Here is a 115,343-nt window from a genome sequence, read left to right as displayed (position 1 = left end):
AACACTTTCCCTACTAGTAAGCTTGCTCCTGGCGCTACACCTTTATTTTTCCCGCCTGATGCCGCACCTGTACCAAGTACAGTTGATGCAACGTGAGTTCCGTGTGCATGGAAATCGCGTACATCTTCATCTGGGACAAAGCTTTTTGTTTCTTTTATTTGACCTGCTACATCAGGGTGCTGAGCATCGATACCTGTATCAAGAACTGCTACTTTTACACCTGCTCCATCGTATCCAGCATTCCACGCAGTAGGTGCTCCAATTTGTGGAACACTTTGTTCAAGAGTAGCCTTAACACGGCCATCTAACCAAATTTTTTCAATTCCTGGTGTAACTAATGATTTTGTAGATTTCGTAGAACTTGCAGATGGTAGATTTTTCTTTACATCTTGCCAGAACTCTTTTGAATCCTTCTTATCAGCAGAAAGTGCTGCCCCATTTATACTTTCAAGTTCATGTGTTTTCTTTGAAGCTTTTAAAGTTGGCTTCACCGCCAAACGAGCTTTTGACTCTGAATATTGCACGATAACAGGTAATGTCTTTTGAGAAGCATCGTCAAAACCATCCGCAATTAATGCAGTAATATTGAATAAATTTCGATCTAATGCACCAGAAGCTAAATAAGGCATCGCTTGTTTTGGAATTACATAGGTATCCTTGTTAACTGTCATGATGTGTGAACCGCCGTTAGCTTTATCTGCCGACTCAACGCTGATCACATTTTTTCCGTCTGCAAACTCTGTTACAGTTACAACATCACCTGTAATCAGTGTAATCACACGTTTCCCTGTACTTGCTTTTGCGTTAATTCCTTGAAGATTCGATTCAACTGAACTGCTATTTGCTGAACTTAAACTCACATTGCTTGTCCCAGCAGCTAGCGCTTGAAAAGTCGGAACAGCAATAAGAGCTGTCGTCATCATCGCAGTAACATACTTATTTAACTTAGGCTTTCCTGTCATTTTACACTCTCCTATTCTGATAAAGTAAAAAGCGAATTATAATATGAATCTATTAAAATCAATTTTTAATGTTCATATTTAAACCACTCTGAAAAAGCTCTCTACAATATCAAAATATAAAGAATATTCAATTATCGGTCAATTGGGTTATTAAGTACCTGATTTATCAACATTTTATAAATATCCTCTAATTTCTCTATTCATTTTGAAGGTAATTAACCCAATTTTTTTCTCAAAATAAATTGATAGAAATTAACTTTACAAATTCTAATTCAGTTCAATAAACCTACTAATATCATACATTAATATAATACAGAGAGAATATCTACCTATAACCACATAACTAAAGACCATTCCCAAATAAAAAAACAAGGTTCTCATGGGCTTTTTTTTTGACTTTTTAACTAACCTTTCGTTTAAAAGTAAGCCCCGTGGTTATTAAGCATGAAATAAATGCAACCATGGAAACTATTATCCCAAACAATAATCCTATTGAACTCATAAACATATCTTCACCTTCATATGTAGGTTTTAGAGTTATTAGCCAATAGATAAATAAAAATGACACTATCGCATAAAAACTACTTCCGATTATACTCAATTTTAAACGGTTTCCATTTGTACCTTGCCATGCCATATTTACGATGATCCAAAAAAAGAAACTTCCAATTACTGCCATGACCATTACAAGCAAATGGATATAAGGAATTATGAGAAACCCTAAGATTATGAATATAGAAATTGTAAGACAAAATAAAGCTGCATTCAGGATAAATAAGAAAAACCCTGCCTTCCAATAGATTTGGAACCAACTAGAATTTTTCAATTTTAGCACCAGTTTATGATTTTCACCAATCATTAATGAAAGCTGATTCTTCTTAGATTGAATTATAACAACACCAATAAAACCGATTAATAATATTAAAGTAAATGACAATTTATGCCTCCAAATTTAAGACTTCTTTCACTAATTATAAAATGAAATATATTCCAGTAGATTAACAAACTATGAAATTAAAATGAACTAAAAATTCTTTCACATAAATATAACAATCATAAAAATTGCCTCTCTTATCATTCGACTATAATAAAATAGAATCCTAGTTGCGATTAAGAATATTATTGAGATAAGAAAGGAATTCCCCTCATTAAACTACAATTTATCTAAACTGCTTAAGGAGTGGTATTAATGAAGATAAAAATGCTAGTTTTATTCATTACAATACTTTTTATAAGTTCTCTTCCGTCATGTAATAATAAAAAGAAGATGATCCCCAGATAAATCAAGTTAAACTTGAATATGAGTATCTATATAGTGAAATGAAAATAAAAGATTTAGAAAAAATACAACGATGGGAATTAAAAACAATGATAGAAAGTAGTTAAAAAAAGCAAATAGAATAGCACAAAAAGGAATGCAAGATAAACCAATACTCACCAGTTATCTTCATTCCTATAATTTTAGTATGCTATTGTTAATTTCCATCACTCAATATTACTAACCTCCAAAACAATCTCAATCTTCCGCTTCTTCTTCTCAATCATTTTTGATATAAAATCACTAAAATCCTCTTTTTGATTCTTTTCGTTTTTTCTTGTCTCTCCACTAATTGCAGCGATTCGATAAAGAATTTTTAATTGTTCCATATGCTCATTTAGGCTCATGTTAGATAAGTCCTCGTACTGCTCAATTAGTCTTTTTCTAAAAATAATTTCTAGGTCATCACTTGTGGCAGTTTCGTTAGAAGTATTTTTTCTAATATAGATTTTATCCGTAAATAATTTATCAGAACCTCTTTTAGCAATAAATGGTATATAGCGATTTTGTTCGGGGATGTAAATAATGAAGAAGGTTTTGCCACTAAAATATCCGTACATTTCATTCTCGTCGTAATCAATTTGTTGAAGGTGATAAGTTAGAATAGAAGGTAAATAGCCATTTAATTTTCTTTGAAAATCGGTTGGATCCTTTAACTCTTCTTTGAGAATTCCTACCGGTTGATTATCATCATTTACCCCAAAAATGATTGAACCGCCACCAGAATTCGCCATTGCAATAATTAATTTGGCGATTTGATCCTCTCTAACGAAAGTTTCTTTAAAATCCAATGCATTATTTTCTCCAAATGATTGTTCTATTAGATTTTTAAGCGAAGCAATATCGAATATCTTGTCAGCATAATTAAATGTGTTTAGAAATTCCTGCTTATAAATCGGCCTTTTAACCATAATTCCACCTAGTCTCATATTTTTTAAAATCTAAACTAGATCTTTTATTACATTTAATGTTAGAAAAAAAGAAATGGCACCCATAAATCCCTAGAAATTTTTTTGGTAAAAAAATACAAAAAAACTCGCTAATTGGCGAGCTTTATGGTGGAGATAGAGACATATTTGTACTTAGACTCAGTTCCTAAAATTTGCAAAAAATAAAGACCAAAAGCATTTAGCCTTGGCCTTTTAGTTTTACGAAAAGTCGCTAGGAAAAATTCTACGCTTAAAGTGATACTCAACCGAGCGATTATTGAACAAATTACTATAATTTACTTTAATCTTTTTTACTTCTAATTGCTTAACTTTCTCTTCTAGTGACTTCTGATCTGATTCGGTTAATTTCCCTTCCTCAGACAAACTTGAAATTTCATCTAATAATTCTTGAATTCTTTCATCACGATATTCTTTTTCTTCGTTTTGTTGATAAATTGTCATCTTAGTGTGAAGAATTGAATTAACTAATTCGTCCGCTCCACCCGAAAGCCTATTTAAGATTAATAGCTGCTCATTTAATATTTCATTATCCAAGTCATATGGATATCTTAATTGATGATCAATCTCGCTCCAACCTTCTTCAAAAATCGTCCTAACTTGAATTTCAGCAAGATAATTTACTTTTGTCATTTGCGACTTAATCACATAATGCCATGAACGATATCCCGCATCATGAACTAAAAACTGAAACTTTTCTTCTTCAATATGCTGTTCATTAGTCATGTCCCCCAAGCGATGATAAATCGTCGCTTTTTCATGTAAATTCCAGTTTTGCCTAATTGTTTTATCTATATCAGCAGCCTGATATTTATATAAATGTAATGCTCTTATCCCAATCAAATCCGTAATTTCTGTTTTATAATTCGAAACATTTATTTCATATGCAGAATCAGTTTTTTTACCTTTTATCGTCTTTCGAATAATCTTTTCAATTAAATGATCAGGGTATTTAATTCGAGATTTAACAGTATGAATTTCAGGATTTTTACGAAGTATTTCCGATATAAAAGTAGCTACTGTTTCAAGATTTGGTATTTCCGATATGTATTCATTATAAATTTCAATATATTTTGACCAGTCTAAACAATACTTTTCAAAATCTTGTTCATCGATTTTATATTTTTCAAAGAAATGCTTTTGATTTTCTATTAAGCCCATTCATTTTCTCCTTTTAACATTTACATATCCATATCCTACCATATTTATGGTAGAAACATACTTTTTCAATTAAGTAATAAGAACAAAAAAATCCGCAATTTTATTATGTTTTATTTACTTTCTAGCTAGAGAAATTTTGAAGTATCATATGGTAGAAGTTCAATAATACTGAAGTTTCAACTAGAGGTTATCATGAAGGATTTACTTTTTCATAAATCGAATCGCACAAGGGTCAGATATATCTAATAGTATGTTCTTCACTTGTATTAGTTGGTGGAATCATTAAGCTTTTAATTTGAATTGAACGTATATGTTTGTTCTGTTTTATTTAATAGAAATGATAATTTCTTAGTATTTGATGTACGAAATTAGATTATTGGCTACTAAATACCCTCAAACTTAAGGGTATTTTTCTTTTGAGAAATATATGATTCAAGACAGATGCACGAACAAACGACCTACTTTAATTAATTTTTTTATAAAAAATACATAAAATTTCAAAAAAACTACTTACATAAGAATAAGTGTTCGTGTATAATGAAAACATCATAACAAAACAGAACATACAATCTAAAAATTTAAAATTTAAAAACTTATAACAGAACAAAAGTAGAACAAATATAAGGAGATGTAAAAAATGGAAATTATCATTTTATGTAGTGTCTTATTATCTTGGTGTATTTTAGAAGGTTTTAACAAATTTGTAGTTAACAGATGATCACAAAATAGAGTACCTTTATCAGCAATCGAACTCATTTAAAGAAGTGCTCTTCTACTTTGTTAGAAAGATAAAAGAGCACTTCTAGATATTTTTTTATTTAGCTATATATTCCTGTAATTCTCTAATTAGTATTTCTGCACCATTTTTACTTACTACAATTTTTCCACTTTCAAATGAAAAATTATTTTCATCAATAACACCTGTAATCATACAAGCATTCCCAGCTACAAATTGTTTAAGGATAATCTTTTGATTATCAATAAAAACCTCAAATGGTTCATATTTATTTAGATTTAACATTTTTCTTAATTCCTTTGGTAAAACAATTCTTCCTAAATCATCAAGTCTTCTAACAATCCCACTAAGACCCGAAGTTTCATCATACTTTGTAAGAATAATCATTCCTTCTTCAAAATGAATTTCAAAAGGAGCATTATTCTCTAAATTCATCGTGTTTCTCAGCTCTTTAGGTAGAACAATTCTTCCAAGATCGTCTAGCTTTCTAATAATTCCAGTTGATTTCATACTTGCAACTCCCCATTTATCTCTATCTCTTTTTATCTACTCAATATATTTCTCTCTATGCTATATTGAGTTAATATTATAATACCAAATTATTTAAATTTTCTCTCTACTTATATCGACTCATTTTTACTTATATTAATGCAAAATAAAAAATTTTTCCATAATAAATCTATTTTTTGGTACATGAGATTACTTATTTAATTCAAAAAAAAGATAAGTTAATTAATGGGTAACGAATTACCCTTAATTAACTCATCTCTCATTTTTATTATTTTATCTTGAATAGCCACCAAGACTTTGTTCAGCCATTTGAACTAAACGTTTTGTAATTTCTCCACCTACTGAACCATTTGCACGAGCTGTTGAATCTGGACCTAAATGTACTCCAAATTCTGTTGCAATTTCATACTTCATTTGCTCAATTGCAGATGAAGCATTTTGTGAAACATATTGATTTGAAGATCTGTTTGCCATGATATGTAGCCCCTTTAAAATAATTTTCTGATATGAAACTATCAGATTGCTGTTAGTATTTCATATTGAATTTAAAATATTCATCATATAATTATTTCTTCAACTTTTTAAATGTTTTACCTAAAATTAGCTCTTTTAATATACTTGAAACTTTCAACTTCATCTGCAAAGATTGTCAAATTATTTCCAAAAAAATATATCAATTGATAAATATGATTGAAACTTAAGATAATCACACTTGAACCGCACTACCATATATTATATTGATATATCATTAAATCTGAAAGGTAGGTGTAACAAAATGAAGGTAGATGGCATCTTTGAAGGTGGAGGAGTTCGAGGAATTGGACATGTTGGTGCTATTTGCGCTATAGAAGAAGAAGGTTATTCATGGGCACGATTGGCTGGTACATCTGCTGGCGCTATTGTTGCTACTCTCCTAGCATGTGGCTATACAGGAAAAGAATTAAAGGATATTATGGAAAATTTAGATTATAAGAAGTTTATTACAAAAACACGGTTGCACTTTATCCCTTTAATCGGATTAGGATTAAATGTCCTATTTAAAAATGGATTATACAAAAATGACTTTGAAGAAGAATGGTTAGAAGGTTTATTATCCAAAAAGGGTATTCGCTATTTCGATGATTTAGACGATGGACAACTAAAAATCATTATTTCAGATATTAGTAATGGCAAAATGGTCGTATTACCTGATGATTTACCTGAATATGGCTTATCGGCAAAAGATATTACAATTGCTCAAGCAGTTAGAATGAGTGGCACAATTCCCTTCTTCTTTCAACCAATTAAACTAAAAACTCCTAAATATGATTATCCAATTTTAATTGTTGATGGTGGCATTTTAAGTAATTTTCCTATTTGGATTTTCGATGACCATAACGAATGGCCTACATTTGGCTTTCGGTTAATAGATGAAGAAATTATTGGGAAACCACTGGAGGGTCGTAACCTAATTTCTTTTTATAAATCTATATTTATAACGATGAGACAAGCACATGATCTAAGACATTTAACGGCAGAAGTAAACGATCGTACTATAAAAATCCCTACTGGCAAAATTTCAAGCACGGATTTCTATCTAACAAAAAAGGAAAAAGAAGCACTTTACACAAATGGGTATCAATCCGCAAAAAAATTTCTTAGAAATTGGGATTTTGAAAAGTTTAAGCATAACTATCCTCCTGAACCAGTTTGTAATAAGGCGAATAGTTTTTAATATCAAAAAAACGCAATCTTTTCTAGATATCCATAGAAAAGATTACGTTTTTGTTTTTTCCTGTTTCATTTGTTTTGCGTTAATTCATTTAATCCTTATTTTAGTTTTTCCTTCAATATACGAAGGATAATATTCAAGTTTTATTTTAATCGGATTCGTATACTTTTGAGTAGAAGAAATATTAAAACCTATTCTTTGCTTATTATTCTCATAACCTTCTCCATAGGATTCATTACTTTCAATCTCTTTTCCATTTGCATCAAAGATTGAGCCAAACATGAAGTAATTAAATTCTTTTTTTGTATTTAAGGTAAGGAATATAATATCTCCTTCTTTTTTTAAATCAGTTAAGTAATTGCCCTTTGGCTGTTTCAAAATTTGTTGTTTCTCAGTATCAATTACAAGATATTTATCTTCCTTATCAATAGCTTGAAGCTTATCTATGACTAAATATAATTCTTTTGGATCTTTAAAGTAATTACTTTGAAGATAGTAAATTTTTTCTGTATCACTAACTCCCTCAGCAGTCAAACCATTTCTTATTTTAGACCATACTTCAGCATTTTGATCGACAAGTCGAATATCTTGGAAATCTAAAATTTCCTTAGTGTTTGATGGATCCATTTCAACGTTTATTGCCACACGAAGTGGAAAGATTGTAACTTTCTTTATTTTAATTTTTTGTCCTTGAATATTCACCGTTTTATTTAGTTCGTATATTTGATTCGTTTTTTCATGTTTTTTTATAGAAAATGGAATTGAAAATTGCTCTGTTTGTTCTTCATTTTTTATATTTAAAACTAAATTAAAATCTTGTTGTTTGTATGGCTTATTAAAATAGTATTCAACTGTACTTATATGTGGATCTTCATAACCTCCATACGAAAATGAGTGTTCAGGTAATTCTTTTCCATCTCTTGGCTTTAGATAACCTAAGCTTGTTTCGAAATTTTGCTTTTTCCCCTTACCATTAATCGTATAGAACACCACAATTTGTTGTTCATCTGCAATAACGGAATCAATTGTAACTTTAATACCGTTCTTTTCTTGAGATACATTAATCTTTTGCGCATATTTATTTTCTACAGCTGCGAGCAATCCTTTATCATCTCGCTGACGAATCATTTCAACGATTTTCTCCATCCCTGGAACTTTTGTTACATAATCAGCAAAGCTTGGAGATACACGAATACTTGCTAAAAATCCAAATAAAAAAATAGCAGCTACGACAATGGACCAAATTCTAGATTTCCAATTCAGTTTGATTACTTTTTTAGTTTCTTTTGCTTTTTGAAAACCTATTTGTATAGCATCGTCAATTTCATCTATTGGTAGATCCATGTTTTCATATTTTTCTTTCCAATTTTTCAGTTCATTTTCTTCTTTTTCAAACACGGCCATTTTCTCCTTTCTCTTCAAGGATTCCTCTTAATGAACTCAATGCTTTATTTAACCAAGTCTTTACTGTACCTTCTGGGCGATTCCACATAATAGCAATATCTTTGATTTTGACATCGTGAAAATATTTTAAATGTAAAAGCTGTCGCTGTGTGTCATCGAGCTGGGACATTGCTTCTTCGATTTCAATAGATTGATAGTCTTCGTTCGTTCCTTGCTGCAAAATATATTCATCGTCGAAAGTTACTCTTTTATTCTTCTTAATATAATCCTGGCAATAATTAATCATTATTCGAATAAGCCATGTTTTTACATAACTTGGTTCTCTTAATGTTTTTATGTTTTGATAGGCGCGGAAAGTTACTTCTTGAATTGCTTCAATTGCTTCATCTTTGTTTTTCAAATACGCAAGTGCAGTTTTATATAATGACAATTTATGCTCATGCATAATTGCTAAAAATGCTTCCTCATCGCCTTTAATAGCCCTTTTCACTAGACTATGATCCTGCAATTTCAATCCCTCCATCTCGATGTTCTATACATTAGACTCCAGAGAGCAAAAAAAGTTTTAATAAATTTAATTTTTTTATAAAGAGTCAATTTTATCATACATTTTTTTATTAAGCTTAACTTCCAGAATTTCAGTTTTCACTTTTTAAATGTAGCTTTTTATTTCTCAGATTTCTGTTTTCAAGACAAATTTAATTGTGGCTGTTGAAAAGATGATAATAATAAATACCATTGGAAACAGGAGGTATTATAAAAATTAGCAAAAAATAGATTAATTAATTTCTTACATATTGTTTGGTATTGATTATAGTTGGCTAGGAGTTTCATGAATATAAATTGTATGTTCTTTCGTTGTAGGTATTATTTTTTTGTAAAGGCCCATTATTAGTATTTATAGATTGGAAGAAAAAAAGAAAAAAACAAGGCAGAAATCAACGGTAAATTGCAGGGAAATGGACTCGAATGAGAATATTTCTGCCTATTAGCTCAGGTCCGGGATTTTAATTTTTATTTGCACCCCATCACGCTATGGAAAATTCCAATAAAAAAGACATGAGCAACAATACTCATGTCCTTCTCTACATCTCTTAATCTATCTAGATCTGTTTTTTCGATTACGTAAGAAAGCCGGAATATATGATGTTGAATCTTCCTTCTCCTTATATCGGCCATAGTCTTGTGGTTCCTCAAATCGACTATAATCTTTTTGTTCTGTGAAACGATTATTATCATGTCGTTCCCGTTCTGAGAAACGGTTATAATCTTGCTGTTCATTATATCTGCCGTAATCATTTTGTTCATTATATCTATTATAGTCATTTTGTTCATTATAGCGATTGTACTCTTTTTGTTCATTGTAACGACTATAATCTTGCTGTTCCGTGTATCGACCATAGTCTTGCTGCTCTGTGTATCGGCCGTATTCTTGCTGTTGATCTACGCGATATCTTTGTTCTTGTTGGAATCGTTGTTCTCTATTGTATAAGCTAGGTGCTTCCTCTATTGGTTTAGTAGGCGGTCTTACCATTTTGTCTTCTTTATCGGCAAATCCCGTAGCAATAACTGTTACAATAATTTCATCTTTTAAGTTTTCGTCGATTACAGAACCGAAAATCATATTTAATTCTTCATGTGATGCAGAAGCAACGATATCTGCTGCTTCTTGTACTTCAAACAGACTTAAATTACGTCCACCAGTAATATTCATGATTACACCGTGAGCTCCATTAATAGAAGTTTCGAGTAGTGGAGAATTTAATGCCTTCTGAGCAGCAATTGTAGCGCGGTCTTTGCCTTTTGCAATACCAATACCCATTAGGGCTGTCCCTTTATGAGACATGACCGTTTTAACATCAGCAAAGTCAAGGTTGATTAGTCCAGGAACTGCGATTAAGTCGGAAATCCCTTGAACCCCTTGTCGAAGTACATTATCCGCTTCACGGAATGCCTCGAGCATCGGTGTTTTTTTATCAACAAGCTCTAATAATCGATCATTCGGAATGATGATTAATGTATCAACTGCTTCTCTCAGTGCTTTAATTCCACCTTCAGCATTTGTTGCACGCTTTTTACCTTCAAATTTGAAAGGACGAGTTACTACTCCAATTGTTAGAGCTCCAAGCTTGCGAGCGATTTTAGCAACTTCAGGTGCGGCACCTGTACCTGTTCCGCCACCCATTCCAGCTGTAACGAAAACCATGTCCGCTCCTTTTAGTACTTCTTCAATTTGCGACTTACTTTCTTCTACAGCTCTTTTTCCAATTTCAGGGTTTGCACCAGCGCCTAAACCACGCGTTAATGTTGCACCGATTTGCATTGTAATTTCTGCTTTCGATTGCTTAAGTGCTTGTGCATCTGTATTAAAAGCAATGAACTCAACGCCTTCCACTCCATCTTCAATCATTCGGTTAACAGCGTTATTTCCACCACCACCTACACCAATGACTTTTATTCTTGCAAACTGTTCTATATTTTCAAATTCAAACATGATCATTCCTCCTCGTCATACCGATTACATAATTTCACGTTTTTCAAAGAACTATAAAATTTCATTCTAAGATTTATTTTTTTATGTACTGTTTTTAGTAGATTCGAATTATACAATTCTCTTTAAGACATAGAATTGTCCTAATTCCCCTAACCCTACTATACAAGAAAACTACTTATTATCTATTTGATAATTTTTCCTTAATATACCTTTAACTAAATCATTTATTTTAACATCTTAATGTAATATCTCTATCATCTTCGTAACAAACTTAACTCAAAAAACCGTACAATTTATATAATTCTTTCCCTTTTGATTGAATTCCTCTAATAATAGAGAGCTTATTCAAAGAAATCAAAACCGAAAAATCGATAAAATGTGCTTTTTTTCACAAGATACCAGATAAAAATACGTCCAATCCACTATTTCGACCAAAACATAATCCCATTTCCTTTTGTAAGGAAGTAAATGGTAATAGGTGCTTAAACGTAATCATTAACAATCACAAACAGGATTACACTGTTTAAATAGCTAATAGAAATAAGGATAACAAAATTAGAAATTAGATTTATTAAGTAATGAGAAACTTAATTTGTCATCAAATGAACGACATATGTTTGGGGTGAACTGGAGCGTAAATAATTGCCTCCTCGCAGTCGTACCGTAATATAAGGAGTGATTGTTTTGAAAATAATGTTAGCAATTGGTTCAATTAGTGTGTTGATACTTGGTTTTTCAGCATGTACAAACGATACCGATAAACCCAAAAAAGAACAAGTAAGTGTTGTAAATGAAAAATCAACAAAAAAAGAAACAGGAGATAATCAACTAGTGATGTCAAAAGCTAGCTTAGGTGCTGGATACAGTATTGAAGAATGGAGCGTGGACCTTGTAGAAAAAGAATGGTTAAAAACTGCTTTTCAATTAAATCGTGAACACAGTGGTCCAGTATTCTTACGAAGTGAAAGTGATAAATCAATTTTATATGTTTATCTAAATCACTTAGATAAAGAGTTCCACGAGATTAAATTTTCTACGAGAAACGAAACCATTACACTTTCTTATAAATCAAAGGAAAGCAAAGGATATAAATCGGATTCACTATTTGTCATTCGTTCAAAAGATGAGAAAGGTACAGACCGACCAATACATGTTGTTGAAAATGGAGAGAAAGTTGAATCTGTTAATATCGCCATAATTGATTAAATCCCTTACATTTTTTCGAAAAAAGACGTGTAATCAAAAAAGAGAATGAGATTGAACTTGATGTAAGTTCAAGAGAGATAACTATAAGAAAGAAGTAATTAAAGTCCTTGAGTTTATGGATAAATTAGTAAAATTACTAAATAAAGTATTGAATGCTATTCAACAAACTCATGCTTTGAGTTCCTAAAGGTTGTCCAATTTGACAATCTTTAGTTCAAAAGTCAACATGTTAATTAAACTGAGCCAAATTATTAAATGCTTCTAGTTTCTTACTGCTTGTATTAATCTGAATAATTGCTTAGTTGTTGATCTTAAATTATCGTAAGTAACTTTCGGGTCCATAGCTTCCTCAAGTGTCAGTGGAGCATTTACGATTGAAAAATAAGAAGTAATTCCGTGTTGATTTAATAATGCCGTATCTTCATTAATACCACCGGCCAGCGCAATAACAGGTACTCCGTGTTTTTTGGCAAGTTGAGCTAATCCAAGTGGTGCTTTCCCCATAAATGTTTGTCCATCCATTTTTCCTTCACCAGTAATAACGAAATCCATCCCCTGTATATGTTTTTCCATTTCAGTTATTTCCAAAATTAGTTTAATCCCTGACTGGAGATTAGCATTTAAAAAGCCAACGAACGCAGCTCCAAGCCCTCCAGCTGCTCCAGCACCTGGAATATGTTGAATATCCTTACCAATATCTTGTTGAACGATTTGGGCAAAATTTTCAAGTCCTTCATCGAGCTGCTTTAGCATCACAGTATCTGCCCCTTTTTGTCGTCCAAAAATGTTGGCTGCACCATTTGGTCCATATAAAGGATTGTTTACATCACAAGCAACTTTAAATATGCAGCTTTCTAATTCTGGTAATGCGTTGGTTCTATTGATTTTTTTGATTGTTTGTAATCCTTGTCCACCCAATTCAACTTCATTGTTAAACTCATTTAAAAAGCTAAACCCCAGAGCTTGAAGCATTCCTACACCTGCATCATTTGTAGAACTTCCACCTAGTCCGATCACAAATTCACGACACCCTTGAAGTATTGCATCATTAATAAGCTCCCCCACTCCATACGTAGTCGTAACTAATGGATTACGCTGTTCTAAAGGAACAAGAGGTAGACCACACGCTGCCGATACTTCTATGACAGCCGTTTTGTTATCTCCTAAAATACCATATACCGCATCAATTTTTTCTTTTAACGGACCAATTACTTCTTTTTTAATAAGTTGTCCTCCTATACCTTGAACTAATGCTTCTACTGTACCTTCCCCACCATCTGCTAAGGAAAATGTGTTAATCTCCGCATCAAGATAGACATCCCTTATTCCCTCAGAAATTGCTTTATTACCATCTATAGAAGAAATACTCCCTTTAAACGAATCGATTGCTACTAAAACTTTCATCTGTTTACCTCCGTAGTAGAATCTGTACTCGCAATTATTTCACTATCTAACTTAATAAAGTTAATGTTCTTTCCGGTTACTTCTTTAGATGCATCTACGATCATTTGTGCTAATGAATGTTAATTTGAAAAAGTATCTCTCATCATTAATTATATTCATTCAAATGAATTATCAGTTTACCTATTTTATTATTTTCAATTAACACTTAGACAGGCTATACCGCTGACTCACACTTGATTTGTATATGAATAAAGAAACGGCAAAAAGAATTCACCGTTTCAAAATTACTTATTTTTTGATTAACTCTGTCGTTTTATTATCATCTGTCCAATTCTGAATTCCGTCGTCTTCGTCCAACTCGATAATTACGTCAGTTACGCCCTTTTCTTGCATTATTTTTTCTTCTAAACGGTCTTTTATATCATCAGCTTGAGCTACTGTTAAATTTGGATCAAGCTCAATCTCCAACTCAACATGTAAATCTTCCCCTTCTTTCACAACCGTAAGAACCTGAATATCTTTTACATCTGGATCTTCCATTACCATCTCACCAATCTTATCTTCCATTTCTTCATCAGATTCTCCAATAACTCCAGCAGCATTATCAAGAAATACTTTCCCAACAACAAAGAACATTAGAAGACCAATAATAACAGAAGCAATTCCTTCAGCTTGGTGTAATGGCGTAAAGTAAGCAATAAGTACTGCAACCATTGCTAACAATCCACCAAGCGTAGCAACTGTATCTTCTAAGAAAACTAATTTCGTAGCTGGCTTCGCTTTCCCTAAATTCGAAATCGCTTCAGTAACTACTCCAAAACCACTTGTTTGTATACCAAGTTCATGACTAATTTCTTTCATTGCCTTGAAAAGTACATATGATTCAAGTACCACAGAAGCTCCCAAAATAACTAGGGTAATAGCTAAACCTGAAGAATGCGTTGGATTTGTGATATGATGTATCCCTTCGACGATCGTTTCATACGCCATAATCCCTACTATTAATACAGCTCCAAGCAAAACTAAATTAACTAGTCGACCAAATCCATTTGGAAACCGATCCGTTGGTGCCTTTTTACTTAAAGCTGAACCACTAAATACAAAAATTTGATTGGCAGTATCGGCTGCACTATGCATCATCTCTGCAAAAAGAGCAACACTTCCTGTCATACTAAAACCAATCCCTTTTATTACCGCTATTACCGCATTAACAATAGCTGCTAATAATGCAGATTTATTCCCTTTTTTTAAAAGCTTTAAAAATTCTACCATTCCTATAATCCTCTTCTCTCGAACTTTTATATTATGTAGTTTGTCATTTCTTATAATTTTCATCAATACACACTTAATTTATTGAAAAATAAAAACTGACTTATATTTCTTCTTATATAAAATTTACCATAAATATCCAGTTTATTAATGATAAATTATCATTTTTAATTACGCTTCTTAAATTTTTTAATAAATGAGTAATTCGCCTAGTTTAGAATAATAGAATGCAACTGTATAATGTTATTGGAAAATTACCTCTGCAAAAAAACAAAAAATAGGAGTCTAATTTATGAAAAATAAGAAACTTTTTTTACCACTTTTTCTATTATTAGTTGTTGTAATATCTATTCTAATCTATCAGCGCCAAACAGATGCGAATACTAATTCAACTACTCGCCCGTACACGTATGAAACGAATCTTAATAAACATAAGATAAAAGTAAAAATCGGACATTCCAAGCAGTTCTCTAAAGATGAACTAAATGCAGCAGTTGAAACAGTAAAGAAAGAATTCAAAGATTTTAAAGGATGTACACTGACGGATATCTGGTATTCCGAAAAAGAATCACTTTCAACGACCAAAGATTATATGCAATATGGTCGGGGCATGGAAAATGGTATAAAAGAAAAAAATGTACTTGTTTTATTTTCTACATTTAAAGTCGATTCTGCTGGGGGAGATGGAAGTTGGGAGCCAAATTCCACTCAGTCTGATTTCAGTTGGACTCTGATTAGAGATAGTAAAAAGGGAAAATGGAGAGTTGATGATACAGGATATAATTAATGCTATAATTTCATGATCCTCTTCGGCGGGTCTTTTTTATTATTTGCTGTGCAATCTTAATAAATTACTTTTGTTATGGTTATTACACAAATTAAACCTATGTTATAGTTAAATATGAATTCATACCCCCTATTCAAAGAAGGTGCTTTTGTTGTACTTTATTCAATTAATTTTATCTATTCTTGGTTTTATAGGTTTATTATTTACAAATTATTGGTTGATTAAAAACTTTAATAAAACAGAAGATTCAAATGAGTATAATGAATATCCATTAATTAAGAGAGTTGGATTAATTTTTGGTTCCTTCTTATTAACTATTGTATTTGGTTATGTATCTATTATTTCAATTCTTGATTTACCTGAAGTCCTTTCTAACAATCCCGAAAAATATGAAGGTAATTGTGAGATAGAAATAACTCATGGAAAGGGTGGAGGTTTAGATGCCTTATTTGATGATAAAATTATTGAATTTCCAACACATTTTTATAGTAATGCAGAAGAAGGTAATTATTACTGTAAAGTAAGTTACTTTAAACACTCTGAAGAAGGAAAGTCATTAAAGTTATATATGCATAAAGGTGGTAAAGAGATAGATACCAAATAATACATTTTTAATTTGATAAGAATGATTTAAACAGGAATCCTTATCAAACTTCCATGGGAGTACGATATAAACTTCCATTCACTGTTGTGAATCTGAGGATTCATGGATGGCTAACGCATGCATATGTTACATAAAACTTTGGAGCTGATTATAAACTCCCATTTATTTCTGGCAGGATAATACCATAAGGATTATCTAAATTTTTTTTGAAAAAGGTTAAAAATCCCCCAAATTACAGACGTCGTTATGAGTTACTTTAATACCAAAGTTTAAAGGAGTCAGAACAATGATTGAAGAGTTATATAGCAAATATCAAAGTTCTAATTTAATCATTAGAAAACATACATTAAACGAAATAAGCTCAATTTTAATACAAAAATTTCAAGCTGTTGATATAGATAAGATGGATTATCAGGTATTGAAGAATGACCCTCATATTTATTTTGATGATATTTGTGCAGGTTATAGAATTACAGGGGATATTATTACAAAGTTACAAATGGACGATGAAAAAGAGCTTACTGACATGATATTTAATAATATCCTAAATGATGATGATCTAAGTGATGCGGACAAACAAAAAGAGTATGATTATTTAAAAACAGTATTAATATTTTTACAATCTAAAGATTTACAGTATCCAATGGATGATTCTTATTCAGTAGTTACTGGATGTGTTCCATCTGTGGTACTTCATTATATTATGATGATTCTTGAGGGACATGTAATATCCCCAGATAAACATGACATACATAACTATGAATTCCAAGCATATTTAAAAGCTTTAAACGTATTAGGATACTTTGGCTAGATGATGTTCACGATTAAGAACTAACGCATTCTTTAGTTAAATATCTTGATTTGGTAGGAGCTCGTTTTTATTCAACAAAATGGCAAAATAGTTGTATAAGATTGGTGAGGGAATAGGAAAAATCACATTAGAAATTCTAATAAGATTATTGTTAAAATTTAATTAAAATAGCTAATTCTACAAATTTTATTAGATTAGGGGATATGTAATTGAAAGAAAAGAAGAATTATAAAATAGTATTAGGCATAATAATTTATTTATGTTCCTTTGTAGTCATCTTTCCTATGAGTACACCAATTTTTTTCATTATTGGTGAACTTCTTTATGCTAACGACATTTCTTCATCAACAAGGGAAATAATATTTTATGGCAATTTAATATTTATTAGTATTTTAGGTTCTATATTGTTGATTATGATGTTTAGAGGGTTAATTTTTAATAAGAATAATAAAATAACTTGGTCAATATTTATAGCACATTTATTTTTAATACCATTCAGCTCAACTTTTTAATTCTTTTTTTAAACTTGTTTATTATTAGCTAAATTTTAATTTAAAAATAAACATTTTCTTTAAAAAACCATAAAAAAAAGAATCACAATTGTGACTCCTAGAATGTAAAACTATTTAAAAGTTTTATTGGCTTTGCAAAATTTTCTCTATTCGTCGATCTGGTAATAACCACATAATTGCGACGAAAACAAATATGATTTGAGCGAGTAAAGGCCATTTCAATGAAGTGCAAACTGCAAAAGAATAACAAATGACTGAAAATTTTCCTTTCCAGTCTTTACCTATAGCCCGTTTTAGCTTAGAGTTTTTCCCCTCCACTCGGATGATGATCCCCTGTAAGATAAAGTAAGCTATTGCAGCCATTAAAAGTACTACTCCATAAAGCATTGTAGGGTACGATTCATAATGGTTTTCTCCCATCCAACCCGAAGCAAAAGGTATTAAAGATAACCAGAAAAGCAAATGAAGATTTGCCCACATGATTGGTCCTGTTACCTTTTGTAAAGCGTGTATCATATGATGGTGATTATTCCAGTAAATGCCTACATAAATGAAACTAAGTACGTAACTAAGAAAAGTCGGAAAGATCTTTAATAAGTCTTGTAAGTTAGGACTATGAGGTATTTTAATTTCTAGCACCATAATTGTAATAATTATAGCAAGTACTCCATCACTAAAAGCTTCCAGCCGATTTTTATTCATTTTTAACATCCTATTTGATTTTGTCTTTTTATTTTATTTTTCCATATTTTCCATTTAAAGGCAATTTCTATTTATTACGAAAGAACAAGGACTTCAAACATTTCTTCATTTTTTAAGGAAATTACTTAGTTAACTCATACTTCACTTATTATGAAACAATAAATATCATAAAAAAAGATGATTCCTGTTCAATACAGAAATCATCTTACTCTTTTATTAAATACCTTTAAGAGTGCTCCGGTTTACTTTTTTTCTTATTTATACAATAAATACTTCTCACGAGTTTTCATAAATTTCTTCAATTCTGGTTGCCACTTTTTCTCGATTTCATCTACTGAAATGCCATTCAATAGATCTTGGCGGACTGACTCGATACCAATATGTAATTCGAAGTTATTACCGTTAATAAATTGGAAATCGTTTGGATACATATCGTGAATAGTTTTTATCATGACAAGTCCTGTTTTTACTGAATTAAACTTTTCTCGGTCTGTCACATGAATTTGCACACCGTTGATAAAAAGATTCATATGCTTAGAGAATGTCGGACTAAATGAAGTGGCACGGAAAGTCACTCCTGGTAAGTTTTGGTTATTTAACGCATTTGCCAGTTTTGTACCATCAATATACGGTGCGCCAATTAGTTCGAACGGACGAGTTGTACCGCGACCTTCTGATAAATTAGTGCTTTCAAATAATCCTGCACCTGGATACACAACTGCAGTATCAAGCGTTGGCATATTTGGTGATGGCATAATGAATTGAAGTGGTGTGTCGTCATAATACATATCCCGCTTCCAGCCTTTCATTTTTACAACTGTAAGATCAGCTCCTATACGGAATTCTGTATTGAATAAATTTGCAAGTTCACCTACTGTCATACCGTGACGTAACGGTATAGCATATTTTCCAATGAATGATGAATATTTGGATGCATCAAGTACTGGACCCTCTACCTGTGTACCACCAATCGGGTTAGGACGATCTAACACAATAACCTTCTTGCCGTTTTCTTTAGCAGCTTCTAATAAGTATGCCATTGTGTAAATATAAGTGTAGAATCGCGTACCAACGTCTTGAATGTCAAACACCAACACATCTACATCCTTTAACATCTCTGGCGTCGGCTTTTGCGTTTTTCCGTAAAGGCTATATACAGGCAATCCCGTTTCGCTATCTGTGTAAAAATCTACATAAGCACCAGCTTGTGCGTCACCACGTACTCCATGTTCCGGTCCGTATAATGCAGTTAATTTAAAATCAGAATCATGTGCAAATAAGTCTACAATACTATGTAAATCTTTATCTACGCCTGTTGGATTTGTTACAAGCCCCACTCGTTTCCCTTTGATTAAGTCTTTTTGTTCATGTAGTAATACATCAACACCAAGCTCAAACTTCTTTCCATGTTCTTTCTGGTTGTGTGGCTGTTTAGCCGAAGTTACAGTTAAACAAGAAAATACTAGGACGCTGGTTAGCGCGAGTGTAAACCACTTTTTCATCATTAAGCACTCCTTCACTTTACAAATTTGATACGTTGTCCATTGGTAAGCGATTACGTTGAGTGTATATATAGTTAATGCTTCATTTCGAAATACTTACTAGTTAGATAAATGCAAAATTTATTATTTTATTTTATCAATGCCTCATACACAGCAGTTGCCACTGATTTGTATTGCCCTGTCAAAAAGTCATCACCTTCAAATTTGTTCGGATTTGTTACTGGGTCAATTACAGGTGAATGTTTTTTATTCGTCAATAAAACGATTCCTAAATTATTTTCCGGATCAATAATTGTGAGAGTGCCAACCCAACCAGTATGTCCAATCGCATTTGGACTTGCATACAACCCAAATGTAGACGACATACTAGGTGATCCATTTCTTCTCCATCCTAAACCATATGTTGGATTTAATTCGGAAGGTGCCGAAAACTGGTCAACTGTCTTTTGATCAAATAGTTTCACTTTGCCATATCCTCCGCCGTTTAGCATTACTTGCAACAGAACAGCTAAATCGCTTGTCGTTGAGAAAAGACCTGCGTGACCTGACACGCCCCCCATAGAATAGTAAGCTTTCTCGTCATGAACTTCTCCCAGTATGGTATTTGTACGAATATTAGGGAAAGAGATGACACCGTCACGAGTATTCCCCATTAACTCAGTTGCTGCGAAATCTTTCGGTTTGAATCCTTTTTGCAAAGGATTGAACATTGTGTGTTTCAGACCTAAAGGCTTATAAATTGTATTTTCAACATAGTCGTCAAGTTGTTGACCAGTTACTTTCTCGATAATGAATCCTAGAATCATATAATCTACGTCACTATAAATGTTTTTCGTACCAGGTATGTATTCCAACGGCGTTTCGGCGATTTTTTCAAATGTTTCATTACGATTCTGCGTATATAATGGACCCGCTACAGAAAGATTGTGATATTGTGGATCAGCAGGAAAGCCTGCAGTGTGATGTAAAATATCGATTAAGCGTAATGTATCTTTCCCTTTAATTAGATCAGTGGGTTTATCTTTAAAATTTGGAAAGTATGATTTTACAGTTGAATTCAGGTCTATTTTCCCTAAACTAACAAGATGTTGTAAAGCGAAGTTGACTGCATACATTTTCGTGTTTGACGCCAAATCAAACATTGTATTAGTCTTCATTTTTTTAGGATGTTTCAGTGGTGAAAGCCCATCGTATTTTTTCGCATAACCATAGGCAGTGTTTTTTACGATTTTCCCATCTTTGATAATCATTAGGACTGCGCCAGGAAAACCATTTTCTACGTCTTGCTGGATCAATTTATCTACCAGTTTTAATTTCTCAGATGAAAATCCAACTTCTTCCGGACGATTCGCTTTCTTCAATACAGGAAAGTTTTCACTTTGTTGTTTCATTGCATTCACCTCTGTAGTGCTTGACGTTATCTCTAACTTTGATTGTGCATAGCTGACAGAGCAAGTTGTAGTCACCAAAGCAAGAGATAGTGTTGAATATACAATACTGCGAGTAATTCGAGCCAACTTAAATCTCCTCCTAATAAGATGAATTATTCAAACTTTCACAAGTCTATAGTTGGAAAATTGATATGATTATTGAAAATAAAATTCAAAATTTCCTCGCTATAAATTGAAAGAAAATTCAAATTACTATTAGTATAAATTTAAGGTTTATAGTTTGTAAAGCCTAAACATCCTATAATCATGGAATAAATTTCTAAAGCTCTACCTATTTTTCTTGGGTGTTTAGTTAGTTTTTGGTGATACTTTCAAAAAAATTCCCACTCAATCCACATTTATGAAAAAAATGGATAACCAATTATGGCCATCCATTTTTAGAAAAAAAATTATGCTTCTACAACATCTGTTTGTTGGTAAACTTCTTTTTCAAACTCTCCCGTTGCCTTACTCGTTAAGATACCAGATGTCATTGCTCCACTAACATTTAGAGCTGTACGACCCATGTCAATTAATGGTTCAACTGAGATTAGTAATCCAACGATTGCAATTGGAAGGTTCATAACTGATAGTACGATAAGAGCTGCAAAAGTTGCTCCTCCACCGACACCAGCTACACCGAATGAACTGATTGCTACGATTAAAATTAGAGAGATGATGAATGAAAAATCTGTAGGATCAACTCCAGCTGATGGAGCAACCATTACAGCTAGCATTGCTGGATAAATACCAGCACATCCATTTTGCCCGATTGAAAGTCCAAAGGAACCAGCGAAGTTTGCAACCCCTTCCGAAACACCAAAATCTTTTGTTTGAGTTTTGATTGTCATCGGCAATGTACCAGCACTTGTACGTGATGTAAAAGCAAATGATAGAGTTGGTAATGATTTTTTCACATATCTTACAGGACTTAGTTTTGCAAATGATAATAATAATAAATGCACAATAAACATTAAGATTAATGCCACATAAGATGCTATTACAAACTTACCTAATTTCACGATTGCATCATAATTACTTGTAGCTGCAACCTTTGTCATGATTGCTAAAATTCCATAAGGTGTTAAACGAAGAATTAACGATACAACTCTCATAGTGATTGTGTAAAGTGTATCTATTATTTTTGCAAAAAACTCTGCATGCTCAGGTTCTTTACGTTTTACTCCAAGATAAGCAACTCCTATAATTGCTGCAAAAATTACAACTGCAATTGTTGATGTTGCACGAGCGCCCGTTAAATCTAAAAATGGATTACTCGGGAATAACTCAAGAATTTGATTTGGAATCGTCATAGCGTCTACAGTCGTAACGCGATCCTGTAATTCTGTAATTCTAGCAGTTTCAGCTGCTCCTTCAGTTAACTTTACACCATCAAGGCCAAATCCTAACGCAGAACCAATACCAATTGCTGCTGAAATAGCAGTTGTTCCTAGTAGAATTCCAATAACTAGGAAACTAATTTTCCCGATATTTTTAGTCAGTTTTAATTTTGTAAATGCGCCGACAATCGAAACGAATACTAGTGGCATAACAATCATTTGTAATAGTTTTACATAACCACTACCAACAATGCTAAACCAATCAATTGTTCCAACTGTAACTTCATGTTCAGTTCCATAGATTAAATGAATAATATAACCAAAAATAAGACCTAAACCTAAAGCCGTGAATACACGTTTTGAAAAAGATACATGTTTCTTTTGCATAAAATACAAACCATAAATAAGTACTAATAAAATAACAACATTTACGCAGATAAGAAATGTATTCATTTTTCTCCCCCTTTTCTTTTAATAGTTTAATTTACGAAAATATTAATACAAGTATTCCTATAAATCAAGTAGGAATTAATATTTTTTTGTAAATTTCCTACTTTTTTATCATTAAAATACTATTAATGTAAAAATCTACCTTTTTTCCATTACAAAAGCTTCACCTTGTTCATCAAATGCATTCTTAAAATCAAAAGCAAAAGTTGATGATCCGTTTTGAATATAATAATCATATCTTTTAAAGGCCTCACCCCACGAAACATCGCTCAACTTCTCCGTCCACCATACAACATATGAAATGTGATTCTCCTTATAAGTCTCCATCCATTTACTTCGATCTCTCAACGCTTGCTTATGGTGACCAGAGTAAGTAAATCGATATAAAGATTCTAGGTTTCTCCATACTGTTAGTGTAATAATTGGATCACCATCCCCCTTAGCCGCTTCTTTAGGGAGAGAGATTCCATCAGATGAAAATGCATCAACCATCTGCCCTGATTTCGTTGCCTGACGAAACACATTATTTCCAACACCAAAAAACTCACGGGAGGCGGGATGATCAGCTGCGTGTTTTAGCCTACCAACTGTATAAATTGCAACGAAAGCCATAATTAGTCCTCCATATTAGTTTAATATTAAATTTATATTCAGGTAGTCTTTCATCTATTCAGGGGAGTGATTACTAGAAAATAGGAACATTTTGTGAACTTTGTGCTTTATGTTGTGAATTTGGTTCATAAAGTGATGAGTTTTATGCGTTAAGTTGTGATTTTTGTTCATAAAGCGTGGGTTTTTGTGCGTAATATTGGCAGCAGTGCATTGAGTTTTAGTACCTCTCTTAATGAAAAATACGAACACTTTGTGTACTTTATTGATAAAGCTGTGAACTTCGTTGATAAACAGATGGAACTCGTTGATATATCACTAATTTTCGTTGATAAACGACTGAATCTCGTTGATATACTACTAAAGCTGGTCGATATCGTATTAAATGACCAACGATTTCATAAAAATAGTGAAGCCACTCCCAAAAAATTGGGTAAGTGATACTCCCATTAAAACGAACACTTTTTGAACAATATTGATAAAGTTGTAAACTTCGTTGATATATCGCTTAGACTCGTTGATAAAATACTGCATTTGGTTGATATATGATAAAAACCCGTTGATATCTCGATAAACCTTGTATATGTATACTGCTAAAACTTTAGTATTTGCCCACAATTCTTAATATTAATGTCAGTAAAAGAACTCATTAAATAAAAACAAAGAACCACTTCATATCTTCATTGTGGTTCTTTGCGCTAATGAGTCACTTATTAAATTAAATCGAAATAGGTGGCAATGTATTGCCTGTTTCAAGCAAGCTTTTTAAGTTACTTAAAATTGCAGGCCAGCCGTTATTTAATCCTTCAAATGTATCGTCACGATCTACTAAATCAGTAGGCTCAAGGTTTTCATGTTTCAGCGTTAATCTGACTGTCGCCTCTAATTCTGTCAACATAAATGTAACGATTGATGGTTCTTTACGGTTCGTCGGATCATTTGTGTGATTCCATGTAAATGATAGTAAACGGTTTGGTTCACATTTTAATATCTTTCCATAATCAGTAACCTCTCCATTTCGTAAATAGGAAACGGTAGATCCTACTTTCCAATCTGATTCAATTGCAGTTCCGAAAAAGTACTTTTCAGTAAATTGAGTACTGATTAAAGCTTCCCATAGTTTCTCAGGTGTTGTTGCAATGTATGTAACATAAACAAATTGTGGTTTATTCATCTGTTATGCCCCTCCTCAAGTTCATATTTTAATTCACTCAATGCCTCGAAGCGACTGTGTTCGAACTTATTAATCCATCGCTTTGAAATTTCACTAATAGGTACAGAATTAAGATAATGTAATTTATTTCTCCCGTGCCATTCTACTACAACAAGATTTGCCTCTTCTAGTATCACTAGATGTTTTGTAACTGCTTGTCTACTCATTTCAAGAAGTTGACATAGTTCACTTAATGTTTGGCCGTTATTCATAAAAAGCTCGTCAAGGAGTTTTCTACGACTTGAATCGGCAAGTGCTTTAAAAACCTGATCGATTGCATTCAACCTCCTCATTATTTATATAATAGGCAACTAAATAGTTGCATGTCAAGTGGTCATGAGTTGAACTCAATTATTTTAGTAAACTTTTATTATTAATCCTTGTTTTCGAGCAAGAATTAAAAAGGGGAAATTCTAAATAGAAGAATTTACCCTTTTAATTTGTAAAATGAATATTGTCCTTGTTTCTTTCCTGAGATCTTACTATTTCAACTCTTTTTAAATCTTTTCTAATGTAACACCTTTGTACTTTTTCTTTGATGTTGGCGGATTAATTTCAATTACATTTTCAAGTAAAAAGTTTTCTTGTACAAATGCTAAATCTTTCATATCTACAGTTTTGTCAAAGTATTTTTTAATACTTTAATACCCCATTCTTTATTTGAGTTTTGAGCCAAAGATTTTCTTTTAAAAAAATAAGACAAGAATACAAAGCTTGTATTCTTGTCTTTTATTATTTTTAAGGGAAAGTTTGTATTTGAAAAAAGATGTTCTATTCGATTTACTTTCAAAAAGGGTATTTAATCAATCTCTTTTATATCATAAGCACCCTTTTTGACTTCTTTAAAAGTATTTTATACTGCTTGTTACTTCACTTTTTAGTAATTACCTCAATCATTCAAATTATTTTGGATCATTGTCATCAATTATATAATTATTTGGTCCTTTTGGTGGTTTGTGTTCTAAAACTTTGATCTTTGTTGCAGAACTTTCGTTTCCAGTTGAATCCTTTGCATAGATTGATAATTCTGTACCTGCTTTTTGTTGTTTAATTTTGATACTAAATATTCCTTTAGAATCAGCTTTACCTGTTGCAATTACAACATCATTGATTTTTATAGTAACCGTTGCATTTGCTAAAGTCGATCCTGAAATCTTTGGATCATTCTCATCGATTTGGTTAACGATAGGTGCATTTAGAGACCATCTTGCGTAAATTATTGTGTCACTCGTTACTTTATCTGTTGCAAAATCCCATGGTGTTTGACCTTTAGTATCTTTATACCATCCAACAAAAGTGTAACCTTTTCTTGTTGGTACAGTTGGTTCAGCAATCATTGTGTTATAGTTTGCTTTTAAAGCATCTACTACACTTCCACCTTGGCTATCAAATTTAACTGTATACGAGTTAATGTTCCACTTAGCAAATAACTCTGTATCTTTTGTTACTTTATCTGTAGCAAAATTCCATGGTGTTTTTCCTTCCGCATCTTTATACCATCCAACAAAAGTGTATCCAGTTCTTGTTGGTGCTGTTGGTGCTGTCATTGTCGTGTTATAATCCACTTTCTTAGTCTCTACTAAACTTCCATCTTGCTTGTTAAATTCTACTGTGAACTTATGAATCGACCATTTTACATAAATTGTTTTTTCAGAGTAAATTGTATTTGTGAAATCCCAAGGGATTGTACAATCTGCATCTACGAAATAAGTCAAATCATAACCATAAACTGTTGGTGCTGTAATTCTACGGGATACAATTTGATCTTTTGTCCCTTCTTTTACTTCTGCTGGAGCATCATCTGGAAGGACGAAATGCACATGATATCCATTTACTATTTTTTGAACTACTGTCACATCAGCATACTCAGTAGCCTTAATTGTAATTGTATAATCTCTCGTTCTTGTGAACAAACTCTTATCTAACGTAATCGTACGGTTAACTTTATCCACATTGTATTTCGATTCATCTACAGCACTACCATTGAGTTTAATGCCTGTAATAGCATTTGCCCATTCTTTATCACTGAACTCTAATACGATATCGTTCCCTAATGCATTATCAGTTGTATCTGCTGTTACGATCGATGTTGCTAAGGCATATTTCGCATAAAGTGTGATTGGTTTTGTTACAATACTTATGAAATCAAACGGCGTTGTTAACGCTTCGTCAGTGTACCATCCGATAAATTTATAACCAACTTTTGTTGGTTCAGTTGGCATTGTAACACGTGAGTCTACGATTTGCGGATCGATTGCATCTCCTCCGTTTGTTTCAAATGTAACTGTGTAACCAATGACTTGGTCTGTTACAGTCGCATCCAAATACCCTTCGGACGAAATGTTCACATTTACTTTTTGTCCAGCTGTAAATAATGATTTATCAAGTGTAATCGAACCTTTGTGTGTTACTGAATCATAAGTTATATTATAATCAGTACCCGCATTTAGTACTTTTGAACCAATGCTAACTTTCTTGATATTATTTCGCCAAGTTCCGTCATCTGTAAAGGCGATCGTAATATCACTTCCAACAATATTTCCTACGACATCCTTTGTAACCTGAGGCGGTGTTTTCATCCAAGCGATGTAGTACGTTTCATTGTTTTTCAATACCTTACCAGTTGCTGTTGAAATTGGTACATCTTGTCCGCTTGTTCCGGCTGCATCATAATAAAGGTTTGGCATCATTGAAAGGTTGCCATTTTTCACTCTTTGTGCTGCTGAAAGCATATCAATACCAAATGCTTTCCCGTTAACTAGTTTGTCACTAAAGAAACTATCGCCAGGTGAATTTAATGTGCCTCCATTTAATTCAATGTGTCGGCGATAACCTAGTTTCACATTTGGAATTTGAAGGGTTTCTCCAGTTGTTGACGTTAATGTCAGTTGATAGCCATTTGAACTTGGCGCTCGACTAAATGCAAACTTTTCACTTGGATGAGCTGTTGCATAGGCTTCTGTCGCCGTTGTGAAGGTTAACGTACCACTCCCGTCACCATTATCAACTAAATCATACGTAGTTGGATCTAACGTATACGTACTATCTGTTGTTTCAAACGTGCCATCTGCTTTCATTTTTCTGTACTTTGCGTCAATTTTTGCAATATCGCTCTTTTTCTTTAACCATGGTGTATTCGTTGTATAGTCTGGAATTTTAATCGTAACTGGGCCTTCACCAAGTACTGTACCAACAAATTTCTCACCATCTGGTTTCGACAAATCAACAGGTGAATTGTTTTGTGTGTAACTCACTTGCCATTTTGCAGCAATTTTTAAATCAGACGTTAAGATGCCAGGTGCATACCAAAAGGTTGTTAATTCATTCGTCACTGGATCAACATTATACCAACCAGCAAATGTATAACCAGGTTTGACAGGAAGCGGATTTCCACTTGAATTACTATTAAATATAGTGAATCCTGAGCTACCATATTTAGAATTGGCTGGACTGAAACCGACTGCAAATGGCTTAATTTCATTTCCACCTTTTGTATCAAACGTAATGCCATATCCAATTGGTTGAGCCGCATTTGTGCCATCTCCACCAATCGTTACCGTCGGATAGATGGTTCCATCTTCACCTTTTGAATCGATATCAAATCGATATAGCTGAGGTAAAAAGTTAGCTCCACCTGGATTGATGGCCGCTTTATACGAATTTGCGTTATTCGGATCAAGTTTTGCATCAGTTTTAAATAAATCTGCCTTAAATGTAATTTGTCCAGGTTGCGAAAGATCATAATAGTAGTTACCATTACCATCTTTTAGATCCGTAATATCTAAGCCTGTTGTTAAACCAGCTGTTTTTACAACGATTTTATTGATTCCATTTCGCCAATTTGCATCATCAGCAAATGTATAGTTAAACGTAATATCGTTTCCAATATGGGCTTTTGCTGGATCAGTAACCATTGGAATGGTCGGAGTTGGAATCGGCACTGAAGCAATTGTAAAGCTTGTCGTGACTGGTTGATAGCCATCAGAAGAGATGCGAACCGTGTACGTGCCAGTCGTATTAATTAAGGAACCGTGTAACGTTAATTTAGCAGGCAAATATACAGTCCCTTTATTCGGGTCAAATGTAGCAGTTCCTTTTGTCATCCATACAGCTGGATTGGTTGTATTTGGTACAAATGCATCCGTTACGTCAGTGAAATTTCCACCTATTCCTAATTCAACCTTTGTAATCGCATCTCGCCATACCACATCATCTAACATGACATTGCTCGTTGGGATGAACGAAACGGTCGAACCATTTTTCAAATCTTGTAAAGTTGGTAATTGTGTGACAGATGTTTTTTGCACTGGACCAGCAAAGTTTAGCTTTGCCATTACTTCACCTAGACCATTACCAGCAGATAAGTCATAAGTTTTCACTTTTGAATCATATGAAGAATCTGTATAATTTCCTCTATTTGATGTGATAGACAGATTTTCTGTCAAAGTAAGTTGTGGTTCTGGGACTACCTTACCTGCATCAATTGCACTTTGATTTTTTTTACCAAAGTTTTTAAAGATAAAGTAAAAATCATTGTAATCAATATTACTGAAAGAGTAACTTCCAAATGAATTTAATCCTGAGAAAGCCCAGCTAATGTCATTATTCCGATGAGCAGTAGAATTTGTAAAGAATTCTGCTTTTTCCTTTGAAGGTGCTGATACACCTTTTAGAAAATCGAAATCAGCATATGCTTGAATTTCTGAAACTAAATCCTTCATATCAATTACATTATCGCCATTTACATCTCCACCAAGTAAAAGTGGTGTGTTTATAGATGCGAAATTAAAGTAAGAGCCTGATTGGTAACCGAATTTGTTGTAACCAATAACTGGCGTTGTTTGATATCCTTTGAAATGACCTGGCATATACGTTTCAATTGAATATGGTTTGTCACTTGCTTTCATTGTAATGGAATACGTACCTGTCGTTTGATTTTGGTATTGAACAGTGTTTGTGTCGCTTGCGTTATCTGTTACAAACGTATTACCATCCGCGTCTTTTGCTGTAACGAACGCGCCTGAATCCTTCGTAATATTCGTAAAACTTCCGCTTAGACTGTTTGCTCTGAAGCTTTCCGCAAACAGAGGGCCCGTCACTTGTGAGATTGGTTGTTTGACAAGTGGCATATTCGTTAAGAAAGCCGGAACGTCTGTGTCTTCTCCATCGATTATGAAGCGTGATTTTTCAACAGCGAGACTTTCGTCTATTGGGCCAACATAAGCATTCTCATCTTTATAAGTCAGATCTGCTTCTAAAATCTTCATATCTTGCGTCAGCGCACCCGCTTCAGAAATGCCAGAAATGGTTACATCGATTGCATTTTTGCCTGTGTTTTGATTTAAATATGACTGTCCAATTGTTAGTTTAGGTGTAATTCCTTTACTACTTAAATAGTTTACATACTCGTCAGAAAGCTTAATATTCGAATATTCAAGCGTATAGGAAGCTTCAATTGAAAACGTACCGCCGGCCATTCCATTTCCATTTTTCGTCGTTAGTGACACTTTAAATGGTTTTTTCGGTTCAACGACCACGTTTCCTTTGCTTTCTAGCTCTGGGTCTACTCCTCCAAAAGCTGTTAGTTTTACATAAGGAGATCCTTTTTTGATGAAGTAATATTTTTTCTTCGTTGTATACCAGTCACCTGCCCCAGCAAAGTCACTAGGATAGATAACAAATTTCATTCCTTTTGCTTTAATGTCATCAGGTGTTAAACCGAAATTAAAACGACCACTTCCATCCGTTCTAAAAATAGATGTTATAAATGGACCATCTTTATAACCAAAAACAGTGTTCTGCCCTTGATCTACAGGTGAAGGTTTAAGAGTATCGATATCTTTTAAAGTAGTTTCGCCATTATTTTTCATGACATCAATATTCGAATCATACACTGTACCATAAAATCTTTTCACTTCTTGTCCTGGATTGTATCCTGTTGGGTCGATTTCATAAATCCCTGGCTTCGAATCACTATCCATCGTTAATGTAGGAGCTTTGTAGTCTACATAAAGAGTGTCTTCTTTTGTGAATTTTTTCCCATCTTTGTCAGTTGCAATCATCTCAACTGAATAGGTACCTTCTTCAAGAATCGAAGGCGTTTTTCCGATCCCATTTTGATCAAGTGAGCCATCAAATGGTTTTGTAAATGGTAAATATCTTCCACCAACAAGCATTTGTATAGGACCATAAATAACCCCAGGACCAGCCGCACTTATATCGCTAATATTTTGTACGACTCCGATATAGTTTCCATCTTTATCCTTCAATAGAACATAGCTACTTTCCATTCCACTGTTAACAGAAAAAGTATATCCTGAACCTGGTGCTCCAATATTTGGGTTATAGTTTCCAGTATATCGCTCTGTAAGTGTCATCGCTTTGACGTCCACTTTAAAATCAATTCCTTTTTCAGCAATGGTGATTGTGAACGGAATGCGGTATGATTCGTTCGCGTCATTTGCATTCACAACATTTACATAACCTTCATACGTACCATCTAATGCGTTCGCTGGCACGGTAATCGTTGCGTTTGCTTTCACTGAGCTACTACCGTTTACACTTAAAGACGTTACATTTGTATCATCAGTCGAAAAGTCGATTTTCACATTATTTCCAGTACCTTCTCCTACTGGATTTGAACCCGCAAATTTTGTTGTAATAAACTTAGAACTTAGTTTAAATGTTTTACTTGTTGAACCTTGGTTTGTAATTGCGAACTCTTTTGATTGAACAACATCATCAGATCCAGGTTTTGCTCCTTCTCCGCGTCCATTAAATCCAAACGATAAGCTACCTGTCGTGTTATCGATTTCCGTAAATTGAGATTGCCCATCGATTGTTGTCATGCTTTTCGCTTTGTCTAATACTTGGATTTTGATGTCTGAGTGAACTGCTCGGACTGGATCGACACGTCCTGCCCCAACTTGGTACACACTATATGTTTTTGAATCCATATTGATATCTTTTGCAGTATTCATTAAAGCCGTTTTGACATCGGCCGGTGTGTAATCTGGATGTGCAGCTAGCACAAGCGCTGCAATTCCTGCTATGTGAGGCGCAGCCATTGATGTACCTGACATCGATTGATACGCATATTTATAATCTTTATTACTATTTGGTTCCCACACATCGTATGGTTGTGTTGAGAAAATGTCGACACCTGGTGCCACAACGTCTGGTTTGATGCTCCAATCTTTTACTGGTCCTGTTGAACTGAACGATGCTAATTCATCAGCAGGTTTGTAGATTGGGGCATCCAGCGTCATTGGGAACGAAATCTTTGCGTTCCCGGGGTCGGCTTTGATTGCGTTAACGAGTGCTTCACCTTGTGCTTGTGTAATCGAAACACCATAAATATTGTCACCGCTAACCCCTAAGAAGTTTGGAATATAACCTTGGGTTTCTTCATCAGCTTGGTTATCCCAAATAATCATACCTTTTGCCCCGGAAGCTTTCGCATTGGCCATTTTCTTAGATAAAGAATCGCCTCCGCGTTTAACAACGGCTATTTTCCCACTCATATCTCTTCCCTTATAATCATCTTGGCTTCCTAAACCAACATCAACGATTGGAATCGACAATCCTTTGAACGCATCATCAGCGTCTGCAAAATGTTTCCCGAATAAACGTGCTTGATAAGGCGTATTACCGAATTTCAATGTTTGGACAGGAATTTTTACTGGAACGGTACTTGCACCAACCGTAATGGCAAGTGGTGAAGTTCCTGGTGATCCAAGTGTCGCGACTCCTGGACCTGCGTTTCCTGCAGAGACTGAACAAATGAGACCTTGTAATGTTGCGTTGTTAATCGCAATACTAGTCGGATAAAATGGATCATTAATGATAGCACCAAGTGATAGATTCACCACATCCATTTTATCTATCACTGCTTGTTCAATTCCACTTAGTACGGAGTCAGAAGTACCATGTCCACCCGGGCCGAGTACTCGGTAGCCATGAAGTTCAACATCTGGTGCAACACCATTTGCTGAATAAACGTCATTATTATTTGTCGTACTAGCTGCAATCGTACCTGATACGTGTGTACCGTGCTCTGTGACATAATCTTTGTAATTAGAAGATACACTTCCAGGTGAATTTTCTCTTGCTTCTTCCCAATCCGGATAAATTGTTTCCATTGGATCATGATCATCTATTTGGATCACGTTTCCATCTGCATCAACCTTAGAATTAATAAAGTCGTGTCCTCCGTATAATTGACCGTTCTCATCGTGTGTTACTTTATATAAGTCAGGATGGTTATAGTCAATTCCTGTGTCTAGAACTCCAACTTTAACACGTTGACCTTTACGAGGGCCTGATTGAAATTTTCCTGTATGGCCTTCTGCTTGTAGTTTATCGACTCCCATTAATGAAAGTCCTGCAGTTGGTTTTCCAATCTCTGTCGCTTCGGTTGCTGTAGGTGTTTCGACTGAAGGTGTTCCTTCTTCTGCTTCGTATTGGACCACTGACCATACAGAAGCAACATCTGCCTGGCTTGCAATCGTTTCAACCATACTCGCCGGAACAGATAGCGCAACCCCGTTAAAAGAATCAGTATACTCTCTTGTGATTCGGATATTCGTCGAAACTTCTTTTCCACCAGTGATTTGCTTACCTGGTTGCGCCTTTACAAAAGCTTTAAATTTCGCATGTGCATCAGCAACTTTTTGTTTTGCCTCTGAGTAATCAGCAGCAAATGTTTGCTTGCTTGCGCTTCCTTTTGCAAGTGATTGCTTAATCATTTGAATCTTCGCTGGATCCGCTTTAAATTGAACAATTACGTCAATATTTTTTCCGCTTTTTAAATCTTTCTGATCGACGTGGATTTTTTTCGTGTTATCCGCACCAGTCAACTTATTGATGCTCGCTTTTTGTTCTGGTGTTAATCCATCCAAAATGCGGTTCACTTCATCTGCTGTAAATTTCCCATCAGATGGATTTTTCTGATTAGCATTCGACTCCGCGTGTGCAAGAATGGCACTTTGTGGTAAGACCATATTTAGCAACATCGCACTACTTAATGCAACGAGCGATATTGTTCGTTTCTTTCTTCTCTTTTTCATGTTACTCCCCCCACTTTTACTCGTCTTGATGATTAATTATTATAAAAATTAAAAATATTAAATAATAATAATCTTTGACTTAATAATACGTTAAAAAGTACTGAAGCTACATTGGGGGATTTGCAGGAAATTGTGGTTAAATGACGAACAAAAAACCTTGCTTTCGATATAAAAATTAGTTTATTTCTGTTGAAACTAGTTTATTTTTTCCGTTTTTTCAGTCCATCTGCCCAGTAATATTGACTTTTCGATAAATCATCTAAAAATAGACAATTTTGGGGGAATTTTAGCTATTTTATTTCAATCTTGATTGTGTGCTTCTATATTCCATTATTTTTTATTAAGAAAATTTACTTTGTATGGTCACTTTGGATTCCAAAAATTAAATACTTAGAAAAAATGCTATAGATTTTTAAAAATAGAGTCAGTCTTATAAGAAAATCTATTGTATATTTGAAAAGGGTTCATCAATAAGTCACCTGGTTTTGTAGAGGAATTAATATCGGATGATAAATTTTCCCTATTTCCAAAATTTCTCATCTCTGAACGTTTAGACCGAATCCGTTCTTATCTAATAGATAGAAAAATTACAGTTTTAACAGATGGGTCACCGGAATGTGTTATTCTTCCGGTCACATTTTGGGCAAATCTATCGGACTAGACCATTCGGATTTCGAACATGGATACTAGTTCAAAAAACAAGGAAAAATCAACAAACAAGACAAGGTCCAAGTAATCCATGAATTAAAGCATGAATTTTAAGTAAAGGGACTTCTAATTGCAAAAAAATCAACATGATTCTTTAACTGAGCAATAAAAAAAGAGAAATTGCCGAAACAATCTCTCTTTAAAACCATGATTAACCAGCAAGATCATTCGAAGGTCTAGCTGTTACTTCTCTACTACCTGGTTTAACAAATACCATTGCAACCATCCCTAATGTTACCGCTATTGATGCCGCAATAAACATCGCATTATAACCGTGTTTTGCAACTAAGCTACCAGTTAAGGTAGGCGCAATAATTGTAGCAAGGTTAGCGATGAAATGTGTTACACCACCAAATGTTCCAGCTTTTTTAGGCTCAGTATCTAATACTACTGTCCAATAGATCGAGTTTGGTAAATAGTTAAATGCATTACCAATACACATTAAGATTAAGACAGCAGTCGCGCTTTGTACTGTTGGAATCAGCATGAAACAAATTGCTGTAAAGAATAATGAAATCACTGTGAACCACGATCTAGCAATTCGTAAATTACCTGTTTTTCTAAGTAGTGAATCTGATATTTTACCGCCTAATAAACCTGTGAAAATCGCACCAATCCATGGTATCATTCCAACGAATCCTAGCGATGCTAATGAAAAACCAAATTCATCCTGTAAATATTTTGGTGTCCAAGTAAGTAATAAAATATTTACATATAAAAATGCAAAGTATCCAATTGCATTCATGATTAACGTAGGATTTTTGAAAAAATGGTACCACGGCGTATGATCTTGTATGCTTTTTCCACTAACTGGGTTGTTCAAGCGAATTAACTCTAGTTCCTGTTTTGTAACCCTTGGATTATCTTCTGGTAGGTTTGTAAATACTTTAGACCAAATAAACGCCCAAATTAAACCAATTACCCCAAGAATGATAAACGTCACTTTCCAATTTGTTACCGATAATAAACCAACAACAATTGGTGCAGTAATAAGCGCCCCTACAGGTGTACCTACTAAACCAAGTGCAACTGCAAACCCTCTTTCCTTTGGAGAAACCCAGTTAGCCATCGTTTTATTCATAGTAGAAAAGGTCGGTCCTTCTGCCAATCCGAAAAGTACTCTGAAAACTGCGAATCCGGCTAAAGCTGACCCACCAAATAAAGTAGCTCCTAAATGACCAGCGAATACTGTACCTAGCTCAAAAATTGACCAAGCTGTTGCGGCAAGTAACCACATAAATCTTGGTCCTTTTTTGTCAGCAAAAGCTCCACCAAATAAGGCACCGAATATATAACCATATCCAAAGTATCCTAGGATTTCACCCCAACTGATTGGACTTAATCCAAACTCTTTAATTATTTCTGCCTGTGCATATGCAATTGCACCTCGGTCGATATAATTAACGATTGTGATCATAATGATCATAAAAATGATAAAGAATCTATAATTATTTTTCATTAAAGACCGTTCCTCCTATTAAATTTTTATCAGAAGGGCCCCCCATTGATTTATCATTTTTTGCTACTAATTACACAATCTTAATACCTTTTTTCCAAACAGATTGCACATGGTTAACGCCAAATAAGTATTGTAATTCTTGATAGTTTTTTACATTCCATAATACGATGTCTGCTTGTTTTCCAACTTCAAGTGAGCCGATTTGATCTTGACGATTAATTGCACACGCAGCGTTGTATGTTGCTGCTGTTAAGCTTTCAGCAGGAGTCAGTCTCATCGAAATACAAGCAAGGTTCATTACAAGTGGCATTGAAGTTGTTGGTGAAGAACCTGGATTGCAATCAGTTGAAATTGCTACAGCTACACCTTCATCAACCATTTTTCTACCTTTTGCAGCATCTTCACGTAAATAAAGTGCTGTTGCTGGAAGAAGACAAGCTATTGTTTTCGATTTAGCCATTGCTGAAATACCTTCATCTGAAGCTTTTAATAAATGTTCAGCTGAGATAGCGCCAACTTTAGCTGCTAATTCCGCTCCACCATACGGTTCAATTTCATCAGCATGGATTTTTGGAATTAGATCATATTGTTTACCCGCTTCTAAGATACGTTCTGATTGTTCTGGCGTAAATACACCTTTTTCACAGAAAACATCATTAAATTCAGCTAGTTTTTCTTCTGCAATGATTGGTAGCATGTCGCCGATTAAGTGATCAACGAATTCATCTTCTCTTCCTTTAAACTCTTTTGGCACTGCATGAGCTCCCATAAAAGTAGGAACTAGCTCAACTGGATGCTTATCTTTTAATTTTTTCATCACTCTTAACTGTTTCAGTTCAGTTTCTAAATCCATGCCGTAACCGCTCTTACTTTCAACAGTTGTCACGCCATGTGCGATGAATGAATCTAGACGTCGCATCGTTTGCTCCATTAATTCTTCTTCAGTCGCTTCACGAGTCATACGGGCGGTCGCATGAATTCCGCCACCCGCATTCATAATATCCATATATGTTGCACCTTCAAGACGCATTTCAAATTCACGCTCTCGGCTTCCACCATACACAACATGTGTATGTGGATCAACTAGACCAGGAGTAACAAGATGGTTTGATGCATCAACTACTTCTGCTTCTTGAATTCTTTCTGCATAGCGATTTTGAATTTCGTTTGTTGTACCAACAGCTTGGATTACGCCATTTTCAATCCATAAGCTGCCATCTTCTATTAAGCCAAGTACTGACATTGCTTCTTTTGAGCGAGGACCTTTAACATCAGAAGCAAGCGTTGCTAATTGAGCTGCATTTTTAATCCAAATTGGTTTTGTCATTACTTATCAGTTCCTTTATCTAGCATTGGAATATTTACTCCTCTTTCACGAGCAGTTTGTTTAGCTAACTCGTAACCAGCATCAGCATGACGAACTACACCCATTCCAGGATCAGTTGTTAATACACGCTCAATACGTGCCGCTGCTTCTTTTGTACCATCTGCAACGATTACTACACCAGCGTGTAAAGAGTAACCCATTCCTACTCCACCACCATGGTGAACTGATACCCATGTTGCTCCACCAACAGCGTTAATCATTGCATTTAAGATTGGCCAGTCAGCTACTGCATCTGATCCATCCTTCATGCTTTCAGTTTCACGGTTTGGAGATGCTACAGAACCTGAATCTAAGTGGTCACGGCCAATTACGATTGGTGCTTTTAATTCACCACTTGCAACCATGTCATTTAAAATTTTACCGAAACGAGCGCGCTCGCCGTATCCTAACCAGCAAATACGAGAAGGTAGACCTTGGAATTCTACTTTTTCCCCAGCCATACGGATCCAGTTACATAAATGCTCATTATCAGCAAATTCACGTAAAATAGCTTGGTCAGTTTTGTAAATATCCTCGGGATCACCTGATAATGCTACCCAACGGAAAGGTCCTTTCCCTTCACAGAATTGTGGACGGATATATGCTGGAACGAATCCTGGGAAATCAAATGCATTTTCTACTCCTTCATCCTTCGCAACTTGACGGATGTTATTACCATAATCAAATGTCACAGATCCTTTTTCCATCATTTCAAGCATTGCTTTTACATGAGTTGCCATTGAAGCTTTTGAACGAGCAACATATAATTCTGGGTTTGAAGCTCTTAATTCAGCAGCTTCTTCTAATGACATTCCTGACGGAGTATAACCGTTTAATGGATCGTGCGCTGATGTTTGGTCAGTTAATACTTCTGGAATAAAGTTTCTAGCAATCATCTCTGGTAAAATATCAGAAGCATTTCCGATTAGGCCGATTGATAATGCTTTACCTTCTTTTTTCGCTTCTTCAGCAAGACGAATTGCCTCATCTAATGAATCAGTTTTTACATCTGTATATCTAGTTTCAATACGACGGTCGATTCTTGTTTCATCTACATCGATCCCGATGCATACTCCACCATTCATTGTAACAGCAAGTGGTTGAGCTCCACCCATTCCACCAAGACCAGCAGTAACTGTAATTGTACCAGCAAGTGTGCCATTAAAATGTTGTTTTGCTAATTCAGCAAATGTTTCGTAAGTCCCTTGAACAATACCTTGAGAGCCAATATAAATCCAGCTACCAGCTGTCATTTGACCGTACATCATTAAACCTTTTTTATCTAATTCGTGGAAAGTATCCCAGTTCGCAAAAGCAGGGACAAGATTTGAGTTTGCAATTAAAACTCGTGGTGCATCTGTATGTGATTTAAAAATTGCTACTGGTTTACCAGATTGAACTAATAATGTTTCATCATTTTCTAAATTCTTTAATGACTCAACAATTGCGTCAAAGCACTCCCAGTTACGAGCTGCTTTACCAATACCACCATATACAACAAGATCTTCTGGACGCTCTGCTACATCTGGATCTAAATTATTCATTAACATACGAAGAACTGCTTCTTGTTGCCAGCCTTTTGTGTTTAATTCCGTACCTCTGTATCTAACTACTTTATCTTGTGTAACCGTATTCATAATTTATTACCCCCTAGATGTGATGTTTTCAGTCTAACATGAATTTTCCGATATTTAATTATAAAATGGTGATTATTTTATAATATATTTCACCTTACTTATCTTTTAATTATATTTTTATAAACTATCTCAAATTCTATTAATTAATTAGTCTATTTTAAAAAATACTATGAAAATAATAGAGGTTTCACATCATTCACGTTGAAATTATAGATTGATTAAATCGAAGGGTGGAATCATTATGAAATCAATCATTTCTCCAATTGCAAACAAAGTTAACTACGTTTTTATTCACGTTAAGGAACTAAAAAAGTCAGTTGAATGGTATTGTAGACTCCTTGGCATTGCGACCGATCTTAGCCAGATAGAATCCCCTGTATTTAACATCCCTGTAACAGGTACAACTGGATTAACTTTAGACGACCACACTTTTGATCCGAATTACATATTTCATCCTTCAAAAAATGTGTTATTTAATTTCTACTCAGATGACATAGACCAAGCTTACCTATTTATGAAAGAAAATAATATTACAATTGTTAAAGAGATTAAACGCATTGGAGAATTTGCTTATTTTAACTTTGAAGATTTGGATGGGAATGTACTAATGATCTGTAATAGTAAATAGGACAACCAAAATTTAAGCCTGTATCATCGATTACCATTAATCGTAGATACAGGCTATTTTTAACTATTTTTATACAATTTACGAATCATTCTTATTTGACCACGGTGATTAATTTCATCCTCAAACACATGAAACCATTTAAAGTAGTTTGTAGCTTTTGTACTTCCAAATTCAGTCTGCTCATGTAACCACTCATCTGAAAGTGTATTAAATTTTAAATATGTATCTTCTCGAATCGAATTTAATAGATTAATATAATAGTTTGCATCATTACCTTTAATACTTTCCCTAGCCCCTTCATCTAAATCTAAACCTGGTAACCATTTCTTTTCTTCTTCTGAATTTAAATCTCGATTTTCAAATGTATTAAGTTGATACCAATACTCAACCCCTGCCATGTGAGTAAGTAGCATCCCAATAGAATTGCCTGCTTTAGAATGCAAATAATCAAGTTCCTCTACTGTAATATCTTTAATCGCTTCTAGAGTTGTATATCTTACATAATTCATCATTGAAATTAATGTATTAAAATCTCCTTTTACACCATCTTGTTCTCCGACTAAAAATAATTTATTCCATTCGTTCATAGTTGTAACTCCTTTTATTAACTTACAGATCGTTTTCACAGACAATATCTGTTCTATCTCCTAAATTATCGCAAGTATTAGTTTTAAATATTTTGGATCTTCCTCTTTAAAAATCTCCCCAGCCTTCAACAAATATGCTCTCAATAAATATTCCTTTGCTTTTTCTTCATCATGTGTTTCAAATAAAACCTGCCCCAATCTCAATAATAGATATGGGTTGTTCAAGCCTCCAGGACAATTAAATGCATCGTAAAAATAATTCTTTGCTTTAGAATAATCGTTTAAATAAAAATAAACGTCCCCGATTGATGTTAGAATCCAAGCACTAGCTTCCCACGTAAATTTAGGCTTAGGTATTATTTCTAATGCCTCTTTAAACTTTTTAATGGCACCATCAAAATCTTGTGCTTCAAATAAAGCATTAGCTTCCTCAGAAAGTTCTACGATATGTTCATAAGTTACTTCTTTAAGTTCCATAAGCTCTCCTTTATTTTTGTATTATAGTTTGATGGTTATTGATTACAGTTTTCCTAAAAGAAATACTATAACAATCTAGCGTTTTTCTCCTTACTGCTTCTAATAAAAGACTTTCTAGTCCTATAAACCAGATCGATAAACTAAAGGCGTACATCCTTCAAGCATTTTAAACTTTGCATTAAAATAGGATTGGTGGGAATAGCCACTTAATCTTGAAATTTCATCTAATGGCAGGTCCGTTTCATCTAATAATCGTTTAGCTTCTCTTATTCGCACCTCATGGAGTGTGTCTCTAAACGATTGACTTGATTCAGCTGCAAATCGACGGCTTAGTGTACTTTTATTGATTCGAAGTGTATCCGCGCAATCTGTTAAACTCCAACCCGCATCCCAGTAATTCGATTCAATTAACTCCCGTGTTTTTTCAACTAGTGTACGGTGGCCTTCTTGTAAAGCATCATGCCCCTGTAGTAATAGACTTGTTGTAAAATCTAACAATTCTTGAACAATTTGATAAATGATTGGGCCATGAACAATTTTTTGGAAAATATCATAATAAATTCCTTCCCATGATGCATTTTGGAGATTATTCGATTTCATATATCTTCTTATTTGTGCAAGTACGCTTGTTAATCTGATTCGAACAATTTCTGGATCTGGATAAGGCTGTTGAATTGTTAAAAATTCCCGTTCCATCCAATCTCGAATTGCTTTTGCGTCTCTTTTTTCTAACATTTCAATCCAATGACGTTGCTCTAACGGTGTAAGGAATGGGTCCTTTTCTTGAAATGGCATTGCCTCATTTTCCGCCAAAATAATATCATAACCTTCAAAGAAGATTCTTCGTGTTAGCTGAAGTGTTTGTTCGTAGATATTTTTTAATGTTTCTTCCGGAGAACCGACCTTCATAACGATTGCGAGTGGCTCATCCATCATTTCCTTCCACCGAGCAAGAAATGCATTATATTCGTCCTGTAATAATACTTCTTCATCAGCTTCATGCACACATAATATAAATTCTGATAATACGAATAGACGATTTTTCCCCGTAAATGGATTTCGTTCCAATGCTTTATACACAAGTGGAAGCGTGCCTGAGTTTGGTGTCAAAAAAGCAACCATAGTAATTGGGCCATCGTACATTCGATCATTCAGAAATAGGTCCGGATAATCTATGTTAAAAGAGTTAATTTCTACATTAATATTTCTAGTAAAGGATCTTTCTTTATTACGAATTTGATAACGTAATTGTTGTATATGCTTAATTAAATCAGTGGGCGAAAAAGGACGAAATAATACATCCTCCGCTCGATACTGTAATGCAAGATAGGCAGTTTGAAAGATTCGTTCAGATGAAATGCCTAACCAGCGAATTGAAAACTTTTGGATTAAATCACCAAATCTTTCACTTTCATTTTTCCAGTTGTCCATATCAAATATGACCAGTTCGGGCTGCTGTTTTTGAATAGCCTTTTCAAATTCTCCCATTGTTTTCCACGAAACAAGGGTAATACCAGTAAAGTGCGATTCCACGACCCATCGAATCCCTGAAGCCTCTAGCTCATCTTTTGCAACTAAATGAATTTCCATCGTGTTTTTCACCTTCACTTCTAGCTTTTTCTAACATAATAGCAAATTTATTTTGTTTTTGCAGAAAAAAAACTATTAAAAATTCAAAATTTTTATTAAATAATTTTGGGTAGTTTTTTTGAGTTTATAAAATAAAAAAATAGACTACACACATGGTAATAGTCTACAAGCGTTAAACAAACTTATACAAACCACTTCTTACGTGGGACAGCATAATATTCCCCCGCTACAAGCTCTTGCGGTACAGCTTTTTCAATTCTTGCCAAATCCCCTGCACTTAAGGATAATTTGGTCACATCTACTGTTTCTCGGAGCTGAGTTCTTTTTCTAGCTCCAATCAAAGGAATAACGTTTTCTTGCTTAGAGAGTACCCACCCAATAGCAAGATGGGAAACAGGTACTTGTTTCTCAAGTGCAATTTCTCGCAAGGCTTCAACAAGCATTAAATTCTTTTCTAGATTTTCGTTCATAAATCTAGGAGCCTTCATTCTCTTATCATTTGAACTTAACATACGCTCTTTTGTCCACGCTCCACTTAATAATCCTCTTGAGAGTACTCCATAAGCTGATAATGATATTCCCAATTCCCGTAGAGTAGGTAAAATTTCTACTTCTATTTCTCTATTAAATAGCGAGTATTCAGACTGCACCCAGCTTAGTGGATAAATTGCATGTGCACGGCGAATTGTTTTAACGCCTACTTCAGATAGGCCTATGTGACGTACATAACCTTCCTTTACTAAATCACTAATCGCTCCAACCGTTTCTTCAATTGGGATATTTGGATCAATCCTTGCTGGTTGATATAAATCAATATATTCTACACCAAGACGCTGTAAAGTATATTTAAGAAAGTCTTTAATAGCTTCTGGTCTGTTATCTTCTACTCCATATTTGTCACCAGCTGAATGATGCTTACCATCAAACTTAACAGATATAAATATATTTTCTCTACTAGCCCCTAGAAGAGCTTCTTTAATTAATAATTCATTATGACCATTACCGTAAAAATCTCCTGTATCAAGAAGTGTTATACCACTTTCGAGTGCTTCTTGAATTGTCGCTATACTCTCCTTACGATCAGCTTCCCCGTAAAGCCAAGACATTCCCATACACCCAAGACCAATCTCAGAAACGAATGAACCATTTTGTCCAACTTCCCTTTTTTTAATAAATCTCCCCCCAAACTCTCTTTTTTCTATACTTTATCACTTAGATTTATTTTTGATTATATGGTGTAACTGGAGGCATAATATGCACTTTTTTATTCGGATAGATTCTTGCAATTACAGTAGATTGGGATAGTCTTTTAATATCTTTTCCTGGTAATTCCATAGACACTCCATTCAGCGCAGTCTTATAAACATGCCTAATTGTATATGGTACATGTTGATCCTCCAGGAGAGTTTTTAATTCCTCTTGAAATTTCGCATGACTTTCCTCTACTTGCTTAGTCGCTTCTTCCAAAGTAAGTTGTTTTCCAGCTGCCTCTGCTTCCTTTACAGCTACTACAGCAGGCTTTGTTTTGAACTCAATAATAATCGAAGTCATTGCATTCGTTGAAAAATCAATCGATGGATCCACATAAAAAGAAGGGTTCATTGTTTCCTCTGCCACCTTTGTCTCATCTTTATTTTTAGTCGTATTAATTGCATTCCCATTACATCCAGCCATGATAAAAAGCATGACAAGAAATAAAATACTTCCTCTATAAAACTTCTTCATGTTTACTACATCCCCTTCTAGTACTGATTAATAAAAAAAGACAATCTATCAGGATTCTATCCTTTAGAGTGCCCTTTCAAACATTACTTTGTGCAGTTAAACTAAACTTAGAAGAATTAAACATTTCTTACATCCTATTATGATCATTCAAAAATTCAATATGATAATTAATGGTCCTTAAATATTGTTTTGTCGTGTCCTTGGAAAGACTTTTAATCCTTTTTAACATGTGGATACTTAATACTTTCTCATTATTATATATTCTATATTTTTTCAAAGTTGAAAGTCTATGATTATATTGACTTGCTTTTACTTCATTTAAATTTTTTACATTTATCAGATAATCTGTAAAGTTCATAATTGCCCCTCCTACTAATATAGAACAACGATTTTTAGTAAAAAGAACTAGTCCTATTATTAAAAAATTTCTTAGGACTAGTTCTTTGTAACATTCTATTTAGCATGTCTACATTTTATTCGCTTTAAAGTTTTATAAAAATAAAGACCCCTCTAGCAGACTACCTTTGCTCTCTACCAGAAGGGTTTGACTCATATATTAATTTAATTAATCCCTAACTCTACTTTAATATCATCAATTGTTTTACCTTTATATTTTTTAACCGGTTTTGGTGCATCCTCAACGGTTTGATTTTGCTTTAAATAATTTTTCTCAAAGAAAACAAAATCTTTTGCATCAACGATATTATCAAAATTAATGTCTGCGCTTCGTTTATTCGTACCCCAATATGTTTCGATGTATAGTGCATCCTTTATATCAATTACATCATCTTTGTTTACATCTCCTGCAATTGGAGTATTAAAGCTTATTCCAGGATTCCAGTGTGCAGTTGGCATACCTTCATCATTTAAAAAGCCAACGTGGAAGGGCACATTCATTGTAAAATGACCAGGAATATCAAGCGAAGCTCTCATTTCTTCAGTGGTAACTGGTAATTTTTCTACAGTTGGTGAACCAGATGAAGAAATTACCCCTGGATAAGTATTTCCATTTTGGTCTTTTACAGAAAGAACTGCACCAATATTGGAAGGGTCTACTCTCCAGTTTTCTCTACCTTCTCTTTTCAATGATTCTGGAACTCCAATACCTCCAGTAATTTTTGAATTGGTTGGTTTGCTCCAAATTGGTGTAATCGCTGAAACCATTGAAATCGCTTGGTTCGTATCATTTACGTATGATGCTGTTGGTGTTCTGAAAGTTGATAACAGATTATATGCATCATTTTTTACATTTAATGTTACTTCCGCAAATGGTACATCACCTGTCACTTTTCCATCAGTCAGATCAACGTTAACATTTAAATTAGTATAAGAACCTGATGGTACTGTAGTTGTTGTAAGTTTAGCAGATCCAAATTTTTCGATTGCTGGATTCAGTTTGACATCTACAATCTGTAGTTGACTACTAGTAAATCCAAAGCTAGTGGCTAGTTTTTTCGCATCTATTAGATTACTAGCTGTTAACGTTAACTTAACATTTTCACCTTGATTGACAATTTTTTTATCAACACTTCCATATACAATTGGTGTGCCTTCTTGAATAAATGTATAGTATTTAAATCGGTCACCGTTCGCTGCTGAATTATATCCTCCAAGTTCAACATTGAAACTCTTTGCAGTAATTGGAATATTGTATGAGAAATTACCATCTGCATCAACATAAAACCCATTTGTAAACATTGAACTATTATTTTTTTCCATAACAAAATTCCCAGATTGATCGATCGAAATGCCTTGCTTTTTATAGTCATCCTGTGTTTTATCAAATACTCTACCCTTAATTGGATAAGATGTCGTACCAAGCTTGTACTCAACAACACCTTCATCTAAATTTGTTGTAAATTTAGGACTTGTAATATCAATTATAGAATGGTCTTCCATCGTAAATGTTTTACCTTCTCGATTAGTACCAATTATTTTAACTTTATAATGTCCCGGGCCATACGGTATTTTTACTTTTGTAGATGAAATAGGTTGCTTTTTATTTCCTGTGAACGGTAAATAATATCCAGTAAATGCTCCATCAATATAATAATCTGTGTTTTCATTGTACTGAGCTGTATTTACTATTCCTAAATAGCCAATCTCTTTATCTGTTTCACCGTCGAGTAGGACAAAATCAATTGTTTCCATACTTGATCTTGCATTAAAAACAACACCAGTTGCATAATTTAATAAAGGATAATAAATACCATAATCAGAAGTCATCATCTTGTTGTATGTAGCCATTGAATTAAAGCCCTCTTCTACATAATGAACGCCAAATGGAATTTGGTATTGTTCAGTTGGATCCGCATTATTTGTAAAAACAATATAACCTTCGTAAATTCCTTTTTCCGCAGTTTTTGGAATGTTTAAATTCAATTTTATTGATTTTGAGCTAATGGCATTTAACTTAACTGATGTTGGACCTGTAATCGTCACATCATTTTTCGCAGCATCTTTTGAACCTCTAAGTCCAGTTTGAAACTTTGCTTCAATGCTAAATGTTTTCGATTTTTCACTTCTATTTTTCAACGTAATATTACGCGCAGAAGTGTGATCCTTCTCATTAAAGCTAATCGAACCGAAACTCATTGCACCAGTTAACTCACTAATTGATTTTTCTTTTCCATCGATGATAGTTGGTGTTTTATCTACAACACTAATTTCAACATTTGAGTGAATTGCTTCATAAGCATCTACTCTTCCACTACCAATCTCATAAACACTGTAATCTTTCGATAATGGATCAGCCGTGTTCATTAAAATTGATTTAATGTCTGTTGGTTGTAAATCTTTATTTGATTCAAGTAATAATGCAGAAACTCCTGCAACATATGGAGTTGCCATAGATGTACCAGATAATCGTTCATAAGCTATTTTATAGTCTTCCGTTTTCGTTCCATCAGCTGTTTTATTATTAACATAAAACGGAACAGTTGAAAGAACTGCAACACCTGGACCAGTAACCTCTGGTTTAATATCATAATTCACTCTTGAAGGACCTTTAGAACTAAATACTGCTAATTCATCATCTGGCGTCTTTACTTTTGTAAAATCACCAAATGTAAAGTCTGTATCTCCTGCTTTCATTGCTGCTAAGATTGCCAAACCGTCCTCATATGAAACTGAAAAACTAGGAATTGCGTTTATCGATTCCCCTAAATATGCTTGAATAAGTCCTTCTGCTTTATTTACTTCATTGTTATAAATAATAACTCCAAATGCGCCCTTACTTTTAGCCAACTTAATTTTATCTACGAAGGCAGTGTCTCCACGAGAGATAAATGCTATTTTACCATTTACATCTTTTCCGTTGTAATCCACTGCTTTGCCAAGTCCAACGTCTACTAATTTAAACGTCTTACCTTTTAATGATGGTAAGTCATCTATATAATTTCTTGCCATTTCTCTTACATCATAATGATTGCCATTTTGTAATCCTGTAAATTGAAACATATTAATAGCAGTTGATGAAGCACCAACAGTTAATGCTAAAGCAGCAGCACCCGGAGAACCCAGAGTATACATTTGATCCCCACTATTACCTGCAGCTACTACAGTTGTTACACCAGTTAATACTGCATTGTTTACTGCCACGGATGTAGCATAAATAGGATTATTAATCGATGCCCCTAACGACATATTAATTATGTCCATCCCATCCGCTACTGCTCTGTCTAAAGCAGCAATAATATTAGCAGTTGTCCCACTACCATACGGTCCTAATACTCGGTAGGCATATAGCTCTGCATCAGGTGCCGCCCCAAGAGTTTTATATTCGCTATCAGCTACGCCACGACCACCGATGATTCCAGCAACATGTGTACCGTGTTCTGTATAATATGTACTTGAGTTAACAATTTCTTGCTTCCCTGATTTTTTCCAATCTGCATATGTTGTTTCCATCGGATCATTATCATTGTCTACAAAATCATATCCGCCTTTATAAGCATCCTTTAAATCTGGATGGTTATAATCGATTCCTGTGTCTAGTATACCTACTTTAATTCCTTTTCCCGTATAGCCTTCAGCGTGTAAATGGTCTAAGCCGTCATAAGGAGAATAATTGGCGACATTAAACTCATCTGCCTTTAACTGATCATTATTTTTCTGTTTGTTTCGGTGGATCAATCGAGAACTTTTCATTGTTCCAAATCGTTTTAACAGCTTTTGATTTTAAAAGGTTCTTAATTTGATTCGCTGGCAAACTCATCGCCACACCATTAAACGCATGTTTATATGAACGATTAATTTTAAAATGTACTTTTGATCTTTTTTCATCAACTAAAACTTTACTTACATCTGCCTGGAAATCCTCGTGATCTTTCTCTACTAGTTTAGTTGCCTCAGCTTCAGCCAAATTTTTTCCGTCTACACTTGCTTCAACTCTCGCTATCTTCACAGGTTTATTAGCAAATTCAACAATAACATTTGTTTGTACATTTGAATTTAAATCAATATTAGAAGAAATTTGTAGACCTTTCGATTCATTCGTTGTCAGTTCATTTAAAGCCGCAATTTGAGTTGGTGTTAAATTTGCAAGAATATCCTCAACTTTTGAATCACCAACAGCTTTAGAAGCATGTCCGACATTTCCTAAAGAACTCAATATTAAGCTCGAAGATAAAGCTACAACAGTCATACCTTTTAGCAATTTTCTTTCAAGTAAATTACTCCCCATTTTCTTCCTCCAAATTTCTATTTTTTTCGATCTTCTTTAATTATTCTGAAAATTCACCCTACATTCAAACGAGTTATTTTTATGTGATTAAATCAATACTTTATAACAAAAAAGACAATTTTCGACTAGTTTCTACAGAAAAATCAGAGAGAAATTGCGCACTTTTTTAGAGTTTTTTAAGTATGTTTCGATATAATATTTGAAACCGTAATTAACTTGCTCCTTCCTGAATGCGCATACAAAAAATCCTACTGAAAAATTAACTTTCAGTAGGATTTTTAGATTAGAAATATAGTAGATTAGTTTACAGTAGGGAAACCAAAACCTGATGCATAATCATCACCAGTTGCTGCACCTGTCCCTCCTAAAATATCATTATTTTTGGCTCTGTTTTGTATGGCTGCTCGTAATTGTGCAACAGAATAACCAGAATTCTCAGACCATATTTTTGCTGCCAAACCAGAAATATGAGGAGTAGCCATTGATGTACCACTAATCGTATTATAGCCTCCATTATACCAAGTTGATAGAACGTCACGACCTGGTGCAGAAACTTCTACATCACGCTCACCAATGACATAGTCACCATCTGTATTTGGATTTCCTCGCGAAGAGAAATCAGCAACACGATATGTGCCATTTGCTTTTACGTTTTCAAGAGCAGCAACAGCAACGGCTTCCGGCAATGCGCCAGGATATCCTATCGTATTAGGAGTTGGTCCATCATTTCCAGCTGCAGCAACTATTAGTACACCCTTGTTATAAGCATAAGTTACAGCACTAGATATTAAACTGTCTTTTACACTTGACCCTAAGGACATTGAAATAATCGTTTTTACCCCTAAACTTGTTGATTGATCAGCAACATGACGAATCGCTGCGGCTATATCATCTGAATAGCCTGACCCTCTATTATTTAATACTTTATACGACCATAATTTCGCTTCAGGAGCTACGCCATAAATTCCTTGACCAGAACCTCCATTGGCAAGTACTGTTCCAGAAACATGGGTACCGTGTCCATTTTTATCTACACAAGAATTATTTACTAAACTCGATTTAGCCTGACTAAAGTCTTTGCATTGTTCAACATTACTAGCCAAATCAGGATGCGTTTTATTAACTCCAGTATCTAGTACTGCAACTCTTATACCACTTCCTCCTGATGTTGTAGTAATCCCATCATTTTTATAGATTGCTTGAATCCCCCAAGGAGTTCGAACACTTGGAACAGCTGTTGCTGCTAATTTAGTTCCTTCATTTTTTTCAAGTGTTATTTTATGTACAAGCTCTACTTTTAAATTTTTATTCTTTTGAAGTGCTTCATACTGTGCTGTAGTTACCTCAGTTGAAAATCCTAGATTCTTTAAGTCCCATCTAGTTCCATAACTTCTTTTTGCATTTTCTTTTGCAGTTTCATTCGTTGAAGTAATAAAAACACGTATTTTTTCAGAGTTTTCGACAGCTTTAGCATTTGATGTATAAAAAGGTGAAATTAAACTTCCTACCAAAACTGAACTTCCTAACAACTTAAACCATTTCATCAAAAAATCCTCTCCCTTTTTATTAGAATAGAAATTACGACGAATGTGTTGAACTTAAGAAGTAAAAGCTAAAAACTCTTCCTCCCTCCGTAGTTTTTATTAACGAAAATCATTTGAATTTATATAATATGATACTCGTTAATCCAAATACAAACGAACCGCAAAAAGATTTAATAATAAAGAAAAGGATTATTATGCAATTTTTATCTACTAAATAAGTATTAGAAACATAATTAAGCTAACTTTATCGATTTCCAAACATTTACGCTTGTGCCATACTAACTATTTTTTCTATTTTAATTTCAGTAATTTTTCCTCTATCCCCACAGCCAACTTCTCAAATTCCTGTACAAAAACAAAAGACCTTTCCATTACGGATAGATCTTTAAATAGAAGTTTTATTCTATAGGACTCATTGTCACAGAAAAAACATAACTTTGATATTTATCGCATCCTTTATAACTATATTTCAATCCATCTTTTGTAAATGCTCTACCATCTTCTTGAAAACCTAAATCATGTAAAACATCTATTATTGAACCGTTTTCGTAGTCTTTTCCAACACGGAATTCGATACTCAAACTAATCACCCTTTTATATTTTTTTATTTATTTTGGTAATTGTTGGGTGATTTTATACTAAGGGTTCACATTATAGGCGAAGTATTTAGTAAGAAAAGCGATCAAAATATGTACTATATTCATAAGCTGTGAACTTTGTTCATAAAGTACTGACTTTGGTGCGTAAATCAGTGTGTTTTGTTCATGCTTTTATGTATTGAAAGATAGCGGATTCGATATTTGAAAAATCGAACACAATGTGAACTTTATTGATAAAGTAGTGAACTTCGTTGATATTTTAGTGATTCTCGTTGATATATCACCAAGTTTCGTTGATATAGTGCTAGAACTTGATATTGATCCTTATATTTGGCTCTAATATTGCGAAGAGCGCGTGTAATTATCACTAACCCACTATTATTTATTGCAAATTCATAAAACTTGCGCCAATCAACGAATTAAAAAATCCAGAAGGATCATTCATTTCCTTCTGGATTTTTTACCTCAGTATTCCTACTCCTAATTTATTTCAATCCTAACTCAGTCAAAATACTTTCCAAAGTAGCACCCTTATAAGATGTTTTAACCTTAGGGGCATTCGGTACAGAGTTATTTCTCTTTCCGAAGTTTTTCACTACATAATTCATATCTTTAGCATCAACAACTTTATCGAAGTTGAAATCTGCTGATGATTTATTAGTTCCCCAGAAAGTTTGTAATTGAAGTGCGTCCATTACATCGATTACATTATCTTTGTTCGCGTCTCCGGCAGTTAATCTTGGTGTAACATAGCGTAAAGTTCTACCTACCGTTTCCCCTCGGACTTGATCTGATAATGTGAATTGTACATTTTTTGTAAAATGACCAGGTACATCGACTGTAAATGTATATGGTTTGTTATCAGCCTTGATCCCGTTAATAGCAAATGCACCATTTTTTGAAGTTAGTGGTACATTATAATTTGTTTTTCCATCATATGAATTAAGGGAAACTTTCGCACCAATTTGAGTTTGATCAATACTATAGTTCATTTGATTCGTATTCGGATCGATTACACCTTCTAACTGTAAGTTACCATTGAAATAAGATACTTTCGATGTGAATACATAATTTTCAACATACGAATTGATAGTTTTTGTTTCTACACCTGATTGATCAATTGCATTTGCTGATGATGCACCAAATGGAACACCTATTGAACTTTCTTGATCCAATGTTTTTAAATCGAAGTTTAACAATGCTAAGTCTTCTGGTAATGCCTTATCACCTAAGTAAGTAAAGTTTACTGTATAGTTCGTTGTGTACGCAGAAGCTTGTGAAGAAGATACGGAAATTGTTGCATCACCATATTGCTTCACTTCATCATTTACTGTAATATTTTCAATTTTACCTTGTTTTGTGTTCGTTCCAATTACGATTTTTGCTTGTTTTAAATTTATAATATTATTTGATCGTACTGTGTAATTGATTGAATCACCAGTTGTTGCTCTCTTTTTATTTGCTTTAAAATAATAATAAGGCGTTGTATTTTTTGTAAAGACTACATGGTCTGTTGGAGTTTGATTTCTTGCTGTATCAAATGTGTAATATCTTACATCTAACCAAGGAACTTTATTAGAAACAAACATTTGCTCTTTAAAATTCCCATCTATATCAGTGTACACCGGTGCATTTGGGAATGGTGAGTTATAGAAAAACACGATTCCATTTTGAGACTGGTCGACATTTATTCCATATCGTTTCGCTTCGTCTACTTCTGGATCGTACACATTAAATGTGTAGTCATATAGCATTTCACCATTTGAATCTAGTTGACTATCAGAATATTCAACTACTTTTTGTTCTAATGAATCAAAGCTAGTTGTCACAGTTGGGTCACCGGATTCGAATAATAAATCAGGCGCAGAAGAGAATGTTTTGCCAGAAGCATTTGTTCCAATAAATCGTAATTTATAATGTCCTTTTGGAACTAGGGCATTTTCAGCACTAATGGGGTTGTTAGGATCTCCTGTGAAAGGATAATACACACCTTTAAATACTTGTTGTGCTAGATATTCGATATTTTCTTTTAATTGACTACCATCATATGATCCAATGTATCCAACATCCTCACCTGTAGTTGCATTTTGTAATACGATATCTACTGATTTCATATGAGTTTGTAATGTCAAATAAGCAGTAACAGTTGGAAGTGCTGTAGCAGGAAAGAGAATTTTATCTGTAAAGATTGGATTGAATAGTCTAGCAGATAGTCCTTCTTTAACAACTCGTCCACCAAATGGAATTTGATAAGTTTCGGTTGGGTCTGCAGTATTTGTAAATGTAATAGATCCTTCATATGTTCCTTTTTCAGCTGTTTTAGGAATCTTTAAGTCAAACTTTATTGTTTTCTGGCTAATTCCATTTAATTTAACAGATGTAGGGCCCGTAAGTGTTACATTGTTTTGAGACGCATCTTTTGATCCTCTTAATCCAGTTTGGAATTTCACATCAACACTAAATGTTTTCGCTTTTTCACTACGATTCTTTAAATTTATCGAACGTGAATCTGCAATATCTTGATCATTAAACGCAAATGAACCAAAGCTAATAGCACCTGTTAATTCTTTAATTGATTTTTGTTTCCCATTAATAATCGTTGGTGTTCGATCCACTACTTGTAGTTCTACATTCGAGTGGATTGCCTCATAAGCATCAACTCGTCCACTTCCAACCTCAAATACGCTATAAGCTTTTGATAATGGATCTGCTGTATTCATTAAGATTGACTTTACATCTTCCGGTTTTAAATCTTTATTTGTTTGAAGTAATAAGGCAGATACACCTGCTACATAAGGTGTTGCCATTGATGTACCTGATAATCTTTCATACGCGTATTTATAGTCCTCTGGCTTTGAACCATCAGCAGTTTTATTGTTCACATAGAATGGTACTGTCGAAAGAATTGATACACCAGGTGCAGTTACTTCTGGTTTAATATCGTAATTAACACGAGACGGACCTCTAGAGCTAAATGACGCTAATTCATCAGAAGCTGTCTTTAGTTTCGTAAAATCACCGTATGTGAAGTCTGATTTACCAGCTTTAATAGCTGCTAAAATTGTATTACCTTCATCATTTGAAACCGAGAATGCAGGAATCCCATCAACTGATTCACCTAAAAATGCTTGAATTGCACCTTCAGCTTTGTTTGCTTCGTCATTGTACATTATTACGCCAACTGCGCCTTTTGCTTTTGCATTTTTTATTTTATCTATTAATGCAATTGTTCCACGTTTAACAAACGCAATTTTACCGTTAACATCTTTTCCATTAAAGTCCGCTGGATTAGCTAAACCAACATCAACTAGTTGGTATGTTTTACCTTTTAATGTAGTTAAATCATCAGCATAATTTCTTGCTAATTGTCTTATAGAATAATTCTTACCGTCCTGTACGCCTGCATATTGATAGACATCAAGTGCAATTGATGATGCACCTACTGTTAAAGCTAATGCTGCAGCACCAGGTGAACCTAATGTGTCCATTTTGTCTCCACTATTTCCAGCAGCAACAACCGTAGTAACGCCACTTAACACTGCATTATTTACGGCAACTGAAGTCGGGAAAAGCGGATCATTTAATGTAGCTCCAAGTGACATATTAATGACATCCATCCCATCACTTACTGCTCGATCTAATGCTGCAATTATATTATCACTCGTTCCGCTACCATACGGGCCAAGCACACGATAAGAATAGAGATCTGCTTCCGGAGCTACACCTAGCGTTTTAAATTCATTATTTCCAACTCCTCGGCCACCAATAATTCCTGCAACATGTGTACCATGCTCTGTATAATAAACACTTCCACTAACTATTTCGGATTTCCCCGATTTCTTCCAATCTGCGTATGTCGTTTCCATAGGATCATTATCATTGTCGACGAAATCATATCCACCTTTATATGCGTCTTTTAAATCTGGATGATGATAGTCGATTCCCGTATCTAAAATTCCAACTTTAATTCCTTTTCCAGTAAAACCTTCTGCATGTAAACGGTCCAGTGCATCATACGGTGTATAATTCCCAACATTTGCTTCATCAGCTTTTAGTTCGTCATTTTCTTTAGGTGGATCAATTTTGAACGTCTCGTTACTCCATACTTTTTTAACAGCCTTTGATTTAAGTAGATTCTCAACTTGATTTGCTGGTAATGTCATCGAAACACCATTAAATGCACGTTTATATGATCGGTGAATTTTATAACTTACCTTTTTAGTAGTTTCGTTATTTAATAATTGTGCTACATCCTTTGTAAAAGTCGTATGATCTTGATCAATTAAGTCTGACGCTTTTGATTCAGATAATTCTTTTCCTTCAATTGTCGCCTCAAGTCGAGCTATTTTTACTGGCTTATTTGCAAATTCAACGATAACATTTGTTGGTTCTGCAGATGATTGATCAATTTCTTCTGATATTTGAGGCCCTGTTGAATCACTAATTTTAATTTGGTTCAGTGCCTGTCTTTGTTCAGGTGACAATTTAGCAAGCAAATCTTCCGTTTTTGAAGCGCTTACAGCTTTTGAAACAGTTACTCCTTGTCCTAGTGTACCAATTACAAAACTTGACGATAAAGCGAATAAGGCCAACCCTTTTCCGATTTTCTTACAATTCCCCATTAATACCATTCCTTCCTCCTAGTCACAATTAATTACCTGAAAGATCTATTTGAAATACGTACATGAACATTAATTTTGTTATGAAAGTAATTCATTTAGTAATCTTTACAATGTTAATTATTAAGACTATTCAGAATTCGGTCAATTGGGTTAAAGCCAAGGCGTTTTCTCAATACTTATGACACATCCGAAGATTATTCGACTCTTATCTACATAATTGTTTATAAACTTTATAAGTAAAATTAATAAAAAAATAAGAAAATTAGTTCTGAAACTTATTAAAAATTTTTAAAAGATTTGTTCTATTGATCTAAATTACCAAATAAAACCTTGAAAGAGATTAGGAAAATTGGAGGGAACTAAAGATCGCCGTTCAAATTTTATTGAACAAGAGGTAACTTAAATTCAAAAATTACTTCAATTAATGTTTTAAAGCGTACTTTTTCTCCACCAAGTATCGAAAATTTATGTAGAGACGACTCAACCTAATTTAGTCAATTGAACATTTTTATCAACATTAAGTGGTTGAATAATTGATAAAGTTTCATTATTCCATACTTTTTTACAGTTTTTAATTTAATAGATTCTCAACCTTGTTAGCAGGTAAATTCATTGATAAATCATTAATATTATACTTATATGAACGGTTTATTTTATACTTTATTTTTTTGCCATAGTGTTCGATTAGCATTGTTCTTACGTTCTTTGAAAAGACAGCATGATCTTGTTAGGCTAATTTGTAGCATTTGTTTCCTATGTACTCCCTGTCCAAGTGAACTGAAATACATCTCGATGTTCAATTAAATATAGCGAATCCTTTTACGACTATGCTATGTACTTTATTAGAACTCATTACCTTTCTCCTCATTTCATTTAACTGAGAAAGACAATTGTAATTTACTAAAATAATATATTATTATTCAATTCTCTTTAAATTATTATCAAAATTCAGACAATTCTAAATTGAGTTAATTTTAACTAAATTTTCTAACGTTTTTAATAATTTTCGAGCGGTTTTTGCCATTTTTTAACTTAAATTGATACAATTTGACTATTTTAATGTTTAATCATTAAATTTTTCTCGATATATTCTCTTATTTCTCCTTAAAAAAACGTAAAGCAATGTCGATTTTTGTTAATTGTAAAACTAGATTAGCAGATGATACGATGAATTCCTCAATACCACATTTGTTAACCAAGGGAGGAATTTTAGTGAACAAAAAAGTTTTAGCGGTTGGATTATCTGTAGGGTTGGCGGCAAGTAGTTTAGCAGTAACAAATACATATGCTGCTCCAAAAAATGTATTATCAAGTTATAAATACAACAAAGCGGTAGGATCTCCAGAGTTTGTTTCTGGAAAGTTGACAAAACCATCATCTAAGAATGCAGTTGACGTTGTACATGCGTATGTCAATGCTAACAAAGATAAGTTCAAGCTAGGTTCGAAGTCTTCTAAAGAATCACTTACTGTTCAATCAAGCAAAAAAGATTCGTATGGTACCGCACTTCACCTACAACAAGTTTATAATGGTGTACCTGTTTTTGGATCTACTCAAACTGCTGTAGTTGGTGACAATGGTACACTAACAGTTTTCTCTGGTACAGTTATTCCAAACCTAGATACTAAAAAAGGACTAAAACTTGCTAAAAAAGTTAATGCAAATAAATCTATTAAAATCGCAGAAGCAGATCTCGGATATACACCTGAATATGAAAAAGACCCTACAGCTCAACTAGTAGTTTATACAAATGGCGATGAGGCTAACTACGCTTATCTAGTAAACTTAAACTTCCTTTCTCCTAAACCTGGAAACTATAATTATTTCATCGACGCTTCAACAGGAAAAATTTTAAATAGCTATAATAGTATTGATACAGCAAACAGCCAAGCTGCCAAACCTGGTGGACCAACAGTTACTGGTACGAATGTAACTGCAACAGGAAAAGGTGTACTTGGTGATACAAAAACTTTAAATATGACTTTATCTGGATCAACTTATTATTTACAGGATAATACTAGAGGTAAGGGTATTTTTACATATGATGCGGCTACTCGTACTCGACTTCCTGGTACGCTTTGGACAAGCCCTGACACTCTGCTAAATAGTACTTATGATGCTGCAGCAGTTGACGCTCACTATTATGCCGGAAAAACATTTGACTTTTATAAAACTGTTTTTGGACGTAATTCATATGATGGTAATGGGGCTGCTTTAAATTCAACAGTCCATTATAGCCGTAGTTATAACAATGCATTCTGGAACGGTGCTCAAATGGTTTATGGTGATGGTGATGGAACAACATTCACTTACTTATCAGGTGGACTTGATGTAGTAGCGCATGAATTAACTCACGCTGTTACAGAAAGAAGCTCGAACTTAATCTATCAAAATGAATCTGGTGCATTAAACGAAGCTATTTCCGATATTTTTGGAACTGTTATTGAGTTTTATACAAATAACAATCCAGATTACGAAATTGGAGAAGATATTTATACCCCTAAAACTGCGGGTGATTCACTTCGTTCAATGAGTAATCCAGCTAAATATGGTGATCCAGATCACTACTCAAAACGTTACACTGGAACTGCCGATAATGGCGGAGTTCATACAAATAGCGGTATCATTAATAAAGCTGCCTACTTAATTTCAGCAGGTGGAACTCATTATGGTGTATCTGTTTCAGGCATTGGTATTGAAAAATTAGGACAAATTTTCTATCGAGCAAATACAACTTACTTAACTTCTTCTGCAACGTTTAGCCAAGCACGTGCAGCACTTGTACAATCTGCTGCTGACCTATATGGTGCGAGCTCTGCTGAAGTAACAACAGTGAAAAATGCCTTTACTGCTGTTGGAGTAAACTAATTTCTCTGTTAAATCAAAAGGGATGCCTCAATAAATTTGAGGCTCTTTTTTTTGTTTTAGTGTGAGAAGCGTGAAATGCGAACACTAAGTGAACTTTATTGATAAAGTTGTGAACTACGTTGATAAACTAATCGTTCTCGTTGATATATTGTTAATTTTCGTTGATAAATCTGCTAAACTCGTTGATAGATTGTTAACAGGAACAGCAATTCTCTTCAAACTTGGCCAAATTATCCAATTAAAAACAGAGAACCCGCAAGGTAATTACCTTTTGGGTTCAGATAAACCGATTATAAATCTAACTCGCCCTTTACAATCTCTAATGTTTTTGTTTTATATTTACTTTTTGGTTTCGGTGCAGTTTGTAAGGATGGATTTTGCATTAAATAGTTTTTTTCAACGAATGCAAGGTCTTTAGCATCTACTTTACCATCTACATTAATATCTGCACTTCGTTTATTTGTTCCCCAATATGTTTGTAGATATAGGGCATCCATTACATCAATGACATCGTCACCATTTACATCTCCACCAAGTAATGTAGGGAGATTAATCTTTTTAAATTGACCACTCAATTCTCCATTTTCATTTAGCATTCCAATTTTGAAATCATAAAGAGTTCTAAAATGTCCTGGTACTTTTACAGTTAATTGGAGTGGTTTATCAGTAAGAGCTAAATGTAGTGCTTCCATTTTCCCTAACTTAGTAAAGATTTGATCATACTTATTTCCATTAGCATCTTGGACTGAAACATCAGCTCCTACTAAACTGTAATCTCTTTTACTATCAAATGCTCCACTACTAGTTAATAAGCCTTCCGCATATAAAATAGATTTCATCTTAGAATACGTTGGAACTAAATCTACATAAGGTGAATTTGTAATAAGAGAAGTCGTTTTTCCAGATCGATTTACATAGGTACTAGATGCGAATACTAGACTACTATCAGGTCTAATCTCAAAATTATAATCTTTTACTTTATACGTAACTTCTACTAATGGAATATCCCCATTTAAAGTTTGCGTATTATTTTCAGTAGCTTCTACGGTTACACTATTTGTTGTTTTAGTCAATTTAACATCTCCAAGTTTATTAGAATCTGGATGAAGTGCAATGTTTTCGATATTTAAATAGTCTGAAACAATGCTTAAGTTTACTGTTCCCTTTTTAAAATCTACAGCGTTTTTTAAGACGATTTTTGCTTTAACAATATCATCAGGTTTTGCAGTATCTTTATCTACAATCGCAGTCAAATATGGTGTACCTTTTTTCAAGATTTTAATTGTTTTAGGTGTGACACTTCCGTTTCCTGCAGAATCGGTTACAACTAACTTAACAACCTTTGCCCCTATACCAATTGGTACTTCATATTTAAAGGTACCATCCTTATTAACTGGAATTTCAACAGGAATTTCCCCTTGAGCTGTATCGTAGACCTTATTAGCTGATTGGTCTATTTTCATACCTGCTGCTTTATAACCCTCAACATCTTGGTCAAACACTGAGCCAGTAATTGTAACGAATTTTTGTCCTTCTTCATATTCAATGATATCCCCTACTGGCCCATCAATTGTATATTTAGGTTTTCTGTTATCAACTATTAAATTACGATATTCTATAAATTGTTTACCAGTGTCAGATGTTGCAAGCATTTTAATTCGATAAAAACCTTCATTCAGCACGGCGCTTGTAGATTTTATACCGTTTGGAGATGTGTTATCAAACGGATAATACGTACCATTAAAGAGATTCAAATTAACTAAATCCCCTTCATTTAAGCTAAACCCATTCACTGTTCCAAGATATCCTATTTCCTGATTCGTCTTTCCATCTTCCAAAATAAAATCAATATATCTAACATTTGATTTCATTTGAACTTGAGCATTTATCGTCTTAATTGTGTTAGGACTTGAATATGCATCTCTATAATGGTCTTCTGATAAACCAAGTGATGATGTTTCAAATGTTCCTATTCCTTCTTCAACAACATGTACACCAAATGGAATTTTATAAGTTTCTCCGGGATTAGTTTTGTTAGTAAAGACAATATACCCTTCATATAAACCTTTCTCAGCTGTTTTCGGAATAAAAATGGATGAAGATGTTTTTCTCTGTTTATTTCCTGTAATTTTAATTGTTGGCTCTACTGTTACTTTTACTCCGTTTTTTTCTGCATCTTTTGATCCACGTTCTGATTGAAATTGAACTGCTACGTCAAATATTTTTGTCTCATCTCCAGAATTTTTAATACTTATTGTTCGCTCTTCATTACTATCTTCTAAAAGATCAACTGTACCGAAACTGAGAGCTCCAGTTTCATTCTTAATTCTTTTTTCTTTGCCATTTTTTATGATAGGTGTTTCATCGATTACTTGAATTTCAATGTTAGAATGAACTGCCTCGTAAGCATCAATTCGCCCTGCGCCAACTTCAAATACACTATAATCCTTACTTAATGGATCTGCCGTATTCATTAGAATTGACTTGACGTCACTAGGTTCTAAGTTTGGATTCGCTTGAAGCATTAATGCTGCTACGCCGGCAACGTTTGGTGATGCCATCGATGTACCCGACAAACGTTTATAAGCATATTGGTAATCAGTTTGATCCACTTTATTTACCATATAAGATGGCACTGTAGAAAATACACCAACTCCAGGTGCTGTCACTTCAGGCTTGATATCATACGTAACACGAGCAGGGCCTCGTGAACTAAAGTCTGCTAAATTATCTCCTTTTGTTTGCATTTGACCTAATTCATTAAACGTAAAAGTACTATCAGTATTTATTTTTACTTTTAATGCAAGTCCCTCAGAATTTGTTAACGAGAATGTAGGAACATAATCTACAGCTTCCCCTAAAAAGAAAGGTATTTGACCCTCTTCTGGATTATTATTGTACATAATGACAGCAGCTGCACCATTTTGCTTTGCAAATTTAACTTTCTCGTTCAAAGTAATATTGCCACGACCTACTAGGACAACCTTACCTTTTACATCTTTATTTTTATAGTCGGCTTGTGCACCCAAACCTACGTTTACTATAGGGAATGACTTACCATTCAATTCTTCGATATGATCAGTGTACCCATTAGCCATTTGCTGCAAATTAGCGGGAATTGTTTCTGTTCCTGATTGAAGACCTGCCTTATATGTAAATAGGTTGTACGGTTCATCACTTGCTCCGACAGTCAGTGCAAGAGCAGCAGTACCTGGAGAACCTAACGTGTACATATTATTTCCACTGTTTCCTGCGGCGATAACAGCAGTAACACCACTTAATACTGCCTGATTAATTGCAACACTGGTCGTATAAAGTGGATTATTGATACCGGCACCCAAAGAGAGGTTGATTACGTCCATACCATCTTCAACAGCTTTATCAATACCTGCTAGAATATTTTCAGTGAACCCACCACCATAATGTCCTAGGACTTTATATGCATATAAATCAACATCTGGAGCGACACCTTTCATGCTATATCTTCCATCATTCTTACCTTGACCAGCTATGATCCCCGCTACATGAGTTCCATGTTCAGTGTAATAAGGTTGTCCTGTTAAAAGATTAAATTCATAAAATCCAGATTTTTTCCAATCTTCATATGTAGTTTCCATAGGATCTGTATCATTGTTTACAAAATCGTATCCACCCTTGAATACTCCCTTTAAATCAGGATGATTATAATCGATTCCTGTATCAAGAACCCCTACCTTTATACCTTTTCCAGTAAATCCTTCTTTGTGGAGTTTATCAACACCAAGTAAGGAGTGACCTAACCCACCAACAGATGCTTCTAATTTTACTTCTTCCTGTGGAATTTCTGGTTCGGCATACACTTCCTCATTACTCCAAACCGCTTTAACAGTTTTGGATTTTAATAGATTTTTAATTTGATTTGCTGGTAGACTCATAGAGACACCGTTAAAAGCATGTTTATATGATCGATTGACTTTAAAATTAACTTTTTTACTTTGACCTTCTGCTGTTAATACTTGTCCAATATCTTTTGAAAACTCTGTATGATCTTGATCAACTAGACTGGATGCTTGTGTTTCTGTTAATTTCTGTCCATCTAAACTTGATTCAATTTGAGCAACTTTTGCGGGTTTATTTTTAAATTCAACAATAACACTTGTTTGTTTTGACGAATCTAAATCAATTTCAGATGAAACTTGTAGCCCTGTCTTATTACTTGTTGAAAGTTGATGAAGTGCTGCCCTCTTTGCTGGTGATAATTTTGCGAGCATTTCATCTACTTTCGAGTATGTTGCAGCTTTTGGTGAAATTGTTACATGACTTAAAGATCCAAGAATAAAGCTTGATGACAATGCTAATACTGAAAAGCTTTTGATAAACGTACTTCTAGAAATGTGTTTTCCCATTTTCTACCTCCTAAAATTCAGAAACAAATATCACTTTTATTATTAATTATTCTGAATATTCATTCAATCGGGTTATTCATTCCTCATTAAATCAACCTCTAAATGATATTCGACGTAATCTATCAAAAATTTTAACAAAAGTTGTTTAACTTCATTCCTTTTTTGGCCCGAGGATTAAAAGGAACAAAAAAAGAGACTTCAAAAAATTGAAATCTCCTTTATGTTCATCTTATCTATTTTTGAAAATGAGAAACCTTCGTACCATTTAAGAAGTTAAGTAATTCATTAAATGTATTTTGAGCAGCTTTCGTATTCATTTGGAACTGGTATTCATGACCTAGTTCTCCTTCTGATTTATGATAAAAAACTTGTTTAACACCTGTTCTTTTTTCTAGAATAGTTGCAAATCTTTTACCCTGTGATTCGAAGGAACCTGTATTTCCATCCGTAATGAAGGTTGAAACAAAATGTTTTGGTACATTTTTTAAAAGCGATGATTCCTTTGTCTCCTTTTCATCTTCCCAATTGTATTTTCCATAATATGCCCAGCCTACTCGTTTAAATACAAATTTCATCCACCTTGATGAGGCATGCGTTTGTACTTCTTTCATATCATAAGGTCCACAAAATAGAAGCGCACCTCGAATTGTATTTGCATCGACACTTTGACCTATTTTAGCTGTATTGGAATAATTTTTATTCATTTGAATGCTCACAAATTGAGCTGTAAGCTGAGCACCGGCTGAATCTCCAGCTAGATAAATATTGTCCATATCTAATCCATATTTATCAGCATTTTTTTTGACATAACGGTAGGCTTGGTCAATTTGTTGTAAAGGTATAGGATACGCAACACTTGGCGCTAAAGGATAGTTAATATTCACTACATTATACCCATGACTTGCTATATAGGTAGCATATTTACGTACATCATTTTTATCTCCTGCTACAAATGCACCACCATGTATCCAAAAAATAGTCGGAACATATTTCATATCGTCTTTATATTTAATTAAATCAAACGTACTATTTTTATATTTTGACGAATATTCGATATCAGTAGTCATCTTTGTTTTTTGTTTAGCTATACTAAAGCCAGCAGCCTCAACTTCAATACCACCTGCGAATGATTTCTTCAAAAACCAGGTAACAGGTCTTGGAGATAGAAAAATCGATCCAACACCAATAACGATGATTAACATTAAACATATGCCAATTATTTTAAATGTACGCTTCATATTTATCCTCCTGATAAAGAGCTAATTGAAGTTTATTATTCGATTTTCCAAAAAATATCATACATGCTATTGGTAGGGGTAAATCTCCAAAATAGAAAATGATCCGCCCCTTTTTATTTTGTAACTGTAACTATCACTCCATCTTTATTATTACCAGATATTTCATACGAAGATTTACTTGGCAAATAAATATCTTCATTTTTAGTATTGATAGGATAATAATAAATCTCATATTTTTTTGAACCTATATTCACTACTAAACGCTTTTTCGTTTGCAAGAAATCTAAATACTCTTCTAATGTAAAATTATTTTCATTTATTAATGCGCTATGAGGTAAGCCAACGTAACGAAAATGCCATGGTTCAAATTGTATTCCCGTAATAGCTTCTTTTCCTTTCGGATAACGTAAAATAAATCCATATTTCCATGAATTCTTTTTTAACCACTTACCCTCTGGTGCATAATCCATTTTCGTTACAGTCGAGCCTATATCTAACGATAGACCAGAGTTATGTTCGCTATAGCCAGGTGGTAATGCAATATCCGATCCTTTTTCCTGATAAAGCTGTTCTTGTTTACTATTATTACGATAACCGCTAGTAATCATAAAGTGATTTATTCCTTTTAATTCGGCTGCATCTATCATTTTAGAGAGATTCAGTGCTACATCTTTTGAAAGGCTGATCGTAGTATCTGGTAATACCATGTTATCTGGTATTTTATTTTTAAATAAATTGATTATATCTGTTTTTACACCTTGCTCTCTAATTCTAAGATTTTTATTAATTAATACTAAATTTCCTTGATAAATTTGTTCTTTTGAAATCTTTATTCTATGATTATACGTTTGTGCTGGCTCATTTAAAGTTTTATAGTTAACATTTTGCTTAATTTTTTCTTGGAATAGTAGATAACACATTAAAAATGATATTAAAAATAAAAAAAACTTCTTCACACCCTAATTCCTCCTGATTCGTTATGTAGCATTAGAATAGGAAAAACTGTTTAAGAAGAAGTGATGGAAAATCTTAAATTTTTCTTAAGTTTCGTTTGAAATTGGCAATCTTATTTCAAAAATCGTACGTATTACACTACTTTCCGCTGAAATTGTTCCTTTATGTTGTTCAACAATATTTTTAGAAATGAATAGGCCCAGTCCAGTACTATCCTCTTGTCCTGTTCTAGATTTATCTCCTGTATAAAACATCTCAAAAATTTTCGGTAAATCCTCTGGGGGAATATGATCGCCATAATTAATAATTTGTACAACAGCCATTTCATTATCAAGTGAGCAATTTATATCTACATATTGCCCATCTTTTCCATAACGTGCTGCATTCATTAGTAGATTTTCAAAAACACGTGCTAATAGTGCACCATCACCTACCATTTCTAATTGTGAAATGATATTTGTTCTTGCTATTAACTGATTATTTACAAAAACTGGATATAACTCTTCAATCAACTGGATTAAAAGTTTACTTAAATCGATTGTTTTATATTCAACTGGCAACATGCCATAATTCATTCTAGTCACTTCAAAAAGTTCATTTATTAAATGCTCTAAACGTTGAGATTTCTTAAAGGCAATTGACGTATAATGTTTTACTTCATTCTCCGTCAGATGATGATCTTGAAGTATAAAATCTAAATAACCTAAAACTGAAGTCAAAGGAGTACGTAAATCATGAGCTAAATTCAAAACTAACTGATCCTTGCTACTTTCTGCAAATTCTCCACGTTCGATTGCATTTTTAAGCTTCTCACCCGCCATATTAATGTCATCTGCAATAAGCTTAAATTCATCATTCGATGAAATATGGACTCGATGTGTAAAATCTCCAATTGCAAGTAAATGAATTCCTTTTGAAATCTCTTTAAAATAGGAATCATATGGCTTAATCAAAGTATAAAAAATGATAATTGCTATTATGAAAAAAATAATTAATATAAAGTAAATATCGCCAATATTTCTTATTAATTGACGTATTTGTGCTAATGTTGAGCCGAATGTTGCATTATATACATAATAAAGTTGTAAGAACTTATACAGTATATAAGAGATCATCCCGGAGAGGATCATACTTATACAGACTAAAAATATCATTTTCGATCTAAATTTTTGTGTGATATTAACCATGGAATTTATACCCGACACCCCATACAGTTTTGATCCAACTATTTTTATTTTTTTCTTCTCCTAACTTTTTTCTCAACATACGAATGTGCACCATTACTGTATTACCGCTTTCGTAATACTGTTCTCCCCAAACTTGTTGAAATATATTTTCTACACTGAATACTTTTTGAGGATGACTGGCTAATAGATATAAAATATCAAACTCTTTCGGAGTCAGTTCAACGATTTGCCCATATAGTGTAACTTCTCTATTTTCATGATCTATCATTAACCCACCTGACTCAATCACAGATTTTTTACCCTTATCAGCCTGATTTAACTGCATAGACCGACGGAGCTGCGCCTTTACTCTTGCAACTAACTCCATTGGATTGAATGGTTTCGTTAAATAATCATCTGCCCCCATTACAAGACCAGTAATTTTGTCTAAATCAGATGTTTTTGCGCTCAAAAATATGATAGGAAAATTAAAATTTTCACGTAATTGTCTTAACACTTCATAACCATCCAACTTTGGCATCATTATATCTAATATTGCTAAATCAATGGATTGTGAATTTATGACTTGAAGGGCTTCATGTCCATCGAATACTTTGACCGCATGGTAGCCCTCTTTTTGTATATGTAATTCAATGAGATCTGCAATCTCCCGTTCGTCATCAGCAATTAATATTTTTATAGGTTTCATCATTATTTCTCCTGTCAATATTTAGCACTATCATTATAGTACCAATTATTTTATTACTCAAGTAATGCTTAAATAGTAGAAATAACCGTAAAACAAGATATGAAAAAGCTATCATCCGATTTATTTAATAAATACAAAAAACTAGAAGTCTGATTGGACTTCTAGTTTCAGTGTGTAGACAAAGNNAACGGTAATGAGCACCGCTTTAGCAGGCGAAGCAACGAAGAAAGCGAGCGTTTGGCGGGCAGTCTGAAAAATTAACTTTATGAAATTATGATAAATACCTACTAATTGCTCTTCCTGCTTCTCTACCTGAAAATAAACAGCCACCTAAAAATGTACCTTCCATTGCCCGATAACCGTGTACACCACCGCCTCCAAAGCCAGCAACTTCCCCTGCTGCATACAGTCCCGGAATTGCTTCTCCTGAAGAATTTAATACATTACCATCTAAATTCGTTTGAAGTCCACCTAGTGTTTTACGACTCACTATATTTAAACGAACAGCAATTAATGGCCCGTTCTTAGGGTCCAATATTTTATGAGGAGACGCTACACGAATTAATTTATCACCAATATAATTTCGTGCACCTCTTAACGCAGTAATTTGTAAGTCTTTTGTAAATTTATTATCCATCTCACGATCTCGTGCGATCAGTTGACGCTCTATTTCATCATAATTTAATAACTTCTCTTCCGTTAAATTATTCATTCCCTCAACTAGCTCTTCTAGCGTGTCTGCAACGACAAAGTCCTCCCCTTTTTCCATAAAGGCTTTAACAGGAGCCGGAATTCCAGAGGTTGCCCTTTTCATCACTTGTTTTATACTTTTACCAGTTAAATCAGGATTTTGCTCCGAACCGGAAAGGGCAAACTCCTTTTGAATAATTTTTTTCGTTAAAATAAACCACGAATAGTCATATCCTGTTTTTTGAATAGCTTGAAGTGTACCTAAAGTATCAAAACCTGGGAAATTCGGTGCAGGAAATCGCTGTCCAGTTGCATCTAACCAAATTGATGATGGCCCCGGAAGAATGCGGATTCCATGATTGGTCCACACTGGATCCCAATTTTTTATGCCTTCAGTATAGTGCCACATTCGATCACGATTAACAATTCGACCACCAGCATCTTCAGTAATAGCAAGCATTCGACCGTCAACATGGGCTGGAACACCAGATATCATCTTTTTTGGTGGGGTACCAAGTCGACTGGGCCAATTTTGGCGTATTAAATCAAAGTTCGCTCCAATTCCCCCACTCGATACTAAAACAGCTTTTGCTCCATATTTAAATTCACCAATTACCTCACGGGAGCTATCTTCTCCCCGCTTCTCTTTACTTGGTTCTAATAAAGATCCACTTACACCAACGACTGCCCCATCTTCAGTTACTAGTTGATCTACTCGGTGGCGAGATCGAAACTCTACTAACCCTTTTTTCATCTGCTCGCGAACTCTTCGTTCGAAAGGTGCGACAATCCCAGGCCCTGTTCCCCATACTACATGGAAACGAGGTACCGAGTTCCCATGTCCTTCTGCAAGATAGCCACCGCGTTCAGCCCAACCGACGATTGGAAAGAAACGCACCCCCATTTCGTAAAGCCATTGTCTCTTCTCTCCCGCAGCGAAGTCAACATATGCTTCTGCCCATTTCTTTCCCCAATAATCCTCGTCATCTTCTCGATCAAAGCCTGCAGTTCCTAGCCAATCCTGCCAAGCTAATTCCTTAGAATCCTTTATACCTAATCTACGTTGCTCAGGTGAATCTACTAAAAACAATCCACCAAATGACCACCAAGCCTGTCCACCTATAGATGCTTTCGGTTCCTGATCTAACAACAACACACTTTTCCCAGCATCTGCAATCTCAGCTGTTGCCACTAATCCAGCCAACCCAGCACCGACAACAATCACGTCAAACTTCTCCATCCAAACATTCCCCTCCTTCTTAACCTTCTAATCTATTAAATTAAGAATTAATCTACTCACAAAACAGTTTTCTAAATTTTCAGTTATCAATTAAATAATACAGTAAATAGTAGGATAATAAAAGGAAAGAAGGCATCCTCCTTTCCCCATAGTGTATAAATACGCCTTAATCTAATGCACATTTTTCTTTTTAAATCTTCCGCCTCGTACTTCCGCAATATCTGAAATTGCTAAAAATGCAGTTGGGTCAATGTCATCGACAATTGTTTTTAGCTCTGCTTCTTCTAATCGAGTGATGATACAGTATATTACTTTTGTCGTTTCACCTGAGTATGCTCCTGTACCATTTATATAAGTAACGCCACGGCCCATTCTAAAAAGAATTGCTTCTCCAATATCATCACTTTTATCACTAATAATCCATGCTGATTTTGATTGTTCTAATCCTTCTACGACGATGTCAATTGTTTTAAAAGCGACTAAATAAGCAATAATTGAGTACATTGCCCGATCCCAAGAAAAAATGAATCCAGCTGCTCCTAAAATAAAAAGATTGAACACCATAATGATTTCACCAACAGAGAAAGGTATCTTACTATTTATAATAATCGCAAGTATCTCAATCCCGTCTAGTGCTCCACCAAATCGAATGGCTAATCCTACTCCTACACCTAATACCATTCCACCAAATATCGTTGCAAGTAGAATATCCTCCGTAAATGCAGGGATATGGTGAAACATACTTGTAAGATATGAAAGTACGGTAATGCCAAGTATCGTCGAAATAGCAAAAGTTTTCCCTATTTGCTTATAACCTAAATAGAAAAAAGGTAGGTTTAGTACAAAAAGAAATACGCCAAGTGGAAGTCCAGTAAGATGGGAAACCATAATTGAAATACCTGTTATTCCACCATCAATAACATCATTTGGAACTAAAAATATTTCAAGTCCTGTCGCTACTAGTAAAGCACCTATAAGCATTGCGATTGCTCTTTGTATTATTTTCATTTTATGAGATTTTCCATTTGTTGCATGTACTGCTTCTGCCATCTCGAATACCGTCCTAACTTTTTTGTAAAATTTTTCTACATTTAATATTTGCTCTTAAGCTCATTTTATACTCATAAGTTCATTCACTAGACATTCACAAATTGTTCTCATATAATTAGCTAGACAACTATTTCAATTAGCTAGCTAACTAATTTCCAAGGAGACTTTTTATGCGCAAAAAGCAACCTTTCTTTTTTTTATTAAATCAAACTACACGTCAGTTTTCGAAATCATTTAATGAACATTTAGTACCGACAGGATTGTATTTGGCACAATGGTCGGTGATTCATTATATCCATATGCATGGGCCATGCACTCAACGAACAATTTGTTCAAATTTGAATATTGAACCACCAACATTGACACGTACTCTTTGTAGAATGGAAACTTTAAATTTAATTGTTCGTAAAGAAGGAACTGACAAAAGAGAAAAAATGATTCATCTGACTGATAAAGCTTTAAGTCAATTTGATCGTTGGAAAGAAAAAATCATTACATTTGAGAATGATGTAATGAAAGATATACCCGATGAAGATCTTGATATTGCACTTCAAGTTTTTCAAAAAATGATGAACAATATGAAAGCATCGGAGGTTACTAAACAGGGGGAATAAGTTTGAATAACGAACGTTTATGGACAAAGGATTTTCTTAGTGTTAACTTAAGTGGATTTTTTGTATTTTTAGTATTTTATACTTTAATGGCAACATTGCCGATATTTGTAATTGATAATTTAGGTCAAGCAGATAGTAAAGTTGGGCTTGTCGTGACAACTTTTCTAATTGCCTCAGTTGCAATTAGACCCTTTGCAGGGATTTGGCTTGATACAATTGGTCGTAGAAAAATATTAATTATATCATTAGTTTTCTTTACGTTAACAACATTTCTATATCCATTAATAAATAATTTTGCACTATTATTATTGTTACGTTTTGCACAAGGGATCGCTTTTGGATTAGGAACAACTGCGACGGGTACAATTGTTGCTGAAATCATTCCTGTTTCACGTAGAGGTGAAGGTATGAGTTATTATAGTTCCTCTATGATCCTTGCGATGGTATTTGGTCCTTATCTTGGTATTAATTTAATGAATCATTTCACCTTCCATATTTTGTTTTTCGTTTGTGGATTTTTCGCGGTTATCTCTCTACTGTTTGGATTGAACATCGCCATTCCTAAACAAACGTTAAAACCAAAAACTCGAATTCAACCATCACAATTAATTGAGCGTTCTGCATTACCAATCTCAATTACTTCTGCAATTATCTCATTTGGGTACAGTGGTATCATTTCATTTATCACATTATACGCAAAGAATTTAGGTTTTGTAGATGTTGCTAGTTTCTTTTTTATTGTTTATGCAATTTTCATTTTAGGATCTAGACCTTTTACAGGTAAACTGTTTGATCGTAAAGGAGCAAACATTATCGTATATCCTGGTATTATTTTATTTGCGATTGGTCTAGTTGTATTAAGTTTTTCGACTGTACCAACAATCTTCTTAATTTCAGCTGCATTAATTGGTTTAGGCTATGGTTCAATCGTACCAAGTTTTCAAACATTAGCGATTAACACAGCTGCCCCCGCTAAAAAGGGAATGGCGACAGCAACATTTTTTATGTTTTTTGATGTCGGTATGGGGATTGGCTCTTACGTACTAGGAGTAGTATCTGCTAAAACTTCCTTCCATATTATGTACGTAATTACGGCAATTGCTGTTTTATTAACATCTGTCATTTACTATTTATTACACGATCGTAAACAAAGAAAAACGATAAATCTTAAAAAGGCAGCCGCATAAAATGATAAACCCACCAAGAAATTGGTGGGTTTTATTATTTTACATCGAAATTCCTTTATCTATAACAATAAGCTTTACTTTTACTTTTATATTCGATTTTTGAAATGTATCAAGCCAGTGATTCTCAATTTTTTTCCAATCAGAATACTGAAATGAATGAGCTAGTATGCCAAATCCAACTGGATCAATTTTATCTTTTTGAAAAGATTGGACTAAATCATTCAATTGCTTTTGTAATTTCTTTTCTATTTCTTTTCTTAAAACTGCTTCTGTACTGTTCGTCAACTCAATTGGTGATTCAGTAAACATAATCGGCATTGTCAAGTTTACATTAAAGCTATATTTACCATTTGAATATTTTTTTTCGATTTTTCGCTTTACGTCTTTAATATAGAAACTAGTTTCTTCATTCTTAAAGATATCATCTTCGTCTTTTTTAAATTTTTTTAGTTTTAATGCAACAACTAATTGTCCTTCTAAATGATCTTTTAAGATTTTTAACAGTTGCGTTTCTTTTAATGATAAGGTTCGATTATACATATTATTTTTCTTTAATAATGTCGTTCCATTTATTGCTAAATGATCGCCTTGTATCACTAACTCAGGTGCAAAAGGAGTAATTCCCTTTTCATAATACATCTGATGAAGTTTTCTTACTGTAGTCCGAAAAGCAACATTTCGATAATCAGCTGTTTGTAATAATTGCGGAATATAGATTGGTAACTCTGGACTATCCTTTGGCTGCAGATCAAACACTTCTGAAAGTGGGCCGTCTACAAAAATAATATCTGCATTTAATCTAAATTTGGGATCTCGATAAAACATATCTAATACCGAAAACCAATTTTTATGTTCAAGTACTTTTGATCCGATTAGGACTGCTTGAATTTTCCCACCTGCAGTAACACCACTAGATTTCGCATCAAAATAATTTCGGGATTCCTTTATAGATAGGGTTTGTACATTAAAATGTACCGTTTTCGCTTGTGCTCCTCCACTAAAGACTGGGCTTGCCATGTACATTTCGACTTTATTTTGTTCATTCACATCAATTCCCAAAATCATTGATAATGTGACATCTTCAATATTAACTTTTCCTCTACAACCAGATACACCAATGATTAAAAAAATACTAAGCAAACATACTTGAAAATATTTCAATTGATTTTCACCTTACTTAACCTATTTTTAATTAGACCGAAGACCAATAACAGTATAGGAGTACCTATTGTGATGGATAATCCAGAAACCGTAATATAATGTCGATGATGCGTCGTGTTTGTAAACGTAGGGACTTGTATCAACGAAAAGATAATCATTAGAATAAAAAGGATTATTATTACAATTGGTAATAGTTTAAATTTAAATAACTCTGATAAGCTATTCAATCCAGCCCAAATATACGTAACCCAAGTTTTGGATATAAGCATTAAAAATAATGAGAATAAAATGAAATCTAGTCTCTCTACATATTGAAATTCTATTACACTTAAAATATCGATTACTGGTTCAAATGACTTATGGATTTCATAGGGACTATAAATAACGAAGCAAATTAAGGTGACAAATATATAAGTAAAAGTCGTCAAAACATTTCCAATAATAACTCCTTTTATCGCTTTATCTTTTGATTTTAAATAAGGATAAAACAGAATAATTAACTCAATACCTAGAAATGAAGTCGTCGTTAAAGGAATTGTCTTAAATATTGGCATCCAGCCATTCTTAATAATTGGTAAAATAAAATTTATATCTTTATCTTTAAGGGTGAATAATAGCATGAATAATGTAAAAATAGCAATTGGAAAAATTGCCTCGATATATTTTGCAATTAAATGAATTCCACCTCTTGTCAGCTGGTAAGTTGGAAAAAGAAATAAAACTAATAACACATATCCTTTTGCTTCTTGAAGTATGTAGGATTGAATATATAAAATCGCTCTAACTAATACTTGATAACCTACATAGAGGAAATAGATTGCTTGTAAAAAAACAATAATAGAACCAATAACTTTCCCTAAGTAAAAAGTAAAAAAACTTACGTAATTTAAATCAGGAGCTCTTTCTCTTAATTTAACAAACAAAATACTAATAGAAATTGAAATAATGCCTCCAAAAAGAATTCCAATCCAACTACTTGTCCCTGCTTTCATAGCAAGTTCTCTAGGAAGAGACATTATTCCAATTCCAACTTGAATACCAAAAATCATTAAAATAAATTGAAACTGTGTAATTTTTGATTTTTTAATTTTCATGAAAGAATCCCTACTCATATTCTATTCTTCACTATGCTTATTTTGCTTTTTCCAAAGATATTTTAAAGGTACTCTTATGAATGTATCTTTAAATGCATCACGATTAATTGGGAAAAATGGTAATGTATACGGTTTGTTATAACTAGACAAACTCAAGCCATGGATCATAAGAACCATAGTACTTACGATCAAGCCAATCAAACCAAATAATGAAGCCATGATCATAATTGGAAATCGTATAATTCGTAAGCTAGATGCCATTTCGTAGTTTGGAATAATAAATGAGGAAATCGCAGTTAAAGCTACAACAATCACCATAATATTACTAACGATTCCTGCTTGTACTGCTGCCTGACCAATGACAATTCCTCCAACAACTCCTACAGTTGTACTAATTGGAGAAGGTAGCCTAATCCCAGCTTCCCTTAACATTTCTAATGTTATCTCCATTACAACTGCTTCAAATAAAGGATCAAAAGGAACCTTTGCCCTAGATTCTCCAATGGATAAAAGTAATTTTAAAGGAACGATTTCATAATTGAATGAAATAATCGCGATATAAATTCCTGGTAGAAAGATTGTTAAAAAAAATGCAACAACTCTAAGTATACGGTTAAATGAAGCGACAATTGATCTTGTAGAATAATCATCCATTGATTTAAAAAATATTGCAAAATTGATTGGTAAAATAATAACTTCTGAAGATCGATCTACAATTAAAACTACTTTCCCTTCAAGTAATGTCGTAGCTGCAACATCTGGTCTTTCAGAAGTTAAATATTGAGGAAACGGAGAAAATGGGTTTCTTTCCATTAATTGCGCTAAATGATTTGCATTAATAATAGAATCGAGTTTGATACTTGAAACTCTTTGCTCAACACCTGCTAGTAAATCTTCATCTACTAATCCGTCGATATATGCAATTGATATTGTACTTTTATTCTCATTCCCAATTTCTATTTTCTTAGTTTGAAAATCGCGACTTTTAATAAATCTACGAAGTAATGCAATATTCGCTTGTTCCGTTTCAACAAACGATATTTTTGACCCTTTTAATGAATTATCAATACTTGGTGGCATATACGGCCTATGTGGCCATTTTTCAGTCGAATACACATATGCAACTGGATCGCCATCTACTAGTAATATACTTTTACCTTCCAATATTGCAGTTTCAATATCTAAGATTTGATTTGAACGCACTGTTTTATTTGTTATGAATAATTCAATTTCTTCGGTATTTGAACTAATTGCATTAATAAATTGATCTATTTTTTGTTCATCGACTATACCGCACAAATAACAAATCATTGCCTGTTTATCTCTAATCATTAAATTTTTTTTGACTAGGTCAGAAGTCGGAAATATTCTCTGAATAATGTTTTGATTTTCGATTAAATTTCCTTCAGTATGAATAACGGAAGAACGTAAATTAAATTTTCTTAAACGTTTTTTTGGTTCACTTGGATAATCCACTTTATCTTCCAGCCTTTCATAAATTTCCAGCTTACTATCAGCTAATCAGTTTTATCATAAATAACCTATTTTATACTTTAATAACTAGTTGGTAGAAAGTTGGATTTCATGGATGACATCCGATACAATGAATTTTATATAGTTGTGATGGAGGAAAAAAATATGGCGATCCTAGCCAACGCAAAATTTAACGAATATAAAAAGTTAATATCCTCTTTATCTCCTTCACTTGAAACTAGTACATTAAAAAATGAAACATTTCTAGTAGATAAAGATGAACAGAAAAATTTAGAGATTTATTACGCTCCATTTGAGTACATTAATGAGCGCGCTAAAGTAATCATTGTAGGTATTACACCAGGCTTACATCAAATGAAACAATCCTACTCTACTGTCATTAGGCTTAAAGACGAAGTGATGGATGACGAAGAAATTTTACATGAAGTTAAAAAGAATTCTAGCTTTGAAGGACCGATGAGAAAAAATTTAATTGCCATGTTAGATGAATTAGAATTAAATAACTATCTCGGACTGAATTCAACTAGTGAACTTTTTAGTAAATCAAGTCATTTAGTACAAACCACCTCTGTTATTAAATACCCAGTTTTTTATAAAGGGAAAAACTATAATGGTTCAACCCCAAACATTTTAAAAACTGACTTACTTAAAAAGTATATTATTAATACCTTTGCACCAGAAATCATTAGACTAGATCATCCACTCATTATCCCGTTAGGAGTAAATGTTTCAAAAGTTCTAACCTATCTAACAGCAAATGATTATTTACATTCGGACTCCATTTTATATGGATTTCCCCATACATCTGGTGGGAATGGACATCGACATAAACAATTTGCGGAAAATAAAGAAGACATGAAAAGAAAAATTAATTTATACTTTGAGTGATTAATAAAGGAGGACCAAAATGATTTTACATATTATTGGAAACAACGATTGGCAAAACGCTCTTAATTGTGGAGAATATTCACCTGATAGTTTACATAACGATGGCTTTATTCATTGTTCAACCTTAAAACAAACAACTGAAATCGCAAACCTATTCTTCAAAGGTGCAACTAATTTAAAAATATTATGCATCGACGAAGAAAAAACGAAATCGAAAATCGTCTATGAAGATACTGAAAACTTCGGTCAACTATTCCCTCATCTATATGGCGCATTAAACTTAGACGCTGTTTTTAAAGTTGTTGATCTTAACTCAGACGAAAATGGGAAATTTGTTTTACCTAGTGAATTGGTGGCGCTGGGATCAGTGTGAACACATAGAAATGAAAATTACTTACTCATATTAGGTTCATGAGTTAGTATAATGAAAGAAAGTAAAAACAAAATAGTAATAGGCGATTTTTTTGCTCATAATGAACGAAAAAATCGCCTTTTTAATTTGAATATGTATACAGTGGCCGCTAATTAGGCACACTGAGTTTTTTTATAGCTTTACTCCTCATCATCCTTTAACAAATCACTTAAAAACTTCTCCCTGTTTTGTAAAAAGTATTTCGTAATTTGATAGTGATCGGTACTTTCATAATCAATTCTTGAAATCTCACCATGATCAAAGCTTAATATATCTGCATTTGGATATCCAAGTAGGATCGGTGAATGAGTAGCAATAATAAATTGTGAGTTTTCATTTTCTACTAAATCATGAATTATTTTTAAAAATGTTAATTGTCTAGCTGGTGACAGCGCTGCCTCTGGCTCATCTAGTAAGTAAATTGCAGTTTCATTAAATCGATTTAAAAATAAGGATAAAAATGACTCCCCATGTGATTGTTTATGGAGAGACTGACCGCCATAGCCTCGATACTTAAGTGGATCATCTATTTGATCCAAATATGTTGCAAAATTGTAGAATGATTCCGCACGTAAGAAAAACCCATTCGAAATTTTTGGTAACCACGAAAGCCTTATGTAATCACCGAGCTGTGACTCAGATGCAAAAACCTCATAATTATTATTCCGTCCCCCACCAGCTGTATTAAAATCACATTTATCAGCAATCGCTTCCAATAAAGTAGACTTTCCAGAACCATTTTCACCTACAAAAAAGGTAACATTACTTCTTAAATTAATTTCATCAAAGTATTTAATTGAAGGAATTGAAAACGGATATTGGCTAAAGGAAGTAATTTCATCGCGTAAAAGCATTATTTTTTTTAAAAACATTTTCATCACCTATGAAGATTATACATTACTATTGGTACTATTCTAAAAGATTATTTGATAAATAGGTTTGACTAGAGAGTCATCTATATAGTGGAATATTCTCTGGTCAAAACTGAAAAACACGAACACTTGATGAACATTATTGATAAAGTTGTGAACTTCGTTGATATATCCCTAAAACTCGTTGATATATCGCTTAACTTCGTTGATAAATTGCAAAATCTCGTTGATAAATCACAAATCTTCATTTATATATACTGACTTCTCTCTCTTTAAATTACTCATAGAAAAACACAAGGAAAATTCCTTGTGTTTCCTCTAAACTTATGGAGGGGAAAAGAGATTGTACCTATCATTAAAATACCGCACTAAGTGCATCCCTATACATCACAATCGCTCTTACTACATGAAAAGTAGCTATTAGTATAATCGTTACTTCATATGCTGATACATTTAGCAAATCGAATTTTTTGCGCAGTACGAATTTCCGAAAAAGTGCAGGAAATCCTTCATTCAATTTCAAACAAATGATATAGAATACTAGAATGACAAAGTATAGGAAGAATCCCATGTCAGTATACTTCCAGTCGACTAATTCAGCAAATAAACTACATAACCAAATGATCAACACATTGACAATACAAGCAAATATCCAATTGGAGAAAGAAGATGTCGTATAGATCGTTTTCATCAAGATCACTTCTCCTTTAAATCATCTGTAGTCAATTTTTACGCTTGTAGTCGCTATTTTATGCGTATATTAAATACATTAAATTATTTTTTTTATATAAAGTTTTGTTGAAGTTTTTTCACATAATTGTTCTGACTGTTAACTCCTTACTCATGATAAAATACAAATATACTGACAAGAAAAGGGATGAACAACTATTAATCTACAAGAAAAAGTAAAAAATCTGCCGTTATCCCCTGGCGTTTATTTAATGAAGGATTCAAAAGGTCAAATCCTTTATGTTGGAAAAGCAAAAAACTTAAAAAAGCGAGTTCAATCTTATTTTCAAAATTCCAAAGGTCATTCACCTAAAGTGAAAAAACTTGTAACACATTTAAAGGATTTTGACTTTATTTTGACGGATACTGAATTTGATGCATTTATGCTTGAGTGTCATTTAATTAAAGAAATTAAACCAATGTATAATCGAATGATGAAAAGTCCGCAATCTTTTATTTACTTAGTCATTAACTTAAATAAAAAGGTTCCTTCATTTGAGGTTAGCTATGAACCTCTTGAAAACGAGTTAGTATTTGGTCCTTTTACAAGTAGAGGCATTGTAGAAAGGGCGATTACGGGCATTAAAGAATGCTTTAAAATTAACTGTGGCCATTCAACCGTTAAAAATAGCGCTTGTTTAAATTACTCTTTAGGGACATGTAACGGAGTTTGTCTAGGTGGCTTGGCGCATGAAGAATACAATAAAATTACCTATAAGGTTATACGATTTCTAAATCGTACTGATATGGATCTCCTCGAAGAAATGGAAAAACTTATGTTTGAGGCATCTGAACAATTTGATTTTGAGGCTGCAGCAAAATACAGAGATTGGATTGAAATGGTTAAGTCGCTGATTAACAAGGAAAAAGTCATCGAATTTACTGAGCAAAATCATAATATTATTACAATTGAACAATTAGAAAATAATAAGTTTAAATACTTCCTTATTAATCGGACACAAATATTGAATGGTGAATTGGTTCAAATTGAAGATGGTTCATTTGATCAGTTAATTGAAGAAATGAATTCTAACTCATTTGAGTACTTTAAAAACATTGACGATCAATCCTCTACAGATGTATGTCGTGATGAAATTGACGAAGCCCAAATTATTTACACTTACTTAAATAGTGCAAACTGTAAACATCTGATTGTACCTAAAAGCTGGCTTAGTCCAACAAGTACTAAATTGAAAAAAGAACTTCGAAAAATGGTAAGTAGTTCCGATAATGTGGAGAAAATGTAAAATAACATGCATAATCACAATAGGAATAGTATATGAAATAGAGCCAAATTAACAATTAAATTAGCATACGAAAACGCTTGGAATATTCCAAGCGTTTTTTCTATTTAACCTTCAACAACAGCTAAGTAATAAGCTACTCTTCCATTGAATTCAACAATTAATATATCCTCTCTCTCTTTGGCGGTGTATATTTTTGCTCCTACTGGTAAGTTATTTGCCGTACCATTTTTAAATGACTTGTTGGAAACTGTTGAAACTAATGCTGTAATTTCTCCAACTGATTTGCCTTTTGTCAATTTAAGTTCATTTACCCAATCAATATTCGTTTGATAAATAATATCTTTCCATTGAAGAATGTCAGCATGTCTATCAAGACGTATAATTTCTTCTGCATCTGGATTTTTAGTCGTTACAGTTTTAGTTTCTGGTTTACCACAACCGAATAAACAAAATGAACATATCATTATAGTTAAAATTACTTTATACATTTTCAACATAAACACCTCCATTTACAGTTAGTTTACCATAAAATCCCATTTTTTTATAAATCTATTACTAAAATGTTCGACATTTTTAAGAACTAACTAAGTTTAAATAGACAGTACAATTAGCATTGAAAATAACACCTATTTTAGCACCTAAATTTTTAATGTTACATTAGTTATTGTCATTCTGTTATTTACCACGCTATTTATATTGCTATTTAATGCCTTTTCACACTAAAAACACTGATATATCAACAAAATTAAAAGACCGAATCACAATACGATTTGGTCTTTTAATTAGTATATTATTTCTAATGTTTCTCCATGAAAACGGAACTACTTCGAAAAATGGTTCGTTTTTTTAAATAAAAATAGGCTCGGGCAATTTTTCCCTGAGCCATTTTTTTATCCTTTAACTTTTTCAAACTGATTCCAATTAACCGATTTCTCTAACAAAATTGAAAGGATTACACCCATTATTAGTCCGTTTGTTAAAAATGGTTGAACAATTGTTGGAAGGTTTCCAAATGTTCCAGGAGCAATATTCATTAAGCTTACTCCTACTAAAACTGGGGCTGCTAATCTAAAAATTGTATCTGATGTAAATACTTTTCCATTCGTACTACTAAAAGCCGTTCCAAATAATTGAAGATATGCAACAAATAATACTGCATTTCCAACAGTTACAGGCATCTTTGCTAAAAATGATATTAGTGGTGGAAGTACTCCAATCATTGCAAGGAGTGCTCCTCCATATATAAATGGTTTTCTTTCATAAATTTGCGTACTTTGCAAAAATCCAAGTGATGATGTAAATGGAGTATATGGAACAATTCCAAATAATGCCGCAATAATTGTGAAGCTGCCTGTTATTACTAATGAAAAACGATATTGTTTTGTTCCAGCTTCTTCCTTTAATAAATCAGAGGCAGCCTTAATGGAGGCAAATGTATTACTTAAATTCATGATACCTGCAAAAAATGAAATAACGATTATACCAATTTGTAAATTCGGTGCTCCTAATGGGAATAAAGAAAAATGAGCACTTGCTGCCCCTACTTCTTTTGCATCGGATCCAAATAATATCGTGTAGAATAACCATCCTACTATAATGCCAATTAATATTGAAAAATTGCTAATAATACGCGATCCTTTTAATTTTAAAATACTAACAAATAATACGATGCATAATGAAAGTACACTGACTGATATACTGATTTCACCTTTATTCGTTATTCCAAGCATTCCTTTAAAGAAAACGAATATAAGCTGAAATGAAAGTAAAAATAAATAAACTGTCATAACCATTGGGGTGAAGATTTTTTGAAGAAATGAAATTAAATTGAATGCAGATAAGAGTAGTGTAACGATTCCTGCTGCAATAAATCCTGTTGCCATTCCCCCGCCAATTTCTGTATAGCTTAACCCAAAAGCTGAGGCTGATAACCCTAGGTTCAGCATAACTCCCCACAATAAACCAGAATGTCCTTCCATGATCGGATACTTATGACCAATCCATCCTTGTAAAACGGATGCAATTCCAGTGAAGATTAGTGAACTCCGAATCGTACTTTCTATAACATCTGAAGGCAAATGAAATGCAGCTCCTATTGATATAGGGACTACAATTGTATTAGCAAAAATAAAAAATAACCATTGAACCGATGAAAAAAGAGTAGTAGAAACTCTCGCGTTTTTCATAGTTTCCTCCTCCTCTTGCTTAAAAAATCTTTGTTTCTTTAATATAAGTAGGTTCTTTAATCGCCCTTTTCCATTTTAAAGAAGTTGAAAGTAAAACTCCAATAATAATGAGTGCTCCCCCTAAAATTTGTGATCCTGTAATATTATTTTTCAAAACAATCAACCCTACTAGCATTGCAACAAAAGGTTCTAAATTAAGAAACATTGCAGCTTTTGATGCGCCAACATTTTGAATTTGATGATTCCAAATTAAAGTACAAATTCCATGCATTACAATAGCCGTTACAATTAATAGTATCCAAGGCATAACTTCTCTACTCAAACCTATAGTTGTTTCTAAAAAAAGAGCGATTGGTAATAAACCTCCGAAGCCAATTATATTTGAATAAAGTGTAATTGTGACGGATTCATAGCTTTCCGTTAGCTTTTTAATCATAATAATAGAAATTGAGAACGTAATCATCGTTAGAAAAATCCAGAGCAAGCCAACTGTAAAGTGTAGTTTTTGACCGTTTGTAATGACAAAAAATACACCTATAAAAGCGATAATTGAACCTAATACAAAACCTTTTGTTAGTCGTTCCTTTAGAAAAATCGAAGCTAAAAAAGATGTAGTAAGAGGAGCAAGAGCAAGTATTAATGCAGAAGTTGTTGGATGGGTTGTTTCTAAAGCGGAATAAAATGACCATTGATTAATACAAGTACCAATTAACCCTAGTAAAATAATCATAAACCAATCTTTTTTCTGAACCATTTTCCACTTTTTCTTTACAAGTGCATAGAAAGCGATAAAAAGTAATATAAAGCATAATCTTAAGGCTGACAATAAAATTGGTGGAAATTCTTTTACTAGAATTGCTCCAAATATAAAATTACTCCCCCAGCAGATTACACAAAATAGTAATAATAGATAAGAACGAACCATTTTACAGCCTGCTTTCTCGATTAATATTTTAAAGAAAACTCGTTGACTGACAAGTCTTTTGAAGAACAGAAGTCTAATTGCAATCAATACCGGCTATAACGTCGATTGCTAATTTAACCTTCTTTATTTCATTAAAAATGAAAAAGGAAATCTAGAAGATTCTAGAGATCCTTTTCTTCTATTATTTAGGATTTTTACTAAGATTTTTTTTTTTGGACAGGTTAAGAATTTTAAGTGTAATGTTTGGATGTTTATATTCCTTGGGGAGGCTTTTGACATCCTTTTTCGCATTGGCAAAACTAACCTGCTCGTGCTCACTTATTTTTGTGCTCTATTTATTTATGAATTAATCTGTCTTCACTTAGTGAACCGCTCACAATATTCCCATTATAAATAACTGCTTTACGATTTGCTCTTCTTGCAACTGCCTCTGCCGAACAGCTTGCTTCAACTAAAACTAGATTTGCAGAATCCCCTATTTTGGGCCATACTTGATTTCCTTCAATATCTAGCGGAGTTTTTCCACCGGTAATATATTTTAATGTTTGACCTAATGAAACTTCATCAATCCATCTAAATCGTTCAGCAAGTCTTCCCGCTCTTTCTAGAATATCGCCTGTTCCTAGAGGTGACCAAACATCAAAAATATTATCATTTCCTACTGCTACTTCAACACCTCGTTCATTTAATAAATCAACTGGTGGCATTTGTCTATTAATTGGTACACTTGTGACAATCGAAATTCCTGCGTCTCTAAAGCTGTTTGCAAGTTCGTAAGCTTCTTCTCTTGGAACATCCCCTATTCCAAATGCATGGCTGATTGCTACTCTGCCTTCCCAGCCTGCTTGCTTAGTGAACTCTACTATACGTTTCATTGTAAATGTCCCTAGATGACCCGGGTCGTGTAAATGTATATCAATATCTGCATCTGCTTCAACCGCTAAATTATATAATTGATATAGTGACTCTTCAATATTTTGGTCTACAACCGCAGGGTCGACTGATCCAACAATTCCTGCTCCATTTCTTAATGCTTCTCTCACATAATTGAAAGCATTAGATCGTAATAAACCATGCTGAGCAAAAGCAACCACTTCGGAGCTAAGACGGTTCGAATAATTCGTTAATGCTTGTTCAACTTGTTCTAAATTTCTTATCCCAACCTCTGGGTAAATATCAACATGTGTTCTCACGTGTGTTGAACCAGAAGCTAAAAGGATTTCAAGTAAAGCCTCTGCGCGCTCCTTTGTACTAGAAGCAATCGTCGGTAAGACCATTTTTTCAGTTTCAAACCGTTCAATCACGCTAGAGGTTGGCGTGCAAGCTCTCCATACATCTCCCATTAAAGTCTTATCAAGATGTACATGCTTTTCAATAAAAGAAGGTAATACAAGTAATCCGCCTGCATCATGAACTGTAAATACATTTGAAATAGACGCTTCGTCTTTTGTTATTTTTGTGATTTTTCCATTTTCAATTAATAAATGAACTAATTCAGTAGCAGTACCTACCACTTTTTCATCTTCTTTTTCGTAACCAATTTCTAAACGAGCATTCTTTATCCAATAGTTAGATTTCATGAATTTCACCCCTTCTTGTAATCGATCATCACTTTACGTCAAAAGCTGATTTGCTATTTAGTCCACCGTAAACAATCTTTCCATTAGCCATTACAGCAGCACGTTTTGAACGTCTTGCTACAGCTTCAGCAGAACATGATGCATCTACTAAAACCATGCTTGCTTCATCTCCAACATTTGGCCATAGCTGGTTACCCTTTACATCAAGAGTTTTTAACCCACCAGTAATAAACTGCAAAGTTTGAGATAGCCCATATTCATCTTTCCAATTGTATCTCTCAGCTAGTCTTCCTGCTTTTTCTAACATATCTCCCGTTCCATGTGGAGACCAAGAGTCATAGAAACCATCACACCCTAAGGCAACATGTACACCTTTAGAATGAAGTAAATCAACAGGAGGCATTACTCTGTTGATCGGAACCGTCGACATAATCGATACGCCTAGGCTTGCTAGATTACTAGCCATTTCAACTGATTCATTTGTCGGTACATCACCAAGTGCAAATGCATGGCTAACAGCTACACGATTATACCAACCAGATTGTTCAATAAATGAAACTAATTTCTGTATTGTATAAAAACCAAGATGACCTGGGTCATGAATATGAATATCTATATCAGCATCAAACTGTACTGCCAAATCGACCATCTCAAATAATGAAAGCTCAATATTTTGATCAATGCCACCAGGATCTAACCCTCCGACAATAGTCGCTCCCTCTCTCATCGCTGTTTTCATCAATGACAAACTATTTGTTCGAAGTAATCCATGTTGAGGAAATGCAACAATCTCGTGTGTCATTTTATCCTTATACGTAAAAAGTGCTTTTTGAATTTCTTCTAAATTTTTCAAGCCGATATACGGATCAACATTTACATGCGTTCGTACATGAGTTGCGCCGCCTTTTAATAATAAATGCAGCATTTGTTTTGCACGATGCTGTCCCGTTTCAGCTAATTCAACTAATTCCGCCGCTTCCAAATTTAATCTCTCAACTAAGTTTGCAGCAGGAATACATGCCTTCCATGGTAGTCCAAGATAAGTCTTATCCAAATGATTATGCATTTCTTTAAAAGCAGGGAGAGCAAGTAAGTTCTTTGCATCTTGCACAGGAAGATCTGTTTGTAATGGAGTATTCGCTAATTGTAATCGTTCAATCTTCCCATCAGTAATCAGTAAATTGTAAAGTGTAGTCTCTGTACTTTGGATTCTTCCATTTTCAAAAACAAAACCGCTATCAAGTTTTACATTCTTAAGCCAATATGATTGATTCATCTCATCACTCTCTTTAATAAAACTTAAACTGTAGTTGATTCAAGATTAGAAATTGAACCACTTACAACATTACCTTTAAAAATAACAGCAGCACGTTTTGCGCGTCTTGCTACTGCTTCTGCTGTACAAGTAGCTTCTACAAGGACGACGCTTGCTTCATCTCCAACATTCGGCCATGCTCTTTCACCTTCATTATTTAATGGAGTCACGCCTCCTGTAATAAATCCTAGACTATTATGAAGAGATTTTTCTTCAATAAATCTGAAACGTTCAGCAAGTCGTCCAACTTTTTCAAGATTATCTCCAATTCCGAATGGAGACCAATGATCAGTAATGCTGTCATTCCCTAATTCAACTTTTACTCCTTTTTCATTAAGTAAAGGGATTGGAATCGTTCTAAAAATTGGTACAGTTGAAGTAATCGAAATACCTAATTCAGCAAACCTCTCAGCAATCGCAGTAGCATCTGGAACAGATAGATCTGCTAAACCACTCGCATGACTCACTGTAACTCTTCCTTGCCATCCTGCTTTTTCAGTTAATGTAGCTAATCTTTGCATTGTAAATAATCCAAGATGATCTGGGTCATGTAAATGAACATCGATATCAGAATTTGATTCAACTGCTATGTCCATAATCGTCTCAAGAGAACGTTCGATATTTTCATCGATTGTGGCTGGGTCAACTCCACCAACTAGATTCGCTCCATATTTCATAGCCTCTCTAACTAGTTCAACAGAGTTACTTCTTAACAGGCCATGCTGCGGAAATGCAACAATTTCGTGTGTTAATTTATCTTTATATCCTTCTAAAGCTTGTAATGTAGCTTCTAAATTTTTTAAACCGATAACAGGATCAATATTACAGTGTGTACGAATATGTGTCGCACCGTGACCAAGTAACAAATCTAGCATCTTTTCTGCTCTTTCTTTAGCAGTTGGTAATAGTTTTGGCAATAAAATTTGTTCTTCTTCAATACGTGTTCTCACACCATTAGTTGCAGGCATACACGCTTTCCAAGGTCCACCATAGTAAGTTTTATCAATATGAATATGCATCTCTTTAAATGAAGGAACCATAAGAAGGCCTTGCACATCATATTGTGGTAATTGATCAGTTATGAATTCACTAACTAATTGAATAGAAGCAATTTTTTCGTTTTCAATTTTAACATTGTACTTTCCAGTTGCAGTTCCATTAATTACTTCTTTGTCATTATAAGTAAAACCATCTTCCAGACTTACATTTGTTAACCAATATGATTTTGACAATATACTCATCCTTTCATCCCACTTTAAATTTTGATTCTATTTCATTATAAATCTGTTTAGAATATTTTGATTTTAGTATGTTTACATATTTTTAAGGTATTTTTACTAATTGGTTTTCTATTGTATAAAAAGGTCATTCTGCAAAAAAGTGAACCTTTTGCGCTGATGAAATAAAAACTAGTCAATTAATTATCAACTATTCGTAAAAGTTACTTTGTGAGATTGATTTCTACATCAGGATGCTCTCTTTTCTATGTGGCGAAACCTGAGCTTCCTCATTACCTCCGTTCCTACGGGTCTTTAGTCTTCCCGCATTTCCCTTTGGAGTCGATCAACATTCATTTCAATGAACTTATTCATGGAAAGAAGATTTTCTGATACGCGAACGTTATAAGAGGGGGTATATCAGAGAGTCTTCTTATATGTAGCTGATTTTATTTATCTTTTTATAATAAATTGCAGGTTTCTATCTAGTTTTTATTCGATTTAGAACAGATTGGACCAAATTTGCTGTTTTCTTCATTTGTGAACATCAGCTTTTAGATAAGATTTAATCCGAAATACCCTAACCAGTATAGGTAATATTTCATCTTATTTGCGATTCTTGCAATTTTATTTGCAGTTTTGCTAATTTTATTTGCGATTTTCAGATTTTAATTGCAGTTTTGCCAATTTTATTTGCGATTTTCAGATTTTAATTGCAGTCCGCTAGTTATTTGCGTATCTCTTATTTTTAATTGCAGTTTTGCCAACTTTATTTGCGTTTTTTGGATTTTATTTGCAGTCAAGCTAGTTATTCGTGATTGCCCGATTTAAGTCAGATACTATTAAGCTCTACTAACTGCAATTTCTAAAAAAAAGGTCCCCTAAAAAGTGAATTGTTACCCGAATAATAGACACTTAAAAAAAGGGTCTATTATTCGGGTATTTTTATGTCCTCGACATTCAAAACCCGTTTATAATAAAAATATAAATAGATGAGGTCGGGGAAAAATGAGTAAAATTATATTTAATAGTTTTCAAATAAAACAACTTGAAAAAAATAGTAATGTGAGTAAAGTATCAGATCGTTCAATAAGCTATAAACCAGAATTTAAAGTAAAAGCTGTATTAGAAAATCTTAAAGGGAAAGGTCCTCTTCAAATCTTTATTGAAAATGGATTTGATTTAGAAATTATAGGTAATGACAAGCCAGGTCAATGTTTAGAACGTTGGAGAAATACTTATAAAATCTACGGAGAAGAAGGATTCTATACAGAAAGACGTGGGAAAGGTTCAACTGGAAGACCAAGTTCAAAAGATCAAACGGCTGAACAGAAATTAAAGAAAGCTGAAGCTCGAATAGCGTTTCTTGAGGCAGAGGTAGAGTTTTTAAAAAAGCTCGACGAACTAGAAAGGCAGGCGGCACAGAAAAAGAAACGTTAACGAAAGCTGAGAAATTTGAATTGATTGAACAGACACTAAGAAATCATGAATTTCCTCAGATGGTTTCCTATTTCTGTAAGTTAGCAGGCGTGAGTCGAAGTGGATATTACGCATTCTTAAAGGCTGAAAGAATACGATATGAACGTGAAAAACGTGATGAATTAGATTATAAATTAATAAAGGATATCTTCGATAAATCTAATCAAAAGAAGGGTATCCGCCACATTAAGATGTATTTAAGCAAGGTAATGGGTGTTACTATGAACTTTAAACGAATTTATCGCTTAATGAAAAAATATTCGATGTACACAAAAATTCGTAGGACAAACCCTTATAAGAAAATGGCAAAGGCTACACAGGAACATAAAACCCTTAAAAATATTCTTAATCGTAAATTTAAACAAGATACCCCACAAAAGACTTTATTGACTGATATAACTTACTTATACTACGGTAAGGGTCACAAAGCATATTTATCATGTGTTAAGGACTGTGCAACTAGAGAAATTTTAGCTGCTCATATTTCTACTTCTCTTTCAATGGAAATTGCCTATACTACTCTAGATAAATTAGAAGAAGCTCTTGATAGTTGCATCTATCCAGGTGCAATCTTACATTCGGATCAGGGATTCCATTATACTCATCCAGAGTTTCAAAATAGAGTGAAAAAAATGGGTCTTATTCAATCTATGTCTCGAAAAGGTAACTGTTGGGATAATGCCCCTATGGAATCATTTTTTGGTCATTTAAAAGATGAAGTAGATTATAGGGAGAGTCAAACAATACTTGAATTACAAAAATGTATTTATGATTATATCGAAGAGTACAATCATCATCGTCCGCAATGGACATTAAATAAAATGACTCCGGTTGAATACCGGAGCCAATTACTTTGTGCTTAAAAGGAAGTCTCTTTTTTATGTGTCCACTTTATAGGGAACAATTCAAAAGTTTAGGACACCCTCTTTTTCAAAATATTACTTAATCGTCACATCATTTATCTCTAAATAACCTGAAGGACTGATTGAAAAACCTTTTACATTTTTTGAAATTGCAGCTACATTCTCGATTACTCGTACTGGAATATAAGGAGAATCTTCCATTTCAATTTCTTGAGCTTGAGCATAAATTTCTTTACGTTTTGCTTCGTCTTTTTCTTTTCGTCCAGCGTTAATTAATTCATCTACTTTTGGATTACTATAGAAAAATGTATTTCCAGCAGCTCCGCGAGAATCTGAGTGGAATAGGTTGTATTGATTGTAATCAGCATCTCCAGTTGCGTTTCTCCAGCTAATAATGAACATTTCTGATTGGCCTTTATTTACTTTTTCAACGAACGAACCGTATTCCATCACTTGTACTTTTAAATTAATGCCTATTCCTTTTAATTGTGATTGAATAACTTCTGCTAAATTTACACGTTCTTTACTATCCATCGTTAAGATTGTTGCGTCAAATCCATTTGGATAACCAGCTTCTGTTAATAGTTTCTTAGCTTCTTTTAGATTGTAATTATAAGCTTTTAATTGATCATCATACCCAAATACTTTTGATCCCATTGCGGAATTCGCTTTTTTACCGACATTATTAAATACGCCTTTAATAATCGAATCCATTTCAACAGCATGAGCAATTGCTTTACGAACTCGTGCGTCATTAAACGGTTCTTTCGTTACATTGAATCCGATATACTCTGTTCCGTAACCTTCACTGCGATAAACTTCCATAGCTGAGGATGATTCAACTTGATTCATTACTGCTACAGGAAGTGGTTCTGCAATTTGAGCTTCTCCTGTTTCGATCATTGAAATTCTTGTAGAGTCCTCTGGAACTACTTGGAACACAACCTTGTCTACTTTAGGTTTATCGCCCCAATAATCTTCATTTTTTACTAATGTGATTTCCTGACCTGGAGACCATGATTTAAATTTAAATGGACCTGTTCCATTTGGTTCTTGAATAATATTCTTACCATATTTATCAATTGTTTTAGGACTTATAATTCCTCCTTCATGATTTGCTAAAATTGAAAGAAGTGGTGAGAATGGCTCACTTAAAATAAATTGAACTGTATATTCATCGACTACTTTAACTTCTTTTACCATTTTGAATACGACAACTCTTGGTGAAGCAACTTTCGGATCTAATAAACGATCAAACGTCTTTTTTACAGCTTCAGCATTAAATGGCGTACCATCGTGAAACTTAGCATCATGTCTTAGTTTAAATTCCCATATTGTATCATTTATTTGATTCCATGATTCTGCTAGCATTGGTTGAATTTCATTATTTTCACCTCGTTGGACTAGACCTTCATAAATTTTATGATGCGTAACGCTTGCTGCATTTATGGTAGACATAAATTGCTGATCTAAATTTTCGGCATCTGATAAGCGAGCAATTACGAGTGTGCTTCCGCCTTTAGAATCATTTGCTTGTCCATTCGCTTTTGTACCTACGTCTTGATTAGAGGAACATCCTGTAATTGTTACAGCAGAAAATAATACTAGAAAAAATTTACCTATTCCCGATTTCAATTTCAATGGCACTGCCTCCCTGTTTAAAGTTTGTCTTACAAATATTTATCTAATTATATAAAATATTCTGATAATTATTTTTGAATATCTTTACCTGTTTTTTCAGTTTCTTTACTAGTTTTTCAATTATTTGATTTTGCTTCTACTTTTTTAATTGAACCAACTCTTTTAAAAGATGGCGGAAATAGTTCATCTTCAGGAAGTTGTTCATAATCTCTTTCCATATATCCTTTTCTCATCTTATTAAAATACAATTGGCCTTTTTGTTTTAATACTTCCTTATCAAGATTAGGAATCTCTTGATCTTGCATCACAATCCTTCCATTAATAATTGATAGTTTTACATCTCTACCTGAACCGCTTACAAACATTGTGCGAATTGGATCATCCATAACGCCCATATGGAATCCACTTAAATCAATTGCAATAATATCTGCCTTTGCACCAACGGCAATTCGACCTAAATCTTCACGGTTTAGAAATGCCGCTGCTCCTAAAGTGAGCGAATTGAAAAAATCAGCATATGTAGATCCTTCAACTTCTTTTTCTACAAATCTTGAAAGCATACTTCCGGTACGCACATTTTGAAAAATATCTGGAGGGAAAGTATCAGTACCTAATGCAATATTGATTCCTTCTTTTCTATATTTTGCAAATGATTCAAGCCCTTCTCCGTGTCTACCTATAATAAGTGGACAATGGATTACAGTAGAATTTGTTTCGTTGAGAAGCGAAATATCATTATCAATATTGTAATTCGCTCCACTATAGCCCGAAATAAAATGAGCGTGTGGTATTCCTGTATTTGGACCTAAGAATCCAAGATTATATAAATATTTAATTGGTGTAACTCCTTGTTCTTTTAAAATTGTATTAAATTCAAAACTTCCTTGCGCAGCATGGAGCTTGATTGGAACGTTTAATTTTTCACTGTAATATTTTGTTTTTATCAAAATCTCTTCCGTCTGGGATTCAATTCTTTCTGGAGCTAACATCCCTCTAACTAATCCATCAAATGCACCATCGAAGGTCTCAACAAACTTTACTGCTCTTTCTAATCCTTCCTCGCCTGCTTTTTCATCCCAATGAATTTTAATCTTTCCATCTGGCTCGACTACTCTAATGCCTGCTTGATAGCTTGGTCCAAGATAAATTCTCAACCCAAGTTTTCCTGCATGATTCGCTGCGGCTACTAACTCATCGTAAGTTTCGGCCCAATTTTTATAAAAAACAGATGTAATCGGCATGGCCGTTGTAATTCCATTTAAGATTAGTTGAGAATAAGCATATAAGGATTTAAATGCTTCTTCTTCTTCACTCATTAGTTCGTGATGTCCATCATTTACGTATTGTTCAGACCAAAGGAGATTTTTTTGTCTGTTTGATTTCGCTTCTAAATGCAAAATATCATGATCAATATCACCTAGAGCATTTAAATCAATGAAACCAGGACTAAGGATCGCATTTCCTACGTCAATTACTTGATCTACTTCTTCTAAATAGTTTTTTCCAACAAATAAAATCGTGTCTTTTTCATAAACAATCTCTGCATCTTCCAAAATGACATGTTCGCTTCCATCAAAACCAATTACGTATTTTCCCTTTAGCTTCGTTTTCATTCTTTTCTCCCTTCGAACATTTAAAATATTATTTTAGTTTTCAACATATCTCATCTCGTCAACATAGGCACGAGCATGCCCCCAGAAATACTTTGTCGGTTGCATATACTTTTCTAGTCCAGCACGTTTAATCGTTGCAAAGGCTTCTTCATTTGCTTCAATTAAAACTGTGCTCTCATGAACTGTGTGTACATTTCTTCCTTCCATAATTAGTTTTCCATCAACAATCACATGATCAACATCATTTGCGACTGCTTGAAATACTAACCGATGAACATGCATATACTCAGGAGTTAAATGCGGTTGATGTAGATTGACTGTAATAACATCTGCTTTTTTACCAATTTCAAGTGAACCTATTTCATCATCCCAACCTATACATTTTGCTGCATCAATTGTTACCATTTCTAAAAGCTTACCTGGTGGTAAATAATAATAGTCCCTAAGAGCTGCCTGATGTACAAACTGTGTTTTCCTCATCGCTTGAAATAAATCAAAGCTCGTAGATGGTGAGGTACCATCTGTAGAAATCGCGACAGTTGCTCCCATTTCGATTAATTCTGTGATAGGAGTACGTGCATTTATTTGTCCAAAACCTGGAGATGCACTAATATTCGTTCCAGTTTCAGCTAAAATCTTGGCTTCATCGAATGAAATTCCCCGGCAATGCTGAAGATGCACATCTGGACCTAATAAAGCATTTTCTTTATCTTGAATTGCTAAATGAATCATTCCACCAAATGCATCTGAGTGAATTCTTGTATTGTATTTCCTAGCAATCTCTCTTATTTTTTTAGCTTGATAAAGATCATGTTTTGTTAAACCGTATAGTCGATCTGGAGATGTTGGATATGATGGGTCAACAGACGTTACAATAACAAATGGCGTAATAAAGGCTCTTGTTCTATCCTCATTTGCATGATTCAAAGCTTCAATAACCGCTTCTGCTCCTTTTAACACTTCTTCATAGGTAATTTCTTTTTCAATTCTTTTCCCATCAACCCATCTACTAAATGAATGTGGCCAAGGTGGGTTACACGGACCTGTACAAACTACTTCACGAACTCCTACTTCGTTGTAAGCTTTCGCATGGTTTATCGCAAATATTGGATCATCAGATCTCGGCTCTGATCCTAACACACTAACTCCTGTTGTAATACCCGCTTTTAATCGCTCAAGTGCAGATAGCTTTCCTTCGTAATACCAAAAATCATCTGTCACAAAATGCTTATATGTATTCGTCATAATCGGCATCCAAAAATCGATATTCTCCATTGCAATTGTCTTAAACATTGAATGACCACCATGACCATGTACATCTATTAATCCAGGTAAAATACATTGATGACTACAATCAATTACTTTTTTCGCCTCATACTTAGTTTTCAAGTTTTCAGTCAAATCAATGTCTACTATTCTCCCATTATGAATCGCAACGGAGCCATTTTCGATTATTCTTCTTTTTGTGTCCATTGTGATAACAGTTCCATTTACTAATAACAAATCAATCATGTTTTCTCCTCCTCGCGTGCAGACTTCTTTTTAAAAATTGAAACAGCATAATTTAATTATGCTGTCTCATTGAATTACTTATTTCACTGTTACATCATCAAGCATTAAATAACTTGCTGGGTTTAACCAAAGTCCTTTAACTGAAGAGCCAGTAACTGCTAAATGCTCATAGTTACGAATAGGTACATATGGTACATCTTCGTTTTCAATTTCTTGTGCTTGAGCATATAGTTCTTTACGTTTTTTTCCATCCGCTTCTTGACGAGCTGATTCAATTAATTTATCAACTTTAGGGTTACTGTAGAATGAACTATTTCCTGCTGCACCCTGGGACTTGCTATCAAATAAGTTAAATTGATTATAGTCCCCATCACCAGTAGCATTTCCCCATCCACCAATTGCAACTTGATGTTCACCTTTTGCGATTGTATCAATATAAGCTCCGTATTCAAGAACTTGGATTTTAACGTTAATACCGATTCCTTTTAATTGAGATTGAATCACTTCAGCCATATTAATTCTTTCTTTACGGTCACTAGTTGATAATGTAAATGTTAGACCATCTTTAATTCCTGCTTCTTTTAATAGCTTTTTAGATTCATTAATATCGTAGTTATAACCTTTAATAGTTGGATCATATCCAAAAACTTTTGGACTCATTGTTGAATTCGCTTTTGTTCCAACATCGTTATATACACCTTTTATAATTGAATCTACTTCAATTGCATGTGCAATTGCTTTACGGACACGAACATCATCAAATGGTTTTTTCTTAACATTGATACTTAAATATTCAACAGCTAGTCCATCTGTACGATATAAATCCATTGTGTCAGAAGCCTCAATTCGCTCGATTTCTGTTACAGGCACTTGGTCTGTTACATGTGCTTCACCAGTTTCAATCATAGCTAGTCTTGTAGCATCTTCAGGAACTACTTTAAAGACTACACCATCAATTTTAGGCTTATTACCCCAGTAATCTTTATTTTTTTCAATTTTGATTTCTTCTCCTGATTTCCATGATTTAAATACATAAGGACCAGTTCCTACTGGATTTTGTCCGATTTTAACACTGTTTTCTTTTATCGATTTTGGACTAATAATACTTCCTTCATTACTCATTAATATTGATAAAAGTGGAGCATATGGGTATTTCAACATAAATTGAACTGTTGAATTGTCTACTACTTTTACTTCTTTTATCATGGCAAATTTGCCCGCTTGAGGTGATGCTGTTTTTGGATCAAGTACTCTATCGAAATTTGTTTTAACTGCATCTGCATTAAAAGGTGATCCATCTTGGAATTTAACACCTTCTCTTAATTTGAACTCCCAAGTCACGTTATCTACTTGTTTCCATTCAGTTGCTAAAAGAGGTTGTGGCTTCATATTTTTATCTGGTTCTACTAATGTTTCATATACCTTTTCATAAACAACGTTTGCTGATGGTATATCAGTAATAAAATGAGGATCTAATGTTGTTGCATCAGATAGTCTAGCAACGACTAAAGTTCCCCCTGCTTTCGCTTTTGTTCCTGTTGCACTACTGTTTGTTTGGTCTGATGTACATCCTGCAAGAACAGTTGAAATCGTAAATAATGATGCAAATAGTACTCCGGCTGTCTTTTTCTTCATTGTTTTCTTCCTCCTCTAAATACTTGAGCCCTATGATTCTCTTGTTCATCATTTTTTTGAGTACGCTAGGCTTACTCAAATTATAAAAAAAAATAAAATTTTATATTTTCAGAATCTTTACTCGTTTTTTAATTATCTTTACTGCTTTTCCGCATTATATTTACTTCAATTCTAATTTTGAATAAATTTAAACAAAGAAAAGGGGGAAATTTAATGAAACCAGAGATTGCATTGAATAACAGAGAAGTCACATTAGAAAAAAAAGAATCTCAAAAACTAAAAAGATGGAAAACTTTTTATAAGAAGTTTAAGAAAAATAAACTGGCACTAGTAGGAGGGTATATTGTACTCTTTTATATTTTAGTAGCCATATTTGCACCGCTTATTTCACCAAAGGATCCTTTTGCAATTGATTTAATGAACAAACTACAAACTCCGTCCATGGAACATTGGATGGGTACAGATGATAAAGGAAGAGATATTTTAAGTAGAATCATTTATGGAAGTCGTCTTTCAATTTCTGTTGGTTTCGTATCTGTCTTATTTGGAGCCATTTTCGGAATCATTCTCGGGTTGATAGCCGGTTATTACGGAAAATGGATAGATACGATCATTATGAGGGTTGTTGATGTTTTACTTGCATTCCCAGGTATTTTACTCGCACTTGCGATTATTAGTGCACTTGGTCCTAGTCTAATTAATGTTATGGTTGCTGTCGGTGTCTTTTCAATTCCAACTTTTGCTCGAATCGTTAGGGGATCTACATTATCCGTCAGAAAGCTTGAGTATATAGATGCAATTCGTGCATTAGGTGCAACTGATGCATCAATCATTTTCAAACATATTTTTCCGAATATTCTTTCACCAATAATTGTCCAAGCTACGTTAAAACTTGCTACAGCGATTTTATCAGCAGCTGGATTATCATATCTTGGATTAGGTGCTCAGCCTCCTTCTCCAGAATGGGGAGCTATGTTAAGTAGCGGACGAGATTATTTATTTACTGCACCCCACATTGCCTTATTTCCGGGCATTGCGATTTCAACACTTGTATTAGGATTTAATATTTTCGGGGATGGACTAAGAGATGCTCTTGATCCAAGAATGAAAAAATAAGGAGGAAAGTAAATGTTTCTATTTATTGTCAGAAGAATTATACAAACCATTCCAGTTTTACTTGGTGTAAGCTTAGTTGTTTTCCTTATCATGCAGATGGTTCCAGGAGATCCAGCAACTTTACTTGCTGGTGAGGGTGCTACAAAACAAACAATTGAAATGATACGACATCAGCTAGGTCTTGATCGTCCTATCATCATTCAATATTTCGATTATGTTCTTCATGTACTACAAGGAGATTTTGGTGAATCACTTCGAAATAATCGCCCAGTATTAGATGAGATTATGATTCGTTTACCTATTACAATCGAACTTGCACTTGCTAGTATTTTCATTACAGTTGTACTTGGTATGCTAGCAGGTATTATCTCAGCGACTAAACAGTACTCCGCAGCTGATATTACAATTATGATTGTCGCTTTACTAGGAATCTCTTTACCAAGTTTCTGGTTTGGTTTAATGCTAATCTACTTCTTTTCTGTTAATCTTCATATCTTTCCAGTTGCCGGCTGGGGAACGTTTAAACATATGGTACTACCAGCCTTAACATTAGGTGCAGGTGGTGCTGCAATTGTAGCTAGAATGACTAGATCAAGTATGTTAGAAGTTGTTCGTCAAGACTATATGCGTACAGCAAGAGCAAAAGGTTTAAAGGAACATATCATTATTTACAAACATGGTCTAAAAAATGCATTAATTCCAGTTATTACTGTTGTTGGTCTACAATTTGGTGCATTACTTGGTGGTACCGTTTTAACCGAGTCGGTTTTTGCAATTAATGGACTTGGTAGATTAATTGTTGATGCGATTAGGACAAGAGATTTACCTATGGTTCAAGGTGGCGTATTAATCGCTTCAGTTATCTTTGTATTTATGAATCTAGCTGTTGACATTCTCTACCGTTACTTTAATAAACGAGTTGACTTGAATTAAGGAGGTCCTACCATGAAAAAACATTTTGATGAAACAATTCTTGAGGTTAAAAATTTACAAACCCACTTTTATACAGATGACGGTATTAGTAAAGCAGTTAATGGAATAAGCTTTAATTTAAAAAAAGGTGAGACACTTGGAATTGTAGGAGAGTCTGGAAGCGGTAAGAGTATTACTTCCTTGTCCCTATTACGGTTAATCCCCTCTCCTCCAGGAAAAATAGCTGGTGGTAGTATTCTATTTAAAGGTGAAGACTTACTTGCAAAAACTGAAAAACAGATGCGTTCAATACGAGGTAATGAAATTTCAATGATCTTTCAAGAGCCAATGACCTCTTTAAACCCTGTTTATTCAGCTGGTGAACAAATTGCTGAAGCGATTCGTCTTCACCAAAAATTAAGCAAAAAGGAAGCTTGGGATAAAGCAGTTGAAATGCTGCGACTTGTTGGGATCCCCTCTCCTGAAAAACGTGCAAAACAAGAACCACATGAGCTTAGTGGTGGAATGCGACAAAGGGTTATGATTGCAATGGCACTTGCATGTCATCCAGAAGTGCTAATCGCAGATGAACCGACTACCGCTCTTGATGTGACAATTCAAGCTCAGATTCTAGAATTAATTAAATCACTCCAAAAGGATTTCGGTACAGCTGTTATATTAATCACGCATGATTTAGGTGTCGTTTATGAGACTTGCGATCGAGTGGCTGTAATGTACGCCGGAAGAATTGTTGAATATACTTCAGCAAAAGAACTTTTTAATAGCCCTAAACATCCATACACAACCGGGTTATTAAACTCTCTTCCACGACTGGATATGGATCAAGATGAATTAACAACTATACCTGGTACTGTTCCAAGTCCGTTCAATATGCCTAAAGGCTGTAGTTTTGCTCCTCGCTGCGCACATGCAAAGGCAATTTGTCATCAGTCAGTGCCAGATTTACAAACGATTGATAAAAATACTGAAGTCAGCTGTTGGATGTACACCTCACAATGGGAAACAGACCATTTGCGTAAAGAGAAAGTAGGGATTGAATAATGTCATTACAACTAGTGGATAAAAACATACTATTGAATGTAGATCATTTAAAACAATACTTTCCAATTAAAGGTGGTTTATTGGGAAGAACGGTTAATCATGTAAAAGCTGTAGACGATATTAGCTTCCAGATTTATGAAGGTGAGACTTTAAGTATCGTTGGAGAATCGGGTTGTGGCAAGTCGACTACTGGTAGAGCCATTCTAAGATTAGACGAGCCTACAAGTGGAAACATTCATTTTGGAGAAAAAGATTTATTAAGCTTAGGAAAAAAAGAAATGCGTAAAATAAGAAAGGATCTGCAAGTAATTTTTCAAGATCCATTTGCCTCACTTAACCCTAGACAAACAATTGGACAAATTTTAAATGAAGCATTAGCCATTCAAAATGTTGTTCCAAAAGAAGAACGTAAAGCTAGAATTGAGGAATTACTAGGACATGTTGGATTAAGACCTGAAGCAATGGACCGATACCCTCATGAATTTAGTGGTGGACAACGTCAGCGCGTCGGAATTGCACGAGCTCTTGCGGTTGATCCAAAACTTATCATTTGCGATGAAGCAGTATCTGCATTAGATGTTTCAATTCAAGCTCAAGTGTTAAACCTACTAAAGTCATTACAGAAAAAATTCTCACTTACCTTCCTTTTCATCTCTCATGATTTAGGGGTGGTAAGACATATTTCTGACCGAGTGATGGTAATGTATTTAGGAAAAATTGTCGAGATTGCTGATAAGAAATCCATCTTCGATAATCCACAACACCCTTATACACGTGCACTATTATCTGCGATACCAGTACCAAATCCAGTGCATAAAAGAGAAAGAATCATTTTAACTGGAGACGTACCATCTCCAATCGATCCCCCTAGCGGCTGCCGTTTCCATACGAGATGCCCTTTCGCGATCGATATTTGCAAATCAAGAGTACCTGAATTAAAATTATCCGAACAAAATCATCAAGTTGCTTGTCACATAATTGATTAAATAGTATTCTTATAGGCAGGAAAAATAAAAGGAACATCACTTAGGCTTCTTTATAAAATGGGAATGTCTAGGGAGAACGGGAAAAGCAAATTTAAAAGATCATTTAAATCATTTCCTACTCCCTTTCCTCTTCCATACTGTATAAATTAATGCTTTTTTTAAAAGATTAGTATACGGCAATTTTTTATCAACTAAGTTTTCGAATTAATTAAAAATATTAATAATAAACTATTTGAGGTTCTTCATGCTAAGTTACGAGGGATTTACTTTACTCATTATGCTATTTATTTTAGCTCCTATTATGGGAGCTATTGCTTTATTATTTTTGTTTATCTTTGAAAAAAGAATAGACTTACTTGAAAATAAAAACAGAGAAATTCGGTTAGAACATGCATTACAAGAAGCTCAATACAATAAATTGAATCAGCAAATTCAGCCGCACTTTTTATTTAATACACTTAATGTCATTTTAAGCTTAGCACGATTAAATCGAACCTCGGAATTAATACGAGCACTTGAAACTTTTTCTCAATTTTTAAAATTTAAATATAAATCTTCAGAGCCATTAATTCCATTAGCACAAGAAATACAATATACTCAATATTATTTAGACATACAAACTCTGAGATTCGGTGAACGACTTAACACGCAGTTAGATTGTCCAATAGATTTACATAATGCTTTAGTTCCCCCTTTTATTTTGCAAACTTTAGTAGAAAATTCATTTAAACACGGTTTAGAAAAAAAGGTCGGCGAAGCTTTACTGAATATACACTTTTATCAGGACTCCGAGCTAGTCTGCTTAGAAGTCATTGATAATGGTTTAATGGGAATGACAAATTCTTTTTCCAATCAAGAAGGTCATGGTCTAGATAATATAAAAAAGAGATTACAACTATATTTTGGTAACAGTGGACATGTATTAATTACATCAACTGAAACAGGTACAAATGTTAAAGTCGTTTGGCCGCTCGTATATGACTCACAAGTAGAGGAGGGAAATTTGAAATGAATGTATTACTACTAGATGATGAACCATTAGAGCTTGAACAAATGGAGTATATGATAAAAAATATGTTTCCATTATGGAAGTTTTATAAAGCTGCCGATGCTTGCCAAGCAATAACAATAAATCAAAGTCATAAAATTAACATTGCGTTTCTAGACATTAATCTTCCTGGACGATCTGGACTCGAGTTTGGCGAAGAGCTTAGAGCACAAAACAAAGACGTAGATATTATCATGGTTACGGCTTATCAAAGTTTTGATTATGCACAACAATCAATTCGAATCGGAGTTCTAGATTATTTAACAAAGCCAGTTATTGAAAGTGAGTTAACAAAAGTTTTATCTAAATATAGCCGTACTGATACGTCAAATCAGTATTCTAGTTTAATCCATCAAACGCTTTTATATATTCACGATCATTTCGCTGAAAAACTATCTCTTTCTGATGTAGCTCGAGAAGTTCATACAAATCATTCTTATTTAAGTAGGAAATTTCACGAAGAAGTCGGTGTTTCTTTTTCAGAATATTTAATAGACTTTAGAATTCAAGCGGCTAAGCGATTTTTAACAAATAATCCAAACTGGAACATTTCTGATGTTGCAGAAAACTCTGGCTTTAATAGTCAACATTACTTTAGTACTTTATTCCGCAAAATTGAAGGCATTACGCCAAAAGAGTATCGTGAGAAAGGAAAATAAACATTGAATTCACGTTCGTTTAGAGAATACGTACAAGGTCCTATACAAATTGGAATGGGAATGGGAATTATTTCTCTCTTGGCACGTTGGGTAACAGGAACTACGATTTTATCTTCGCCTGAGTCAATGATTAAGTATGGTGTATTTGGTGGAATCGGCTATGCATTTTTAGGAGCAATTGCATTATTTGTTTTTAGTTTTATTGGGAAAAAGGTTCGTAAGGAGTACCATGATTGTTTAACAATTGGAGATTATTTGAAGAGGAAACTAAATCCACTCGGGTTTTGGATTATGATCTGTATTTTAATATTAACTAGTTTACACATATTATATATACAGTCGATGAGTGCCTCTACTTTATTTCATTTTCTATTTAATTTACCCTTGTACATCGAAATTTTTATTTTTATTAGTTTCTGCGTACTTTTCGCAGGCTTTGGTGGTTTAAAAATGATTCACGGACTAGCAGGATTCCAAGTCATAACAATGTTTGCAGCGGCAATTTTAATTCCGTTGTATTTTTTCGTAAAAGAAGGGGTTCAACCTGTATATGATGGAATTAGATTATTTCATCCATACATGTTAGTCATTGATCATTACGATTTATGGGGATTTTTATTTTCAGGCTTACTAGTAGGATTTGGGCAGTTTTTCTTTGACATAACATCTTGGCATCGATTGTTTATGATTGAAGTAAAAAAAGTTCCACTTACTTTCTCGTTATCTGGATTAATATGGGGTATTTTTCCTCTCTCATTTTCATGTCTTTTTATTATTGTCATTTTCACAGGTGGATTTACCGATATTCAATCCATATTAGTTGGTTTAGCAAATAAAATTACGACACCTTTTTTTTTCATATTGTTTGTTTTATGTGTATTTAATGCTATTACATCGACTTTTGGTGCAGTACTGCACTCGCTTGCTAGCTTAATTGTAAATAATATTATTGAGCCACTGCAAAAAAAATCAAAAAGCGATCATCAAAAAATAAGAATTGCCTATCTTTTGTCAGTCATAATCGGGGCAATTATTTTTTTCTCAACAATTATTCAATCTCAAAACATTATCGAACTATTATTTTACTCGGGAAATGTGTATTCAGCATTGTTGTTTCCAGTTTTGGTTATAGTCTTTAGTAAAGGGAAGGTCGCAAACTACATACCAATTAGTATCATAATCAGTATTTTACTTTCTTATGTTGTTCAACCGTATGTAGGTGACTTTCAAAGTATTTGGTTAAGTTCATTATTTTCGATCATTATTATCATAATTTGTTTTGCAATTAGTTTATTTACACAGAAAAGAGACTTAACTATTTCATAAAAAAGAGCTAATCAGTTAACTTGATTAGCTCTTTTCTGTATTATTGCTTAAATTTTCTAAATTAGAAGATGAAAGATGATGCTTCTCTTTATTTCGAATTTTAAACTAACTAAATTATTAATAATGTTCTTAATTTCCACCTTTACTTGGTGGTGGATTTTCGTTACCGCCCTTTTCAGGTTCAGGTTGTTCTGTTCCACCTTTTCCTGGTTGTGGTTGCTCTGTTCCGCCTTTTCCTGGTTGTGGTTGCTCAGTTCCGCCTTTTCCTGGTTGTGGTTGCTCAGTTCCACCTTTTCCTGGTTCCTCAACTTGGCCGCCGCCTTCACCTGTGCCACCGCCAGTTCCTCCGCCTTCACCTGCGCCACCACCAGCTCCTCCGCCAGCACCGCCGCCTTCACCTGCGCCACCACCAGCTCCTCCGCCAGCACCGCCGCCTTCACCTGCGCCGCCACCAGCACCTCCGCCAGCACCACCGCCTTCACCTGCGCCACCACCAGCTCCTCCGCCAGCACCGCCGCCTTCACCTGCGCCGCCACCAGCTCCTCCGCCAGCACCGCCACCTTCACCTGCGCCACTGCCAGTTCCTCCGCCTTCACCTGCACCGCCAGTTCCTCCGCCAGCTTTTACAGCTTCATATGAATGCATAATAGATGAAAAAGTAGTTGGATCTACAGCACCAGTAACAGGTAAACCATGAGTCTTTTGATAATATTTTACACCTTTAATTGTTAAATAATTATAATGCCCAGTAATCTTACCTGAGTAACTACCTATTGATTTCAACATTCCTTGTACCACAAATACATCTGGACCTTCTGAACCTTTACCAAATGCATAACTTGTAGATGACATACCTAAAGCAAGCATTGAAGAAAGTACAATCGTTCCTAAGCTTTTTTTACCATATTTTAAAATTTTGAATTCCTTACTCTTTGCAGAATAAGAAGACTTGTCCCACTCGAATTCTTTCATTAATGACACCATCCTTTTAAATAATAAGTCTTTTGAAACTACAAATTTTACTATTCCCTAATCACACCTGATAATTCATATCAATTTGATACGACTGACTTCATTTATTAGTACTTTTTAATGTTTACTTACATTATTTAAATGTTAATATTTCATAGAACAGGTTCCTAACTCAACTTAAATACAAAAATTAGTGCTTTGATGAAAGCTCTAACCTGTTCGTACCAGTCTTTGACATAATTGAAAACGGAAAAAACAATTATTAATTAAATAAGAAGACGTTAATTTATTAATTATGTATCCCAGGTTACCATTCTCACAATTAGCAAAGAATCATATTAAAGGTCAATTCACCTTGATAATAGTAAACTTAATAAAGCAATAAAGATGAGTTGGAATGCTATTAAAGCATAAGACTCATTTTCTCTACTTATAAATGAACGTTTATTTATTAATAAATTATTGGAGGTTACGTTATGAAAGTTTTACTTTTTGGAGCAACTGGAATGGTTGGTCAAAGTGTTTTAAGAGAATGCTTGCAAGACTCATCTATCGATTCAATTTACTCAGTTGGTCGCAGTGTGACTGGTATTCAACATGATAAATTTCATGAAATTAAACAGATTAATCTGATGGATTTATCTCAAATCGAGAATCAGTTATCTGGATTTGATGCGTGTTTCTTTTGTCTAGGTGTATCTTCGTTTAGAATGACAGAGGAAGATTATCGTAAAATTACGTATGACCTTACTTTATCCATTGCAGGCACATTATCAAAATTGAATCCACAAATGACTTTCATTTATGTTACGGGATCAGGTACTGATAGTACGGAGAAAGGTCGAACAATGTGGGCGAGAGTAAAGGGGAAAACAGAAAATGATTTATTAAAATTACCGTTTAAGGGTGCATACATGTTTCGTCCCGGTGCAATTATTCCGCATAAGGAAATAAAATCAAAAACTAAATTATATCAAAGCATTTATGATATAACTAAACCGATCTATCCTGTCCTAAAAAAAATTTTCCCAAACTCTATAACAACTTCTGAACAAATTGGTCGAGCAATGATCAATATTGCAAAGGAAGGTTACCCTACACCATTTATCGAGGTTGAAGATATTAATAAAGCAGCCGCAAAGGATTAAGGAGCAAGGAATGGGAACTAATCTAAACCTTACTGGATTAGTTCCTTCCCATCTACTCAATTTGTTGTAATCATGTATTCAAATATGGGGCTCCGCGTCTTGTGTTTGCTGCTGAAGATGCGTCTTCACTTGTATCTAGGTATGGACTACCACCTTCATCATAATTAATTTTATTCGAATCGTTCTCGCTCGTATCTAAGTATGAGTTGGTAGCAACATGAATATGGTTATCGTCAGTATCTCTTGATCGATTGCGTTTTGTCATTAGATTCACCTCCGTAGTTATATTTTGTATTGATGCTTGGAATACATACCAAGTAGTTCGGCAATTTTTATCAAGCCAAAATAAAAAAGGATAGATACTCTAGATTTTTCTAGAATATCTATCCTTTTTTTTATATCGAACTTAGTTAACAGTAACGTCTTCTAACACTCGGACAAATTCACCTTTATTTACTGGATAACCAGCTTCGGCGATTTTGACTTTTACAATTTTACCGATCATGTCTTCATTTCCTTCGAACACGACTTTTAGATAATTGTCTGTGTAACCAATTAATAGGCCTTCGACACCATTTTCGGAATATTTTTCTTCCGGAATAACTTCTAAAACATCTCCATCAAACATTGATGCATATTCTTTTGCAAGCTGATTTGATAATTCAATTAAACGGTGTACGCGTTCATTTTTAATTTCTTCGTCAACTTGGTCTTCCATACGTGCTGCTGGTGTACCAGTACGTTTTGAATATGGGAATACGTGTAATTCTGAGAATTTATTGTCTTGGATGAAGTTGTATGTTTCCATAAACTCTTCCTCAGTTTCACCTGGGAATCCGACGATTACATCAGATGTAATTGAACAATTTGGTAATACTTCACGTAATTTTTCAATTCTTTCAGCAAACTCTGCCATTGTATATTTACGACGCATACGTTTTAGAACAGTATCAGATCCTGATTGTAAAGGTACGTGTAAGTGTCGAACTACAATATTTGAATGACGAAGTACTTCAATTACTTCATCCGTAATTTGACTAGCCTCAATTGAAGAAATTCGAACGCGCTTTAAGCCTTCTACTGTTTCTAAGTCTTTTAATAGCAACGCTAAGTTGTAATCTTTCATGTCTTGACCGTATCCACCTGTATGAATACCAGTTAAAACAATTTCCTTATAGCCCGATTCAACTAATTGCCTAGCTTGTTTCACTACTTCTTTTGGATCACGAGAACGCATTAAGCCACGTGCCCATGGAATAATACAAAAAGTACAGAAATTATTACAACCCTCTTGAATTTTTAAAGAAGCACGCGTACGGTCAGTAAACGCAGGTACGTCTAACTCTTCATAAACTCGAGCCTTCATAATATTGCCTACGCCATTTATTGGTTGACGTTCTACTCGATATTGCTCAATATAATCAAGCATTTTAGTACGATCCTGTGTACCAACAACGATATCTACCCCAGGAATCGCCATAATTTCCGCTGGAGATGTTTGTGCATAACATCCAGTTACACATATTACTGCGTCTGGATTTTTACGCACAGCACGGCGGATTACTTGTCTACTTTTTTTGTCACCTGTATTTGTAACTGTACAAGTATTTATTACATAAACATCAGCTTTAGTCTCGTATTCTGTACGTTCATAGCCTGCTGCTTTAAACAGCTGCCAAATTGCTTCTGTTTCGTAATGGTTAACTTTACAGCCTAATGTATGAAAAGCTACTTGTGGCATTTCTTCACCCCATTAATTCAAAATGAAAGGAGGCAGCAGCTAAAACATAAAATGGTGCTGTTTCTGTTCGCAGAATTCTTGGTCCAAGTCCGCATAGTTTTGCACCTTTTTCTTCTAGCTGAGCAACTTCTTTATCAGACAAGCCACCTTCTGGTCCGAACACTACTAATAATCGTGATCCTTCCCTTAATGACTGGAATGTTTGTACAAGCCCTGCTGATTCTCCTGTTTTTGCACTTTCTTCATATGCTACAATACACGCATCATAATACTGTATTGAGTTTAGTAATTGTTGAAAAGACGCTGGCTGTTCTACAGTTGGCACAATAAATCGGTAAGATTGTTCAGCCGCTTCCTTTGCAATCTTTTGCCATCTATCAACCTTTTTACCAGCTTTTTTATCATCTAGTTTAACAATTGATCTAGCTGCAGCAAAAGGTAAAAAACCAGTTGCTCCAAGCTCCGTACCTTTTTGTATGATTAACTCTAGTTTATCACCTTTTGGTAATCCGCTAGCAATCGTAATTGATATTGGCAGTTCATTTGTATTCTCAACATATTCTACAACAGCTGCAGTTATTAGTTCACTAGAAATATTTGTAAGTGAACAACGAACAGTTGATGATCCTGGTACTGTACAAATAATTTCTTGATCTACTTTCATTCTCATAACGTTAGCGATATGATGTGCATCATCACCTGTTATTGTAACAAGATCATTTTGCAGCTGCGTTTCTTCTATAAAATATCTTTGCATATTACATTCCTTGAGCTGGTTTTTTTGCAATAATTGCAACCCAGTCCTCTAAATGTAATACTTCCGTCACTTCAAACCCAACACGGTTTAATTCATCTTCAATGTCTTGTTGCTTAGCTCCAATTATACCTGAAGATATAAATGTTCCACCTGGTTCTAGAACGTTATATACATCGTCAACAAAACGAAGGATAATTTCAGCAAGTAAATTTGCAACTACAACTTGGAACGGACCTTCAATTCCTTGTAGTAAGTTACCTTGTCCAACTTTTACTACATCGTCAACTTTGTTTAATTGAACATTTTCTCTTGCACTTCGAACTGCAACATCGTCTAAGTCATAAGCTTCGATATTTGAAGAACCAAGTTTAGCCGCTGCAATACTTAATACTCCTGAACCTGTGCCTACATCGATTACTCTGTCAGTTGATTTTACGACTTTCTCAAGGGCGCGAATACACATAACTGTTGTAGGATGAGTACCAGTACCAAAGGCCATTCCAGGGTCTAGCTCGATAATTAATTCATCTGATGTTCTTGGTTCATACTCTTCCCAAGATGGTACAATTGTAAATCGATCCGAAATTGAAATTGGGTGATAATATTTTTTCCAAGCTGTTGCCCAATCTTCTTCGCTTACTTCATGAACAGCGAATGTATTTTTACCTAAATCAATATCAAATGCTATTAAGTTATTAATCGCTTCTTTAATTCCATCGATCGTATCGTTTAAAAAACTATTCACAGGAAGGTATGCTTTAACGATTACACCTTCCTCTGGATAATCTTTTGGGTTAAGTTGGTAGATTTCACCGTAAACCTGTGCTCGCTCCTTCGTCAAATCAAACACGTCCTCAATGACAACACCACTTGCACCAGCTTCGTGTAAAATGTTAGAAATCGGTTCAACCGCATCCTGTGTAGTGTGAATACTTAATTCTGACCATTTCATAAACTACCAACTCCATTCATACTCTCTTCTATACTTGGCAATACCCTCTAATCATAATCAGATTTAGAGGGTGCCATTTTAATCACTTCTTCTATTTAGTGTTTCCACTTTTTACCTATACTAACGTACTGAATTAATAACTTATTTTACTGTTCGCCAAAATTCTTTACTGCACGTTTTAACTTTGTGAAGAAAGAATCATGTTTATCGTCTTTTTGGCCTTTACCAATATTATAAAACTCTTCAAGCAATTCTTTTTGACGGCTTGTTAGTTTAGTTGGTGTGATAACTTTTACGATTACGTGCTGATCACCTTGACCATATCCACGTACATCTTTAATTCCTTTACCTTTTAAACGCATTCTAGTACCAGTTTGCGTTCCAGCAGGAATTTTCGTTTTTACTTTACCATGTAATGTAGGAACCTCAACCTCATCACCTAATGCAGCTTGTGCAAAGGTTAATGGAAGTTCACAGTAAACATCATTTCCATCTCTTTCAAAGAATTCATGCTCACGAACATGGAATGCAATATATAAATCTCCAGCTGGTCCACCATTTTTACCTGGTTCACCTTGGCCAGATAAACGAATTTGTTGTCCATCATCGATACCCGCCGGTACTTTTACCATGATTTTCTTACGAGTTTTCACTCGACCAGCGCCATGACAAGTATTACATTTATCTTTTATCATCTGTCCAGTACCTTGACAGTGTGAACAAGTTGTACGGTTGACAATACGTCCAAATGGTGTATTTTGTTCAACACTCATTTGTCCTGAGCCATGACAATGTTTACATGTTTCTTTTGATGTACCAGGCTTTGCACCTGAACCGCTACATGTTTGACATGTTTCTTCAGTTGGAATTTCAATCTCTTTTTCCATTCCAAATGCCGCTTCTTCAAACTGAATTGTCATTGTATATTGTAAATCAGCTCCAGCTCTTGGTGCGTTCGGGTCACGACGACGTCCACCGCCACCACCACCAAAAAACTGACTGAAAATATCTTCAAACCCACCAAATCCGCCGCCGCCAAATCCGCCGCCGCCGAAACCTTGGTTTGGATCTGTATGACCAAATTGATCATAATGAGCTCGTTTTTGATCGTCTGATAAGTTTTCGTATGCTTCTTGCACCTCTTTAAACTTTTCAGGTGCATCAGGATCTTTATTAACGTCCGGATGATATGTTTTTGCTAATTTACGAAACGATTTTTTTATTTCATCTTGTGATGCACTTTTACTCACACCAAGCACATCATAGTAATCACGTTTACTCATAGTGTTTCAATCCGCTCCTTTCACATAAAGAATATTTTAACATATCCTGTGATTTTCTAAAAGAAAAAGAAAAAGTCAAAGCCAAGGCTTCCCTGACTTTGACTTCCCTCTTTTTTAGATATTTATATATTGTCTAGTTCCAGGCGTTAGCCCTTCGAGGTCATAAGCCCAATTTCGGTAAAAGTTAAAAACCAAACTTTTTCCGAAATCGTTCTTATGCTTGTCAGGGCTGATCAAACGCCTTCCACTTTTCGTTATTGTCTAGTTCCAGGCGTTAGCCCTTCGAGGTCATAAGCCCAATTTCGGTAAAAGTTAAAAACCAAACTTTTTCTTATGCATGTCTAGCTTCACAAGCTAGCTCTTCGGTAATATTCCACCCAACTTTGAAGTGGAAAAGACACCACTTCTTCAGCCGGGTGGAGATATTCCCTTCAGAGCTGATCGAGCTTGTTCCGCATTTCCGACTGTCAGGGCTGATCAAACGCCTTCCACTTTTCGTTATTTTTCGTCTTTAACTTCAGTAAACTCAGCGTCTACTACATCGTCTTGTTTCGCTCCACCTTCAGCGCCACCAGCAGCTTGCTGTGCAGCAGCAGCTTGCTCATAAAGCTTCATTGTTAAAGCTTGAACGATTTCAGAAAGAGCATCTTTCTTAGTACGGATGTCATCTAAGTTACCTGCTTCTAAAGCAGCTTTTAATGCGTCTTTAGCTTCGTTAGCTTTAGTAACTTCAGCTTCTTCAACTTTTCCTTCAAGATCTTTTAAAGTTTTCTCTACTTGGAATACTAGTTGATCCGCTTCGTTTTTAAGATCTACTTCTTCTTTACGTTTTGCATCTGCATCAGCATTTAATTCTGCTTCTTTTACCATGCGTTCTACTTCTTCATCACTTAAACCTGAAGAAGATTGGATTACGATATTTTGTTCTTTTTGAGTACCTAGGTCTTTCGCACGTACTGTTACGATACCATTTTTGTCGATGTCAAATGATACTTCAATTTGAGGAATTCCACGTGGTGCTGGTGGAATATCCGATAATTGGAAGCGACCTAATGTTTTATTGTCATTTGCCATTGGACGCTCACCTTGTAGAACGTGAATGTCTACAGCAGGTTGATTGTCAGCAGCTGTTGAGAAAACTTGTGATTTACTTGTTGGGATTGTAGTATTACGTTCGATTAACTTTGTAAATACTCCACCCATTGTTTCGATACCTAATGATAATGGAGTTACATCAAGTAATACTACATCTTTCACATCACCAGTTAAAACTCCACCTTGAATTGCAGCACCTAATGCTACTACTTCATCAGGGTTTACACCTTTATGTGGCTCTTTTCCTGTTTCTTTTTTGATTGCTTCTTGAACTGCAGGAATACGAGTAGATCCACCAACTAAGATTACTTTATCAATTTGACTAGCAGTTAAGCCAGAATCCTTCATTGCTTGACGAGTTGGGCCTAAAGTTCTTTCTACTAAGTTGTGAGAAAGCTCTTCGAATTTTGCACGAGTTAAGTTTAACTCTAAGTGTAATGGACCAGCTGCACCCATGCTAATGAATGGTAATGAAATTTGAGTTGAAGTAATACCTGATAAGTCTTTTTTCGCTTTTTCAGCAGCATCTTTTAAACGTTGTAATGCCATTTTATCTTGGCTTAAATCAACACCATTTTCTTTTTTGAACTCAGCTACTAAGTGATCGATGATTACTTGGTCAAAGTCATCTCCACCTAAACGGTTATCACCAGCTGTAGCTTTAACTTCAAAAATTCCATCTCCTAATTCAAGGATTGAAACGTCGAATGTACCGCCACCTAAGTCATAAACTAGGATTGTTTGGTCTTCATCCATTTTATCTAAACCGTATGCTAATGCAGCAGCAGTTGGCTCATTGATGATACGTTCTACTTCTAAACCTGCGATTTTACCAGCATCTTTAGTCGCTTGACGCTCAGCATCATTGAAATATGCAGGTACTGTAATAACTGCTTTCGTAACTGCTTCACCTAAATAAGCTTCAGCAGATGCTTTTAAGTTTTGAAGAATGATTGCAGAGATTTCTTGTGGTGAATACTCTTTACCTTCAATATTTTCTTTATGAGTAGTACCCATATGACGTTTGATTGACATGATTGTGTTAGGGTTTGTAATTGCTTGACGCTTAGCTACTTCCCCAACTTGACGCTCACCATTTTTGAAGGCAACAACTGACGGAGTTGTACGTCCTCCTTCTGGATTTGGAATTACTTTTGGCTCTCCGCCTTCTAATACTGCTACACAAGAGTTAGTTGTTCCTAAGTCAATACCAATAATTTTACTCATTGCATGTTCCTCCTAAAATCTACAAAAGTTATATTTTAGTTTTTTAAATAAATTTTATATTTAAGATAGCGTCTTTAAAGGACGCCTATGATTACTCGTTAACTTTAACCATTGATGGACGGATTACTCTGTCCTTAAGCTTATAGCCTTTTTGGAATTCTTGTAGAACTTCATTGGATGGTTTAGAAGCATCACATTCTTGCATTACAGCTTGATGGACATTCGGATCGAATTGTTCACCAAGTGCTGGGATTTCTTCTACTCCTTCTTTCTTCACAGCTTCAACTAACAAACGGTACACCATTTCCATACCTTGTTTAAATGATGCAGTTTGCTCGTCTGTTGCTTCAACTTGTAATGCACGTTCGAAATTATCTAGTACTGGTAATAAATCAGATACTAGGCTTTGAGCACGATAAGTCATTAAAGCTTGTTGATCTAAAAGTGCACGACGCTTATAATTTTCGAAGTCAGCATGTAGACGTAAGTACTTATTTTCCTTTTCATCTACTTCAGCACGAAGTCTTTGAAGTTCATCATCAGTAGAATTTACTTCTTCAGTTTGCTCTTCAGAATTTTCTTCAGTAAAGATTGAAGGCTCTTCAACAGTAGTTTCTTCATTCACTACTTCTTCTTTTAAAAGTTCTTCCTGACGTTCTGTCATGTCACCTTCACCTCCTATTTTTTTTTATATGTAATCCATTGTTTCTTTTCACAATGGATTTATTCAACATCCTTAGATGAAAATAATAAATTCAGTTGTCCTGTAATTAAATGCATTAATGAGATTACCCGAGAATATTCCATTCGAGTTGGTCCTAGTACTGCGATTGTACCAATTTGATCTTCACCTAAAGAATAGGTTGCGCTAATGATACTTACATTTTCTAATCCAGACTTTTCATTTTCCTTACCAATTTTGACACTTAAACCCATGTGTTCAAGAGGAATAATACTTTTTAGTTCATCTTGCCTTTCAATCATGTTTAACAATATTTTCATTGTCTCAACATTATTAAATTCTGGCTGAGCTAAAATATTCGTTTTTCCACTTAAAAACAGCTTTTGTTCAATCGGTACGTCAATAGTGCCACCAATCATCTTAATAACACTCTCGTAATTTGAAATATGCGTACGTAAAATCATTGCTATTTCTTTATAAAGCTTGTCATTTATTTGATGAATCGGTACATTTACTAGTCGCTCATTTAAAATATTTACCATTTTTTCAATATCACTCATAGACACACCTGGTGGGATCGTTACTGTTCTATTTTTAACAATACCCGTGTCCGTCACAATAATTGATACTGCAGTATTCGGTCCTATTGGAATAAGCTGAATATTTTTAAGCTTGTTCTCAGTAACCTTTGGACCAAGTGCAATTGTTGTGTAATTAGTTAAATCAGATAAAATATCAGCTGAATTTTTCACAAGCTTTTCTATTTCAAAAATACGCTCGGCAAAAATACCTTTTATCGAACGAACATCATCGTCATTAACAATTTGGGGTGATAACAGATGGTCTACATAAAAACGATACCCTTTTTCAGAAGGGATTCGACCTGCAGAGCTATGAGGCTTTTCAATATATCCAAGTTCCTCTAAATCAGCCATCTCATTTCGTATCGTTGCTGAACTAAATGAAATACCTTCCTTTTTAGATAAACTCCTTGAACCAACAGGTTGTGCCATGCGAATAAAGTCATCGATAATAATTTGAAGTATCAATAACTGTCTTTCAGTCAACATGTTTATCACCTCTATTAGCACTCTTATCTAGTGAGTGCTAAATATATTATTAACTTAACAAATCCTTTATACTATGTCAAGAAGTTAAGGGAGGATTAAGGCAAAGCAAATTCAAGAGAAAAGTAAAAATTTAATCCCCTGCTTCCCAACCTAAATCAGAAATGCTTGAAACACTTCATTACCTAGTAGTTTTCCTTTATGAGTTAGTCGAAGGAATTCCCCTTTTAGCTCAGCTAATCCATCTTTGATTAGTTTTTCAATTACATTAGGAAATACTTCATTAAAGTTTGAACCAAATTTTTCTTGAAACGTTCTTTCTGAAACTCCCTGCATTTTACGAAGACCTAAAAACATTTCTTCTTCCATTTTTTCTTGCTTCGTTACTGTATGTTCATGAACAATTGGGACACCAGTCTCATCAATTATTTGAAAATATTTTTTTAACGGACCAGCATTTGAATAACGAATTCCATTTATATAGCCATGTGCACCTGCACCAAATCCAAAATATTCTTCATTATTCCAATAAACAAGATTATGTTTACTTTCTAAGCCATTCTTTTCAAAGTTGCTGATTTCATATTGATGAAAACCTTTTTCTTCTAAATAATTCATTAAAAAGTCATACATAGCTGCTTCATCTTCTTCAGGAGCTGGCTTAAGCTTGCCCCTATTCATTTCTATGTAAAAAACAGTTTTTGGTTCAATAATTAATGAATATGCTGAAATATGCTGAATCGGTAACTTCATAGCTTTATCCAACGAATCAACGAATTGCTCCATTGTTTGACCTGGCAGAGCATACATTAAATCAAGATTGATATTATCAATTCCAACTTCTTTTGCCGTTTGTATAGCTTCTTCTATTTCATTAGGTGAATGTGTTCGTCCAATTTTTTTAAGTAATCCTTCATCGAATGTTTGCGCTCCAAAACTTATCCGATTTACTCCACCATCTTTTAAAATTTGTAGCTTCTCTTTTGAAATTTCATTAGGATTACTTTCAAAAGTCATTTCGATTCCTTGTTTTCCTTTTATAATATGGTTGTTAATCATATCAACTAACACTTTAGTTTGATTTAATGTCAATGCAGTTGGCGTTCCTCCACCTACGAAAACTGTTTTCAAATCTGTTATCGGATTTCTATTTAAACTTTCAACAATTTCTTTCTCTAGATATTCTAAATATTGATCCACCGGCTGACGGTCCATCATAAATTTATTAAAATCGCAGTAGTAACAAATCTGCTGACAAAATGGTATATGAATATAAACGGAAGATGCCATAACTTCTCCTCTTTTCTAAGTAACGAAAAGCCCCTGATCCGATACCATCGTAGGTGCAGATTCAGGGACTTTTGATGATTTTAACTTTTTTGATTGTATATCTTCTTAAAATATTTGTCTAATTAATAGCTTTAGTATCATTAATCAGTATTAATTGTTTTTTTGTTTTTATTCATTTCTTAACTTCTGAAAAAAATTAATCATATTAATTACACGCTTTTAAAAAAAGCTCTGATAAAAAAGAATGTTGATTTTCCATTCCAGGTACTTCGCTTTCCAT

General features: G+C 34.1%; 87 protein-coding genes and 1 pseudogene (1 of these 88 running past the window's edge). 23 read left to right on the top strand and 65 right to left on the bottom strand.

The window, feature by feature from the left end:
* From COC46_RS05725 to COC46_RS05700, 6 genes are all read right to left on the bottom strand, one after another.
* Window positions 1-962: the 5' portion of a S8 family serine peptidase gene (locus tag COC46_RS05725; protein WP_098808781.1), read on the bottom strand. Its footprint begins 2,803 nt before the window's first position; 962 of the gene's 3,765 nt are visible here — the first part of the coding sequence; it begins with the start codon at window positions 960-962; the stop codon falls past the left edge of the window.
* Window positions 963-1,362: 400 nt separating this feature from the next.
* The gene (locus COC46_RS05720; RefSeq protein ID WP_098808780.1) at window positions 1,363-1,899 is read right to left on the bottom strand and encodes a hypothetical protein; all 537 of its coding nucleotides are present in this window, start codon (window positions 1,897-1,899) and stop codon (window positions 1,363-1,365) included.
* Window positions 1,900-2,447: 548 nt separating this feature from the next.
* Window positions 2,448-3,191, bottom strand: a complete 744-nt coding sequence (locus tag COC46_RS05715; protein ID WP_176545066.1) for an AlbA family DNA-binding domain-containing protein — start codon at window positions 3,189-3,191, stop codon at window positions 2,448-2,450.
* A 237-nt stretch (window positions 3,192-3,428) separates the two neighbouring features.
* Window positions 3,429-4,388 (bottom strand): nucleotidyltransferase family protein, encoded by a 960-nt coding sequence (locus COC46_RS05710; RefSeq protein WP_098808778.1) that lies wholly within the window; start codon window positions 4,386-4,388, stop codon window positions 3,429-3,431.
* A gap of 814 nt (window positions 4,389-5,202) precedes the next feature.
* A complete protein-coding gene (locus COC46_RS05705; RefSeq protein ID WP_255294824.1) occupies window positions 5,203-5,634 on the bottom strand; it encodes an AbrB/MazE/SpoVT family DNA-binding domain-containing protein in 432 nt (143 codons plus the stop codon).
* Between the two features lie 273 nt (window positions 5,635-5,907).
* Window positions 5,908-6,108, bottom strand: a complete 201-nt coding sequence (locus COC46_RS05700; RefSeq protein ID WP_098808777.1) for an alpha/beta-type small acid-soluble spore protein — start codon at window positions 6,106-6,108, stop codon at window positions 5,908-5,910.
* Between the two features lie 301 nt (window positions 6,109-6,409).
* Here COC46_RS05700 and COC46_RS05695 point away from each other — a divergent pair, with 301 nt between their 5' ends.
* Complete coding sequence (locus COC46_RS05695; RefSeq protein ID WP_098808776.1) at window positions 6,410-7,348, top strand: patatin-like phospholipase family protein; 939 nt, start codon at window positions 6,410-6,412, stop codon at window positions 7,346-7,348.
* A gap of 84 nt (window positions 7,349-7,432) precedes the next feature.
* Here the strand turns inward: COC46_RS05695 and COC46_RS05690 are convergent, their stop codons facing one another.
* From COC46_RS05690 to ftsZ, 3 genes and pseudogenes are all read right to left on the bottom strand, one after another.
* Complete coding sequence (locus tag COC46_RS05690; protein WP_176545065.1) at window positions 7,433-8,743, bottom strand: DUF4179 domain-containing protein; 1,311 nt, start codon at window positions 8,741-8,743, stop codon at window positions 7,433-7,435.
* The gene (locus tag COC46_RS05685; RefSeq protein ID WP_218012450.1) at window positions 8,736-9,257 is read right to left on the bottom strand and encodes a sigma-70 family RNA polymerase sigma factor; all 522 of its coding nucleotides are present in this window, start codon (window positions 9,255-9,257) and stop codon (window positions 8,736-8,738) included. The genes COC46_RS05690 and COC46_RS05685 overlap by 8 nt, the downstream gene beginning before the upstream one ends.
* A gap of 1,037 nt (window positions 9,258-10,294) precedes the next feature.
* Window positions 10,295-11,243: pseudogene (gene ftsZ / locus COC46_RS05680) on the bottom strand (cell division protein FtsZ); the annotation flags it as partial.
* A gap of 684 nt (window positions 11,244-11,927) precedes the next feature.
* Between ftsZ and COC46_RS05675 the strand changes: the two are divergent.
* Window positions 11,928-12,449, top strand: coding sequence for a hypothetical protein (locus COC46_RS05675; protein ID WP_098808773.1), 522 nt, complete (start codon window positions 11,928-11,930; stop codon window positions 12,447-12,449).
* Window positions 12,450-12,710: 261 nt separating this feature from the next.
* Here COC46_RS05675 and COC46_RS05670 read toward each other — a convergent pair whose 3' ends face one another.
* From COC46_RS05670 to COC46_RS05665, 3 genes are all read right to left on the bottom strand, one after another.
* Complete coding sequence (locus COC46_RS05670) at window positions 12,711-13,853, bottom strand: glycerate kinase family protein (RefSeq protein ID WP_098808772.1); 1,143 nt, start codon at window positions 13,851-13,853, stop codon at window positions 12,711-12,713.
* Window positions 13,850-13,957, bottom strand: a complete 108-nt coding sequence (locus COC46_RS23075; RefSeq protein WP_141550873.1) for a hypothetical protein — start codon at window positions 13,955-13,957, stop codon at window positions 13,850-13,852. The genes COC46_RS05670 and COC46_RS23075 overlap by 4 nt, the downstream gene beginning before the upstream one ends.
* Window positions 13,958-14,141: 184 nt before the next feature.
* Window positions 14,142-15,125, bottom strand: coding sequence for a cation diffusion facilitator family transporter (locus tag COC46_RS05665; protein ID WP_098808771.1), 984 nt, complete (start codon window positions 15,123-15,125; stop codon window positions 14,142-14,144).
* A gap of 289 nt (window positions 15,126-15,414) precedes the next feature.
* On the opposite strand from COC46_RS05665, the gene COC46_RS22445 reads away from it, so the two are divergent.
* From COC46_RS22445 to COC46_RS05645, 4 genes are all read left to right on the top strand, one after another.
* Window positions 15,415-15,909, top strand: coding sequence for a DUF4829 domain-containing protein (locus tag COC46_RS22445; RefSeq protein WP_218012449.1), 495 nt, complete (start codon window positions 15,415-15,417; stop codon window positions 15,907-15,909).
* Between the two features lie 151 nt (window positions 15,910-16,060).
* Window positions 16,061-16,513 (top strand): hypothetical protein, encoded by a 453-nt coding sequence (locus COC46_RS05655; RefSeq protein WP_098808770.1) that lies wholly within the window; start codon window positions 16,061-16,063, stop codon window positions 16,511-16,513.
* Window positions 16,514-16,799: 286 nt separating this feature from the next.
* Window positions 16,800-17,324 (top strand): hypothetical protein, encoded by a 525-nt coding sequence (locus COC46_RS05650; RefSeq protein WP_098808769.1) that lies wholly within the window; start codon window positions 16,800-16,802, stop codon window positions 17,322-17,324.
* A 209-nt stretch (window positions 17,325-17,533) separates the two neighbouring features.
* Window positions 17,534-17,836, top strand: a complete 303-nt coding sequence (locus tag COC46_RS05645) for a hypothetical protein (RefSeq protein WP_098808768.1) — start codon at window positions 17,534-17,536, stop codon at window positions 17,834-17,836.
* A gap of 123 nt (window positions 17,837-17,959) precedes the next feature.
* On the opposite strand, the gene COC46_RS05640 is transcribed toward COC46_RS05645, so the two are convergent.
* The 8 genes from COC46_RS05640 to COC46_RS05600 all read right to left on the bottom strand — a co-directional run bounded on the left by COC46_RS05640 (window position 17,960) and on the right by COC46_RS05600 (window position 34,150).
* Window positions 17,960-18,538 (bottom strand): TMEM175 family protein, encoded by a 579-nt coding sequence (locus COC46_RS05640; protein ID WP_098808767.1) that lies wholly within the window; start codon window positions 18,536-18,538, stop codon window positions 17,960-17,962.
* A 254-nt stretch (window positions 18,539-18,792) separates the two neighbouring features.
* Entirely contained in the window at window positions 18,793-20,040 is a 1,248-nt protein-coding gene (locus COC46_RS05635; RefSeq protein ID WP_098808766.1) for an exo-beta-N-acetylmuramidase NamZ family protein, read from the bottom strand.
* Window positions 20,041-20,168: 128 nt separating this feature from the next.
* Window positions 20,169-21,431, bottom strand: coding sequence for a penicillin binding protein PBP4B (gene pbp4b / locus COC46_RS05630; RefSeq protein ID WP_098808834.1), 1,263 nt, complete (start codon window positions 21,429-21,431; stop codon window positions 20,169-20,171).
* Between the two features lie 449 nt (window positions 21,432-21,880).
* On the bottom strand, window positions 21,881-23,263 hold the full coding sequence (locus COC46_RS05625) for an L-cystine transporter (protein ID WP_098808765.1): 1,383 nt from the start codon (window positions 23,261-23,263) through the stop codon (window positions 21,881-21,883).
* Window positions 23,264-23,398: 135 nt separating this feature from the next.
* Window positions 23,399-23,872: a DUF3291 domain-containing protein gene (locus COC46_RS05620; protein WP_098808764.1), complete on the bottom strand. Its 474-nt coding sequence runs from the start codon at window positions 23,870-23,872 to the stop codon at window positions 23,399-23,401.
* A gap of 715 nt (window positions 23,873-24,587) precedes the next feature.
* Window positions 24,588-25,043 (bottom strand): SRPBCC family protein, encoded by a 456-nt coding sequence (locus COC46_RS05610; protein WP_098808762.1) that lies wholly within the window; start codon window positions 25,041-25,043, stop codon window positions 24,588-24,590.
* The gene (locus COC46_RS05605) at window positions 25,040-25,366 is read right to left on the bottom strand and encodes an ArsR/SmtB family transcription factor (RefSeq protein ID WP_218012448.1); all 327 of its coding nucleotides are present in this window, start codon (window positions 25,364-25,366) and stop codon (window positions 25,040-25,042) included. The genes COC46_RS05610 and COC46_RS05605 overlap by 4 nt, the downstream gene beginning before the upstream one ends.
* A gap of 618 nt (window positions 25,367-25,984) precedes the next feature.
* Window positions 25,985-34,150, bottom strand: a complete 8,166-nt coding sequence (locus COC46_RS05600; RefSeq protein WP_098808761.1) for a S8 family serine peptidase — start codon at window positions 34,148-34,150, stop codon at window positions 25,985-25,987.
* Between the two features lie 466 nt (window positions 34,151-34,616).
* Between COC46_RS05600 and COC46_RS05595 the strand changes: the two genes are divergently transcribed.
* Entirely contained in the window at window positions 34,617-34,811 is a 195-nt protein-coding gene (locus COC46_RS05595; RefSeq protein ID WP_098808832.1) for a spore germination protein, read from the top strand.
* A 198-nt stretch (window positions 34,812-35,009) separates the two neighbouring features.
* Here the strand turns inward: COC46_RS05595 and COC46_RS05590 are convergent, their stop codons facing one another.
* From COC46_RS05590 to hutU, 3 genes are all read right to left on the bottom strand, one after another.
* Entirely contained in the window at window positions 35,010-36,317 is a 1,308-nt protein-coding gene (locus tag COC46_RS05590) for an MFS transporter (protein WP_098808760.1), read from the bottom strand.
* Window positions 36,318-36,387: 70 nt separating this feature from the next.
* Entirely contained in the window at window positions 36,388-37,644 is a 1,257-nt protein-coding gene (gene hutI, locus COC46_RS05585; protein ID WP_098808759.1) for an imidazolonepropionase, read from the bottom strand.
* The gene (gene hutU, locus COC46_RS05580; protein ID WP_098808758.1) at window positions 37,644-39,320 is read right to left on the bottom strand and encodes a urocanate hydratase; all 1,677 of its coding nucleotides are present in this window, start codon (window positions 39,318-39,320) and stop codon (window positions 37,644-37,646) included. The genes hutI and hutU overlap by 1 nt, the downstream gene beginning before the upstream one ends.
* Window positions 39,321-39,561: 241 nt before the next feature.
* On the opposite strand from hutU, the gene COC46_RS05575 reads away from it, so the two are divergent.
* On the top strand, window positions 39,562-39,948 hold the full coding sequence (locus tag COC46_RS05575) for a VOC family protein (protein WP_098808757.1): 387 nt from the start codon (window positions 39,562-39,564) through the stop codon (window positions 39,946-39,948).
* A gap of 59 nt (window positions 39,949-40,007) precedes the next feature.
* On the opposite strand, the gene COC46_RS05570 is transcribed toward COC46_RS05575, so the two are convergent.
* From COC46_RS05570 to COC46_RS05525, 10 genes are all read right to left on the bottom strand, one after another.
* Window positions 40,008-40,535, bottom strand: coding sequence for a DinB family protein (locus COC46_RS05570; protein WP_098808756.1), 528 nt, complete (start codon window positions 40,533-40,535; stop codon window positions 40,008-40,010).
* 60 nt (window positions 40,536-40,595) lie between these two features.
* Window positions 40,596-41,012 carry a tetratricopeptide repeat protein gene (locus COC46_RS05565; protein WP_098808755.1) on the bottom strand — a complete coding sequence of 139 codons (417 nt, stop codon included), beginning with the start codon at window positions 41,010-41,012 and terminating at the stop codon, window positions 40,596-40,598.
* Window positions 41,013-41,132: 120 nt separating this feature from the next.
* Complete coding sequence (locus tag COC46_RS05560) at window positions 41,133-42,602, bottom strand: helix-turn-helix transcriptional regulator (protein ID WP_098808754.1); 1,470 nt, start codon at window positions 42,600-42,602, stop codon at window positions 41,133-41,135.
* 182 nt (window positions 42,603-42,784) lie between these two features.
* Complete coding sequence (locus tag COC46_RS05555; protein ID WP_255294826.1) at window positions 42,785-43,729, bottom strand: aldo/keto reductase; 945 nt, start codon at window positions 43,727-43,729, stop codon at window positions 42,785-42,787.
* Between the two features lie 91 nt (window positions 43,730-43,820).
* Window positions 43,821-44,327, bottom strand: a complete 507-nt coding sequence (locus tag COC46_RS05550) for a protease inhibitor I9 family protein (protein WP_098808752.1) — start codon at window positions 44,325-44,327, stop codon at window positions 43,821-43,823.
* Between the two features lie 561 nt (window positions 44,328-44,888).
* On the bottom strand, window positions 44,889-48,476 hold the full coding sequence (locus tag COC46_RS05540) for a S8 family serine peptidase (protein WP_255294822.1): 3,588 nt from the start codon (window positions 48,474-48,476) through the stop codon (window positions 44,889-44,891).
* The gene (locus COC46_RS22610) at window positions 48,433-49,011 is read right to left on the bottom strand and encodes a protease inhibitor I9 family protein (RefSeq protein WP_255294821.1); all 579 of its coding nucleotides are present in this window, start codon (window positions 49,009-49,011) and stop codon (window positions 48,433-48,435) included. Before COC46_RS22610 ends, COC46_RS05540 begins: the two co-directional genes overlap by 44 nt.
* Window positions 49,012-49,310: 299 nt before the next feature.
* Window positions 49,311-50,555 carry a S8 family peptidase gene (locus COC46_RS05535; RefSeq protein ID WP_098808750.1) on the bottom strand — a complete coding sequence of 415 codons (1,245 nt, stop codon included), beginning with the start codon at window positions 50,553-50,555 and terminating at the stop codon, window positions 49,311-49,313.
* Between the two features lie 398 nt (window positions 50,556-50,953).
* On the bottom strand, window positions 50,954-51,136 hold the full coding sequence (locus COC46_RS05530) for a hypothetical protein (protein WP_098808749.1): 183 nt from the start codon (window positions 51,134-51,136) through the stop codon (window positions 50,954-50,956).
* A gap of 503 nt (window positions 51,137-51,639) precedes the next feature.
* Window positions 51,640-55,776 carry a S8 family serine peptidase gene (locus COC46_RS05525; protein WP_255294820.1) on the bottom strand — a complete coding sequence of 1,379 codons (4,137 nt, stop codon included), beginning with the start codon at window positions 55,774-55,776 and terminating at the stop codon, window positions 51,640-51,642.
* A gap of 1,212 nt (window positions 55,777-56,988) precedes the next feature.
* Here COC46_RS05525 and COC46_RS05520 point away from each other — a divergent pair.
* Window positions 56,989-58,644, top strand: coding sequence for a M4 family metallopeptidase (locus COC46_RS05520; protein WP_098808747.1), 1,656 nt, complete (start codon window positions 56,989-56,991; stop codon window positions 58,642-58,644).
* A 290-nt stretch (window positions 58,645-58,934) separates the two neighbouring features.
* Here COC46_RS05520 and COC46_RS05515 read toward each other — a convergent pair whose 3' ends face one another.
* The 7 genes from COC46_RS05515 to COC46_RS05485 form a co-directional block, all read right to left on the bottom strand.
* On the bottom strand, window positions 58,935-63,029 hold the full coding sequence (locus COC46_RS05515; protein WP_098808746.1) for a S8 family serine peptidase: 4,095 nt from the start codon (window positions 63,027-63,029) through the stop codon (window positions 58,935-58,937).
* 233 nt (window positions 63,030-63,262) lie between these two features.
* On the bottom strand, window positions 63,263-64,267 hold the full coding sequence (locus COC46_RS05510) for an alpha/beta hydrolase (RefSeq protein WP_098808745.1): 1,005 nt from the start codon (window positions 64,265-64,267) through the stop codon (window positions 63,263-63,265).
* Between the two features lie 113 nt (window positions 64,268-64,380).
* On the bottom strand, window positions 64,381-65,223 hold the full coding sequence (locus COC46_RS05505; protein ID WP_098808744.1) for a M15 family metallopeptidase: 843 nt from the start codon (window positions 65,221-65,223) through the stop codon (window positions 64,381-64,383).
* Window positions 65,224-65,307: 84 nt separating this feature from the next.
* Window positions 65,308-66,408, bottom strand: coding sequence for a HAMP domain-containing sensor histidine kinase (locus COC46_RS05500; protein ID WP_098808743.1), 1,101 nt, complete (start codon window positions 66,406-66,408; stop codon window positions 65,308-65,310).
* Window positions 66,401-67,096, bottom strand: coding sequence for a response regulator transcription factor (locus COC46_RS05495; RefSeq protein WP_098808742.1), 696 nt, complete (start codon window positions 67,094-67,096; stop codon window positions 66,401-66,403). Before COC46_RS05495 ends, COC46_RS05500 begins: the two co-directional genes overlap by 8 nt.
* Window positions 67,097-67,367: 271 nt before the next feature.
* Window positions 67,368-69,026, bottom strand: a complete 1,659-nt coding sequence (locus COC46_RS05490; RefSeq protein ID WP_098808741.1) for an FAD-binding dehydrogenase — start codon at window positions 69,024-69,026, stop codon at window positions 67,368-67,370.
* Between the two features lie 171 nt (window positions 69,027-69,197).
* The gene (locus COC46_RS05485; protein ID WP_098808740.1) at window positions 69,198-70,076 is read right to left on the bottom strand and encodes a YitT family protein; all 879 of its coding nucleotides are present in this window, start codon (window positions 70,074-70,076) and stop codon (window positions 69,198-69,200) included.
* Between the two features lie 170 nt (window positions 70,077-70,246).
* Between COC46_RS05485 and COC46_RS05480 the strand changes: the two genes are divergently transcribed.
* The gene (locus COC46_RS05480) at window positions 70,247-70,690 is read left to right on the top strand and encodes a MarR family winged helix-turn-helix transcriptional regulator (protein WP_098808739.1); all 444 of its coding nucleotides are present in this window, start codon (window positions 70,247-70,249) and stop codon (window positions 70,688-70,690) included.
* Window positions 70,691-70,692: 2 nt separating this feature from the next.
* On the top strand, window positions 70,693-71,877 hold the full coding sequence (locus tag COC46_RS05475; RefSeq protein ID WP_098808738.1) for an MFS transporter: 1,185 nt from the start codon (window positions 70,693-70,695) through the stop codon (window positions 71,875-71,877).
* Between the two features lie 39 nt (window positions 71,878-71,916).
* Here COC46_RS05475 and COC46_RS05470 read toward each other — a convergent pair whose 3' ends face one another.
* The 3 genes from COC46_RS05470 to COC46_RS05460 are packed head-to-tail and all read right to left on the bottom strand — an operon-like array spanning window position 71,917 to window position 75,608.
* The gene (locus COC46_RS05470; RefSeq protein ID WP_098808737.1) at window positions 71,917-73,038 is read right to left on the bottom strand and encodes a Ger(x)C family spore germination protein; all 1,122 of its coding nucleotides are present in this window, start codon (window positions 73,036-73,038) and stop codon (window positions 71,917-71,919) included.
* Window positions 73,035-74,132 carry a GerAB/ArcD/ProY family transporter gene (locus COC46_RS05465; RefSeq protein WP_176545064.1) on the bottom strand — a complete coding sequence of 366 codons (1,098 nt, stop codon included), beginning with the start codon at window positions 74,130-74,132 and terminating at the stop codon, window positions 73,035-73,037. Before COC46_RS05465 ends, COC46_RS05470 begins: the two co-directional genes overlap by 4 nt.
* Window positions 74,133-74,153: 21 nt before the next feature.
* Complete coding sequence (locus COC46_RS05460; protein ID WP_098808735.1) at window positions 74,154-75,608, bottom strand: spore germination protein; 1,455 nt, start codon at window positions 75,606-75,608, stop codon at window positions 74,154-74,156.
* A 162-nt stretch (window positions 75,609-75,770) separates the two neighbouring features.
* Between COC46_RS05460 and COC46_RS05455 the strand changes: the two genes are divergently transcribed.
* Together COC46_RS05455 and COC46_RS05450 are read left to right on the top strand one after the other, a co-directional pair.
* Window positions 75,771-76,514 carry a hypothetical protein gene (locus COC46_RS05455; RefSeq protein ID WP_098808734.1) on the top strand — a complete coding sequence of 248 codons (744 nt, stop codon included), beginning with the start codon at window positions 75,771-75,773 and terminating at the stop codon, window positions 76,512-76,514.
* 19 nt (window positions 76,515-76,533) lie between these two features.
* Entirely contained in the window at window positions 76,534-76,887 is a 354-nt protein-coding gene (locus COC46_RS05450; protein WP_098808733.1) for a DUF952 domain-containing protein, read from the top strand.
* Between the two features lie 179 nt (window positions 76,888-77,066).
* On the opposite strand, the gene COC46_RS05445 is transcribed toward COC46_RS05450, so the two are convergent.
* On the bottom strand, window positions 77,067-77,798 hold the full coding sequence (locus COC46_RS05445) for an AAA family ATPase (RefSeq protein ID WP_098808732.1): 732 nt from the start codon (window positions 77,796-77,798) through the stop codon (window positions 77,067-77,069).
* A 355-nt stretch (window positions 77,799-78,153) separates the two neighbouring features.
* Window positions 78,154-78,492 carry a hypothetical protein gene (locus COC46_RS05440; RefSeq protein ID WP_141550872.1) on the bottom strand — a complete coding sequence of 113 codons (339 nt, stop codon included), beginning with the start codon at window positions 78,490-78,492 and terminating at the stop codon, window positions 78,154-78,156.
* Between the two features lie 247 nt (window positions 78,493-78,739).
* On the opposite strand from COC46_RS05440, the gene COC46_RS05435 reads away from it, so the two are divergent.
* Entirely contained in the window at window positions 78,740-79,774 is a 1,035-nt protein-coding gene (locus COC46_RS05435; RefSeq protein WP_098808730.1) for a UvrB/UvrC motif-containing protein, read from the top strand.
* A 104-nt stretch (window positions 79,775-79,878) separates the two neighbouring features.
* Here COC46_RS05435 and COC46_RS05430 read toward each other — a convergent pair whose 3' ends face one another.
* The 6 genes from COC46_RS05430 to COC46_RS05405 form a co-directional block, all read right to left on the bottom strand.
* On the bottom strand, window positions 79,879-80,271 hold the full coding sequence (locus COC46_RS05430; protein WP_098808729.1) for a hypothetical protein: 393 nt from the start codon (window positions 80,269-80,271) through the stop codon (window positions 79,879-79,881).
* A gap of 393 nt (window positions 80,272-80,664) precedes the next feature.
* Window positions 80,665-81,960, bottom strand: coding sequence for a uracil/xanthine transporter (locus COC46_RS05425; protein ID WP_098808728.1), 1,296 nt, complete (start codon window positions 81,958-81,960; stop codon window positions 80,665-80,667).
* A gap of 19 nt (window positions 81,961-81,979) precedes the next feature.
* Window positions 81,980-82,885, bottom strand: a complete 906-nt coding sequence (locus COC46_RS05420) for a DMT family transporter (protein WP_098808727.1) — start codon at window positions 82,883-82,885, stop codon at window positions 81,980-81,982.
* Window positions 82,886-83,220: 335 nt separating this feature from the next.
* Entirely contained in the window at window positions 83,221-84,465 is a 1,245-nt protein-coding gene (locus tag COC46_RS05415) for an amidohydrolase (RefSeq protein WP_098808726.1), read from the bottom strand.
* Window positions 84,466-84,493: 28 nt separating this feature from the next.
* Window positions 84,494-85,741: an amidohydrolase family protein gene (locus COC46_RS05410; RefSeq protein ID WP_098808725.1), complete on the bottom strand. Its 1,248-nt coding sequence runs from the start codon at window positions 85,739-85,741 to the stop codon at window positions 84,494-84,496.
* 23 nt (window positions 85,742-85,764) lie between these two features.
* A complete protein-coding gene (locus COC46_RS05405) occupies window positions 85,765-87,021 on the bottom strand; it encodes an amidohydrolase family protein (RefSeq protein ID WP_098808724.1) in 1,257 nt (418 codons plus the stop codon).
* 984 nt (window positions 87,022-88,005) lie between these two features.
* Here COC46_RS05405 and COC46_RS05400 point away from each other — a divergent pair.
* Window positions 88,006-89,339, top strand: a protein-coding gene (locus COC46_RS05400; RefSeq protein WP_098808723.1) for an IS3 family transposase whose coding sequence is annotated in 2 segments (ribosomal slippage) — window positions 88,006-88,378 and window positions 88,378-89,339 — 1,335 coding nt in all. Because the reading frame shifts where the segments join, the coding sequence is not laid out codon by codon here.
* Window positions 89,340-89,414: 75 nt separating this feature from the next.
* Here COC46_RS05400 and COC46_RS05395 read toward each other — a convergent pair.
* The 4 genes from COC46_RS05395 to COC46_RS05380 all read right to left on the bottom strand — a co-directional run bounded on the left by COC46_RS05395 (window position 89,415) and on the right by COC46_RS05380 (window position 95,740).
* Window positions 89,415-90,980, bottom strand: coding sequence for a glutathione ABC transporter substrate-binding protein (locus COC46_RS05395; RefSeq protein WP_098808722.1), 1,566 nt, complete (start codon window positions 90,978-90,980; stop codon window positions 89,415-89,417).
* A 116-nt stretch (window positions 90,981-91,096) separates the two neighbouring features.
* Window positions 91,097-92,593, bottom strand: coding sequence for an amidohydrolase family protein (locus tag COC46_RS05390; protein WP_098808721.1), 1,497 nt, complete (start codon window positions 92,591-92,593; stop codon window positions 91,097-91,099).
* A gap of 33 nt (window positions 92,594-92,626) precedes the next feature.
* Window positions 92,627-94,105, bottom strand: a complete 1,479-nt coding sequence (locus tag COC46_RS05385; RefSeq protein WP_098808720.1) for an amidohydrolase family protein — start codon at window positions 94,103-94,105, stop codon at window positions 92,627-92,629.
* A gap of 78 nt (window positions 94,106-94,183) precedes the next feature.
* Window positions 94,184-95,740, bottom strand: coding sequence for a glutathione ABC transporter substrate-binding protein (locus COC46_RS05380; RefSeq protein WP_098808719.1), 1,557 nt, complete (start codon window positions 95,738-95,740; stop codon window positions 94,184-94,186).
* A gap of 213 nt (window positions 95,741-95,953) precedes the next feature.
* Here COC46_RS05380 and nikC point away from each other — a divergent pair, with 213 nt between their 5' ends.
* The 7 genes from nikC to COC46_RS05345 all read left to right on the top strand — a co-directional run bounded on the left by nikC (window position 95,954) and on the right by COC46_RS05345 (window position 102,849).
* On the top strand, window positions 95,954-96,856 hold the full coding sequence (gene nikC / locus COC46_RS05375; RefSeq protein ID WP_098808718.1) for a nickel transporter permease: 903 nt from the start codon (window positions 95,954-95,956) through the stop codon (window positions 96,854-96,856).
* Between the two features lie 12 nt (window positions 96,857-96,868).
* Window positions 96,869-97,789, top strand: a complete 921-nt coding sequence (locus tag COC46_RS05370) for an ABC transporter permease (protein ID WP_098808717.1) — start codon at window positions 96,869-96,871, stop codon at window positions 97,787-97,789.
* 12 nt (window positions 97,790-97,801) lie between these two features.
* A complete protein-coding gene (locus tag COC46_RS05365; protein ID WP_098808716.1) occupies window positions 97,802-98,830 on the top strand; it encodes an ABC transporter ATP-binding protein in 1,029 nt (342 codons plus the stop codon).
* Complete coding sequence (locus COC46_RS05360; RefSeq protein WP_098808715.1) at window positions 98,830-99,816, top strand: ABC transporter ATP-binding protein; 987 nt, start codon at window positions 98,830-98,832, stop codon at window positions 99,814-99,816. The genes COC46_RS05365 and COC46_RS05360 overlap by 1 nt, the downstream gene beginning before the upstream one ends.
* Before the next feature lie 244 nt (window positions 99,817-100,060).
* Complete coding sequence (locus COC46_RS05355) at window positions 100,061-100,828, top strand: sensor histidine kinase (RefSeq protein WP_098808714.1); 768 nt, start codon at window positions 100,061-100,063, stop codon at window positions 100,826-100,828.
* Window positions 100,825-101,523 carry a response regulator transcription factor gene (locus COC46_RS05350; protein WP_098808713.1) on the top strand — a complete coding sequence of 233 codons (699 nt, stop codon included), beginning with the start codon at window positions 100,825-100,827 and terminating at the stop codon, window positions 101,521-101,523. The genes COC46_RS05355 and COC46_RS05350 overlap by 4 nt, the downstream gene beginning before the upstream one ends.
* Window positions 101,524-101,526: 3 nt before the next feature.
* On the top strand, window positions 101,527-102,849 hold the full coding sequence (locus COC46_RS05345; RefSeq protein ID WP_098808712.1) for a sodium:solute symporter family transporter: 1,323 nt from the start codon (window positions 101,527-101,529) through the stop codon (window positions 102,847-102,849).
* Window positions 102,850-102,978: 129 nt separating this feature from the next.
* Here the strand turns inward: COC46_RS05345 and COC46_RS23000 are convergent, their stop codons facing one another.
* Entirely contained in the window at window positions 102,979-103,821 is an 843-nt protein-coding gene (locus COC46_RS23000) for a peptidoglycan-binding protein (protein ID WP_218012446.1), read from the bottom strand.
* A 476-nt stretch (window positions 103,822-104,297) separates the two neighbouring features.
* On the opposite strand from COC46_RS23000, the gene COC46_RS05335 reads away from it, so the two are divergent.
* The gene (locus COC46_RS05335; RefSeq protein ID WP_098808710.1) at window positions 104,298-104,969 is read left to right on the top strand and encodes a Rossmann-fold NAD(P)-binding domain-containing protein; all 672 of its coding nucleotides are present in this window, start codon (window positions 104,298-104,300) and stop codon (window positions 104,967-104,969) included.
* 70 nt (window positions 104,970-105,039) lie between these two features.
* Here the strand turns inward: COC46_RS05335 and COC46_RS05330 are convergent, their stop codons facing one another.
* The 9 genes from COC46_RS05330 to hemW form a co-directional block, all read right to left on the bottom strand.
* Window positions 105,040-105,234 (bottom strand): hypothetical protein, encoded by a 195-nt coding sequence (locus COC46_RS05330; RefSeq protein ID WP_098808709.1) that lies wholly within the window; start codon window positions 105,232-105,234, stop codon window positions 105,040-105,042.
* Window positions 105,235-105,375: 141 nt separating this feature from the next.
* On the bottom strand, window positions 105,376-106,710 hold the full coding sequence (mtaB, locus tag COC46_RS05325) for a tRNA (N(6)-L-threonylcarbamoyladenosine(37)-C(2))-methylthiotransferase MtaB (protein WP_098808708.1): 1,335 nt from the start codon (window positions 106,708-106,710) through the stop codon (window positions 105,376-105,378).
* Between the two features lie 4 nt (window positions 106,711-106,714).
* Window positions 106,715-107,467, bottom strand: coding sequence for a 16S rRNA (uracil(1498)-N(3))-methyltransferase (locus COC46_RS05320; protein ID WP_098808707.1), 753 nt, complete (start codon window positions 107,465-107,467; stop codon window positions 106,715-106,717).
* Between the two features lies 1 nt (window position 107,468).
* A complete protein-coding gene (prmA, locus tag COC46_RS05315) occupies window positions 107,469-108,419 on the bottom strand; it encodes a 50S ribosomal protein L11 methyltransferase (protein WP_098808706.1) in 951 nt (316 codons plus the stop codon).
* A 146-nt stretch (window positions 108,420-108,565) separates the two neighbouring features.
* Window positions 108,566-109,702, bottom strand: coding sequence for a molecular chaperone DnaJ (gene dnaJ, locus COC46_RS05310; RefSeq protein WP_098808705.1), 1,137 nt, complete (start codon window positions 109,700-109,702; stop codon window positions 108,566-108,568).
* 498 nt (window positions 109,703-110,200) lie between these two features.
* Window positions 110,201-112,024, bottom strand: coding sequence for a molecular chaperone DnaK (dnaK, locus tag COC46_RS05305; RefSeq protein WP_098808704.1), 1,824 nt, complete (start codon window positions 112,022-112,024; stop codon window positions 110,201-110,203).
* Window positions 112,025-112,115: 91 nt separating this feature from the next.
* Window positions 112,116-112,688, bottom strand: a complete 573-nt coding sequence (gene grpE / locus COC46_RS05300; RefSeq protein ID WP_098808703.1) for a nucleotide exchange factor GrpE — start codon at window positions 112,686-112,688, stop codon at window positions 112,116-112,118.
* Between the two features lie 59 nt (window positions 112,689-112,747).
* On the bottom strand, window positions 112,748-113,776 hold the full coding sequence (hrcA, locus tag COC46_RS05295) for a heat-inducible transcriptional repressor HrcA (RefSeq protein WP_056472836.1): 1,029 nt from the start codon (window positions 113,774-113,776) through the stop codon (window positions 112,748-112,750).
* Between the two features lie 150 nt (window positions 113,777-113,926).
* A complete protein-coding gene (gene hemW / locus COC46_RS05290; protein ID WP_098808702.1) occupies window positions 113,927-115,063 on the bottom strand; it encodes a radical SAM family heme chaperone HemW in 1,137 nt (378 codons plus the stop codon).
* Between the last annotated feature and the right edge of the window lie 280 nt (window positions 115,064-115,343).

It is taken from the genome of Bacillus sp. AFS041924, from assembly GCF_002577195.1.
In the GTDB taxonomy this organism is placed as follows: Bacteria; Bacillota; Bacilli; order Bacillales; family Bacillaceae_G; genus Gottfriedia.
The sequence above is the reverse complement of the archived record's forward strand: the minus strand, read 5'-3'. Positions and strand labels throughout refer to the sequence as shown.

Excerpts from the sequence above, each read along its gene's own strand:
- COC46_RS05715 (WP_176545066.1), bottom strand. The coding sequence starts at position 3,191 with ATGGTTAAAAGGCCGATTTATAAGCAGGAATTTCTAAACACATTTAAT.
- COC46_RS05710 (WP_098808778.1), bottom strand. The coding sequence starts at position 4,388 with ATGGGCTTAATAGAAAATCAAAAGCATTTCTTTGAAAAATATAAAATC.
- COC46_RS05705 (WP_255294824.1), bottom strand. The coding sequence starts at position 5,634 with ATGAAATCAACTGGAATTATTAGAAAGCTAGACGATCTTGGAAGAATT.
- COC46_RS05700 (WP_098808777.1), bottom strand. The coding sequence starts at position 6,108 with ATGGCAAACAGATCTTCAAATCAATATGTTTCACAAAATGCTTCATCT.
- COC46_RS05695 (WP_098808776.1), top strand. The coding sequence starts at position 6,410 with ATGAAGGTAGATGGCATCTTTGAAGGTGGAGGAGTTCGAGGAATTGGA.
- COC46_RS05670 (WP_098808772.1), bottom strand. The coding sequence starts at position 13,853 with ATGAAAGTTTTAGTAGCAATCGATTCGTTTAAAGGGAGTATTTCTTCT.
- COC46_RS23075 (WP_141550873.1), bottom strand. The coding sequence starts at position 13,957 with ATGATCGTAGATGCATCTAAAGAAGTAACCGGAAAGAACATTAACTTT.
- COC46_RS05665 (WP_098808771.1), bottom strand. The coding sequence starts at position 15,125 with ATGGTAGAATTTTTAAAGCTTTTAAAAAAAGGGAATAAATCTGCATTA.
- COC46_RS22445 (WP_218012449.1), top strand. The coding sequence starts at position 15,415 with ATGAAAAATAAGAAACTTTTTTTACCACTTTTTCTATTATTAGTTGTT.
- COC46_RS05650 (WP_098808769.1), top strand. The coding sequence starts at position 16,800 with ATGATTGAAGAGTTATATAGCAAATATCAAAGTTCTAATTTAATCATT.
- COC46_RS05640 (WP_098808767.1), bottom strand. The coding sequence starts at position 18,538 with ATGAATAAAAATCGGCTGGAAGCTTTTAGTGATGGAGTACTTGCTATA.
- COC46_RS05635 (WP_098808766.1), bottom strand. The coding sequence starts at position 20,040 with ATGAAAAAGTGGTTTACACTCGCGCTAACCAGCGTCCTAGTATTTTCT.
- pbp4b (WP_098808834.1), bottom strand. The coding sequence starts at position 21,431 with ATGAAACAACAAAGTGAAAACTTTCCTGTATTGAAGAAAGCGAATCGT.
- COC46_RS05625 (WP_098808765.1), bottom strand. The coding sequence starts at position 23,263 with ATGAATACATTTCTTATCTGCGTAAATGTTGTTATTTTATTAGTACTT.
- COC46_RS05620 (WP_098808764.1), bottom strand. The coding sequence starts at position 23,872 with ATGGCTTTCGTTGCAATTTATACAGTTGGTAGGCTAAAACACGCAGCT.
- COC46_RS05610 (WP_098808762.1), bottom strand. The coding sequence starts at position 25,043 with ATGAATAAACCACAATTTGTTTATGTTACATACATTGCAACAACACCT.
- COC46_RS05600 (WP_098808761.1), bottom strand. The coding sequence starts at position 34,150 with ATGAAAAAGAGAAGAAAGAAACGAACAATATCGCTCGTTGCATTAAGT.
- COC46_RS05590 (WP_098808760.1), bottom strand. The coding sequence starts at position 36,317 with ATGAAAAATAATTATAGATTCTTTATCATTTTTATGATCATTATGATC.
- hutI (WP_098808759.1), bottom strand. The coding sequence starts at position 37,644 with ATGACAAAACCAATTTGGATTAAAAATGCAGCTCAATTAGCAACGCTT.
- hutU (WP_098808758.1), bottom strand. The coding sequence starts at position 39,320 with ATGAATACGGTTACACAAGATAAAGTAGTTAGATACAGAGGTACGGAA.
- COC46_RS05575 (WP_098808757.1), top strand. The coding sequence starts at position 39,562 with ATGAAATCAATCATTTCTCCAATTGCAAACAAAGTTAACTACGTTTTT.
- COC46_RS05570 (WP_098808756.1), bottom strand. The coding sequence starts at position 40,535 with ATGAACGAATGGAATAAATTATTTTTAGTCGGAGAACAAGATGGTGTA.
- COC46_RS05565 (WP_098808755.1), bottom strand. The coding sequence starts at position 41,012 with ATGGAACTTAAAGAAGTAACTTATGAACATATCGTAGAACTTTCTGAG.
- COC46_RS05560 (WP_098808754.1), bottom strand. The coding sequence starts at position 42,602 with ATGGAAATTCATTTAGTTGCAAAAGATGAGCTAGAGGCTTCAGGGATT.
- COC46_RS05550 (WP_098808752.1), bottom strand. The coding sequence starts at position 44,327 with ATGAAGAAGTTTTATAGAGGAAGTATTTTATTTCTTGTCATGCTTTTT.
- COC46_RS05540 (WP_255294822.1), bottom strand. The coding sequence starts at position 48,476 with ATGAAAAGTTCTCGATTGATCCACCGAAACAAACAGAAAAATAATGAT.
- COC46_RS22610 (WP_255294821.1), bottom strand. The coding sequence starts at position 49,011 with ATGGGGAGTAATTTACTTGAAAGAAAATTGCTAAAAGGTATGACTGTT.
- COC46_RS05535 (WP_098808750.1), bottom strand. The coding sequence starts at position 50,555 with ATGAAATGGTTTAAGTTGTTAGGAAGTTCAGTTTTGGTAGGAAGTTTA.
- COC46_RS05525 (WP_255294820.1), bottom strand. The coding sequence starts at position 55,776 with ATGGGGAATTGTAAGAAAATCGGAAAAGGGTTGGCCTTATTCGCTTTA.
- COC46_RS05515 (WP_098808746.1), bottom strand. The coding sequence starts at position 63,029 with ATGGGAAAACACATTTCTAGAAGTACGTTTATCAAAAGCTTTTCAGTA.
- COC46_RS05510 (WP_098808745.1), bottom strand. The coding sequence starts at position 64,267 with ATGAAGCGTACATTTAAAATAATTGGCATATGTTTAATGTTAATCATC.
- COC46_RS05500 (WP_098808743.1), bottom strand. The coding sequence starts at position 66,408 with ATGGTTAATATCACACAAAAATTTAGATCGAAAATGATATTTTTAGTC.
- COC46_RS05495 (WP_098808742.1), bottom strand. The coding sequence starts at position 67,096 with ATGAAACCTATAAAAATATTAATTGCTGATGACGAACGGGAGATTGCA.
- COC46_RS05490 (WP_098808741.1), bottom strand. The coding sequence starts at position 69,026 with ATGGAGAAGTTTGACGTGATTGTTGTCGGTGCTGGGTTGGCTGGATTA.
- COC46_RS05485 (WP_098808740.1), bottom strand. The coding sequence starts at position 70,076 with ATGGCAGAAGCAGTACATGCAACAAATGGAAAATCTCATAAAATGAAA.
- COC46_RS05480 (WP_098808739.1), top strand. The coding sequence starts at position 70,247 with ATGCGCAAAAAGCAACCTTTCTTTTTTTTATTAAATCAAACTACACGT.
- COC46_RS05465 (WP_176545064.1), bottom strand. The coding sequence starts at position 74,132 with ATGAAAATTAAAAAATCAAAAATTACACAGTTTCAATTTATTTTAATG.
- COC46_RS05455 (WP_098808734.1), top strand. The coding sequence starts at position 75,771 with ATGGCGATCCTAGCCAACGCAAAATTTAACGAATATAAAAAGTTAATA.
- COC46_RS05450 (WP_098808733.1), top strand. The coding sequence starts at position 76,534 with ATGATTTTACATATTATTGGAAACAACGATTGGCAAAACGCTCTTAAT.
- COC46_RS05445 (WP_098808732.1), bottom strand. The coding sequence starts at position 77,798 with ATGTTTTTAAAAAAAATAATGCTTTTACGCGATGAAATTACTTCCTTT.
- COC46_RS05435 (WP_098808730.1), top strand. The coding sequence starts at position 78,740 with ATGAAGGATTCAAAAGGTCAAATCCTTTATGTTGGAAAAGCAAAAAAC.
- COC46_RS05430 (WP_098808729.1), bottom strand. The coding sequence starts at position 80,271 with ATGTTGAAAATGTATAAAGTAATTTTAACTATAATGATATGTTCATTT.
- COC46_RS05425 (WP_098808728.1), bottom strand. The coding sequence starts at position 81,960 with ATGAAAAACGCGAGAGTTTCTACTACTCTTTTTTCATCGGTTCAATGG.
- COC46_RS05420 (WP_098808727.1), bottom strand. The coding sequence starts at position 82,885 with ATGGTTCGTTCTTATCTATTATTACTATTTTGTGTAATCTGCTGGGGG.
- COC46_RS05415 (WP_098808726.1), bottom strand. The coding sequence starts at position 84,465 with ATGAAATCTAACTATTGGATAAAGAATGCTCGTTTAGAAATTGGTTAC.
- COC46_RS05410 (WP_098808725.1), bottom strand. The coding sequence starts at position 85,741 with ATGAATCAATCATATTGGCTTAAGAATGTAAAACTTGATAGCGGTTTT.
- COC46_RS05405 (WP_098808724.1), bottom strand. The coding sequence starts at position 87,021 with ATGAGTATATTGTCAAAATCATATTGGTTAACAAATGTAAGTCTGGAA.
- COC46_RS05390 (WP_098808721.1), bottom strand. The coding sequence starts at position 92,593 with ATGAAAACGAAGCTAAAGGGAAAATACGTAATTGGTTTTGATGGAAGC.
- COC46_RS05385 (WP_098808720.1), bottom strand. The coding sequence starts at position 94,105 with ATGATTGATTTGTTATTAGTAAATGGAACTGTTATCACAATGGACACA.
- COC46_RS05380 (WP_098808719.1), bottom strand. The coding sequence starts at position 95,740 with ATGAAGAAAAAGACAGCCGGAGTACTATTTGCATCATTATTTACGATT.
- nikC (WP_098808718.1), top strand. The coding sequence starts at position 95,954 with ATGAAACCAGAGATTGCATTGAATAACAGAGAAGTCACATTAGAAAAA.
- COC46_RS05370 (WP_098808717.1), top strand. The coding sequence starts at position 96,869 with ATGTTTCTATTTATTGTCAGAAGAATTATACAAACCATTCCAGTTTTA.
- COC46_RS05365 (WP_098808716.1), top strand. The coding sequence starts at position 97,802 with ATGAAAAAACATTTTGATGAAACAATTCTTGAGGTTAAAAATTTACAA.
- COC46_RS05360 (WP_098808715.1), top strand. The coding sequence starts at position 98,830 with ATGTCATTACAACTAGTGGATAAAAACATACTATTGAATGTAGATCAT.
- COC46_RS05355 (WP_098808714.1), top strand. The coding sequence starts at position 100,061 with ATGCTAAGTTACGAGGGATTTACTTTACTCATTATGCTATTTATTTTA.
- COC46_RS05350 (WP_098808713.1), top strand. The coding sequence starts at position 100,825 with ATGAATGTATTACTACTAGATGATGAACCATTAGAGCTTGAACAAATG.
- COC46_RS23000 (WP_218012446.1), bottom strand. The coding sequence starts at position 103,821 with ATGAAAGAATTCGAGTGGGACAAGTCTTCTTATTCTGCAAAGAGTAAG.
- COC46_RS05335 (WP_098808710.1), top strand. The coding sequence starts at position 104,298 with ATGAAAGTTTTACTTTTTGGAGCAACTGGAATGGTTGGTCAAAGTGTT.
- COC46_RS05330 (WP_098808709.1), bottom strand. The coding sequence starts at position 105,234 with ATGACAAAACGCAATCGATCAAGAGATACTGACGATAACCATATTCAT.
- mtaB (WP_098808708.1), bottom strand. The coding sequence starts at position 106,710 with ATGCCACAAGTAGCTTTTCATACATTAGGCTGTAAAGTTAACCATTAC.
- COC46_RS05320 (WP_098808707.1), bottom strand. The coding sequence starts at position 107,467 with ATGCAAAGATATTTTATAGAAGAAACGCAGCTGCAAAATGATCTTGTT.
- prmA (WP_098808706.1), bottom strand. The coding sequence starts at position 108,419 with ATGAAATGGTCAGAATTAAGTATTCACACTACACAGGATGCGGTTGAA.
- dnaJ (WP_098808705.1), bottom strand. The coding sequence starts at position 109,702 with ATGAGTAAACGTGATTACTATGATGTGCTTGGTGTGAGTAAAAGTGCA.
- dnaK (WP_098808704.1), bottom strand. The coding sequence starts at position 112,024 with ATGAGTAAAATTATTGGTATTGACTTAGGAACAACTAACTCTTGTGTA.
- grpE (WP_098808703.1), bottom strand. The coding sequence starts at position 112,688 with ATGACAGAACGTCAGGAAGAACTTTTAAAAGAAGAAGTAGTGAATGAA.
- hrcA (WP_056472836.1), bottom strand. The coding sequence starts at position 113,776 with ATGTTGACTGAAAGACAGTTATTGATACTTCAAATTATTATCGATGAC.
- hemW (WP_098808702.1), bottom strand. The coding sequence starts at position 115,063 with ATGGCATCTTCCGTTTATATTCATATACCATTTTGTCAGCAGATTTGT.